At 36.6% G+C, this 115,343-nt stretch carries 128 protein-coding genes, 1 tRNA gene and 2 other annotated features (2 of these 131 cut by a window edge); of the genes, 14 read left to right on the top strand and 115 right to left on the bottom strand.

Annotated features, from left to right (window positions below; all coding sequences use genetic code 11):
- From IV86_RS02680 to IV86_RS02625, 12 genes are all read right to left on the bottom strand, one after another.
- Positions 1-2,672 carry the 5' portion of a PolC-type DNA polymerase III gene (locus IV86_RS02680; RefSeq protein WP_036673054.1) on the bottom strand. The gene continues 1,642 nt to the left of window position 1, outside the view, so 2,672 of the gene's 4,314 nt are visible here — the first part of the coding sequence; its start codon is at positions 2,670-2,672; the stop codon falls past the left edge of the window.
- Between the two features lie 93 nt (positions 2,673-2,765).
- Positions 2,766-4,481, bottom strand: a complete 1,716-nt coding sequence (locus IV86_RS02675; protein ID WP_002833612.1) for a proline--tRNA ligase — start codon at positions 4,479-4,481, stop codon at positions 2,766-2,768.
- Positions 4,482-4,508: 27 nt separating this feature from the next.
- A complete protein-coding gene (rseP, locus tag IV86_RS02670; protein ID WP_002833611.1) occupies positions 4,509-5,771 on the bottom strand; it encodes an RIP metalloprotease RseP in 1,263 nt (420 codons plus the stop codon).
- A 23-nt stretch (positions 5,772-5,794) separates the two neighbouring features.
- Entirely contained in the window at positions 5,795-6,580 is a 786-nt protein-coding gene (locus tag IV86_RS02665; protein ID WP_029257928.1) for a phosphatidate cytidylyltransferase, read from the bottom strand.
- A gap of 10 nt (positions 6,581-6,590) precedes the next feature.
- Positions 6,591-7,340, bottom strand: coding sequence for an isoprenyl transferase (locus IV86_RS02660; RefSeq protein ID WP_011673316.1), 750 nt, complete (start codon positions 7,338-7,340; stop codon positions 6,591-6,593).
- Positions 7,341-7,597: 257 nt separating this feature from the next.
- A complete protein-coding gene (gene frr, locus IV86_RS02655) occupies positions 7,598-8,158 on the bottom strand; it encodes a ribosome recycling factor (protein ID WP_002833608.1) in 561 nt (186 codons plus the stop codon).
- Positions 8,158-8,883 (bottom strand): UMP kinase, encoded by a 726-nt coding sequence (gene pyrH / locus IV86_RS02650; protein ID WP_002833607.1) that lies wholly within the window; start codon positions 8,881-8,883, stop codon positions 8,158-8,160. Before pyrH ends, frr begins: the two co-directional genes overlap by 1 nt.
- A gap of 153 nt (positions 8,884-9,036) precedes the next feature.
- Entirely contained in the window at positions 9,037-9,915 is an 879-nt protein-coding gene (gene tsf, locus IV86_RS02645) for a translation elongation factor Ts (RefSeq protein WP_002833606.1), read from the bottom strand.
- A 115-nt stretch (positions 9,916-10,030) separates the two neighbouring features.
- Complete coding sequence (gene rpsB / locus IV86_RS02640) at positions 10,031-10,813, bottom strand: 30S ribosomal protein S2 (RefSeq protein WP_002833605.1); 783 nt, start codon at positions 10,811-10,813, stop codon at positions 10,031-10,033.
- Positions 10,814-10,964: 151 nt separating this feature from the next.
- Positions 10,965-11,960 (bottom strand): D-2-hydroxyacid dehydrogenase, encoded by a 996-nt coding sequence (locus IV86_RS02635; RefSeq protein WP_029257927.1) that lies wholly within the window; start codon positions 11,958-11,960, stop codon positions 10,965-10,967.
- Between the two features lie 120 nt (positions 11,961-12,080).
- Complete coding sequence (locus IV86_RS02630) at positions 12,081-12,368, bottom strand: GIY-YIG nuclease family protein (protein ID WP_002833603.1); 288 nt, start codon at positions 12,366-12,368, stop codon at positions 12,081-12,083.
- A complete protein-coding gene (locus tag IV86_RS02625; protein ID WP_002833602.1) occupies positions 12,349-13,104 on the bottom strand; it encodes a tRNA1(Val) (adenine(37)-N6)-methyltransferase in 756 nt (251 codons plus the stop codon). The genes IV86_RS02630 and IV86_RS02625 overlap by 20 nt, the downstream gene beginning before the upstream one ends.
- A gap of 74 nt (positions 13,105-13,178) precedes the next feature.
- Between IV86_RS02625 and IV86_RS02620 the strand changes: the two genes are divergently transcribed.
- Positions 13,179-13,823, top strand: coding sequence for a lysophospholipid acyltransferase family protein (locus IV86_RS02620; RefSeq protein WP_029257926.1), 645 nt, complete (start codon positions 13,179-13,181; stop codon positions 13,821-13,823).
- A gap of 11 nt (positions 13,824-13,834) precedes the next feature.
- Here the strand turns inward: IV86_RS02620 and IV86_RS02615 are convergent, their stop codons facing one another.
- Together IV86_RS02615 and IV86_RS02610 are read right to left on the bottom strand one after the other, a co-directional pair.
- Positions 13,835-14,056 carry a YneF family protein gene (locus IV86_RS02615; RefSeq protein WP_002833599.1) on the bottom strand — a complete coding sequence of 74 codons (222 nt, stop codon included), beginning with the start codon at positions 14,054-14,056 and terminating at the stop codon, positions 13,835-13,837.
- 70 nt (positions 14,057-14,126) lie between these two features.
- The gene (locus IV86_RS02610) at positions 14,127-14,375 is read right to left on the bottom strand and encodes a DUF896 domain-containing protein (protein WP_002833598.1); all 249 of its coding nucleotides are present in this window, start codon (positions 14,373-14,375) and stop codon (positions 14,127-14,129) included.
- A gap of 133 nt (positions 14,376-14,508) precedes the next feature.
- Here IV86_RS02610 and lexA point away from each other — a divergent pair, with 133 nt between their 5' ends.
- Positions 14,509-15,138 (top strand): transcriptional repressor LexA, encoded by a 630-nt coding sequence (gene lexA, locus IV86_RS02605; protein ID WP_002833597.1) that lies wholly within the window; start codon positions 14,509-14,511, stop codon positions 15,136-15,138.
- Between the two features lie 78 nt (positions 15,139-15,216).
- The gene (locus tag IV86_RS02600) at positions 15,217-15,816 is read left to right on the top strand and encodes a hypothetical protein (protein ID WP_011673312.1); all 600 of its coding nucleotides are present in this window, start codon (positions 15,217-15,219) and stop codon (positions 15,814-15,816) included.
- Positions 15,817-15,855: 39 nt separating this feature from the next.
- Here IV86_RS02600 and IV86_RS02595 read toward each other — a convergent pair whose 3' ends face one another.
- The 14 genes from IV86_RS02595 to fabZ form a co-directional block, all read right to left on the bottom strand.
- Entirely contained in the window at positions 15,856-17,022 is a 1,167-nt protein-coding gene (locus IV86_RS02595; RefSeq protein WP_002833595.1) for a hydroxymethylglutaryl-CoA synthase, read from the bottom strand.
- Positions 17,023-17,182: 160 nt separating this feature from the next.
- Positions 17,183-18,559: an amino acid permease gene (locus IV86_RS02590; protein WP_002833594.1), complete on the bottom strand. Its 1,377-nt coding sequence runs from the start codon at positions 18,557-18,559 to the stop codon at positions 17,183-17,185.
- 351 nt (positions 18,560-18,910) lie between these two features.
- Positions 18,911-19,669 (bottom strand): enoyl-ACP reductase FabI, encoded by a 759-nt coding sequence (fabI, locus tag IV86_RS02585; protein WP_056979360.1) that lies wholly within the window; start codon positions 19,667-19,669, stop codon positions 18,911-18,913.
- A gap of 16 nt (positions 19,670-19,685) precedes the next feature.
- Positions 19,686-20,453 carry a carboxyltransferase subunit alpha gene (gene accA, locus IV86_RS02580; protein ID WP_002833592.1) on the bottom strand — a complete coding sequence of 256 codons (768 nt, stop codon included), beginning with the start codon at positions 20,451-20,453 and terminating at the stop codon, positions 19,686-19,688.
- 13 nt (positions 20,454-20,466) lie between these two features.
- Positions 20,467-21,297 (bottom strand): acetyl-CoA carboxylase carboxyltransferase subunit beta, encoded by an 831-nt coding sequence (locus IV86_RS02575; RefSeq protein ID WP_002833591.1) that lies wholly within the window; start codon positions 21,295-21,297, stop codon positions 20,467-20,469.
- Positions 21,287-22,654 carry an acetyl-CoA carboxylase biotin carboxylase subunit gene (locus IV86_RS02570; protein ID WP_029257879.1) on the bottom strand — a complete coding sequence of 456 codons (1,368 nt, stop codon included), beginning with the start codon at positions 22,652-22,654 and terminating at the stop codon, positions 21,287-21,289. Before IV86_RS02570 ends, IV86_RS02575 begins: the two co-directional genes overlap by 11 nt.
- 17 nt (positions 22,655-22,671) lie before the next feature.
- Entirely contained in the window at positions 22,672-23,085 is a 414-nt protein-coding gene (locus IV86_RS02565; protein ID WP_002833589.1) for a 3-hydroxyacyl-ACP dehydratase FabZ family protein, read from the bottom strand.
- Positions 23,085-23,522 carry an acetyl-CoA carboxylase biotin carboxyl carrier protein gene (locus tag IV86_RS02560; RefSeq protein ID WP_002833588.1) on the bottom strand — a complete coding sequence of 146 codons (438 nt, stop codon included), beginning with the start codon at positions 23,520-23,522 and terminating at the stop codon, positions 23,085-23,087. The genes IV86_RS02565 and IV86_RS02560 overlap by 1 nt, the downstream gene beginning before the upstream one ends.
- A gap of 5 nt (positions 23,523-23,527) precedes the next feature.
- On the bottom strand, positions 23,528-24,754 hold the full coding sequence (gene fabF / locus IV86_RS02555) for a beta-ketoacyl-ACP synthase II (RefSeq protein ID WP_002833587.1): 1,227 nt from the start codon (positions 24,752-24,754) through the stop codon (positions 23,528-23,530).
- A gap of 18 nt (positions 24,755-24,772) precedes the next feature.
- Positions 24,773-25,501 carry a 3-oxoacyl-ACP reductase FabG gene (gene fabG / locus IV86_RS02550; RefSeq protein WP_029257878.1) on the bottom strand — a complete coding sequence of 243 codons (729 nt, stop codon included), beginning with the start codon at positions 25,499-25,501 and terminating at the stop codon, positions 24,773-24,775.
- Positions 25,502-26,434 (bottom strand): ACP S-malonyltransferase, encoded by a 933-nt coding sequence (locus IV86_RS02545; protein WP_002833585.1) that lies wholly within the window; start codon positions 26,432-26,434, stop codon positions 25,502-25,504.
- A 17-nt stretch (positions 26,435-26,451) separates the two neighbouring features.
- Positions 26,452-26,691, bottom strand: a complete 240-nt coding sequence (gene acpP, locus IV86_RS02540) for an acyl carrier protein (RefSeq protein WP_002833584.1) — start codon at positions 26,689-26,691, stop codon at positions 26,452-26,454.
- A 38-nt stretch (positions 26,692-26,729) separates the two neighbouring features.
- Positions 26,730-27,689 (bottom strand): beta-ketoacyl-ACP synthase III, encoded by a 960-nt coding sequence (locus IV86_RS02535; protein WP_002833583.1) that lies wholly within the window; start codon positions 27,687-27,689, stop codon positions 26,730-26,732.
- Positions 27,690-27,702: 13 nt separating this feature from the next.
- A complete protein-coding gene (gene fabZ / locus IV86_RS02530; RefSeq protein WP_002833582.1) occupies positions 27,703-28,125 on the bottom strand; it encodes a 3-hydroxyacyl-ACP dehydratase FabZ in 423 nt (140 codons plus the stop codon).
- Between the two features lie 440 nt (positions 28,126-28,565).
- On the opposite strand from fabZ, the gene IV86_RS02525 reads away from it, so the two are divergent.
- Both IV86_RS02525 and IV86_RS02520 read left to right on the top strand, forming a co-directional pair.
- The gene (locus tag IV86_RS02525) at positions 28,566-28,898 is read left to right on the top strand and encodes a DsrE family protein (protein WP_002833581.1); all 333 of its coding nucleotides are present in this window, start codon (positions 28,566-28,568) and stop codon (positions 28,896-28,898) included.
- 40 nt (positions 28,899-28,938) lie between these two features.
- Complete coding sequence (locus IV86_RS02520) at positions 28,939-29,262, top strand: heavy metal-binding domain-containing protein (protein WP_002833580.1); 324 nt, start codon at positions 28,939-28,941, stop codon at positions 29,260-29,262.
- 420 nt (positions 29,263-29,682) lie between these two features.
- On the opposite strand, the gene rplS is transcribed toward IV86_RS02520, so the two are convergent.
- The 14 genes from rplS to IV86_RS02450 form a co-directional block, all read right to left on the bottom strand.
- Positions 29,683-30,042, bottom strand: a complete 360-nt coding sequence (gene rplS / locus IV86_RS02515; RefSeq protein WP_002833579.1) for a 50S ribosomal protein L19 — start codon at positions 30,040-30,042, stop codon at positions 29,683-29,685.
- Positions 30,043-30,187: 145 nt separating this feature from the next.
- Positions 30,188-30,925, bottom strand: a complete 738-nt coding sequence (gene trmD, locus IV86_RS02510; RefSeq protein ID WP_002833578.1) for a tRNA (guanosine(37)-N1)-methyltransferase TrmD — start codon at positions 30,923-30,925, stop codon at positions 30,188-30,190.
- Positions 30,925-31,440: a ribosome maturation factor RimM gene (gene rimM, locus IV86_RS02505; protein WP_002833577.1), complete on the bottom strand. Its 516-nt coding sequence runs from the start codon at positions 31,438-31,440 to the stop codon at positions 30,925-30,927. The genes trmD and rimM overlap by 1 nt, the downstream gene beginning before the upstream one ends.
- Before the next feature lie 74 nt (positions 31,441-31,514).
- Positions 31,515-31,787 (bottom strand): 30S ribosomal protein S16, encoded by a 273-nt coding sequence (gene rpsP, locus IV86_RS02500; protein WP_011673297.1) that lies wholly within the window; start codon positions 31,785-31,787, stop codon positions 31,515-31,517.
- Between the two features lie 365 nt (positions 31,788-32,152).
- Positions 32,153-33,583, bottom strand: a complete 1,431-nt coding sequence (gene ffh / locus IV86_RS02495) for a signal recognition particle protein (RefSeq protein ID WP_002833575.1) — start codon at positions 33,581-33,583, stop codon at positions 32,153-32,155.
- Positions 33,584-33,600: 17 nt separating this feature from the next.
- Complete coding sequence (locus IV86_RS02490) at positions 33,601-33,942, bottom strand: putative DNA-binding protein (RefSeq protein ID WP_002833574.1); 342 nt, start codon at positions 33,940-33,942, stop codon at positions 33,601-33,603.
- Positions 33,943-33,947: 5 nt separating this feature from the next.
- Complete coding sequence (gene ftsY / locus IV86_RS02485; protein ID WP_002833573.1) at positions 33,948-35,168, bottom strand: signal recognition particle-docking protein FtsY; 1,221 nt, start codon at positions 35,166-35,168, stop codon at positions 33,948-33,950.
- Between the two features lie 17 nt (positions 35,169-35,185).
- The gene (gene smc, locus IV86_RS02480) at positions 35,186-38,716 is read right to left on the bottom strand and encodes a chromosome segregation protein SMC (RefSeq protein ID WP_056979334.1); all 3,531 of its coding nucleotides are present in this window, start codon (positions 38,714-38,716) and stop codon (positions 35,186-35,188) included.
- Positions 38,717-38,725: 9 nt separating this feature from the next.
- Positions 38,726-39,424, bottom strand: a complete 699-nt coding sequence (rnc, locus tag IV86_RS02475) for a ribonuclease III (protein WP_002833571.1) — start codon at positions 39,422-39,424, stop codon at positions 38,726-38,728.
- A 96-nt stretch (positions 39,425-39,520) separates the two neighbouring features.
- Positions 39,521-39,763: an acyl carrier protein gene (acpP, locus tag IV86_RS02470; protein WP_002833570.1), complete on the bottom strand. Its 243-nt coding sequence runs from the start codon at positions 39,761-39,763 to the stop codon at positions 39,521-39,523.
- Positions 39,764-39,801: 38 nt separating this feature from the next.
- Positions 39,802-40,845 carry a phosphate acyltransferase PlsX gene (gene plsX / locus IV86_RS02465; RefSeq protein ID WP_002833569.1) on the bottom strand — a complete coding sequence of 348 codons (1,044 nt, stop codon included), beginning with the start codon at positions 40,843-40,845 and terminating at the stop codon, positions 39,802-39,804.
- A 16-nt stretch (positions 40,846-40,861) separates the two neighbouring features.
- Complete coding sequence (recG, locus tag IV86_RS02460) at positions 40,862-42,889, bottom strand: ATP-dependent DNA helicase RecG (protein WP_056979333.1); 2,028 nt, start codon at positions 42,887-42,889, stop codon at positions 40,862-40,864.
- A 50-nt stretch (positions 42,890-42,939) separates the two neighbouring features.
- Positions 42,940-44,634, bottom strand: coding sequence for a DAK2 domain-containing protein (locus IV86_RS02455; RefSeq protein ID WP_056979332.1), 1,695 nt, complete (start codon positions 44,632-44,634; stop codon positions 42,940-42,942).
- Positions 44,635-44,655: 21 nt separating this feature from the next.
- On the bottom strand, positions 44,656-45,018 hold the full coding sequence (locus IV86_RS02450) for an Asp23/Gls24 family envelope stress response protein (protein WP_002833566.1): 363 nt from the start codon (positions 45,016-45,018) through the stop codon (positions 44,656-44,658).
- A 299-nt stretch (positions 45,019-45,317) separates the two neighbouring features.
- On the opposite strand from IV86_RS02450, the gene rpmB reads away from it, so the two are divergent.
- Positions 45,318-45,503, top strand: coding sequence for a 50S ribosomal protein L28 (gene rpmB, locus IV86_RS02445; RefSeq protein WP_011673291.1), 186 nt, complete (start codon positions 45,318-45,320; stop codon positions 45,501-45,503).
- A gap of 43 nt (positions 45,504-45,546) precedes the next feature.
- Here the strand turns inward: rpmB and IV86_RS02440 are convergent, their stop codons facing one another.
- From IV86_RS02440 to gmk, 11 genes are all read right to left on the bottom strand, one after another.
- Positions 45,547-46,188 (bottom strand): thiamine diphosphokinase, encoded by a 642-nt coding sequence (locus IV86_RS02440; protein ID WP_002833564.1) that lies wholly within the window; start codon positions 46,186-46,188, stop codon positions 45,547-45,549.
- A complete protein-coding gene (gene rpe / locus IV86_RS02435; protein WP_002833563.1) occupies positions 46,188-46,835 on the bottom strand; it encodes a ribulose-phosphate 3-epimerase in 648 nt (215 codons plus the stop codon). Before rpe ends, IV86_RS02440 begins: the two co-directional genes overlap by 1 nt.
- Positions 46,832-47,761 (bottom strand): ribosome small subunit-dependent GTPase A, encoded by a 930-nt coding sequence (rsgA, locus tag IV86_RS02430; RefSeq protein ID WP_056979331.1) that lies wholly within the window; start codon positions 47,759-47,761, stop codon positions 46,832-46,834. Before rsgA ends, rpe begins: the two co-directional genes overlap by 4 nt.
- Positions 47,762-47,771: 10 nt before the next feature.
- Positions 47,772-49,295, bottom strand: coding sequence for a Stk1 family PASTA domain-containing Ser/Thr kinase (pknB, locus tag IV86_RS02425; protein ID WP_002833561.1), 1,524 nt, complete (start codon positions 49,293-49,295; stop codon positions 47,772-47,774).
- Positions 49,292-50,038, bottom strand: a complete 747-nt coding sequence (locus tag IV86_RS02420; RefSeq protein WP_002833560.1) for a Stp1/IreP family PP2C-type Ser/Thr phosphatase — start codon at positions 50,036-50,038, stop codon at positions 49,292-49,294. The genes pknB and IV86_RS02420 overlap by 4 nt, the downstream gene beginning before the upstream one ends.
- An 8-nt stretch (positions 50,039-50,046) precedes the next feature.
- A complete protein-coding gene (rsmB, locus tag IV86_RS02415; protein ID WP_029257870.1) occupies positions 50,047-51,381 on the bottom strand; it encodes a 16S rRNA (cytosine(967)-C(5))-methyltransferase RsmB in 1,335 nt (444 codons plus the stop codon).
- The gene (fmt, locus tag IV86_RS02410; RefSeq protein WP_029257869.1) at positions 51,365-52,327 is read right to left on the bottom strand and encodes a methionyl-tRNA formyltransferase; all 963 of its coding nucleotides are present in this window, start codon (positions 52,325-52,327) and stop codon (positions 51,365-51,367) included. Before fmt ends, rsmB begins: the two co-directional genes overlap by 17 nt.
- 22 nt (positions 52,328-52,349) lie before the next feature.
- Entirely contained in the window at positions 52,350-54,770 is a 2,421-nt protein-coding gene (gene priA / locus IV86_RS02405; protein WP_002833556.1) for a primosomal protein N', read from the bottom strand.
- A gap of 14 nt (positions 54,771-54,784) precedes the next feature.
- Positions 54,785-55,978, bottom strand: coding sequence for a bifunctional phosphopantothenoylcysteine decarboxylase/phosphopantothenate--cysteine ligase CoaBC (gene coaBC, locus IV86_RS02400; RefSeq protein ID WP_056979330.1), 1,194 nt, complete (start codon positions 55,976-55,978; stop codon positions 54,785-54,787).
- Positions 55,979-56,089: 111 nt separating this feature from the next.
- The gene (gene rpoZ / locus IV86_RS02395; RefSeq protein WP_002833554.1) at positions 56,090-56,299 is read right to left on the bottom strand and encodes a DNA-directed RNA polymerase subunit omega; all 210 of its coding nucleotides are present in this window, start codon (positions 56,297-56,299) and stop codon (positions 56,090-56,092) included.
- Between the two features lies 1 nt (position 56,300).
- On the bottom strand, positions 56,301-56,915 hold the full coding sequence (gene gmk / locus IV86_RS02390) for a guanylate kinase (protein WP_002833553.1): 615 nt from the start codon (positions 56,913-56,915) through the stop codon (positions 56,301-56,303).
- Positions 56,916-57,210: 295 nt separating this feature from the next.
- Between gmk and IV86_RS02385 the strand changes: the two genes are divergently transcribed.
- Entirely contained in the window at positions 57,211-57,546 is a 336-nt protein-coding gene (locus tag IV86_RS02385) for a hypothetical protein (protein WP_011673284.1), read from the top strand.
- 71 nt (positions 57,547-57,617) lie between these two features.
- Here the strand turns inward: IV86_RS02385 and recN are convergent, their stop codons facing one another.
- The 15 genes from recN to IV86_RS02310 form a co-directional block, all read right to left on the bottom strand.
- Positions 57,618-59,294: a DNA repair protein RecN gene (gene recN, locus IV86_RS02380; protein WP_029257868.1), complete on the bottom strand. Its 1,677-nt coding sequence runs from the start codon at positions 59,292-59,294 to the stop codon at positions 57,618-57,620.
- An 11-nt stretch (positions 59,295-59,305) separates the two neighbouring features.
- Positions 59,306-59,764, bottom strand: coding sequence for an arginine repressor (locus tag IV86_RS02375; protein WP_002833550.1), 459 nt, complete (start codon positions 59,762-59,764; stop codon positions 59,306-59,308).
- A gap of 8 nt (positions 59,765-59,772) precedes the next feature.
- Positions 59,773-60,591, bottom strand: a complete 819-nt coding sequence (locus tag IV86_RS02370) for a TlyA family RNA methyltransferase (RefSeq protein WP_002833549.1) — start codon at positions 60,589-60,591, stop codon at positions 59,773-59,775.
- A 13-nt stretch (positions 60,592-60,604) separates the two neighbouring features.
- Positions 60,605-61,495: a polyprenyl synthetase family protein gene (locus IV86_RS02365; protein WP_002833548.1), complete on the bottom strand. Its 891-nt coding sequence runs from the start codon at positions 61,493-61,495 to the stop codon at positions 60,605-60,607.
- A complete protein-coding gene (locus tag IV86_RS02360) occupies positions 61,488-61,724 on the bottom strand; it encodes an exodeoxyribonuclease VII small subunit (protein WP_002833547.1) in 237 nt (78 codons plus the stop codon). The genes IV86_RS02365 and IV86_RS02360 overlap by 8 nt, the downstream gene beginning before the upstream one ends.
- On the bottom strand, positions 61,724-63,067 hold the full coding sequence (gene xseA, locus IV86_RS02355) for an exodeoxyribonuclease VII large subunit (RefSeq protein ID WP_002833546.1): 1,344 nt from the start codon (positions 63,065-63,067) through the stop codon (positions 61,724-61,726). The genes IV86_RS02360 and xseA overlap by 1 nt, the downstream gene beginning before the upstream one ends.
- Positions 63,068-63,919 carry a bifunctional methylenetetrahydrofolate dehydrogenase/methenyltetrahydrofolate cyclohydrolase FolD gene (gene folD, locus IV86_RS02350; protein ID WP_002833545.1) on the bottom strand — a complete coding sequence of 284 codons (852 nt, stop codon included), beginning with the start codon at positions 63,917-63,919 and terminating at the stop codon, positions 63,068-63,070.
- A 125-nt stretch (positions 63,920-64,044) separates the two neighbouring features.
- The gene (gene nusB / locus IV86_RS02345; RefSeq protein ID WP_002833544.1) at positions 64,045-64,446 is read right to left on the bottom strand and encodes a transcription antitermination factor NusB; all 402 of its coding nucleotides are present in this window, start codon (positions 64,444-64,446) and stop codon (positions 64,045-64,047) included.
- Positions 64,446-64,874 carry an Asp23/Gls24 family envelope stress response protein gene (locus IV86_RS02340; protein WP_002833543.1) on the bottom strand — a complete coding sequence of 143 codons (429 nt, stop codon included), beginning with the start codon at positions 64,872-64,874 and terminating at the stop codon, positions 64,446-64,448. Before IV86_RS02340 ends, nusB begins: the two co-directional genes overlap by 1 nt.
- A gap of 17 nt (positions 64,875-64,891) precedes the next feature.
- Entirely contained in the window at positions 64,892-65,455 is a 564-nt protein-coding gene (gene efp, locus IV86_RS02335) for an elongation factor P (protein WP_002833542.1), read from the bottom strand.
- Between the two features lie 124 nt (positions 65,456-65,579).
- Positions 65,580-65,867: a 50S ribosomal protein L27 gene (gene rpmA, locus IV86_RS02330; RefSeq protein WP_002833541.1), complete on the bottom strand. Its 288-nt coding sequence runs from the start codon at positions 65,865-65,867 to the stop codon at positions 65,580-65,582.
- A 23-nt stretch (positions 65,868-65,890) separates the two neighbouring features.
- Positions 65,891-66,217, bottom strand: coding sequence for a ribosomal-processing cysteine protease Prp (locus tag IV86_RS02325; RefSeq protein ID WP_011673282.1), 327 nt, complete (start codon positions 66,215-66,217; stop codon positions 65,891-65,893).
- Positions 66,218-66,238: 21 nt separating this feature from the next.
- Positions 66,239-66,547: a 50S ribosomal protein L21 gene (gene rplU, locus IV86_RS02320; protein WP_002833539.1), complete on the bottom strand. Its 309-nt coding sequence runs from the start codon at positions 66,545-66,547 to the stop codon at positions 66,239-66,241.
- 12 nt (positions 66,548-66,559) lie between these two features.
- Positions 66,560-66,627 (bottom strand) — a sequence feature (ribosomal protein L21 leader region).
- Between the two features lie 49 nt (positions 66,628-66,676).
- Positions 66,677-67,306, bottom strand: a complete 630-nt coding sequence (locus IV86_RS02315) for a TetR/AcrR family transcriptional regulator (RefSeq protein ID WP_011673281.1) — start codon at positions 67,304-67,306, stop codon at positions 66,677-66,679.
- Positions 67,307-67,639: 333 nt separating this feature from the next.
- On the bottom strand, positions 67,640-68,152 hold the full coding sequence (locus IV86_RS02310) for a hypothetical protein (protein WP_002833537.1): 513 nt from the start codon (positions 68,150-68,152) through the stop codon (positions 67,640-67,642).
- 204 nt (positions 68,153-68,356) lie between these two features.
- Between IV86_RS02310 and IV86_RS02305 the strand changes: the two genes are divergently transcribed.
- Together IV86_RS02305 and IV86_RS02300 are read left to right on the top strand one after the other, a co-directional pair.
- A tRNA-Arg gene (locus tag IV86_RS02305) sits at positions 68,357-68,430 on the top strand.
- Positions 68,431-68,653: 223 nt separating this feature from the next.
- Entirely contained in the window at positions 68,654-68,857 is a 204-nt protein-coding gene (locus IV86_RS02300) for a hypothetical protein (RefSeq protein WP_002833536.1), read from the top strand.
- 139 nt (positions 68,858-68,996) lie between these two features.
- Here IV86_RS02300 and IV86_RS02295 read toward each other — a convergent pair whose 3' ends face one another.
- The 9 genes from IV86_RS02295 to IV86_RS02255 all read right to left on the bottom strand — a co-directional run bounded on the left by IV86_RS02295 (position 68,997) and on the right by IV86_RS02255 (position 76,741).
- Positions 68,997-69,224 (bottom strand): hypothetical protein, encoded by a 228-nt coding sequence (locus tag IV86_RS02295; RefSeq protein ID WP_002833535.1) that lies wholly within the window; start codon positions 69,222-69,224, stop codon positions 68,997-68,999.
- 304 nt (positions 69,225-69,528) lie between these two features.
- Complete coding sequence (locus IV86_RS02290) at positions 69,529-70,068, bottom strand: dUTP diphosphatase (RefSeq protein WP_002833534.1); 540 nt, start codon at positions 70,066-70,068, stop codon at positions 69,529-69,531.
- Between the two features lie 9 nt (positions 70,069-70,077).
- Positions 70,078-70,995 carry a hypothetical protein gene (locus IV86_RS02285; RefSeq protein ID WP_002833533.1) on the bottom strand — a complete coding sequence of 306 codons (918 nt, stop codon included), beginning with the start codon at positions 70,993-70,995 and terminating at the stop codon, positions 70,078-70,080.
- The gene (locus tag IV86_RS02280) at positions 70,988-71,863 is read right to left on the bottom strand and encodes a hypothetical protein (RefSeq protein WP_056979329.1); all 876 of its coding nucleotides are present in this window, start codon (positions 71,861-71,863) and stop codon (positions 70,988-70,990) included. Before IV86_RS02280 ends, IV86_RS02285 begins: the two co-directional genes overlap by 8 nt.
- Before the next feature lie 148 nt (positions 71,864-72,011).
- Positions 72,012-73,352, bottom strand: coding sequence for a type I glutamate--ammonia ligase (gene glnA, locus IV86_RS02275; protein ID WP_002833531.1), 1,341 nt, complete (start codon positions 73,350-73,352; stop codon positions 72,012-72,014).
- A 34-nt stretch (positions 73,353-73,386) separates the two neighbouring features.
- Complete coding sequence (locus tag IV86_RS02270; protein ID WP_002833530.1) at positions 73,387-73,752, bottom strand: MerR family transcriptional regulator; 366 nt, start codon at positions 73,750-73,752, stop codon at positions 73,387-73,389.
- Between the two features lie 80 nt (positions 73,753-73,832).
- Positions 73,833-75,089, bottom strand: a complete 1,257-nt coding sequence (locus IV86_RS02265) for a methionine gamma-lyase family protein (protein ID WP_056979328.1) — start codon at positions 75,087-75,089, stop codon at positions 73,833-73,835.
- Complete coding sequence (gene miaA / locus IV86_RS02260) at positions 75,073-76,005, bottom strand: tRNA (adenosine(37)-N6)-dimethylallyltransferase MiaA (RefSeq protein WP_002833528.1); 933 nt, start codon at positions 76,003-76,005, stop codon at positions 75,073-75,075. Before miaA ends, IV86_RS02265 begins: the two co-directional genes overlap by 17 nt.
- Position 76,006: 1 nt before the next feature.
- The gene (locus tag IV86_RS02255) at positions 76,007-76,741 is read right to left on the bottom strand and encodes a glycerophosphodiester phosphodiesterase (RefSeq protein ID WP_002833526.1); all 735 of its coding nucleotides are present in this window, start codon (positions 76,739-76,741) and stop codon (positions 76,007-76,009) included.
- 82 nt (positions 76,742-76,823) lie between these two features.
- Between IV86_RS02255 and IV86_RS08575 the strand changes: the two genes are divergently transcribed.
- Positions 76,824-77,000, top strand: coding sequence for a DUF3042 family protein (locus IV86_RS08575; RefSeq protein WP_002833525.1), 177 nt, complete (start codon positions 76,824-76,826; stop codon positions 76,998-77,000).
- A 53-nt stretch (positions 77,001-77,053) separates the two neighbouring features.
- On the opposite strand, the gene IV86_RS02250 is transcribed toward IV86_RS08575, so the two are convergent.
- From IV86_RS02250 to IV86_RS02225, 7 genes are all read right to left on the bottom strand, one after another.
- The gene (locus IV86_RS02250) at positions 77,054-77,473 is read right to left on the bottom strand and encodes a rhodanese-like domain-containing protein (protein ID WP_002833524.1); all 420 of its coding nucleotides are present in this window, start codon (positions 77,471-77,473) and stop codon (positions 77,054-77,056) included.
- Positions 77,474-77,504: 31 nt separating this feature from the next.
- Entirely contained in the window at positions 77,505-78,467 is a 963-nt protein-coding gene (locus IV86_RS02245) for an ROK family glucokinase (protein ID WP_002833523.1), read from the bottom strand.
- 17 nt (positions 78,468-78,484) lie between these two features.
- Positions 78,485-78,697 carry a YqgQ family protein gene (locus IV86_RS02240; protein ID WP_002833522.1) on the bottom strand — a complete coding sequence of 71 codons (213 nt, stop codon included), beginning with the start codon at positions 78,695-78,697 and terminating at the stop codon, positions 78,485-78,487.
- Positions 78,698-78,729: 32 nt separating this feature from the next.
- On the bottom strand, positions 78,730-79,419 hold the full coding sequence (locus tag IV86_RS02235) for a rhomboid family intramembrane serine protease (protein WP_002833521.1): 690 nt from the start codon (positions 79,417-79,419) through the stop codon (positions 78,730-78,732).
- A 29-nt stretch (positions 79,420-79,448) separates the two neighbouring features.
- The gene (locus IV86_RS02230) at positions 79,449-80,012 is read right to left on the bottom strand and encodes a 5-formyltetrahydrofolate cyclo-ligase (protein WP_056979327.1); all 564 of its coding nucleotides are present in this window, start codon (positions 80,010-80,012) and stop codon (positions 79,449-79,451) included.
- 81 nt (positions 80,013-80,093) lie between these two features.
- Positions 80,094-80,243: a 50S ribosomal protein L33 gene (rpmG, locus tag IV86_RS08570; protein WP_011673215.1), complete on the bottom strand. Its 150-nt coding sequence runs from the start codon at positions 80,241-80,243 to the stop codon at positions 80,094-80,096.
- Between the two features lie 98 nt (positions 80,244-80,341).
- Positions 80,342-82,432 (bottom strand): peptidoglycan D,D-transpeptidase FtsI family protein, encoded by a 2,091-nt coding sequence (locus IV86_RS02225; RefSeq protein WP_002833519.1) that lies wholly within the window; start codon positions 82,430-82,432, stop codon positions 80,342-80,344.
- Between the two features lie 132 nt (positions 82,433-82,564).
- Here IV86_RS02225 and IV86_RS02220 point away from each other — a divergent pair, with 132 nt between their 5' ends.
- On the top strand, positions 82,565-85,180 hold the full coding sequence (locus IV86_RS02220; RefSeq protein ID WP_011673214.1) for a YfhO family protein: 2,616 nt from the start codon (positions 82,565-82,567) through the stop codon (positions 85,178-85,180).
- A 26-nt stretch (positions 85,181-85,206) separates the two neighbouring features.
- Here the strand turns inward: IV86_RS02220 and greA are convergent, their stop codons facing one another.
- The 8 genes from greA to IV86_RS02180 form a co-directional block, all read right to left on the bottom strand.
- Positions 85,207-85,689, bottom strand: coding sequence for a transcription elongation factor GreA (greA, locus tag IV86_RS02215; RefSeq protein WP_011673213.1), 483 nt, complete (start codon positions 85,687-85,689; stop codon positions 85,207-85,209).
- Positions 85,690-85,704: 15 nt separating this feature from the next.
- Positions 85,705-86,361 carry a uridine kinase gene (udk, locus tag IV86_RS02210; RefSeq protein ID WP_002833824.1) on the bottom strand — a complete coding sequence of 219 codons (657 nt, stop codon included), beginning with the start codon at positions 86,359-86,361 and terminating at the stop codon, positions 85,705-85,707.
- A gap of 15 nt (positions 86,362-86,376) precedes the next feature.
- The gene (gene mltG / locus IV86_RS02205) at positions 86,377-87,546 is read right to left on the bottom strand and encodes an endolytic transglycosylase MltG (RefSeq protein ID WP_029257866.1); all 1,170 of its coding nucleotides are present in this window, start codon (positions 87,544-87,546) and stop codon (positions 86,377-86,379) included.
- An 83-nt stretch (positions 87,547-87,629) separates the two neighbouring features.
- Positions 87,630-90,059 carry a phenylalanine--tRNA ligase subunit beta gene (gene pheT / locus IV86_RS02200; RefSeq protein ID WP_002833822.1) on the bottom strand — a complete coding sequence of 810 codons (2,430 nt, stop codon included), beginning with the start codon at positions 90,057-90,059 and terminating at the stop codon, positions 87,630-87,632.
- Positions 90,060-90,065: 6 nt separating this feature from the next.
- The gene (pheS, locus tag IV86_RS02195; protein ID WP_002833820.1) at positions 90,066-91,112 is read right to left on the bottom strand and encodes a phenylalanine--tRNA ligase subunit alpha; all 1,047 of its coding nucleotides are present in this window, start codon (positions 91,110-91,112) and stop codon (positions 90,066-90,068) included.
- Positions 91,113-91,389: 277 nt separating this feature from the next.
- Complete coding sequence (locus IV86_RS02190) at positions 91,390-91,722, bottom strand: winged helix-turn-helix transcriptional regulator (protein WP_002833819.1); 333 nt, start codon at positions 91,720-91,722, stop codon at positions 91,390-91,392.
- 17 nt (positions 91,723-91,739) lie between these two features.
- Positions 91,740-92,249 carry an HD domain-containing protein gene (locus IV86_RS02185; protein WP_002833818.1) on the bottom strand — a complete coding sequence of 170 codons (510 nt, stop codon included), beginning with the start codon at positions 92,247-92,249 and terminating at the stop codon, positions 91,740-91,742.
- A 97-nt stretch (positions 92,250-92,346) separates the two neighbouring features.
- Complete coding sequence (locus tag IV86_RS02180; RefSeq protein ID WP_002833817.1) at positions 92,347-93,114, bottom strand: TrmH family RNA methyltransferase; 768 nt, start codon at positions 93,112-93,114, stop codon at positions 92,347-92,349.
- Positions 93,115-93,299: 185 nt separating this feature from the next.
- On the opposite strand from IV86_RS02180, the gene IV86_RS02175 reads away from it, so the two are divergent.
- Together IV86_RS02175 and yidC are read left to right on the top strand one after the other, a co-directional pair.
- On the top strand, positions 93,300-93,572 hold the full coding sequence (locus tag IV86_RS02175) for an acylphosphatase (protein WP_002833816.1): 273 nt from the start codon (positions 93,300-93,302) through the stop codon (positions 93,570-93,572).
- Between the two features lie 79 nt (positions 93,573-93,651).
- The gene (yidC, locus tag IV86_RS02170) at positions 93,652-94,602 is read left to right on the top strand and encodes a membrane protein insertase YidC (protein ID WP_002833815.1); all 951 of its coding nucleotides are present in this window, start codon (positions 93,652-93,654) and stop codon (positions 94,600-94,602) included.
- A 60-nt stretch (positions 94,603-94,662) separates the two neighbouring features.
- Here the strand turns inward: yidC and IV86_RS02165 are convergent, their stop codons facing one another.
- The 13 genes from IV86_RS02165 to IV86_RS02105 all read right to left on the bottom strand — a co-directional run bounded on the left by IV86_RS02165 (position 94,663) and on the right by IV86_RS02105 (position 105,194).
- Positions 94,663-96,144 (bottom strand): sensor histidine kinase, encoded by a 1,482-nt coding sequence (locus IV86_RS02165; protein ID WP_002833814.1) that lies wholly within the window; start codon positions 96,142-96,144, stop codon positions 94,663-94,665.
- Position 96,145: 1 nt separating this feature from the next.
- Entirely contained in the window at positions 96,146-96,832 is a 687-nt protein-coding gene (locus IV86_RS02160; protein WP_002833813.1) for a response regulator transcription factor, read from the bottom strand.
- 434 nt (positions 96,833-97,266) lie between these two features.
- Positions 97,267-98,685, bottom strand: a complete 1,419-nt coding sequence (gene gndA, locus IV86_RS02155; protein ID WP_002833812.1) for an NADP-dependent phosphogluconate dehydrogenase — start codon at positions 98,683-98,685, stop codon at positions 97,267-97,269.
- A 233-nt stretch (positions 98,686-98,918) separates the two neighbouring features.
- Positions 98,919-99,101 (bottom strand): 50S ribosomal protein L32, encoded by a 183-nt coding sequence (rpmF, locus tag IV86_RS02150; RefSeq protein ID WP_002831400.1) that lies wholly within the window; start codon positions 99,099-99,101, stop codon positions 98,919-98,921.
- 49 nt (positions 99,102-99,150) lie between these two features.
- Positions 99,151-99,690, bottom strand: a complete 540-nt coding sequence (locus IV86_RS02145) for a YceD family protein (RefSeq protein ID WP_002833811.1) — start codon at positions 99,688-99,690, stop codon at positions 99,151-99,153.
- Positions 99,691-99,747: 57 nt separating this feature from the next.
- Positions 99,748-100,848 (bottom strand): tRNA(Met) cytidine acetate ligase, encoded by a 1,101-nt coding sequence (locus IV86_RS02140; RefSeq protein WP_002833810.1) that lies wholly within the window; start codon positions 100,846-100,848, stop codon positions 99,748-99,750.
- Positions 100,849-100,853: 5 nt separating this feature from the next.
- Entirely contained in the window at positions 100,854-101,591 is a 738-nt protein-coding gene (locus tag IV86_RS02135) for a class I SAM-dependent DNA methyltransferase (protein ID WP_002833809.1), read from the bottom strand.
- Complete coding sequence (gene rsfS, locus IV86_RS02130) at positions 101,591-101,947, bottom strand: ribosome silencing factor (protein WP_002833808.1); 357 nt, start codon at positions 101,945-101,947, stop codon at positions 101,591-101,593. The genes IV86_RS02135 and rsfS overlap by 1 nt, the downstream gene beginning before the upstream one ends.
- A 16-nt stretch (positions 101,948-101,963) precedes the next feature.
- Positions 101,964-102,572, bottom strand: a complete 609-nt coding sequence (gene yqeK, locus IV86_RS02125; protein WP_002833806.1) for a bis(5'-nucleosyl)-tetraphosphatase (symmetrical) YqeK — start codon at positions 102,570-102,572, stop codon at positions 101,964-101,966.
- Positions 102,562-103,206, bottom strand: a complete 645-nt coding sequence (locus IV86_RS02120; protein ID WP_002833805.1) for a nicotinate-nucleotide adenylyltransferase — start codon at positions 103,204-103,206, stop codon at positions 102,562-102,564. The genes yqeK and IV86_RS02120 overlap by 11 nt, the downstream gene beginning before the upstream one ends.
- Before the next feature lie 16 nt (positions 103,207-103,222).
- Positions 103,223-103,534, bottom strand: coding sequence for a ribosome assembly RNA-binding protein YhbY (yhbY, locus tag IV86_RS02115; RefSeq protein WP_002833804.1), 312 nt, complete (start codon positions 103,532-103,534; stop codon positions 103,223-103,225).
- A 22-nt stretch (positions 103,535-103,556) separates the two neighbouring features.
- Entirely contained in the window at positions 103,557-104,669 is a 1,113-nt protein-coding gene (gene yqeH, locus IV86_RS02110) for a ribosome biogenesis GTPase YqeH (protein WP_002833803.1), read from the bottom strand.
- Positions 104,670-105,194: a YqeG family HAD IIIA-type phosphatase gene (locus IV86_RS02105; protein WP_002833802.1), complete on the bottom strand. Its 525-nt coding sequence runs from the start codon at positions 105,192-105,194 to the stop codon at positions 104,670-104,672.
- A gap of 141 nt (positions 105,195-105,335) precedes the next feature.
- Between IV86_RS02105 and IV86_RS02100 the strand changes: the two genes are divergently transcribed.
- Positions 105,336-106,262: an NADP-dependent oxidoreductase gene (locus IV86_RS02100; protein WP_002833801.1), complete on the top strand. Its 927-nt coding sequence runs from the start codon at positions 105,336-105,338 to the stop codon at positions 106,260-106,262.
- 93 nt (positions 106,263-106,355) lie between these two features.
- Here the strand turns inward: IV86_RS02100 and rplT are convergent, their stop codons facing one another.
- From rplT to IV86_RS02050, 10 genes are all read right to left on the bottom strand, one after another.
- Complete coding sequence (rplT, locus tag IV86_RS02095; RefSeq protein ID WP_002831385.1) at positions 106,356-106,709, bottom strand: 50S ribosomal protein L20; 354 nt, start codon at positions 106,707-106,709, stop codon at positions 106,356-106,358.
- Positions 106,710-106,765: 56 nt separating this feature from the next.
- On the bottom strand, positions 106,766-106,963 hold the full coding sequence (gene rpmI, locus IV86_RS02090) for a 50S ribosomal protein L35 (RefSeq protein WP_002833800.1): 198 nt from the start codon (positions 106,961-106,963) through the stop codon (positions 106,766-106,768).
- Positions 106,964-106,987: 24 nt separating this feature from the next.
- Positions 106,988-107,488 (bottom strand): translation initiation factor IF-3, encoded by a 501-nt coding sequence (gene infC / locus IV86_RS02085; RefSeq protein ID WP_002833799.1) that lies wholly within the window; start codon positions 107,486-107,488, stop codon positions 106,988-106,990.
- 41 nt (positions 107,489-107,529) lie between these two features.
- Positions 107,530-107,657, bottom strand: a sequence feature (ribosomal protein L20 leader region).
- A 69-nt stretch (positions 107,658-107,726) separates the two neighbouring features.
- Positions 107,727-108,455 carry an LrgB family protein gene (locus IV86_RS02080; protein ID WP_002833798.1) on the bottom strand — a complete coding sequence of 243 codons (729 nt, stop codon included), beginning with the start codon at positions 108,453-108,455 and terminating at the stop codon, positions 107,727-107,729.
- Between the two features lies 1 nt (position 108,456).
- Entirely contained in the window at positions 108,457-108,861 is a 405-nt protein-coding gene (locus tag IV86_RS02075; RefSeq protein ID WP_002833797.1) for a CidA/LrgA family protein, read from the bottom strand.
- Positions 108,862-109,089: 228 nt separating this feature from the next.
- A complete protein-coding gene (locus tag IV86_RS02070) occupies positions 109,090-109,821 on the bottom strand; it encodes a LytR/AlgR family response regulator transcription factor (RefSeq protein ID WP_056979326.1) in 732 nt (243 codons plus the stop codon).
- A 5-nt stretch (positions 109,822-109,826) separates the two neighbouring features.
- Complete coding sequence (locus IV86_RS02065; RefSeq protein WP_056979325.1) at positions 109,827-111,566, bottom strand: LytS/YhcK type 5TM receptor domain-containing protein; 1,740 nt, start codon at positions 111,564-111,566, stop codon at positions 109,827-109,829.
- 152 nt (positions 111,567-111,718) lie between these two features.
- Positions 111,719-113,665, bottom strand: coding sequence for a threonine--tRNA ligase (gene thrS / locus IV86_RS02060; RefSeq protein WP_002833794.1), 1,947 nt, complete (start codon positions 113,663-113,665; stop codon positions 111,719-111,721).
- 292 nt (positions 113,666-113,957) lie between these two features.
- On the bottom strand, positions 113,958-114,887 hold the full coding sequence (gene dnaI, locus IV86_RS02055; protein ID WP_002833793.1) for a primosomal protein DnaI: 930 nt from the start codon (positions 114,885-114,887) through the stop codon (positions 113,958-113,960).
- 2 nt (positions 114,888-114,889) lie between these two features.
- Positions 114,890-115,343, bottom strand: partial view of a replication initiation and membrane attachment family protein gene (locus tag IV86_RS02050; protein WP_056979324.1) — the end only. Its footprint extends 917 nt past the window's final position; the window shows 454 of its 1,371 coding nt (coding positions 918-1,371); its start codon lies off the right edge, out of view — the gene reads right to left on this strand; the stop codon is at positions 114,890-114,892.

Raw genomic sequence — 115,343 nt, 5'->3', positions numbered from 1 at the left:
GAACCAACTGATCCACGCGACCCAACTAAATAACCATCTTTATTACTCTTATGCACTAGGCGCTGAGCAATCAGATAAATTACGGAGAAACCATTTCCAATGATACTAGTCAATTCTTTATCTAATCGTTCTTGAACAATTTCCGGTAATACTTCACCGTACAAAGCATGTGCCCGATCCATCGAAAGCTGTTTGATTCGGTCTTCAGCACCTGGCATTTTAGGTGTATACAACTTATCTTTAACTGGGCTAATTCCGTCATCTACACTATCAGCGATTTTATTCGAATTTTCGACAACAATCTTGTGTGCTACTTCTGGACCCAAGAAAGCAAAGTCTTCCAGCATTTCATCGGTAGTTCTAAAATGAACATCAGGCAATTCTGAACGATTTAAAGGATTAGCCCCACCTTGCGAATTAATTAAAATTTTACGGTAGATATAATCTTGCGGATTGAGATAATGAACATCTCCCGTTGCGACTACTGGAATATCTAGATCCTCACCTAATTTAACAATATTGGCAATGATTTCCTCTAACTTCTTATTATCACTAACTAATTCTTGTTCGATTAATGGTTGATAAACCGGTTTAGGCATTACTTCCAAGTAATCATAGAATTTAGCCTTTCGCCGTGCATCAGCATATCCTTTTTGCATCATCGCCGTAAAAACATCCCCGCTAGAACAAGCAGAACCGACAATAATCCCCTCGCGTAATTTTTCTAACTCAGAGCGAGGAATTCGAGGTACACGATAGTAATATTTAACATTTGACATTGATACTAATTTAAAAAGATTTTTTAAACCTGCTTGGGTCTTAGCAATTAAAATGGCATGACTTGGCCGTGCATGTTTATATGCTTCATTTTCAGTCATGTGATCATTTAGTTGATCATGATATTCAATCCCATAACGTTCTTCGGCATCTTTTAAGAAGAGATAACACAAATGTCCTGTAGTTTCTGAATCATAGATAGCCCGATGATGATGTTCGAGTGCTACCCCAAATTTTTTAGCCAAAGTGTTTAAACGATAACCTTTCAGAGTAGGATACAAGAACCGCGCTAACGTTAAAGTATCAATTATGGGATTTTTTATTTCTTCCATTCCATGTCGGAGGTAACCTGTATTCATAAAACCAATATCAAAAGTTACATTATGTCCCACAATAATAGCATCTTCATAAAATTCTCTAAATTTGGTGAAAACTTCTTTTTCAGACATTGAACCACGTACTATTTCGTCCGTGATACTAGTCAGATTAATTGTAGTTTCCGAAAGAGGAAAACCCGGATCAATAAATTCTTCGAACTGATCAATTACATTTCCATTTTCCATTTTGACCGCCGATAGTTCAATCACCTTGTCATAAATTGCAGACAAACCCGTAGTTTCCACATCAAAGATTACATATTTGCCGCCCTTCAATGGGCGATGTTCACTGTTATAGCCAATTGGAACTCCATCATCAACTAGATTAGCTTCAACACCGAAAAGTGTTTTAATACCATTTTTTTTACCAGCTGCATGGGCTTCAGGGAAAGCTTGTAATCCAGCGTGATCTGTGACTGCAACCGCCGGATGCCCCCACTTAGCAGCTTGTCCTACCAAATCGCTAATTCCGTTAGTAGCATCCATCGTACTCATATTAGTGTGTAAGTGTAATTCAACTCTTTTATCAGTTGCTGTATCTTGTCGATCAGCGTGGTCGACTTCCATGATATCGTAAGCATTCATCGTTAGATCTTTCATAAAACTATCTTCTTGAATACTTCCGCGAACTCTAACCCACAAACCTTTTTTAATGGCCGAGAATAATTGTTCATCGGCCTCATTACGAGAAAACTTCTTGATGGTAATAGACGATGTATAGTCCGTTACCTTAAAGATTAAAAGTTGACGCTCTGAACGAAGAGTCTTAACTTCTGCGTCAAAAATATACCCTTCAATGGCCACCGAACGTTCTTCTTGGGTAATATCTCTCAACTGAACAATATTGTCCTTACCATTAATTGGTTTACCCATTTGTACTTTACCATTAAATTCAGGCATCGCTTTATCAGAAGCTTTCTTTTTACTTTCAGCTTTTTTAATTGCCTCAGTCGCTTTTTGAACAATGGCTTGATCACGTTTAATTTTTTCTTCATGATAAGCTTGCAAACGTTCTTGAGCAGTATTGTCATCGATTGTAGGTTTAATTTTAATCGGACCAAAACCAACTTTTTGATACGTATTACTAAGAGTCTGCAAAACATCGTCATTGAGAAAGTTCTTAGTAATTTGATTATCTACTTTGACAACTAATTGTCCATCTTTAAACTCTGGAATCGACTTATCACATAACACTTGTAGAAGTGATGATTGAATACCACTATTCTTGATAATCCAATCCCAATAATCGGTTGCATGGGTTGCAACATTATTTTTATTTATAGTATCAATTGAAAAATCAATTTGAGCTATTGCCCCAAACGTATTAACCAATTGATGATGAAATTCAACAAAGACTTGTAAAGGTAAAATATCATTAAACTCAAAACTAAACGTCCAACGCTTGGAATTGGAGTGCACAGTTAAATCTTTGATTGAACCATCTTTTAATTCAGCATTATCCAACAAATCAATTTGCTCTAATAAAACTCTGAATTGTTCATTTTCTGACAAACTCACTCTTTGGTCCCCCTGATGTTACTAATCCATTAAAAATATTTGCTACAAATAATTAAAGCTGGGATTCCCCAGCTTTAATTGGTTTATTTACTTTTATTGAGCTTGGTTTAATAAAATTTCTACCGTGTTATTTAGTTCCGCAACCTTAACTTCGACTGCTTCCCCTGTCTTACGTAACTTGACTTCAACAATGCCTTCAGAAGCTTTCTTACCAATGGTAACACGAAGTGGGATTCCAATTAAGTCTGAATCCGCAAACTTAACTCCGGCACGTTCCTTACGATCATCTACTAATACATCGTAACCTGCTTTAGTTAGTTCTCCGTTAATTTGGTCAGCAATTTCCATTTGTTCCGCATTCTTGGCATTAACTGGAATTACATGGACATCATAAGGAGCAATATTCTTAGGCCATACAAGCCCATTTTCATCCGATTGTTGTTCAGAAACAGCTGATAGTAAACGACTCACCCCAATTCCATAACAACCCATAATTACTGGGATTGCTCGTCCGTTTTCATCTAGTACCTTAGCATCCAAAGCTTCAGAGTACTTTGTTCCAATCTTGAAGATATGACCAATTTCGATTCCCTTAGTGAATTTCAAAGCACCCTTACCATCCGGAGCAAGTTCGCCTTCACGGACAGTACGAATATCAGCATATTCATCAACGGTAAAATCGCGTTCAACATTAACATTTTTCAAATGGAAACCATCTTCATTAGCACCAACAACGCTGTTAACCATTTGTTCAATATATTTATCTGCTACAATCTTTAAATTTTCTGGTTTGTTTTCAAGTACTGGACCAAGCGAACCCACGTGCGCACCTAGAAGTTCAAAGGCTTCTTCCTCCGTTGCTTCTCGAACCTCATCAGCGTGCAAAAGATTTGTAAGCTTAACTTCATTTAGTTGATCATTACCACGTAGTAAAGCCAAAACAGGTGCTTCATCGACAATTAAAACCATAGTTTTAATTAAACGGTTGCTATCCACATCTAGCTTAGCAGCAACTTCATCAATTGAATGCGCATCATCAGTAGCCACTTTAGTAAGTTCTTCTTGATTTTCATGCATTTGAAGATCTGTGTAGACACTACTTGCCATTTCTAAGTTAGCAGCATAATCGCTTTCTTCTGAGTAAGCGATTGTATCTTCACCAATAGAAGCAATAGCTGAAAATTCTTTGGAATCTCGACCACCCATTGCTCCGGCGTCACCCACGATTTCACGGAAGTTAAGACCACAACGTCTAAAAATGTTTTGGTAAGCTTTTTCGAAATCACGGAAACTTTGGTCTAACGTTTCTTCATCGGCGTGGAAAGAATAAGCATCTTTCATTAAAAATTCACGGCCGCGTAGTAATCCATAACGAGGACGATCTTCATCGCGATATTTCATTTGGATTTGGTATAAAGAAAGTGGAAGTTTCTTGTATGATTTAACTTCGTCTCGAATCAATGTAGTCATGGTTTCTTCGTGTGTTGGTCCAAGAATAAAATCACGATCATGACGATTCTTAAATTTATAGAGTTCTTGACCATATGTTTCATAACGGCCTGATTGCTTCCATAATTCAGCTGGTAAAACCGCTGGAGTTAACATTTCAACGGCGTCGATTGCTTCCATTTCTTCACGCACGATTTTTTCAATCTTACTAATCACTTTATAAGCTAATGGTAAGTATGCATACATTCCGGCCGAAATTTGACGGATGTATCCTGCCCGAAGCATCATTTTATGACTTAAAACTTCGGCATCATTTGGAACTTCCTTTACAGTAGGAATAAGAATTTTTGATTGTTTCATAATTGAATTTGAACTCCTTAAGTTAATTTAAAAAAAGTATCTTTGAATATCATTCCAAGTAACTAACAGCATTAATATCATTAAAAATCCAAAGCCAATTAGCGTAATCACATTTTCGGTTTCAACTTTTAAAGGTTTTCTTCGAATCATTTCAACGAGATTTAGGAGAATTTTTCCTCCATCCAAAGCTGGAATTGGTAATAAGTTAACAATCCCCAAGTTTAGGGATAGAAAACCAAGCACATACAGCACTGACATGAAGCCTTGATGGGTAGCTTGAGAGGTCGTGGCATAAATTGCAACAGGACCGCCTAAATCATTCAAACTAAAGCCATGTAGCATCTGTCCTAAAGCGGTAAACAAACTCTTAGCCATTTGCCAAGTTCCAGTGAAACCATATAAAACTCGCTTACCTAAATTAGTTGTCATGGATGATTGAACACCAATCATACCCACTTTTTTACTACCATTACTTGCTAACTTAGGTGTTAATGTGATTTTCTTTGTTTGCTTTTGACGTAATACTTCTAAAGTCGTTTTTTGATTTGGACGAGCTGAAACTGCCTTAGATAGTTGACTCCAATTATCTGTTTTTTGTCCTTCAACTCTAACAATACGATCATTATTTTTAATTCCTGCTTTTTGAGCAACACCATTTTCAACGACTTGTACTTGGTTAGTATTAGCCGGAACTGCTCCCTGCATAACTCCCATTATCGCAAAAACAACGATGGCCAAAACAAAATTATTAAATGGTCCAGCAAAATTAGTAATTAGTCGCTGCCAAATCTTAGCAGATTGAAATTGAACATCACGCGGTGCAATTCGAACTTCTGTCCCGTCGGATTCGACTATCGATGCATCATGATCAATTTCAAAATGTTTAACTTCGTCTTCGTTACCATTTTCATAACCTTCAATGAATAATTTATCTTGTAAGTCAAAACTGGTTACATCAACTGGAATGCCCATCAAATTTTGAACTTTACTAGAAGTATTAATAATCGTCACTTGTCCAGTATTATCCGTGGTTAATGTAACATGTTGTCCCGCTTTCAATTCATCTTCTTGTTCATCGAGTCCCGCCATTCGAACATAACCACCAATGGGAAGAATCCGTAAAGTATACGTAGTTCCATTACGCTTCAAATCAACAATTTTAGGACCCATCCCAATTGAAAATTCACGAACTAAAATACCGGACTTTTTAGCAGCAACAAAATGCCCATACTCATGGACAACAACTAAAATTAAAAATACAACAATAAAGGTAATAATCGTAGTTATCATAAATAACTCCTAACTGGCAAATTTTATAGTAAACCTAATAAATATGCCATTGGCAATACTAGCAATAGACTATCAAAACGGTCAAGGATTCCTCCATGACCTGGTAAGATACGACCAGAATCTTTAACACCGTAATAACGTTTAAGAGAAGATTCTATTAAGTCTCCTAACTGACCTGCAATTGAAAGGAATAGCGTCATTAAAATTGTAGCTAGAATTCCATAATGGATTAGTCCCGTTACTGAGAAAATAATTCCAACAATAACTGCAACTATGGTTCCGCCAATGGAACCTTCCCAAGTCTTATTGGGGCTAATTTGAGGAGCAAGTTTAGTCTTACCAATCTTTCTTCCGACTAAGTAGGCTCCACTGTCTGTACTCCAGACGGTTAGTAGCAGATACATTAACATTCCTAAGCCCACCGTTCGAGCTTGAACAAACATGTTAAATCCGAATCCAATGTATAGCATTGTCAATGTTAATACACCAGCATCATCGAAATTGAAACGATTTTTACTGAAAACAACTCTCACCATCAACGCAATGGCAAAAATCAAAGAAACAAATGGTGTATTAATTTGGCTCGGTAAGTCGTGCATCCATGACTTAGGGGCAACCAAGAATAACGTTCCTAAGATACTAATAATTGCTTCAGGAGTTACCAACAAAATTCGTTTCATAATTAAAACTTCACTCATTGCCACCACGGCTAGGGCCAAGGCTGCAATCTCGATTAATGTTCCTCCAAGAAAGACAATTGGAATAAAAATTATTAACGCTACTACGGCAGTAATTACTCTTTGCTTCAAAATTAATTCCTCACTTTTTAATTGCACCAAAACGTCGATCACGTTTTTGATACTCTTTTATCATTTCAATAAAGATTTTTTCGTCGAAATCTGGCCAAAGTGTGTCAGTAAAGACTAACTCACTATATGCAATTTGCCAAAGTAAGAAGTTCGAAATTCGCTCTTCTCCACTGGTCCTAATCAATACATCTGGATTAGAAAGTTCGCCTAAAAAATTAGTTTGTAGATGGTTTTCAATAACCTGCTCATCAATTTTATCCACGTCCAATTGTTTGGTATTAACAGCTTGAGCAATTGACTGGACCATCTTGGTAATTTCGTCCCGACTTCCATAGTTAAGAGCAAAATTTAAAATCATCTTTGTACCTTGTGCGGTGTCCTCGATCGCTTTTCGTACAGCATCTTGAGTCGCTTGGGGAAGGCCGTCGATATCTCCAGTTACTCGAACCTGGACCCCCTCTTCAATCAATTCTGGAACAAATTTATTGAAAAAAGTAATCGGTAATTTCATTAAGAATGAAACTTCATCTTGGGGACGTTTCCAGTTTTCCGTCGAAAAAGCGTATAAGGTTAACACCTTTACGCCCAACTTACTAGCACTTTTAGTAATAGTCTTAACGACTTCCATTCCTCGCTTATGACCAGCAACACGTGGCATAAATCGTTTCTGAGCCCAGCGTCCGTTACCATCCATAATAATGGCAACATGCTTTGGAATATTTTCATTTAATTCTGTTTCAAGTTTTTGATTCATTTTCATCAAAAAACCTCCAAGCTAATGGTTATTATTTTACCAAAAAAAAGCTACAAAATCATTGTTCTGTACAAATAAACGGACAACGACTATTAAAGATACGTCAAACATCTTCAAAACTACCTAAAAACACATGATTTTTATTGTACCATACCAAATTTTGATACTTTTTGGTTGAAGTTGGAATTTTTCAATAACCAGTAAAGCACCCCAAAAGTTGAGTTTTCACTACAATTCTTGGGGTGCTTTATCAAAAGTTAATACTAGCCTTCAAGGACTTCTTTTTCCTTATTAGCTACGATTTCGTCTACAACTTTAATTGCTTTATCCGTACTATCTTGAGTTTGTTTTTCTAAATCATGGAATTCATCATCATTGTAGTCGCCATTTTTATTAGCCTTTTTCAAAGTGTCCATTGCATCACGACGAATATTACGAACTGCTACTTTAGCTTTTTCGCCTTCTGCTTTAACATTCTTGGCTAAATCTTTACGGGTTTCTTCAGTTAATTGAGGAACTACTAAACGAATTGCCGAGCCATCATTAGCAGGATTAATCCCTAGATCTGACATTAAAATAGCTTGTTCAATGTCGTTCAATACGCTCTTATCATAAGGAGTAACTAACAATACTCGTGGTTCCGGAATGGTAATTGAAGCCATTTGATTAAGTGGAGTTGGAGCTCCATAATAATCCACTGAGACTTTATCAAGTAATGAAGCATTAGCACGGCCAGCACGGATTGAACCTAAATCACGTTCTAAAACATTCTGTGCCTTTTGCATTTTTTCTTCAGCTTTTTGGATTATCTCATTTTTTGCCATTATTCTTCTCCTCTAACCGTTGTTCCAATATTTTCACCTGCAACAACCTTTTTAATGTTACCTGCTTGGTTTAAGTTGAAAACAACTAATGGAATATTATTCTCCATCGAAAGTGAACTTGCAGTAGTGTCCATAACATTAAGTCCTTTATCAATAATATCCATATGTGTTAATTCGTCAAATTTAACTGCATCAGGGTCTACGTTTGGATCGGCAGAATAAATACCATCTACGCCGTTTTTAGCCATTAAAATTGCTTCCGCCCCAATTTCAGCCGCTCTTAAAGCTGAAGTTGTATCAGTTGAGAAGTATGGGCTACCTGTACCAGCAGCAAAGATTACTATGCGATTCTTTTCAAGATGACGAACGGCCTTACGACGAATGTAAGGTTCAGCGATTTGACGCATTTCAATGGAAGTTTGAACGCGAGTTGGAACTCCTAGTGATTCTAGGCTATCTTGAAGTGCTAAAGCATTCATAACCGTACCTAGCATACCAATATAGTCAGCTTGAACACGTTCCATTCCAAGCTGTTCACCAGTTTCTCCACGCCACATGTTCCCACCACCAACAACGATGGCAATTTGTACTCCTAGGTCATGCACGTCACGAAGTTCTTCAGCAACCTTTTGAATTACTGGTGGATTAATACCTGTTCCTTTATCTCCAGCAAGTGCTTCACCACTCAGCTTCATTATTACTCGCTTGTATTTAACTTCCGACATATTACGGCCTCCTATGTTTAATTTCCTTCATTAATTCTATCATAAAAATGCGGCAAACCACACTGTTATTACGTGTAAAATCCTACAAAAAAGCGAATTAATTGAGCTAAACTCATATTAATTCGCTTTTTAAATATCCAAAAACTCTGGGTTTTATTGGCCCATTTCCTTACGAACTTCTTCAGCAAAGTCAACAGTTTGTTTTTCGATACCTTCACCAACTTCAAAGCGGATAAATGACTTAACTTTACCACCCTTTGAAGCAACATATTTAGCAACTGTTTGGTCAGGATCTTTAACATATTCTTGATCATCTAAACTAATTTCAGCCAAGAACTTGTTCAAACGACCAGTAACCATCTTTTCGATGATGTTAGCTGGTTTGCCTTCACCTTCAGCTTCTTTGCTAAGTACTTCACGTTCGTGGTCCAATACCTCAGCAGGTACTTGGTCACGGTTAACATACTTAGGGTTGATAGCTGCAACGTGCATAGCAACGTCTTTAGCAGTTTCTTCATCAGCACCTTCAAGCAATACAAGCGCTGCAATTTTACCACCCATGTGAAGATATGAACCGAAATGTTCGTTTTCACCCTTTTCTAAAGTAGCAAAGCGACGAAGAGAAATCTTTTCACCAATTACTTGAGTTGCTTCGATGATATCATCATTCAAAGTACCCTTTGGTGACTTCAATTTAAGAGCAGCATCAACATCTGCAGGTTTTTCAAGTGCAACTTGTGAAGCAATTTCCTTAACTAAGTCGATGAAACGATCGTTTGATGCAACAAAGTCAGTTTCTGAATTAACTTCTACAATTGCAGCTGTGTTGTCATGCATTTCAACATCTGCAAGACCTTCAGCAGCAACACGGTCACTCTTCTTAGCAGCCTTTGCAATACCTTTTTCACGGAGAAAATCAACTGCTTTGTCCATGTCACCTTCTGTAGCAACAAGTGCTTTTTTAGCGTCCATCATACCAACACCGATTTTATCGCGTAATTCTTTTACTAATTTAGCTGAAATACTTGCCATTTTTATGGCCCCCTTAGCTTTTTATATTACTAATACCAATTTGTGATTCCGTAAAAAAAGGCCGCGCGTAATCTCAGGCCTAAAAGGTCTCAAATCACGACAGCCTAAGTGATAATTATTCTTCGTTGCTTCCTTCTTCAACAGACTTCTTCAAGTCTTCAAGAGAGTCCTTGCTTACGCCTTCAGCGACTTCTTGTGAAGCTTCTTCTTCGTCTTCACCTTGGCGACCTTCGATAACAGCGTCAGCCATCTTAGCAGTGATTAAACGAACGGCACGAATAGCATCATCATTTGATGGGATAATAACATCAACTTGATCTGGATCAGAGTTTGTGTCGACCATAGCTACAACAGGAATATTCAATTTTTGAGCTTCCTTGATAGCAATTTGTTCCTTACGAGGATCAACAACAAACAATACGTCTGGAGTATGAGGCATATCTTCGATACCACCCAAGAATTTTTCAAGCTTGTCTTTTTGCTTGTTCAAAAGAGCAACTTCTTTCTTAGGTAGACGATCAAATGTACCGTCTTCTTCCATTGCTTTCAAATCTTTCAAACGCTTGATACGTTTTTGGATTGTGTTCCAGTTTGTAAGAGTTCCACCTAACCAACGATGGTTAACAAAGTATTGACCAGCACGTTTTGCTTCTTCTTCGATAGCAGTTTGTGCTTGCTTCTTTGTACCAACAAAAAGAACTACACCATCATTTGCAGCAACATCTTTAACGAAGTTATATGCATTGTCAATTAATTTAACAGTTTTTTGTAAATCAATGATGTAAATACCATTACGTTCAGTAAAGATAAATGGCTTCATCTTAGGGTTCCAGCGACGTGTTTGGTGTCCAAAATGTACACCAGCTTCAAGCAATTGTTTCATAGAAATAACAGACATGTTATTTTCCTCCTAGTTTTTCCTCCTTGATTATCTACGGTTTCGGGACTCAAACTAGTTGAGCACTCCGTCAACTTCCAATCAAGTGTGTTTTTGACCTACAGGCCGAATATAATTTTAACCTAACTAAAGTCGCATTTCAAGCTAAATATTAGTCAAACTTAACTTCATTTTTTGCAGCACCTTTTTCAATTAGTGCTTTATTATTTTCAAGAGCAATTTGTACCATATTTTTAACTGCTGGCTTAGTATAAAAAGCCGCATGTGGTGTGATTTTTACATTACGTCTACTGTATAAATCATTAAATACGGGATCATTGATTGGGTCATTTTGGTGATCCACATCAAAAACACCTACTTCGTCTTCATAGGTATCTAGTGCCGCACCAGCCACCTTACCACTATCTAAAGCCTTAAGTAATGCCTTCGTGTCAATCAAGCTACCGCGAGCAAAATTTAGAACAAATACCCCATCATGCATCTGTGCGAACGCTTCATCATTTAACATATGGTAGTTATCTTTTAAAGCGGGAACATGTAAGGTAATAACATCTACTTGACGATAAAGTTCTTCAAGCGAGTCAACATAGATTCCTTCTTTTTCAAGTTCTGAATTTCGGAAAACATCATAAGCAATCACTTTAGCTCCAAAGCCTTTAAAGATATTAATGGCCGCACGCCCAATTCTTCCGGTACCAATAACTCCCACTGTCATTTGGTTAAGTTCTAGAGCAATATCTGGTTCCCATCTGAAATCACCACGAGCCATCTTAGCATCAAATTCTGGAATTCGACGAATTAAAGCTAGGAGTTGGGTTACTGAAAGTTCTGCAATCGCCATTGGAGAGTACGCTGGAACATTGGTAATCTTAATATTATTTCGCTTTAAAGCCTCAACTGGAACATTATCAACACCAACGTTACGAAGCGAAAAGGCATGAATCCCGAATTCATTCATTTTATCGAACAAATCATCTGTATAAGGTTTCTGTTGATATGCAACAACTCCGTCATAACCCTTAGCTTGTTCAATCGTGTTGGAGTCCAACAATTCGCTAACAGCCTTTACTTCAATTTTATTATCTTTAACCCATTCTTCTAGGTAAGGTTTTTCGTCATCTCGAATGCCATAAGCAATAATTTTCATCAAAAATTCTCCTCTCAGACTTGGCTAAATAATTTGTTTTACATACTGTATCATGATTCAAAAAATATTACAGTATTCAAACTATTAAATTAGTCGTTAATCGCCTTAACTGTACCACTATTATTTTAAATTTGTTAATGAAATACCGTTCTTTTTAAGAAATTTAATTTTACTACTTCGCGTTCGTTGCTTGAACTGATATTCTGCAGACATTGCGTCATGCTGATTATCAAACGATTCAAAATAAATTAATTGAACTGGTCTTCGAGCCTTAGTATATTTGGCACCTTGTCCCTTATTATGGCGTTCAACGCGGTTAATAAGATTTATGGTATAGCCACCATATAAAGTGTTATCCGCACAGCGTAAAACATAAAAATAAAATCCGTTAGTCAGTGGAATTTCCATATAATAACTCCTTAATTGCTTTAGAGTATTCCAACCCCTCATAAATAACTATTGGTGGTAAGATTCTAGTTCCATTAGGCTTACCGTCTTTAATCGCTTCGATTAAAACCATATTAGCTTCATCTCCTGCGTGAGAATGTGCAAATTGAATTCGTTTAGGTGCCAATCGATTTTTAACTAATTTGGTTAAAATTTCAGGTAGTCGATCCGGTCTATGTACCAAAAATAATTTTCCGTTCATTTTTAACATCTTTTGACTCACCTGAAGAACTTCCTCTAATGAAGTCGTTAATTCATGCCGAGCAAGTGCCAAATGTTCATTGGGATTTTTCTTGCTACTAGGTAAATCTTCAAAGTAAGGTGGATTACAAACAATGTTATCTATGGAATCAGCATTAATTTTTGTTAACGCATCTTTCAACGGCATGTTGTAAACATCATAACGGTCAGTTAAATCGTTCAACTGAATACTCCGCATTGCCATCTCTGCTAATCGTGACTGAATCTCAACCATTGTCACATGGCCGGCAGTCTTTTTTGAAAGAAATAAACCCACTGCTCCATTTCCAGAGCAAAGATCGACAATTTTAGTCTTACTAGCCTTTTTAACCTCAGCAAAATTGGCTAATAATACCGCATCAAGTGAGAATGAAAATACTGATGGACTTTGAATAATCTGAATATCATCGCGATATAATTGATCAATTCGCTCGTCACTTTTTAACTCAACTTGCATTTAAAACTCCTTTTCTTTACCAATACTTCATAATATAATCAAATTAATAAATATATGAAAGTACAGGTTATCTTATGTTTTATTCATTTATTAAACACTTTGTTTCTTCATTGATATTTCTTATTAATGGGAAACCTGATGTACACAACTCAGAACGTTTACCAGAAGGTAGTTATGTGTTAGTAGCTCCCCACCGCACGTGGTTTGATCCAGTGCTATATGCCCTAGCTGCTTATCCGCAAAGATTTTCTTTTATGGCTAAAAAGGAACTCTTTCAAAATCGGTTTTTAAGCTGGTTAATTACTAAATTAAATGCTTTTCCTGTTGATCGTCAAAATCCGGGTCCTTCAGCCATTAAAACCCCGGTTAAGATTTTAAAAAAGGGAGAATTATCAACCATTATTTTTCCTTCAGGAACTCGACATTCCCAAGAGCTTAAAAATGGTGCTTTCGTAATTGCCAAATTAGCTAACGTCCCCATTGTACCAGCTATTTATCAAGGACCATTAACCTTTAAAGGACTATTTACTCGTCAAAAGATTCATATCAACTTTGGTGAACCGATTACTATTGATCGTAAAACGAAAATGAATGACGAAAACTTAGCAATGCTAGAAGAAGAATTAAACAATGCTTTTGTTAAACTTGATAATGAAGTTGATCCTACGTTTAAATACATTGACATTTCGAATAAAGAAACAAAAAAAGCGTCCAAATAATGGACGTTTTTTTATTTCTTAGATTGATTTTGCATCGCAGTCATCATTTGATGGAGCTTCTTTTGTGATGGCTTTTGACCCATCTGAAGCATCATTGTTCTAAGCATATCCTCGTTAATTGGGGGGTTATTCTTCAAATAATTCTCCATGTAACGACGAGCAAAGAAGAAACCACCAACTGCACCAACAAGCAATGCGATGATTACAATCATAATCCAAATTCCAGTTGACATTTACAATCCTCCTTACCAACGACTTACCTATTCATTTTACACAAAAACGGCTAAAAACAAAAGCCCCGTTCTAATCGTCACGTAAGCCCTTTTTTCGTTGAACTTCTTTTACCTTTTCAGGTGTGACTTCTTTGCCTTCTTTATCAAAAATTTGCATCATTTCAACTTGACTTCTGAAACTCTCTCGGAACTTCTTCAAATATTTTTGACGCAGATCTTTTCGCTCGATAATCTCTAAGTCACTAAGCCCTTCTTCTTTTGCTTTTTTAGCAAGTTCATTGATTCTCTTAATTAATTTTTGCATTTCTTGATCGGCCATAATAAATCCCTCCGTTATTAGTAGTTTAATCATACTATGGAAAGCTCTTAATTTCAATTTTTAAGGCGAACGTTTGTTTGAGTATTAGGCTTTTTTATGATAAAATAACAACAAATATTTATGAGGTGAAAAAATGGCAAAAAATATCAGCACTAAGCAACTCAGCGTTCTGGAATATATTTATAAAACAGTTAACGCTCAAGGATATCCACCTACAGTGCGTGAAATTGGTAGTGCCATTGGACTATCATCTACTTCCACTGTTCATGGACACATTGATCGTTTACAAAAAAACGGCTTTTTAGAAAAGGATCCTACTAAGCCCCGAGCTCTAGAGGTAACAAAATTAGGTTTAGACGCTTTAGGAGTACAAGATAAAAATCCTACTATTCCCTTACTGGGAGTAGTTACTGCCGGTGAACCAATTTTGGCTGTTGAAGAAGCTACAGATTTCTTCCCTGTTCCTCCAGAGTACGAAAATGATAGTAGTAATTTGTTCATGCTTACCATCCGAGGAGAAAGTATGATTAATGCCGGTATTTTATCTGGTGATCAAGTTATTGTTAGAAAACAATCTACAGCCGACAATGGCACCATTGTAATTGCTATGACTGATGAAAATGAAGCAACTTGCAAACGATTCTATCGAGAATCCGATCACATTCGACTTCAACCAGAAAATGATACGATGGCCCCAATTATTTTGGACAACGTGACTATCCTCGGTAAAGTTGTTGGTTTATTTAGAGATAACATCTACTAGATGTGACTTTCCTATTGATTTATTATGTTTTTCAAAGCATACTATTGTTAATGCGATAAATCATTTTGGAGGGTTACTATGCTTTACGTTTTAGTTTTAGCATCAATTACATTATTACTTGGATTTTTTCAATTTTATTCATCAATTAGGAACCGAGGCTCCATTTTTTTAAGCTCACTTTTAGTGATTATCCCCCTTGCTGTTGTTATTTTCTCAGCAAGAAATGTGATGGAAACTTCACATAAAAGTTCTGGCTCTAAGACCAACTCAACTTTAATTGCTAGTAAAAAATCAAGCTTGAAGGACGATAAGTTGGAAATGATTAAAAGCGAAAGTGTTGCCTCTTCATCTAAGGCCCAACAGGTGCAACAAGTCCAGGCTAGTCTTACTAAATCTTTTAAATCGTTTGGTACTGTTACATATGATCCATCTGCCAAAACATTTAGTGTTTCAGCAACCGATAAAGACACTAAAAAAGTTTTCAATCAGTTGATCGAAAATCCTGACCAAATGAGTAATAGTAATTTTAAAGATATCCAAGATAAATTTGTTGAGGTTTCAAAATCCCTCAAAAAAGAACTTGGTAAGGGATATGCCGTTCAATTAAATCAACCTGACAAAAATAAAGCGATGATTATCGCGAAAGACGGTAAAATTGTTTACAGCATCTTCTCATAAAAAATGGCAACTTAGGTTTAAACCCAAGTTGCTATTTTTTTAATTTACTTTTTCATAAATCCGTTGTTGTTGTTGTTGTCCCTTCAAAACAAATGGTGCAGGATCGTTTTCAAATTCAGTTCTGTAGTCCGCTGTTTGAGGTTTCATAAAACTACGATAGATTTGTTCATATTCAGCCACTGAGACTGAAGTTCTTTGATCCAAAAATGCAATTTCTTCATCTGTAACATACTTTTCATATCCTTCAACGACTTTAGCAGAATAAAACTCACCTTCTGCACCAGAACCATAACTAAACAAGCCAATTTGGTCGCCTGCTTTTAAATTGCGGGCATGTAATAATGACAACAGACTCAGATACAATGAACCTGTATATAAATTTCCTACCTCACGATTCAAATAACGACTCTCCTCAAAATGTTCTAATAAACGTTCTTTTAAATCATCATTATCTAGGTCTTCAATTACGCTTCTTAAAGCTTTAAGCCCCATCTTAGTGTAAGGTAAATGAAAAACAAGAGCGGTAAATTTATCAATCTCTTCGCCCGTTTTTTCGAGGTAATTTTCGAAGGTTTCTTTGAAGAAATTAATAAATTCGGCTGATGAATACTTACCATCAACTAACGCTTCACTACGATTTAATGGACGCCAAAAATCCATAATATCCTTAGTTAAATGGGCACTTTGCGTTCCAATTTCAAGGAGATGAGGATTAGCGCTCATAATTATCGCGATTGCTCCTCCACCTTGAGTTTTTTCTCCTAATGTACCAATTCCATAGCGAGCAATATCCGATCCTACTAGTAAAACTCGACTTTCCGGGTGTAAAGCAATATGCCCCATTGCCATTTGAATTCCGGCAGTTAAACCAAAACAAGCTTGCTTTAGCTCAACACCACTCGCTGATGAGTTAATTCCTAATAATGACTGTAAGTAGATTGCTCCTGATTTAGAATTATCTACACCAGATTCAGTACCGAACAAAATCAAATCAATTTTTTCTTTTTCGTTATCATCTACTATTTTTAATGCTGCATTAGCTGCTAGTGTTACTGAATCTTGTGAATTTCGGATTACAGCTTGTTTTGATTGTCCAATACCAATCAAGTATTTATTCGGATCTTCGTTACGAGCCTTTGCAAGATCCTCCATCGGTAAATATAAATCACTCGTAAAAAAGCTCATCTTATCAATTCCAATTTTCAAAACCAATCCTCCAAAGCTTAATCCTAAATTTTTTATCTATTAAATTTTAGCAGACCCCTATCTGTTTATCAAAGTTCAGCTTATTTCTTAGGTAAACCTTAGCAATATCTTTTCCTTTAAAATATTAAAAGCTTTAGAACTTTAGCTTTCTGAATTTTTTCTAGCCCCGTTTACGGCGGAATTTAATTATAAAATTAATCGTTAAAACCATTAGAAAAACAAATCCTACTGTAACTGATGCCCTCGTGTCTGGATTGATGAACATAAAAACTACAATCAAAAGTAACGAGATAATCGCTAAGTAATTACTCATGGGATAAAGCGGCATTACAAAAGGATGATTTTGAATTATTTCTGGGTTAGCACGGCGAAAGCGTAATTCAGAAAGTAAGATAACAAACCATGGAACCATCCCCGGCAACACACTCGAACTATATATCAGCACAAATAGGTTAACAGCTCCTCCTTTGAATGAAGATAAGAAGATATTTAAGATAATCCCTAACAAAATTCCAAAAGATATGGTCAAGATTGCTACAGATGGAACTCGATGACTGGATAATTTACCAAAAATCTTAGGTACCTTTCCTTCTTGAGATAGTTTATACAACATTCGACTAGCACTATAAATTCCAGAATTGGTTCCTGACATTGCCGCAGTTAAAACAACAAAATTGATAATTCCAGCCGCTCCGGTAATTCCTACTTTTGAAAAAGTTTCCACAAACGGAGAACCTACCGTAGCCAATTGATTCCAAGGAAAAATAGCTACGATAACAAAGATTGCTCCTAAATAAAAAATTAAAATTCGCCAAACAATTGATTTTACCGAAGCAACAATGGCCTTTTTAGGGTTAGCTGCTTCACCAGCAGTGATACCAAGTAACTCAATTCCTTGGTAAGAGCCTACAACGATTGATAACGCAAACAAGAATCCTTTAACTCCACCTGTGAAAAAGCCCCCGTGAGCCCAAAGATTGCTCAATCCTACAGGGCGCCAATGATTACCTAAGCCCATGAAAATCACTAAAACACCAATAATAATCATTAAAATAATCGTTAGCACTTTAATTAAAGCAAAATAGAATTCAATCGCTCCGTATGCTTTAGTAGAAACCAAGTTAGCAAGCGTTAAAGTAGCAATTACCACCACACTAGAAACCCACCCTGGTAAATTTGGCCACCAGTAATTCAAATATTGACTAACTGCAACCACTTCGCTAATCCCAACTACAATAAATTGGAAGATATTGCTCCACATGGTTAAATATCCTGCTAAGGGGTGAATATAGTTGGTTGCATAATCAGCAAAGGAACCGGTGCTTGGGTTTACATATAAAATCTCCCCTAAAGCACGCATAACTAGGTACAATATTAACCCCGCAAAGCCATATGCTAGCAACACTGATGGTCCCGTCCACTTAATTGTCGATGAGGATCCCATGAATAATCCCACACCAATGGTTCCTCCTAATGCAATCATTTGCATTTGGTTTGATGTAAGTGATCGTTTTAACTGCGGTAAATCTTCCTTCATTGTTCTTCCTCCTCAAAATATAAAAAACCACCGAATCAGTATCAATGCTAGTAGGCACTGAATTCTGATTGGGTGGTTTTGTTTGTTAACCAAATTTTAATTGGAAAGCACCTCAAAACACTCAACCAGACAGGATGGTGGTTGAGGTAGTGGTTGTTACATTAACATTAGCAAAATATTTAACTTGATGACTCATATAACAACCTCCCTTTCACTTATTATTAGAATAATATCATTTAATTTTAATAAACGCAATTACATCTAGTCAATTTCTCAAAAAATCTATCTATATCTGACAATTTGAGGATACAAAAAAAGATTAAGGTAACCACCTTAATCTTTTTATTTAGCTTAAATTAAATGTACGCCTTTATCAACGTAAATAACATCACCGGTTACACCAGTTGCCATATCACTAACAAGGAATGCGGCGATATTTCCAACTTCACTAGTACTTACATTTTCACCATCGACTGTACGGCTTTGAGATTCTTTAAGCAAGTCACGATGATGCTTGATACCTGTAACAGCAAGTGTCTTAATTGCACCAGCTGAAATAGCATTAACTCGAATATGACGGTCACCTAAATCACTTGCCAAGTAGCGTACGCTGGATTCAAGTGAAGCTTTAGCAATTCCCATCATGTTGTAGTTAGGAATTGCACGAGTTGAGCCGAAGTATGTAAGCGTCACAATACTACCTTTTTCGTTCATGATTTCCGCACCATAGCGTGAAACAGCAATCAATGAGTAAGCACTAACATCTTGAGCTAGATTGTAACCTTCTTTTTTGGTATTTAAAACGCCACCTTCAAGAGTTTCCTTGTCAGCAAAGGCAATCGCATGAATAATACCATCAACCTTACCAAATTTATCTTCAATTTGTTTAAAGGCCTTTTCAATATTGGCATCTTCTGAAACATCACATTCAACCAATGCGATTGAATCATCCACAATTTTATTTAAACTTTTTTTTATCCGGTCATTTTGGTAAGTTAATACAACTTTTGCGCCTTGATCCATGATTGCTTTTGTACAACCCCAAGCAATACTGTTCTTATTCGCTACACCCATAATGACAATGGTTTTTCCACTAAGAATTCCTTCCAACTGCATAACCCCTCTTCTAGAATTTACTAAATCGTTCATGTCGTCGCTGCACGAGTTCATCAGCTGAAAATTGACTTAAACGATTTACTTCTGTAACTAACATTTGTTTTAAATTTTGTGTACTAGTTTGATCAACAACTTCTGGAACAATTTTATCGATAATTCCATCTTCAAGTAAATGTTCTGGAGTTAATTTTAAAGCCTCAGAAGCTTCAATAACACGTTTAGAATCCTTCCAAACGATTGAAGCATAACCTTCAGGTGATAAAACTGAATAGATACTATTTTCCATCATCCAAACTGTATCACCGGTAGCCAGAGCCAATGCACCTCCGCTACCACCTTCACCAACAATAATACTGATGTAAGGGACACGAAGTTCCATCCCCACTATTAAACTGTTAGCAATTGCTGAACCTTGACCATGATACTCAGCATCCATTCCTGGATAAGCCCCTGGTGTGTTAACAAATGTAATTACTGGTCGTTTAAATTTTTCAGCTTGTTGCATTAGACGTACTGCTTTTCGATACCCTTCAGGTTCAACAGTTCCAAAATGACGTTCAATATTTTCAGCGGTATTTTTACCTTTTTGGGTACCAATTACGGTTACTGGTGTACCGTTCAATAGAGCAATTCCGCCAATCACAGCAGGATCGTCACTTAATTGACGGTCTCCATGGAATTCCGTAAAATTCGAGAAAATATTATTTATCAAATCAGCAGTTGCAACTTTATCCTTACTGCGAGCAGCAGTCACTGTTTCATATGCTGTTTTTGCCATTTTTTATCCCTACTTACTTGTCTGAATGTAAATTTAAAAGATTATTCAAATATTCTTTTAAATTTGGTCGTTCAACAATATCATCTAAGAATCCATTTTTAAGTAACGTTTCGGCTTGTTGAAAATCCTTAGGTGGCTTCTGATTAATCGTTTGTTCAATCACTCGGCGACCGGCAAAACCAATTAATGTTTTTGGTTCTGAAATAATAATATCAGCTTGCATGGCATAACTAGCTGTAACTCCACCTGTAGTAGGATCGGTTATAACTGCAATGTATAATAAGCCTTCCGCACTATGACGAGCAACTTCATCAGAAACTCTGGCCATTTGCATTAATGAATGAATTCCATCTTGCATTCGCGCCCCACCTGAAGCAGTAAACATAATAACTGGTAGATGTTGCCGAGTCGCTTCCTGGAACATTCGTGCAATTTTACTTCCCGTCACTTGACCTAAACTACCCATGATAAAGCGTGAATCCATCACTCCAATAGCAAATTCATTGTTACCAATTTTAGCTTTTCCTGTGAGGACACTTTCATTAACGTGAGTCGTTTTAATCCCTGTAGCCAGTTTCTTTTTGTACTTTTCATCGTCTATATTAGTAGGATCAGTAGCCATTGCTTTGTCCCATTCTTCAAACTCATCACAAAGTAATTTGATTCGTTTACGAGAACCTAGCCGTGCACCATACCCACAATTAGGACACACTTCATAAACCCCTGCGCGACGGTAATAAAACTTTTCGTGACAATTAGAACATTCGCGCCACAAACCTTCTGGAATTTTCTTCAATCGCTTAACAATTTCATCTTGAGTAGGAAGTGAGAATTTATTTTGCATTACTTAACCACTCTTTCAAAAAGACATTTTCAATATATTTAGTCGTAAACAATCCTTGTTCAAATCCCTTATCAACTAGTAAAGCCTCTAAGAATGCCTTATTTGAAGTTACACCTTCGATTTCAAATTCATCTAAAACACGACGCATTTTTCTAGTCGCTTGAACCCGATTTGGCATTTTAACAATTATTTTTGAAATCATTGAATCGTAAAATGGTGGGATCATGCTACCATATGTAATTCCCGAATCAATGCGTACACCCATTGTTCCATCTGGGAAAAATAGATGCTTAATGGTCCCCGCCGATGGCATAAAACCATTGCTTGGGTCTTCGGCATTAATTCGACATTCAATTGCATGGCCTAAAATTTCAACGTCTGCTTGGCTGAAATCAAGTTTCAATCCTTCAGCAATCTTAATTTGTTCTTTGATTAATTCAATTCCCGTTACCTCTTCAGTAACTGTATGCTCAACTTGAAGTCGAGTATTCATTTCCATGAAATAAAAATTATGATTTTCATCCATCAAAAACTCAATTGTACCAGTATTATAATAATTGATGGCCTTTGCAGCCCGAACTACAATATCACCTAAACTTTCGCGTTCAGAATGTGAAATAGTGGCGCATGGCGTTTCTTCAATTACTTTCTGGTTATTTCGTTGCAGCGAACAATCACGTTCAGGTAAAAATACATAATGACCAAACTGATCTGCAATAACTTGCATTTCAATATGTTTAGCATTTTCAATGATTTTTTCAATATATAAATCAGAATTACCAAAAGAAGTTTCAGCTTCCCGCTTCGCTTCTTGATAAGCTTTCTTAAGGTCTTCTGACGAATTAATTCGACGAATCCCTTTTCCGCCACCACCATCAGCAGCTTTAAGCATAATTGGATAACCAATTTGCTTAGCCACCACCATGGCATTCTCTAAATCGCGAACCATGCCGTTGCTTCCCGGAATAACCGGAACATTCGCACTAATCATCGTCTCACGCGCTCGAGACTTATTTCCCATCAAGTCAATGGTTTTATAGTGCGGTCCAATAAATACCAGATTGCTTTCTTTACATAAACGAGCGAATTCCGCATTTTCGGATAAAAATCCGTAACCTGGATGAATCGCGTCACAGCCAGTTAAGACGGCAGCACTGATAATATTAAACATGTTTAAATATGAATCAGCAGGTTGAGGCCCTCCAATGCAGACGGCTTCATCCGCTAATTTAACGAATAAACTATTCTCATCAGCTGTAGAATAGACACTAACTGCAGCAATATCCATTTCGTGTAAGGCACGGATAATTTGGACCGCGATTTCACCACGATTAGCAACTAAAACCTTTTGAAACATAGATAGCCTCCCTGTTCCTAGCCCACAATGAAAGTTAAATCAGCTTCACAGATCAGTTCGTTATTTTCATTAACAATAACCCCATGACCAGTACCAATTTGTCTTTTCATTTTGGTTAATTCAACCGTTAAAGTAAGTCGATTGCCAGGAACAACTCTATTTGAAAATTCAGCTTGTTTAATTCCGCCAAAGAAAGCATTTTTTCCAACAAATTCTTCGTTTGATAAAAGTGCACAAGCTCCCGTTTGTGCTAAAGCCTCGACTAAGAGTGGCTCAGGCATGCAGAGCTCGTTGCCATTATTAAAAAACCATTCATTGATGGTAACTTTCTTTTCAGCGACCGCCTTTTTTCCTGCTTCAAGATCAACTAATTGATCAATCATTTGAAAAGGAGGACGTTGAGGAATAATATCTTGAACATTAATTTCCATTAATTATCTCCAACTTTACGAACACGAGCAATTGGTTGATCATATTCAACCATCGATCCATTTTCAACTAAGAGTTCTACGACTTCACCATCAACTGGTGAATGAACTTCATTAAACATCTTCATGGCTTCGATTAAGCCCACAGTATCGCCTTTTGAAATGTGACTGCCAACCTTAATATAAGGATCTTCTCCTTCTGAAGGTGCAAAATAGACCACCCCTACGAACGGAGCCTTAATCTCTTCTAGGTTAGCATCCGCTATTTCAGAAGTTGCTTCAACGTCAGTAGCAACGGCATTAACCGTTGCTACTGGTTGAACTACTTGAGTAGTTTCTTTTTTTACTTTAATGCTAAAATCACCTTCAGTCATTTCGAATGACGTGAATGATGATTTATCTAATTTGGTTAATAACTTTTCTAAATCTATTTCAGTCAACATTTTCACCTCTTGAATGCTAATACAGCGTTATGTCCACCAAAACCAAATGAATTACTCAAGGCATAGTTAACAGAAGCCTTACGGTTATCTTCTGTAACTAATGGAATGTTAACTTCAGGGTCTTTAGTTTCTAAACCTACGTTAACTGGCATAATACCATTTTGAAGTGCTGCAATAGTTGCAACAGCTTCAATTGCTCCAGCCGCACCAAGCAAATGACCAGTCATTGACTTAGTACTACTTACCTTATAATGGTCGTTTTCAGTAAAGATGCTTTCGATAGCTTTTGATTCTGCACTATCGTTAGCATGCGTACTGGTACCATGAGCATTGATATAATCAATATCATTGGCTTTAATGCCACCTTCGTCCATTGCCATTTGCATTGCACGAATGGCACCGCGACCTTCAGGATCTGGTTGGGTCATATGGAAAGCATCACTTGTCATACCGTAACCAACGATTTCAGCTAAAATATTAGCACCACGTGCTTTAGCATGGTCGTAGTCTTCAAGGATTAAAGTAGCTGCTCCTTCACCCATTACAAAACCATTGCGATCCTTATCAAATGGAATTGAGGCACGTAAACGATCTTCTGATGCAGTTAATGCAGTTAATGAAGCGAAACCAGCGATTCCAATTTCATTAATTGATGATTCTGAACCACCTGTAATCATAACATCTGCGTAACCATTTTTGATATGGTGGAATGCATTTCCAATTGCATTATTTGCGCTAGCACAAGCAGTAACGATTGCTTGACTGGTATTTTTTGCATTGAAATACATTGAAATGTTCCCAGCTGCCATGTTAGTAATTGAGTTAGTTACAAATAATGGTGAAACCCGTCTTGGCCCTTTATGATCCATTTTAATGACTTGTTCTTGGATGGTAGTTAATCCACCAATTCCTGAACCATAAATTACACCGACTTGGTAAGGATCTAACTCACCTTCTTTAAAATCAGCTTGTTCCATTGCTTCAACGGCAGAATATAGAGCATATTGAGAAAATGCATCCATCCGTTTCGCAATTTTTCTTTCAATTCTAACAGTTGGATCAAAGTCCTTAACCTCACCGGCAACCGTGATACCTGTTGGTTCGGCATCAAAATGTGTAATTTTATCGATTCCAACTTTTGAACTATTTAGTCCTTGAATGAAGGATTCTCGATCATTTCCAAGAGGAGTCAAAGCTCCCATGCCTGTTACTACTACTCGTCTACCCATTTTTTCCTCCTCAAAAACCTAAAGGGTCATTCCACCGTCAACGGTAAGTACTTGACCAGTTATATAATCATTTTCAAGTAAAAAAGCTACTGTTGAAGAAATTTCTTCTGGTTGACCGAAACGGTGCATCGGAATCATTTCTTCTGTTTTTTCACGAACCTTTTCACTTAATTTTCCAGTCATGGCTGTTTCAATCATCCCTGGAGCCACAGCATTACATCTAATATTTCTCAAAAGACCTTCACGAGCTGTAGTTTTTGTTAGACCAACAATTCCAGCTTTACTTGCTGAATAGTTAGCTTGTCCAACATTTCCATGAGTTCCCGAAATACTTGAGATATTGACAATGTTGCCTGAACGTTGTTTTTGCATAATTTTCATGGCATATTTTGTCATTGAAAATGTACCAACTAAGTTAGTTGCAATTACGTCATTAAAATCTTCAACTGACATTCGACTTAGTAACTTATCTTTTGTAATTCCAGCATTATTTACAATAATATCTAAGTGACCAAATTCTTCTTTAATGTCGTTTAACAATTCGCCAATCTTTGCATCATCACGAATGTCAAGTTCTTTAAAGTTGATATCAAGTCCTTGAATTTGTTCTTTTACTGCATCATCCGAAATATCATGGCGAGCAGTAACAAAAACCTTTGAACCTTTCTTAGCTAAATCCATTGCGATTGCTAATCCGATTCCTTGAGTTCCACCAGTAACAACTGCCACTGTATCTTTAATAATCACTTAATTAGCCTCCTGCTTTGAAAGATAGTTCCGTAATTTTTGTAGTGTTTCAACATCATAAACATTGAAAATTGGTAAGTCTTTGTTCTTGAGAGTTTTTTTAGCAAATCCACTGAGCGCTTTGCCAGGACCAATTTCTACCAAACAATCGATTGGATCTGCCTCAATTACAGCTAAACAATCCGTGAAATAAGTTGGGTTTACCAACTGGTCTGGAAGGGTTTGTTTAATATTAGCTTTAGTAAATTCAGTCTTGATCGTATTGCTAATTACTGGCACATTCGGTTGAGCTACTGTGACATTTTCCAAACGGGTCTTCAAGTTATCACTAGCCATTTGCATAAATGGTGTGTGTGATGCCACACTCATCTTAATTGGAACAACCCGCTTAACTCCAGCAGCTTTTAATAGTGCACTAAACTTGTTGATTCCAGCGGCATCGCCACCGAAAACCGTTTGCTTAGGTGTGTTGTAATTTGCTGGATAAACCTTACCAAACTCTCGGGCAGCATGCATTGCCTCGTTCATCACATCATCACTGGCATTTAAAACTGCTACCATTTGGCCTGGATTTAGTTTCCCTGCTTCAGCCATGTATTTTGAACGATCTTCAAGAACTTTTAAACCTTCATCAATTGAAAAACCATTTGCGGCAATCAAAGCGGAATATTCACCTAAGCTAAGCCCCAAGAACTTCTGCGGTGCAATCTTTTCACTGCTAAGAATTCGTGCAATTCCTAAACTCAAAATAACAATTGATAATTGTAAATTTTCTTCATTATCAATAACATCTTGTTTAGCAAAATTTTGACCTAAAATTTGACTAGCTTCATCAACTAATGCTCGATAGGCCGGCTCTGTTTGATACAGATCCATTCCCATCCCTTCAAATTGTTGTCCTTGTCCGCTAAATAAATAAGCCGCTTTAACCATCATTTACCCCTTTTTAATTACTTATCGATGTTTTCGCTAACGTAATCAACTAACTTGCCAACAGTATCCATATTTTCGTCTGTATCAATATCGATATCAAATTCATCTTCTAACTTGTCAACAACTTCAAAAATGTCTAAGCTATCAGCGTCCAAGTCTTCTGAAAAACTTGTTTCCATAGTGATCTTGTCTGCGTCTTTTTCCAATTGTTCTGCGATTACTGCTTGTACCTTTGTGAATACTTCTTCTTTAGTCATAATATTATTCCTCCGAGAATATAATTTAATTTATTTTTTTAATATTTGATAACATTTGTTCCGACGGTTAAGCCCCCGCCAAAGCCGCTGAAGACGATAATGTCACCGCGATTAATTTTTCCATCTGCTAACATTTCTGCTAACAAGACGGGTTCACTGGCTGCTGCGGTGTTACCGAAGCGACCAATATTGACTGGAAATTTATCCATTGATAGATCTAACTTTTTCGCAACGCTTTTAACAATACGTTCATTTGCTTGATGAAGTAAGAAATACTTTACCTCACTAGGATCAATGTTCGCTTCATGAAGAACTGTCAAAATTGATTCAGGAACTCGTTTAGTGGCAAATTCGTAAACTTTACGTCCGTTCATTTGGAAGAAATACGATTGTGCTGGGTCATCTAAGGCTGCTACGTTTCCAGCCGTTAGATACTGGCCCATATTCCCATATGTATTCAATTTTTCGTTGATTAAATATGAAGAGTTCGAAGAATCATTTTCAGCCAAAATACCAGCCGCTGCGTCACCGAACAAAACGGCTGTACTACGGTCCGTCCAATCTAGCAACCGGGTTAGTTTTTCCGCACCAATTAAGATTGCTTTCTTAAACTTTCCTCCATGAAGCATATTATTAACAATGCTCATGCCGTACACAAAACCGCTACATGCGGCGCTAATGTCAAAAGCCATTGCATTGGTTGCATCAATGCTCCCTTGTACTATAGCTGCAACAGATGGCGACATATAGTCCGGTGACATCGTTGCCACGACAATCAAATCAATTTCACTTGGATCCGTTTTAGATTTCTCTAAGAGCTGTTTAGCGACTTCTATCGCCATTGAAGAAGTAGTTTCTTCAACGGCTTGATAGCGTTGCTTGATTCCCGTTCTTTTTGAAATCCATTCATCTGACGTATCCAGTATTTTAGTTAAATCATCGTTAGTAACGACTTTTTTAGGAATAGATAGTGCTGAATCAATTATTCTCAATCCCATTGCAATTCACCGACTATTTATCTTTCTTATCAGTTGCTCCAACAATGAATGTTAGTTCTGCTTGGCAAACTTTTTTATCACCGACCATTGCAAATGTTTCAACAACACCCATGTTTCTCTTTTTCTTGATCATTTCAACATGAAGTTTTAAAACATCACCAGGACGGACGATCTGTCTAAATTTAGCACCATTAATGGCACCTAGATATGCTGTCTTACCTGCAAATTCTTCTGATTTTAGAATCAGGATTGATGCAGCTTGTGCTAGAGATTCAATGATTAAAACTCCAGGCATAACCGGGTTACCAGGAAAATGTCCTTGGAAAAATTCTTCGTTGATTGTGACGTTTTTAGTCGCCACGATTGATTTTCCAGGTTCTAATTCATCAACATAGTCCATGAATAGAATGGGGTAACGATTAGGAATTAGTTCCATAATCTCTGTTGTATTTAAAATACTCAAATTATTATTTCCTCCTAGTAATTAATGATCTGTACTCCAACGTTATTGGAATAATAAAAAGAATAATCGGTATTTAGTCTTTTCGCAATCAAAAAAAATAATAATAGTAAAAAATTTATTTTTATCACTAAGGCTAAAAAGACCTACATATCAACACTTTACAGCTTTTTCACGATGTTAAAAACGTTTTCATAAATCACAGCCATATTAGTTAACCCCGTGTACTAGAAATCCCTATTTCATGCGGTTTGTGCAGCCTATTAATCATTTTCCCCCTCTACTAAAGCAATTGAATACAAAAACAACGTTTGTGTAACGCGCGTTATCAGTAGCTTAACCAAGATTATTAGCGGTATACTATGATTATCTATTATTCTAATTTTTAATCTTAATCTACTAAGGAGAATAGTTTTATGAAAATCATCGTCCATATTGATGAAATGGCGAAGTGGCCAATGGTTTTAAATAATCTAAACCATTTAGAACAAGCTTACCCTGCTCCCAGTAATCAGATTGAGCTCTTAGTCAATGGTGATGCTGTGATGGGCGTTAAAGCCAATAGCAAAGAAGCAGAAAAGATTCATCATGCTCTCACGTCTCAGATAATGCTTGCAGTTTGTCAAAATTCGTTAACCCAGCGGAAAATTACCACGGAGGATTTGCTTAACAATTCCACCATTGTGGCTTCCGGGGTCGTAGAATTAGTTGAGAAGCAAGCCTTGGGGTTTCATTACCTAAGGCCCTAGTAATTACCTAAATGAACTTTTATCCTAAGGAGAAATCATAATGAAAAACGAAATTTTAGTTACAACTACTGAAAAAATTCCTGGACAGGAATATATTGTTTTAGGAGAAGTCTTTGGGTTAACTACCCAATCTAAAGACATTTTCCGTAATATTGGCGCTGGTTTAAAAAATATTATTGGTGGCGAGATTAAAGACTACACTAAAATGTTGGATGAATCCCGCAATATTGCAGTCGATCGCCTTCGAGAAAATGCGATGAAAATGGGCGCAGATGCAGTCGTGATGATGCGCTTTGATTCTGGATCAATTGGTACAGATATGCAGTCCGTGGCTGCCTATGGTACGGCAGTTAAGTTTAAATAAATTAAAAAAAGGAAGTTTCTCCGTAAATTACGCAGAAACTTCCTTTTTTATTCCAGTGATACTTTTTGATTTTCAAACAAGCTATCATGATCCGTTAGTTTATCAGGATAATCTATACCTAAATATCTAATTAAACTTGCCCGCGAATGTCTTTAGAAGTTAATTCTACCTCTAAAGTTTCACTTACCATATTTTTAGACTCATTTTGTTTACCACAATACTCAACTCAAAGATAACACTAAGAATGCCACCACCAGAGGAACATTTTTCATAACGTACTTTTCTGCGAAAAACAAAATAATCATTACCCTTTTTACGAGTTATTTAAAATAGTTATATTAATTTTTCTTAGTGTGGCAAAAAAAAAGATGAATCAAAACCCTCTTGGATTTCAACTCATCTTCTTTAATTATTTGCTCTTTATTTGAAAGCCTTACGACGGTCTTCCTTAATACGAGCTGCCTTACCATGTAATGCACGTAGGTAGTAAAGTTTAGCACGACGTACACGACCATGACGGATAACTTCGATTTTAGCAACACGTGGTGAATGTAGTGGGAATGTACGTTCCACACCAACACCGTTACTGATCTTACGAACAGTGTATGTAGCACTAATACCGCTACCATGGCGTTTGATAACTACACCTTCGAACAATTGGATACGTTCGTGGTCACCTTCAACAACCTTAGCATGTACTCTAACAGTATCTCCTGCACGGAATTCAGGAATATCACTACGTAGTTGGTCCTTTGTAATCTTATCAATTAATAGATTCATTTAAAAATCTTCCCTTCGCCAATCTTCATTAACTCACCCGGAGCCAGCGGAACATTGTTATTGTTGGTTTTTAAACCAATTAATATCCTAACATATTCTATTATTAAGTGCAAAATTATTTTGGACTTAATAGTCTATAACGATTTTATAAATCGGGTGTTTGAAGTTCTCGTAAGATTTGTTTATCTTCCGGTGTTAACTGAGCTGTTTCTAACAGATCGGGGCGCCTTGCAAGTGTCTTTTTTAAAGACTCTGTCCGTCGCCATTCATCGATTTTTCCATGATTTCCGCTCAACAAAATTGATGGAACCTTCAGCCCTCGAAAATCTTCAGGTCGCGTATATTGTGGAAATTCAAGTAGACCCGTTGAAAATGAATCATCGACTGCAGAATCTTTATTTCCCAATATGTCAGGTAATAAACGTACTGTAGCATCAATCATGGTTAACGCAGCTAACTCACCACCAGTAATTACAAAGTCTCCCAAGGATACTTCATCATCGATAAGTGTTTTAATCCGCTCATCATAGCCTTCGTAATGTCCACAAATAAATGTCAGATGTTCTTCTTTAGCAAAATCTTCAGCCATCGTTTGGTTAAATTGCTTGCCACCAGGATCAACTAAAATAACTCGTCCAGTGGATTGGTTATTTTGGCTCTTAACATGCTCCATCGCATCAAAAATAGGTTGCGGTGTTAGCAGCATCCCTGCTCCGCCTCCATATGGATAATCGTCGACATTTCCATGTTTATTAGTGGAATATTGTCGAAAATCAGTAACGTCAACATTTAACTTACCGGATTCAATTGCTTTACCAACAATGGATTCATGCAATGGAACTTCTACCATTTTAGGAAATAAGGTTAAAACATCAATTTTCATTAATCTAACCCCTCTGGAACACTAACTTGAACTGCTCCTTGCTCCAAATCAACATTTAAAATTACATCTTTTAAATATGGAAGCAACAAATCGTTTTGATTGGGCCGTTTAACTACCCAAACATCATTAGGACCATACGATAGAACTTCTTTGATGGTTCCAATTTTTTGGTCATTCTCAATAACATCTAATCCGATAATTTGATGAAGATAAAATTCTCCTTCTTCAAGATCTTGGAGTTGGTTTTCTTCAACTTTCAAAATCATCCCTTTAAACTTTTCAACATCGTTAATGGAATTCATTCCTTCAAGAGTAACGATAAATGAGCCCTTATATTCTTTAGCGTTTTTAACCGTTACAGTTTGAACAGGAACTTCGTCTTTTTCAGTCTTAAAAATTTGTAGTTCAGCACCAGATTTAAAGCGCTCTTCTGGGAAATCGGTATATGAGATAACTTTTAGTTCACCGCGTAAACCGCGGGTATTGACAATTTTTGCTACATTAAAGTAATTCATCTTTTATCCTCCGATACAAAAAGAAGGCCGTAATAAAACTAATGTTTTATCGACGCCCTTCGTTCAGGTATGACCTATTTTGTATACTTAGCTTCGTGATACTTCTTCATAATTCCTGCTTTAGAGAAAATATTTTTAACTGTATCAGAAGGTTGTGCACCATTGTTTAACCAGTTTAAGATTTCTTCTTCTTCAAGTTTAACTGAAGCTGGTTCTGTTAATGGATTGTATGTTCCTACTTGGGCAATAAAACGACCATCACGTGGTGAACGTGAGTCAGCGACTACGACACGGTAGAAAGGACGCTTCTTTGAACCCATACGTTTCAAACGGATCTTTACAGACATAATGACACCTCCAACTATTTAATCACGAGTAATAATATACCAGTAAATCGAATAGATGTAAAGTGTTTTTCCTTAACAGATCGAAAAAACTCCCATTTAATTAAATTTAACGTTTTTTATTAGACTTAAATGACCGCTCGTTATCTTCTTGTATCGCTAAAGCATCCTCGCCGGCACATAAAGACCGTTACCGTTCTGGATGCTCATGTAAATAACGCCCTATACCAATCATTTCTGTTTTTGATTCATTTATTTTGGGCATTAATTTTTCTAGGGTACTATTTCCATACTTTTAGTAGAAATCCTAGTATCTTTTATTAGAAAACAAAAAAGAGGTTTAGTTGTATAACCAAACCTCTTAATTTTTAGCGTCGTTTATTTTTCTTCATCCGCTTCTTTTTGTTTTTCTTATTTTTCTTAATCATGGAATTCATTGCCATCTTCGACAACTTACCCTTTATTCCATTTCCTAACATACCTTCCATGCCGTTAAAGTTTCCTTTTGACATTTGGTTCATCATTTTCTTCATTTGATTAAATTGTTTAATCATCCGATTGACTTCAACCACAGGACGTCCGGATCCAGCCGCAATCCGACGACGGCGACTAGGATTTAGAAGATCTGGATTTTCACGCTCAGCTTTGGTCATGGAATATACAATCGCCTTGGTGTGCTCAAGATCCTTAGGGTCCACATTCACATTTTGCATAGCTGGGTTATTAGCCATACCTGGAATCATTTTCATGATATCCTCAATTGGTCCCATATTTTGAACTTGATTCAATTGATCCACGAAATCGTTAAAGTCGAATGTGTTTTCGCGAATCTTTTGAGTCATTTCAGCTGCTTGCTTTTGGTCGAAATCTTTTTGGGTTTTTTCGATCAAAGTTAACATGTCACCCATACCTAAAATACGGGAAGCCATTCGATCAGGATGGAAAACATCTAAATCTTCCATCTTTTCACCTTGACCAACAAACTTAATTGGCTTACCAGTGACTGAGCGAATCGACAATGCAGCACCACCACGGGTATCACCATCTAACTTAGTTAGGATTACCCCAGTAATATCTAATTTTTCATTAAATCCTTCCGCAGTGTTAACGGCGTTTTGACCGGTCATTGCATCAACAACCAAGAGGATTTCATCTGGATGAGCCAACGCTTTAATATCAGCCAATTCCTGCATTAATTTTTCGTCAATTTGTAGACGACCAGCTGTATCAATAAAAACATAATCGTTTTTATTTTCAGCAGCCTGTTCCAAACCATGGCGCACAATATCAACGGGGTTAACATCTGTACCTTCTTGATAAACCGGAACATCTATTTGTTGCCCAACTTGAACCAACTGATCAATCGCTGCTGGACGATAAACATCGGCCGCAATCAAAAGTGGACGAGCTTTTTGTTCATTTTTAAGTTTTAATGCTAATTTACCAGTGGTAGTTGTTTTACCAGCCCCTTGTAAACCAGACATCATAATAATTGTTGGAATTTTGGGAGACTTATTTAATGGTGCATCTTCTGTTCCCATCATCTTGATTAATTCATCATTAACCAACTTCACAATTTGCTGAGCAGGATTTAGTCCATCTAAAATATCTGAGCCAATTGCTTGGTCTCGGACGGTTTTAACAAATTGTTTAACTACTTTAAAGTTAACATCGGCCTCTAGCAACGCTAAGCGAATTTCACGCATAGTATCGCGTAAATCAGCCTCAGTAACTTTACCCTTTTTTCTTAAATTAGTGAAAGTTTTTTGTAATCGTTCAGTTAGACCCTCAAAAGCCATTTAAAGCCCCTCCGTCTTTATTCTTCTTCACTTTTTTCGAGATCATCTAAAAAGTGTTTTAATTCAGTATCTTCCGGATATTTTTGATTAATATAAGCACGAATTTGATCAAATTTTGCATTACGCACTTCAAAATTACTTAACAAATGAAGTTGCTGCTCGTACTTCTCTAAAATATTTACCGTCCTTTTAATATTATCATACACGGCTTGCCGACTGACCTGAAATTCTTCGGAGATTTCCCCCAATGAATAATCGTCCGCATAATACAGTGTTATATACTCCTTTTGTTTTGGAGTCAATAACTGTTCATAAAATTCCAACAAGCTATTAATGCGATTATTTTTTTCGATTTCCATTGGCGTTAATCTTCCATTAGACCCTTAAAGAGTCCACTTACGTATTGTTCTGGATTAAATGGACTAAGATCGTCCACCGTCTCTCCTAAACCAACGTATTTAACTGCTAAATGTAATTGATTTCTAATTGCTAACACAATTCCACCTTTAGCCGTTCCATCTAACTTAGTTAAAATAATCCCTGTAACATTCGTAGTTTCTAAAAATGCCTTAGCCTGTGTTAGGGCATTTTGTCCTGTAGTTGAATCCAAAACTAACAACGTTTCTTGCGGAGCATCTGGAATTTCACGACTAATTACACGCTTAATTTTATCCAATTCGTTCATCAAATTAACCTTGTTTTGAAGACGACCAGCTGTATCAACTAGTAATAAATCGTAATTTTCTTCTTTAGCTTTTTTAACAGCTTCGAAAGCTACTGAAGCAGGATCTGATTGCTCTTTACCAGCCACCACATCGACTCCATCGCGTTTGCCCCATTCTTGCAACTGTTGGATTGCTCCTGCCCGGAATGTATCACAGGCTGCAAGCAAGACTTTACGTCCACGTCCTTTAAAGCGGGCGGCCATTTTTCCAATACTAGTTGTCTTCCCAACGCCATTGACACCTACAAAGAGGAATACGGTTGGACCCTCCTTACTAAAGACCAAATGATTATCTTCTGCACTACCATTTCTAGTATACAGAGCCACTAAGCGACGAACTATTAATTGAGAAATTTGGTCAGGATCTGAAACATGTTCAAATTCGATTTCATCCCGAACTTCCTCACTGATTTCAAGTGCTGTATCAAATCCGACATCAGCTTCGATTAATGTTTCTTCCAAATCATCATAAAAATCTTCATCTACTCCAGAAAAATTCGTAAATAAGGCTGATAATTTTTGTCCAAATGATTTTCTTGAACGTTCTAAACCGCGGTCATAGCGTTCTGCTTCATCCAACCCATTATCTGGAGCTGAACTAGTCTGTGTTTCAGTTTTAAGTTCAGACGTCGAAGCTCCTTCTGTTGAAGAAGTGGGCTCCTCAATTGGATTTGTTTCTACTGCTTGGACTGGCTTTTCAACAGCAGCCTGTGACGCAATTGTACTTTGACTCTCTGAATGAGTCTCACTTAAAGAATCCTTCTTCACTGTTGTACTAATTGATTCAGATTGAACCTGTGAAGTTGGGTCTTGTTCAACCTTTTGTTCTTTTTTCTTTTTTCTACCAAAAAACCATGCCATTATTACACCTGCTTTCTTTATTCCGCCTCATTCATTGAAACAGATACCATTTTTGAAACTCCTGATTCCTGCATTGTAACACCATACAAAACGTCGGCTTCCATCATCGTACCTTTACGATGTGTAATTACAATAAATTGGGTTGTATCTTGAAAATTCTTAAGATACTTAGCAAAACGTTCTACATTCGCATCATCAAACGCTGCTTCAACTTCATCTAAAATACAAAACGGAACAGGTTTAACTTGTAAAATTGCAAACAACAACGTAATTGCTGTCAACGATTTCTCCCCACCTGAAAGTAAACTAAGTCGTTGTAATTTCTTCCCCGGTGGCTGAGCCTTAATTTCAATACCAGTTGTCAAGAGGTTATCCGGATCAGTCAACTCTAATTCGGCTTTACCTCCTCCAAACATTTTAACAAAAACTGAGCTAAATTCTTCTGCAACTTGATCAAAAGTTTGTTTAAATCTTTGTCCAGCCTCTTGATCAATTTCAGCAATAGACTGTTCAAGTTGAGCTTTAGAATCTGCCAGGTCATTCTTTTGATCTCTCAAGAAATTATAACGGGTTGAAACCCGATCATATTCTTCAATTGCCCCGAGATTGACCGTACCCAATTCGTTTAAACCTTTACGAAGTAGCTTCAACTCTCGTTCTAAAGATTCATCCTCAATATTTCGAATAATCACATTTTGAACACTTTCAAAAGTTTGTTCATATTCTTGAGTTAACTTATCAACGGCCATTTCAATTCTACTTTGAACTAATGTGAGTGAACCTTCGATTTCCTTTAATTGCGATTCAGCTTGATGTAATTGTCGCTGAGTAATCTCATAATCGGCAATAACGCGATCTTGCTGAACTTGATTTTGTTCAAAATCATTTTGCAGTTGCGCCGATAATTGGTTCTGTTCAGCTAATTGATTCCTAATATCATCAATATCTAAGTGTCTTAGATCACTTTCTGGAATTAGTTCCTCGTCCAATTGCTGAATTTTAATTTTAATTTCATCATTTCGTTCTAACACATCGTTAATTGTAGTCTGTAATGTATTCACTTCGTGTTGATGTTGGGAAGTTTGTTCCTTAAGTCTAGCCAATTCAATTCGAAGTTCTGAAATCCGATTTTGACGTTCATCAACATCGTTATCTAAAAGGGTAAGTTCATCTTGTTTAGCCGTTGTAGTTTCTTTAATTTGTTGTACTTGTTGTTGTATGTTCGCAATTTGAGCAGGCAAATCATTTTGTTGATTTTCATTATCGTCAATCTGTGATAGCTCAAAACGTGTTGCCTTAAGTCGCCGTTGTAATTCCGTTAGTCGATCATTTTCTAAGCTAACTTGATTACTTAATTCTGAGCTCTTTTGTTCAGCTTGATGTTGTTCTTCAAGTGCTTGCTTTAACTCAGCTTGAATTGCTTGTCCTTGTTCTAGAATTTTTTGAACTTCTGTTTCTTTAGAAGCTAGCTTGGTTTTCATCGCAGTTACTTGTACTTGTAACTTTTTAAGTTCTTGGTCTTGCTGGAGCACCCCCGTTCGGTTGCCTTTAGTAGCTCCACCAGTCATCGTTCCTCCAATTCCAATTACATCACCAGCCAGCGTAATAATTCGATTATGGCGGCTAATCTGCTTAGAAATTATTAAAGCGTTTTGCAACGTATCCACAATTAGAGTTGTTCCTAATAAATATTGGCTAATAACTTGATTATCATCTTTCACTTTGACTAAATCAGCTGCAACACCAACAAAACCTGGCATTTCTTTCACCTTTTGTAAAGTGTCTTCTCTAATGGAACGCTGACTAAGAGCATTCTTAGGTAAGAAGGTTACTCGGCCTAAACGATTTTTTTTCAAATATTCAATAATCGATTTAGCTGTTTGATCCGTGTCTACTACCACATTTTGAACTTGGTTACCAAGCGCCGTTTCGATAGCTACCGTATATTCAGCTGGAACGTTCATTACTTCTGAAACAGGGCCTACGATTCCTCTAAATTGTGCTTTTTGCTGAAGAACTGCTCGAACGCCTTGATAAAATCCAGTATATTCGTTTTTCAAATTTAAAAGAGCTTCTAATTTACTTTCCGCCCGATGGGCAACGTTGGAACCATCTAACCACTGCTGCCGTTCCTTTTCATATTGGGCTTGAAGTCGATCCCGTTGTTTAGTCAGTTTAGTAATTCGCTCTTGTTGAACATTATTTGCATCTTTTAAAGTAAGTAATTGATGCTCCAAATTTTCACATTTGGTTTTTCGTTGCTTAATTTGTTCATTCAACGTATCCATCGTAAGTTGGATTTTTTGTCTTTGTTGTTGATCACGTTCACGATCTTGTTGATTAAAATTATATTGGTTTTTTAATGAAGTCAATGCCTGCAATTGATCAACATATTCTGCCCGCAAATCTTCAATTTCACGTTTTAAAGCTTCTTTTTGTTGTTCAAGGTGGTCACTTTCTAACACTTTCAAAGATTGCTTAGTGTTAGTTAACTTCTGTTGCACAGCTGCTAGTTGGCCTTGGGCGGCTTCTAAAGCGGCTTGCTTTTCGACAAGTTGTTTTTTTAATACTTGTTGCTCGCTTACTAAACGTTCTTTTTCTTGATCTACATATTTTTGCCGTTCCACCCGTAAATCATGTTCGCCTTCTAATTGTTGCTCTAGTCGATTTAATTTGACCAATTTAATTTGCAACTGATCTTTTTGATGATTTTGTTCACTTATTACTTTTTTAATTTTTTCTCGTTGGTCAGCTAAAGCTTCCGATTTTATCCGTAATTGGGCGAGCTGTTCTTTTTGTTCTTGACGCTGGACAGCTAATTGCTTTTGAGCTTCAGAATTACTGTTAATGGTTCGAACCAATTTTGTCTGATCTAAAATGTCAAAGCGACGCTTTTGTTGTACATAATCTTTAGCGACGGCTGCCTGTTCCTCTAAAGGTTGAACTTGTTTTTCCAGCTCGACAATTAAATCATTAACCCGTTCTAGATAACCACTAGTTTTTTCTAGTTCATTTTCAGCACGTTTTTTATCCTGTTTATACTCTAAAACTCCCGCCGCCTCTTCAATAATTGCTCGACGATCTTCGGGCTTACTATTGAAGATTGATTCAACACGCCCTTGAGAAATAACGGAGAAAGATTCACGACCTAACCCTGTATCAATAAATAAATTCAAAATATCTTTTAACCGGCATTCTTGGCGATTCAATTCATATTGACTTTCTCCATTTCGAAAAAGTCGACGGCTAATCATTACTTCATCAAATTTAGAATCTAGAAAGTGATCCGAATTGTCAAATATAATTGTTACGGATGCTCTTGAAAGGGGTTTGCGTTTTTCGGTACCTGAAAAAATGACGTCAGGCATCTTGCCACCACGTAAACTTTTAGCAGAGGTTTCCCCCATCACCCATCGAATAGCTTCGATAATATTACTTTTCCCCGAACCGTTTGGACCAACAATTCCAGTAATACCATCTTTAAATTCAATCTTGGTATTATCAGCAAATGATTTAAACCCACTGATTTCAATCGTGCGTAGTTTCATTTAAAATACCTATTTAGGCCTACGTAAAAGTTGTAGCGCCTGATTAGCCGCATTTTGTTCAGCAACCTTTTTGGAATGTCCGGTTCCAGTTGCTAGTTTTTTATGATCAGCCGTAACACTAACCGTAAAGATTAAATCATTTTCAGGTCCTTCTTCAGAAACTAATTCATAATCAATTTCAACGTCTCCATTTTTTTGAAGTAATTCTTGAAGTTCTGATTTATGGTCGATAATGTGATCAAATTTGCCTTCGTCTAATTTAGGGAAAATGACGATTCGTACAAAACGCTCGACAGCTGCCCTACCTTGATCGAGGTAAAGAGCACCAATAAACGATTCAAAAATATCACAAAGAAGTGATGAGCGCTGGCGAGCGCCGGATTTTTCTTCTCCTTTACCTAAACGAATATATTGGTCAAAATGACATTCTTTGGCAAAATCACTAAAACTAGCTTCACAAACCATTGCAGCTCGTAAACGGGTTAGTTTTCCTTGTGGCATTTCAGGATAACGCTTAAACAAATATTCAGAGACAATTAGTTGTAAAACAGCGTCTCCTAAAAATTCGATTCTTTCGTAAAATTTTAATTCTTGATGTGGATGTTCATTAACATAAGAAGCTTGCGTAAAAGCTTCATCTAACAACGCATGGTTATTAAAATGAATATCAAACGTCTGACTTAAGTCATCTTCTAAGGCTTTTATCATGAATATCTTCCTTTCCAAATCTATTAATTTATTTAGCACATAAGAATAACTCGGTGACCAATTAGATTAATCACCGAGTTCTCTTAGTATATGAAATTAAGCCTGATGTTCACTAATATAATCAACTGCATCCCCAACAGTAACTAGGTTCTCAGCAGCTTCATCAGTAATTTCAGCTCCAAAAGTATCTTCTAACTCTAACACGAACTCAACAATATCAATTGAGTCAGCATTTAAATCTTCTTTAAAGTTTAGTGTATTGGTAATTTGTTCGGTTTTTAATTCAAACCGATCTGCTAAAATTTCAGCAATTTTATTAAAAATTTCTTCTTTTGACAATTTTCAGACTCCTCTACTTATTGAATCTCTTTAGTATTTTAATTGTTTTCGTTTTCTTTGTCTACATCATCTTGTTTGATGCTTTCAAGATGCATCTCAAAATAATCCGCTAAATTCTTAACGAGCTTTGAATCTACAATTTCATGTACTTGTACCAAAGCATTTTTAACTTGGTTAGCATTACTTGAACCGTGAGCCTTAACTACGGGAGCTTTGACACCTAATAATACGGCTCCACCTTGTTTAGAATAATCCATCTGGTCTTTAATTTGGCTAAAAGCAGATTTAAGGAGTAGACCACCCATCTTACCTTTAACACCGTTGTTCATAATTGTTTCTTTGACTAGTTTCAACATCGATAAGGCTGTCCCTTCAATGTTTTTCAAAACAGCATTTCCCGTAAAACCATCAGTAACAACTACATCTGCAGTTCCATTTAATAATTCGCGAGATTCAATATTACCAACAAAATTGAGTGAACTATCATTCTTAAGTAGTTGGTAGGCCTCTTTATGAATCTTATCTCCCTTATCGTACTCAGTTCCATTATTTAAAAGTGCAATTCGTGGATTAGTAACATGCATGACGTTAGTACCATAAAAGTTACCTAAAATGGCAAAATCATGCAAGTTTTTAGCTTTACTTTCAGCGTTAGCTCCAACATCTAGCATAGTGAAATTATCATTTTCACCTTTAAGACTTGGCAAAGTAGTGGTCATTCCTGGGCGATCAAGACCTTTAATACGTCCGATAATAAACAAACCAGCGGCTAAAAGGGCACCTGTGTTACCAGCCGAAAAAATTGCATCTGCATCGCCATTTTTTACAGCTTGGGCAGCTAAAACCATTGATGAATTTTTCTTACGACGCACAGCTTTAACGGGTTCATCTTCCATTGTAATTACTTCATCTGTATGGACCACTTTAACATTTCTAAAGTCGTCCATGTATTTAGCAATTTCATCCTTTTTTCCATATAAGATAAACTCAACGTCTGGTAGAGCTTTTCTGGCTTCGCTTACCCCTTTAACAATTTCCTCTGGAGCATTATCTCCACCCATCGCATCCACTGCAATCTTCATAACTCTTCTCCTTTAATTAATCTAAACTTTTATTTATTTGTATTTTATTTTCTAAGTAAAGTCGTAAATTTTGGTAACGGGGATCTTGGTCCCACGCTGGCTGGCTTACAATTTTAGCCGCATCAATTTGGGCAGTTTGCAAAGCACCTAAATCAACAACCGGATCACCCACTTTAAATTCAGGGACCCCCGATTGCTGTTTTCCAAACAAATCACCTTGACCACGCATTTTCAAATCCGCTTCTGAAATTTCAAAACCATCATTGGTGTCTACCGTAATTTGCATACGTTGCTTTCCAACTTCATTTTTGGGATCCGCAACTAAAATACAATAAGCCTGATATTGACCACGACCGACGCGCCCTCGTAGCTGATGTAATTGAGCTAACCCAAATCGATCCGCATCTTGAATTACCATCAAAGTAGCATTAGGAACATCTACCCCGACTTCAATCACGGTGGTAGAAACTAATCCCATATATTTGCCTTCTTTGAAATCTGCCATAATCTGATCTTTTTGGGCACCATCCATTTTACCATGCAAAATTGCAATCGGATATTTTTCTCCAAAAAATTCACATAATTCTTGATAAAGTTCCATCGCATTTTGTAAATCCATGGCTTCAGATTCTTCAATTAGTGGGGTCACAATAAAGGCTTGGCGACCATTAGCAAATTCCTTAGTCATAAAGGCTAAAACTTTTTCCCATTCCCCTCGCTTAACCCATTTAGTAATAATGGGCTTCCTACCCGCGGGAGCTTGGTCAATAATTGACACGTCCATATCTCCATACGTAGTAATAGCTAAAGTTCGTGGGATTGGAGTAGCTGTCATGGCTAATATATCAGGAGCTGCCCCCTTCTCACGTAGTAGTTGTCTCTGGTGTACCCCAAAACGATGTTGCTCATCTATAATACCAAGCCCTAAATTTTTAAATTGGACATCTTCTTGGATGATGGCATGGGTACCAACTACAATATCAATTTCACCATTTTTGATTTCTGCTAGCATTTCATCTCTGATTTTTTTACGAATACCACCGACTAATAATGCAATCTTAACATCTAATTTTTCAAAGAATCGACTTAAATTATTAGCATGCTGTTCAGCTAAAATTTCAGTGGGAGCCATCAATGTGGCTTGCATCCCGGCCGTCAAGGTTGCATACATTGCTATGGCAGCCACTACGGTTTTACCACTACCCACATCTCCTTGTAAAAGGCGGTTCATGTGGGCGGGGGACTTAAGATTGGCCAAAATTTCGTTCGTCACTCTTTTTTGTGCATCGGTTAATTCGAAAGGTAACTTTTGAATAAATGCACGCACTAATTGAATTTGATATTTAATCGCCGTTCCATTTTCAATTCGTTCACGTGATTTAACCAACTGTAATCCCATTTGAAACGTTAAAAACTCTTCAAACATCGCAGTTCGACGGGCATCCCGTGTTTTTTGATCATCCGCTGGGAAATGAAGCGCTTGGACCATTGCTAATCGATGCAGTAACCGATATTTAGTAATCAATTCTTCTGGAATAACATCCTGAATTTGTTCCTCGTATTGGTTAATTGCATCTGTAACTAATTGTTGAATAGTGGCTTGTCGAATATGCTTGTTAGCAGGATAAACGGGTTGAAGATTTGCTTCTTCATCAATAATTTTAATTCCAGTTAAACTCCGTCGATTAGCATCCCATTTCCCATATACCGCAATTTCTTCATCAGCATTAATTTGATTTTTAATCCACGGCTGGTTAAAAAAAGTTACCATAACGGACTCATTACCGATTAGAAGACGAAAATTAACTCGGACTTTTTGACGCCCAAAACGAGCTACTGTAGGCTGGGTTGCAACCACCCCTTGAAATGTCACTTTTTGTTGATCAACGACATTTTGAGGTTCCTTAGCGGCTAAATCTTCATATCGAAATGGATAATAAGTAATCAAGTCTTCTATGGTCGAAATACCAAGTTCGGCTAACGCTTGTACTCTTTTAGGTCCAACTCCAGGAAGCACTTGAACTGAGTCTGTTAAGCTTTTCATTTTCCCTCCGTAAATCAAAAATAGGTCGGCTAATAACCGACCTATAAGTATTATTCAACTGAAACTAAAAATGGGTAAACTGGCTGGTCACCTTCATGAATTTCAACTTCAAGGTCATCATCAATATCTAAAATTGCGTTTTGCAATTGTTCTGCCATCTCTGAAGTAGCATCTTGACCGTAAATAATCGTAACGATTTCGCTATCTTCTTCTAACATTAATTTAACCATTTCGACCGTTGCATCCATCAATTTAGGATTGGTATTAACGATTTTACCATCAATCAATCCCATATAATCATCTTGATGAATTTCGCGTCCGTCCAATTTAGTATCACGAACCGCAATTGTTACTTGTCCACTTTTGACAGTGTCCAAGTTAGATTCCATCGCTTCTGCATTTTCTTCCAAATCAACATCTGGATTAAATTCAAGCATTGCTGCCATTCCTTGAGAGATTGTCCGACTATGGATAATCTTAGTTGGAATATCAGCTACCTCAACGGCCTGCTCAGCAGCTAGAAAAATATTTTTGTTATTAGGTAACACAATCGCTTTTTTAGCGCCTGAATCATTAATCATAGCTACGATATCAGCGGTACTTGGATTCATCGTTTGTCTGCCACTAATGATATGCGTTACCCCTAAACTAGTAAATAATTTAGAAATACCTGCACCTGATGAAATCGCAATTACAGCTGTTTCAGGAGCCGCTTCTTTTGAGGTTGATGATGCTGTTGGTGTTTCATCTTGTTCTATGATTTCTTCTTGTTGCCAACGCATGTTATCAACTTTAATTTTGGTGATATCACCAAATTGTTGGCCCCAAGCTAAAACTTCGCCAGGGTGTTCGGTATGAACATGCACCTTAACCACTTCATCATCATTGATAACTAGTAATGAGTCACCCATCTTAGCTAGATAATCGTAGAAAGTATCGTAATCGAACTCCTTAGTAACTTGCAGTCCTTTTCCGATTCGAACCATCATTTGAGTACAATATCCAAATTCAATATCTTCTGGATTAATTTTTCCCTGTACACTTTGATGATGTTTAGCATCTACCATTTCATTTACTTCAGTAGCATCCGGTTCATGCTTGTATTCAGTAATATCATTACCATTCAAAACGTCATTAAACGCATCAAAAACAAATACTAAACCTTGACCACCGGAATCTACTACGCCTACTTCTTTTAAAACTGGAAGAAGATCGGTCGTCTTTTTAAGGGCTGTTTGTGCAGCACTATCAATAGCTTCCATAACTTCGGCTAAACTATCAGTCGTTTTAATTGCCTCATTACCTGCCTTAGCAGCTTCACGAACCACTGTTAGAATAGTTCCTTCTGTAGGCTTCATTACCGCCTTATAAGCCGTTTTTGCGCCTTCTGCGACAGCTTCGGCTAAATCTTCAGCATTGAGGGTTGCTTTACCTTCAACGCTCTTAGCAAATCCGCGGAAAATTTGAGATAAAATTACCCCAGAGTTACCACGTGCTCCCATTAAGAGCCCTTTAGCTAAAGAAGCCGCTAAATGCCCTACTTCCAAACTAGCATCGTCATTTTCATACTTTGCGCCACTTTCAAGTGAAAGGCTCATATTTGTTCCAGTATCTCCATCTGGTACCGGAAAAACGTTCAAAGAATTAATAAAATCCGCATTCATTTTTAAACGATCAGAACTGGCTTGCACCATCTGATCAAAAACTTCATTAGTAATCAATGTTCCTATTGCTTCCAAATTCATTATCCTCCTAGTTCAACGAACCTAATCGTTGAGCAACTTCACACCTTGAACAAAAACATTGACCGAATTAGCAGAAATGCCAAGCATTGATTCTAGGCTGTACTTAACTTTTGATTGTACATTTTTTGATATTTCAGAAATTTTAGTACCATATCCAACGATAATGTAAACATCGATGGCGATCCCATTTGCTTCTTGTTTAATTACTACTCCACGAGCGTAATTTTCTCTTTTTAGAATTTCATTTATGTTGTCACGAATCTGGTTTTTACTAGCCATTCCGACAACCCCATAATTATCAGTTGCGGCTCCGCCAACAACAGTAGCAATTACATCGTTTGAAACGTCAATTGTTCCATTTTTTGTTTTTATCTTGACAGCCATACCCCTGCCTCCTTAGTATTCATATATACCAACGATATTTTACCATATCCCATACATGCATTAAATACAAGAGCAAACATCTGAATTGGATACTGATTATTATTATACCGAGGATATTCATTTATTCTAATAAATTTTTTTAAGTGACAACCTTTTTAAAAACGTAACGGATTATTTGAGTGTCAAGGATAATTACTTGAAAGTTTCCTATTGCAATATAGCGGGCAATATGATAAATTGTTATGGTGATTGAAAAAGATTTCTATAAAAATATAGAAGTGACAAAGGAGGGTTTCGACATGGCAAAAGATTTTGTCACAGGTAAGCACACTCGCTTCGGAAATACTCGTTCACACGCTTTGAACCACAGTCGCCGAAGCTGGAAGCCAAATTTACAAAAAGTTCGTATCTTAGTTGACGGCAAGCCCAAACGTGTTTGGGTATCTGCTCGAGCTTTAAAATCAGGTAAAGTTACACGCGTATAAAAAAAAGATTGGTTAGTTGATAACCAATCTTTTTTATTTTGTCTTAATCTTTACTTTGAATTACTGCTACCAATCCGTTACTCAAGTAAACAGTCGCCTTAGAATCGATAAATTCATTGCTAACATAAGCACGAGCATTTGAAACCATTGCATTATGTAATTCATATTTTTCATCATCTAACGTTAAAACATCGATTTGCGTTAATGGGATAAAAGATAAATATTTAAAACCTTCCAACTTGTCGACCGTATGTTTGCCAGAATTAAAAAATCTAATATTATTTTGTCGATCAATTAATTCAATTTGCTCTGCAAACATTCTAAAACGGTCTTGGAGGACCATTAATACATTGGCAAGTAAATGGTCTAATCTTCCTCCACTAATCCCTAAAACGCGAATATGAGCGCGAGGATCATGATCTAAAGCATATTTTAATCCTGATTCAGTATCTGTATCATCTTTAACTGGATCTAGTTTAATTACTTGCTTTGCATTAGCTTCAATTTCTTTAAACTCTTGGCCATTAACCGAATCAAAATCTCCTACTGCTACTTCTGGTATTAAACCCATTTCAATCAGTTTTAAAGCTCCACGATCTACTCCAATCCAATCTCCTTCAAAATCATTTAAATTATCAGGTAAATTTTCTGGAGCTCCACCAACTAATAAGTTAAAAATTTTCATTATTTTGTAAGTTCCTTTAATAGTTGCACTTGTTTGGTGTAATCTTCAGCGCCGAAAACGTATGAACCAGCAACGGCTACATCTACGCCAGCATCATAGACCGCTTTGATATTTTTGTCTGAAATTCCACCATCAATTTCAATATCAAATTCTAATCCACGTGCTTGGCGTAATGCAGATAGTCGCTTAACCTTGCTGATTGAGCTTTCAAGAAACTTTTGTCCACCAAAACCTGGGTTAACCGACATAATCAAAACTTGGTCAATTTCGGGTAATAGTTCTTCTAATTCTGTTAATGGAGTTCCAGGGTTAACTACTACTTCAGCGCGAGCTCCAGCATTTTTGATAATTTGGATTGCTCGTGCAATATGCTGAGTACTTTCAACATGAACACCAACAATACTTGCACCGGCTTTAACAAATTGTTCAACATAGTTTTCTGGATTTTGAATCATCAAATGTACGTCTAATTTGATATCTGTATCTTTTGACAATCCTTGAACTGTATTTAGTCCAAAACTTAAGTTAGGTACGAAGCTACCATCCATCACATCAACGTGAAGATAGTCCGCTCCTTCTACTTTATTAATATCACCCATTAAGTTAGCTGGGTCTGCACTTAAAATTGATGGGGCTACTTTAATCATTTCTTCTTCCTCCGGTCCTTTTTTTGATAACCTTTACACTTATATTCAGGTTTTTGATTCCGAATCAGTTCGATAAACTGTTCATAATTAGCATAACGGCTGCTTAGCACACTACCGTCTTCAACTGCCACTTTGACTGCACATCCCGGTTCGTTTAGATGTAAGCATTCTCGAAAACGACAATTTTGGCTGAGCTTCTTAAAATCAATAAAATATTCTTTTAATTGTGTATCAGCCATTTCAAAAACTGCATAAGTTGAAAAACCTGGTGTATCAGCCACTAAACCATCTTCAATGGGAATCAAAGAAACCTTACGCGTCGTGTGTTTACCACGATTTAATGCCTGTGAAACTTCTCCAGTGGCAATATTCAACTTTGAATCAATTCGATTTAAGAGCGTTGATTTTCCCGCACCAGTCTGTCCCATAAAAATAGTTAGTTGATTTTTAAATGACTCTTTCAATTCGATTAAATCAGCATCAGGTTGACTACTAATTGGAAAAATCACTTGATAGCCAATTTTTTGGTAGTAGCCGGCAATTTTTTGTAAATCTTGAAACTCCGTTGGGCTTAAAAGATCCGTTTTTGAAAAATACAAAATAGCCTCAATATGTTTTTCAGCCAATGCCACTAATTGACGATCGAGCAAATTTGCCGAAAAGCTGGGCTGAGTTGCTGCAGTGACAATTACAGCTTGATCGATATTAGCTAATGGCGGACGCACCAACTCATTTTCACGCATATGAATTTTGGTAATGTATCCAGTATCATTTTCACTTTCCTTAAAATCGACCATGTCACCCACTAACGGGCTAGTTTTTTGATTGCGAAAATTACCTCGTGCCCGAGTCCTAACGATTTTATGGTCTTCTGTTAACACATCATAAAATCCTGCTAATAATTGTATAATTTGTCCAGTATGCATGCGTCCTCCGTTAATTAGCAACCGTAAACGTAATTGTTGTCACTCGTGGCACAACCACTTGACCAGATACAACATCTTGGGAGATGATGCGATTATTATCGAAACGATTGGTAACTATTTTTCTTTTTTTAATGGTAAATCCTTTAGCTTCCAATTGCTTTTTGGTGCTACTATAATCACTTCCAACATAATTATCGACATCAAAACTGTTCGGTCCCTTACTGATAACAATGTTAACTTTGATTCCTTCTTGAACATATTTTCCACTTTGTGGAAGCGTTTCAACTACTTTATTATAACTCGTTTTATCATCAGCTTCTTTAGTTATTTTTCCGACTCCTAAATTCACTTTTGATAGTTTAGTCATAGCTTGTTTTTGAGTTAAATCTTCTAAATTGGGAACCTGTACCATTTGCGGACTACTCAACTTGAAAGCAATCAAAATTCCTAAAATAAAAGCTACCGCGGCCATTGCCATAAATAAAGCTCTTCTCCGTAATGGATGACGACGTTTAAAGCGATGCATATGACTTTCTTCAGCATCTGGTGCTTTTTCTTTCTTAGCAAAATTGATTTTATTGTTCATTTTTAACTTAATTGGTCGAGTTTTTTCAACCTCATCTTTTGCTAATCCCTGCTTTAATTCGTCTTGATTTAAAACAATCGTATGTTCTACCAAAGAATCTTCCACAAACTTGCTTTCATTAGCCCGTTCAGGCTGTAAAACCGTCTTCAAATCAGCAGCCATCTCGGCAACATTTTTATATCGATCAATTGGATTTTTTGCTGTTGCTTTCAAAACCACATTTTCTAATGACTGGGGAATTTTTGTATTAAAATCCTTCACCAAAGGTAACTGGTCTTGATAATGTTTTACCGCAATTGATACGGCACTTTCACCTTCAAAAGGAACTTTTCCAGTCAACATTTCAAATAAAATAATTCCTAATGAATAAATATCCGATTGTTGCGTAGCAATGTGTCCTCGTACTTGCTCTGGCGATAGGTATTGTACCGACCCAATCACCGTATTAGTTCGCGTAAAACTACTTTGTTGATTAGCAATCGCAATTCCAAAATCAGTAATTTTAGCTTTTCCATGTTTATCAATTAAGATATTTTGAGGTTTTAAATCGCGATGAATAATCCCATGATAGTGCGCCGTCTGAACACCATTTAAAATTTGACTCATTAAGCTAACTACTTGACCAAGTGGTATAGGAAACTGATCTCTGATATATTGCTTAAGATTTTGCCCTTCAACATATTCCATAATCAAATAGTTCATTCCATGTTCTTCGCCAATATCATAAACACCGACAATATTAGGATGAACCAGTTCTGTAGTCGATAAAGCTTCGCGTTGGAATCGTTTGATTGCTGAAACATCATCTTGCATGTCAAAACGGACCAGTTTTACCGCAACATCTCGATCTAAAATTAAATCATGTGCCAGATAAACATTAGCCATTCCGCCTTCTCCAAGTGGTCGAATAATTTTATATCGACCATTCAAAGTTTGGTTAGGGGTCATAATATATCCCCCTCTTCTACTTGAACAATTAAAGTTGTAATATTATCTGTTCCACCTGCAGTGTTAGCCATATCTACTAACTGATTAGCTTTTTTTTCAAGGCTAAGCGTACTCATCAACACATTTTTGATCATATCATCAGAAACAAATTTAGTTAATCCGTCCGTGCAAAGTAGCAATTCATCTTCTTTGGTAATATCAAATACTTTAATCTCAGCTTCGGCTTGTTCTGAAATTCCTAAAGTTTTAGTAATTACATTTTTTTCTGGATGGTTACGAGCTTCTTCAGGAGTAATTTTTCCTAAACGAAGTAGTTCATTCACTAAGGAGTGATCGGTCGATAGTTGTTTCAAACCATTTTTCGAACTATATAAATAGCAACGACTGTCGCCAAGATTAGCTACAATCACTTGCTTACCTAAAAAGAGTGCCAAAACGATGGTTGTTCCCATGCCATTTAATTTTTTATAGTGCTTAGATGCTTGCAAAATTTTACGATTTTCAAGAGCAAGTTGGCGAATTAACCAATTTTTAGCATCAGTAACATTATTAACGTCAGAAGTTTCAAATAGATACCCAATGTGTGAAACGGCCATCTCGGAAGCTACATCGCCGCCCCGATTGCCACCCACACCGTCAGCTACAATGGTTAAAATAGCTTCAGAATCATTTTTGAAAATTCCTACATAGTCTTGGTTAGTCTCTCGAACTTGTCCTTTATCAGATAGGTACGCATATTTCATAACACCAATCACTTCACCTTTTTTAAATTAGCGATGAAAAAGCCGTCTGATTCAAAATCATCAGGATAAATATTAAGGCTCAATTCATCTCGATTTTGCTTGATTTTTTTAGCTGTTTCAACTTTGAGTTGTTCAAATTCAGGATGGATAGCTAGGAATTTCTCTATGGTTTCTTGATTTTCTTTACGCAAAATTGTACATGTACTATAAGTTAGTACGCCACCTACTTTGAGCATTTTAGCAATATTATCCAAGATTTTTAATTGGAGTTGATGAAGGTCGCTACTATCTTTCTTGCTCTTAAGATAACGGATTTCTGGTTTTCTTCTCATCAAACCAATTCCCGAACATGGTGCATCTACTAAAATTCGATCAAAACTTTCATCTAAATCTTCACGAGATGCAATGGCATCCTGAACCTCAGTTTTAACGTTGTCTAGATGCATTCTCTGTGCATTATCTTGAATTAATTGCACCCGTTTTTGATAGATATCCCATCCAGTTACTTCTCCTGTTTCGCCAATCATCGCGGCTATTTGGGTCGTCTTCCCCCCGGGAGCGGCACAAGCATCTAGTACTTTTTGCCCCTTCTCTAAGTGCATCGTTTCTGCAACTAACATTGCTGATTCATCTTGAACGGTCAAATCACCATCAATATAACTTCTTGTATCGGAAATACTAGCTCCTCTGCTAAGGCGTAAACCATCTTTAGCAATTGCACTTGTCGTTACCGTATACTCATATTCTAAATCTTTAATAATATCCGCATGTGTTTTATTCCAACGATTAATACGAACCGCAAGATGGGAAGGTTGGTTAATACTCTTCAAAATTGAAATGCATTTTTCCTCACCCAATTCATATAACATTTGATCAACAATCCAAGGCGCAACGCTATATTGAGTCGATAATCTTTCCACTGGATTTTTGATCGAATCAAAACTTGGTTTACCATTTCTCTGATACGAGCGTAGCACACCCGTCACCATTTTTCTGATACCGTCATTGCCCCGAAGCTTAGCAATTTCAATTGATTCATTAAAAATAGCAAAGTCCGGTACACGGTCTAGAAACTCCATTTGGAAAACAGCTGTTCTTAGTAGATTAATGACCCAGCGCGGAGTCATTTCTGGTTTTCTAATATAATCAGCTAAATAAAAATCAAGAGTGAGTCGATGTTGTAAAACTCCGTATACAATTTCTGTTAACAAATTTTTATCAATATCAATCAATGATGAACTTTTTATATCTTGATTAAGTTGAATATTGGAAAAAGAACCTTCATCAATCTTTTCTAAAATATCAACCGCTAAATTTCGTGCACTATTATTTTGATTTGTCATTATCTATTATTTGCTTTCCTGGGTGTAAGTTTTCGCCTACCCCATTGAGATAGTCTGTAATTGTCATCTTTTGTTTGCCAGCTGGCTGTAATTCTTCAATACTAATTACACCGTGTTCTCCAGTTGCTATCAAGAGCTCATGCTTCGTTTTTGAAACAACTTGACCCGGTTTTAAATCTGTAGTTTGATCTATTACTTTTGTTTTCCATATCTTAGTTCGTTTGCCTTCCATCATAAAGTAGGCTACTGGGAAAGGTCGTAATCCGCGGACCTTTGCATCTACTAGACGGGCCGGTAAATTAATATCAATTTCTTCTTCTTCGGGGCTAATATTAGGCGAAAAGCTAACTTGTTCTTCATCTTGTTTAACTGGTTGAACATTTCCTTCAATTAATTGAGGTAGCGTGTCTAACAATAAGTCACGCCCTAAAAGACTTAACTTTTCAAACATGGTTCCCACATCATCTTGGTCGGTAATAGGAATTTTTGCAGTAGCAAGCATTTCACCAGCATCCATTTTTTTAACCATATAGATAATAGTAACACCAGTTTCTTTATCACCATTCATTATGGCATAGTGCACGGGTGCTCCCCCACGATATTTTGGTAATAATGAAGCATGCACATTGACTGCCCCAATCTTAACGGAGTTAATCAAACTCATTGGAAGAAATTGACCAAAAGCAGCCGTGACAATTAAATCCGCATTTAACGCGATTAGTTCTGTCAATTCAGTACTTCCACTTAACTTCTCTGGTTGATAAACCTTAATATCGTTTCTAACAGCAACTTTTTTTACTGGACTGGGTGTTAAAACATGTTTTCGCCCGACTTTGCGATCCGGTTGGGTAACTACCCCAATCACATCATAGTTTGGTTCGTCAATTAGGCTTTGCAAAATTGGCGCCGAAAATTCTGGTGTTCCCATAAAAATAATTGATTTCATAATTAGACCTACTTCCTAAATATTACAAAAAGTTTTGTGGTTCGGAATCAATACTAATCCGTGTCCCCTGTCTAAATTTCTCCTGCGATTTGTTCAATACTTCTAACAGCGCACGATGTAATTTAGGCTCTTTTTGATATTTAATTAAAATTTGGTAGTAATATTTTTGTTTAATTTTTGAGATAGATTTAGCCGTCGGCCCTAACACAATTGCATTAGCTGATAACTGCGGTTGAATAATATTCAACATTTCGTAAGCATTTTTTAACGCTTGTCTTTCATCCCGATCTGAAACACTAACTAATACCGTGTAGTAATAAGGCGGATATTTGCCTAAATGCCTCAAATACATTTCTTTATAGAAAAAGTCTTCATAATCTTGTTTTTGAGCTAAACGAATTGCATAGTGATCGGGGTTAAAGGTTTGAATTAGTACTTCACCGGTCTTATCAGCACGTCCAGCACGTCCAGCAACCTGAGTTAAAAGCTGGAAAGTTCGCTCACTTGCCCGTAAATCCGGTAATTCTAGTGCTGTATCCGCATTTAAAACTCCTACCAAGGTTACATCAGGAAAATCCAACCCCTTAGCAATCATTTGCGTACCCAAAAGAATATCTGCCTCGTGGTTGCCAAAACGTTCTAATAGACGCTCATGGGCTCCCTTGCGACGGGTGGTATCAACATCCATCCGAAGTACGCGAGCTTCAGGAATGATCTCTGCCAATTGCTGTTGAACTTTTTCAGTTCCAGTACCGAAAAACCGAATTTTATCACTACCACAATTTTTACATAAACGTGGGATTGCTTCTTCATGACCACAATAATGACACCGCATGGTTCGAGAATCCATATGCATCGTTAAAGATACATCACAGTTAGGACAAGTTAGGACAAAACCACACGTTCGACACATCACGAAGGATGAAAAACCTCGCCGATTCAACATTAAAACTACTTGTTCTTTCCTTAAAATCCGATGTCGAATTTCTTCAACCATGGGTGCCGAAAAGTTTTCATTATATCCATCACCTAAATGCTGACGCATATCGATCACTTGAATATTCGGTAAAGCCTTTTGATTGGCTCGTTTTTGAATTTTTACAAAATCGTATCGCCCACGTTCCACGCGAGAACGACTCTCAAGAGAAGGAGTAGCGCTTCCCAAGACTACGGGACATTCAAATTTCTTTGCACGATGAATCGCTACATCTCGAGCATGATAACGCGGTGCATCAGATTGCTTATACGTTTCTGAATGTTCCTCATCAATAATTATAATACCAATATTACGTAGTGGTGCAAAGACCGCCGACCGTGCTCCAACTACTACTTTAACTTCATTTCGTACAATTCTTCGCCATTCATCAAACTTTTCACCGTCAGAAAGTCCACTATGGAGAACAGCCACTTGTGTACCAAAACGCGCCCGAACTCTTTTCACCATTAAGGGTGTTAAGGAAATTTCTGGAACCAGTAAAAGAGCAGTTTTCCCTTTTTTTATTACCTGTTGGATACTCTGCAAATAAACTTCTGTTTTTCCCGATCCAGTAACGCCTTCAACTAAAATTGGTTTAGCATTTTTGTCTTCAATTGCTTGTGTAATTAAGTTGTAAGCGGATTGCTGTTCTTCATTTAAAGCCAAATTTTGATCAAGCTGCATCTGACGTCCTTCAAAAGGATCGCGATATTGCTCAACCGCCTTACGAACTAGCCATCCATTTTTAACCGCTGTATTTAATGTTGAGCGTCCTACATCATAATCATTTAAAATTGAAGCTTGCGAAATTCCCTTTTTGACATCTAACGTTTTAATTATATTTAGTAACTCAACTTGTTTCGTAGCATTTTTTCTTAACTTTTTTTGTTCTTGTTCATACTCACTTAAATCCATCGTAGGCCAAAGCCAATTAATCATTTTCTTTTTAGCAGAATCTTCCGTGACATATTCTAATGTAACGAATTCATCTTTAATCCACTGATTAAGTTGTTTTTGTTGGCTAAAACTGAGTTCATTTACTTTAAGATCTGTAACCTGTTCTTCCCCTAATAAGGCAATCACGGTTTCCATTGTAATTTTTGTTTCATTGATTTTAATAAAACGCTTGGTATTAACTTTCACCAAACTTGGAAGCATTGCATTTAAACAACTTACTCGAAAAGCATACGTTTGGTCGGCTAACCACTCTGAAAGCTCAATCAATTCTTTATTCAGCAATGGTTCCGGTTCTAAAACTGAAATGATGTCCTTCAATCCTTCAAATTCATTAGTAGTTTCTTCTCCGACCACAAAACCTTGGATAGGCCGCTCAGACTTACCAAAAGGAACAATTACTCTGGAACCAATTTTAATGTCATTTTTAATGGCATCATTTGCGATATATGTAAATGGTGTATTAGTTTGTAAAGCTGGGACATTTACGATGACATTAAATTTTTTTGCCATGAGTTACGTTCCTTTCAATTAATTTCTTGGTCGATTAGCTTTAAAATCTGTTCAGCAATTATCGATTTATCATTCTTTTTCAATTCTATATTAGCTTGGTGCGGACGTAGAATGGTGACAGCATTCTGATTAGATTCAAAACCGATTTGGGGATTACCTACATCATTAGCCACAATCATATTTAGGTTTTTCTTAAGAATTTTACGTTGAGCATTTTCAATTAAATCATTCGTCTCCGCAGCAAACCCCACAACGTATCGAAGTGAGTCTGGACGTTTTAGTGTCGCTAAAATATCAGAATTTTCAATCAATTTAATTTCCAGTTCACCATTAAAATCATCTTTTTTCATTTTATGATCTGCTATTTTCGCCACGCGGTAATCTGAAACTGCTGCGGCCATTATCAATATATCTGCATCTTGTACTGCTGTATCAAGGGCGGCCTGTAAGTCTGCTACACTCTTAATATTTATCCGTTGAATACTTGATTCCGCTGGTAAAACTAAGTTTGTAGGTCCAGAAATTAAAGTAACCTGCGCTCCTAACCGTTCTGCTACTTGAGCAAGCGCAAACCCCATCTTACCAGATGATTCATTACCAATATAACGTACGGGATCAATCGCTTCACGCGTCCCCCCAGCAGTAACCACAATGTGTGTTCCTTTAAAGAGATTTTCCCGCTTTTCAAGGGGCGTGCTGATAAAGGCATTTACGATTTCAGCATCCGGAAAACGTCCTTTTCCAGAATAACCTTCAGCCAGCTCTCCAACAGCTGGTTCTAAAACGACTACTCCATCTACTTTTAATTGTTCGATATTCCGTTGAACCGCTGGATTATTCCACATATTAACATTCATTGCTGGTAGCAACAGCTTAGTTGCTGTTGAAGCAATCACTACAGTTGAAGCAAAATCATCCGCAATTCCATTCGCCATTTTTCCAATAAAATTAGCCGTGGCTGGGGCGATTACAATTTTATCTGCCCAGTCTGCCAGAGCTACATGAGCAACTGGGTTTTCCGTATTAATTTCAAAATCATCATAGACAAGGTCATTGGTAAGTGTTGCAAACGTTAATGGTGTGACGAATTTTTTGGCCATTTGCGTCATCACTACCTTGACTTGATTACCACTTTTGATTTGAAACCGTACCGCTTCAACCACTTTATATTCGGCAATTCCGCCAGTAATAACAAATAAAATTTTCATATCGAACAACCTCCTTCTGCTATTTTACCAGTCCTTGAATACCAATCCCACTAATTGATTAATCCAACAAAAAAGATGCTAGAGGACAACCTCCACCATCTTTCATAATTTCTATAAATCTTTTTCGTTTGGATCAATGATAACATCGCCAGCAACAACTTCTTCCAAAGCTTTGCCAACATTTTTTTGTGAAGTGTATTTATCTAGTAATTCTGGTTGACCCTCATCCAATTGGTGTGCACGCTTGCTAGCAAGCATAATCAATGAATATCTGGAATCAACACGTTCTAGTAAATCATCTACTGAAGGATATAAAATCATCTTATAATTCTCCTAACATTTCTTGATATTCAGGATAAACTCTGGTTACTCGAAGATGTTCACCCTTGATAATATTTTTAATTTCTTCAACCGCATTTTCAATCTTGTCGTTAACGACTGCATAATCATAATCACGCATCGTCTTGATTTCGTCAACTGCTTTTTCCATTCGTTTATTAATCGTATCCATGTCTTCAGTCCCGCGATTGATAATACGTTGTTTTAATTCCATCAAATCTGGTGGAGTCAAGAATAAAAATACCCCGTCTGGCATTTTTTCACGAACTTGACGAGCACCGTTCACTTCGATTTCTAGGAAAACATCTCGTCCTGAATCTAGAGTTTGATTAACATACTTTAATGGTGTGCCATAGTAATTATCTACATACTGGGCATACTCCAGCATTTGGCCTTCTTTGATATTTTTCTCAAATTCTTCTTTAGAGACAAAGTAGTAATCTTCACCATCAACTTCACCTTTTCTAGGCTTTCTAGTTGTCATTGAAATTGAATACTGAAAATCATTACCGCCTTGATCAAAGATTGCCTTTCTAACCGTTCCCTTACCAACACCGGAAGGGCCAGATAGAACAATCAACATTCCTCTTCTAGCCATGAACAAACTCCTCAAAATATATATGTAACTTCTATTTTGCACTTTTTTATTATATTTTTCAACCACAATTGACTTGAAAATTAAAGTACCATGTTAATAAACTTTTAACTTTTTTAAATTGTTCGCTTTTTTATCACATCAGCGCTAATTTTTCGAGTTTTATTTTTCTTGAATTTCCCCACTACAGAATCGTTAGCGCTACACCAACATTTATACCCAATTCATAAAAACAGTTGCTTTTAAGAACGCATGTTCGTATAATGTAAATACAAACAAATGTTCGTTGGAGGCTAACATGGAAAACAAAAAATTTAATAACTCTTTCAATCGAATTAATCACTCACTCAATAACATCCGTAAAATGTATAATAACTTATTCCTGGTCCCTGAAGACCAAGGTTTACCAATTATGGATCGTACAATGCCCATTGATCAAATTAATGATACCCTGGCATATTCAATTCAAAATCACCTAGTAGTCCGCATGCAACTGGATTTAAAAAAATCAATCGTTGAAATCGATGGCTATATCCAGATTACCAGATCTGGACGACTATGCCTGACTGATCCTAAAACTGGGCTAACACAACTCTTAGAAGATCAACAAATTCGAAGCATCGCCTTAATTTAAAAACTCTCACTATTAAACCGAAAATATCCCTAAGAATCAAGGATATCTTTCAATTTGCTAGTGAGAGTTTTTTAGTGGGCTTGTTCCGTTTTTAATAATTCACGAGCATGTTCTAAGCTTAATTCCGTGATATTAACCCCGGCTAACATTTTGGCGATTTCATTAACCCGTCCTTCGTCATTCAGCACTGTTAAATTCGTCATTGTACGTCCATCGACCACTTTCTTGGCCACATGCAACTGATGATCTGCTCTAGCTGCAACTTGTGGTAAGTGGGAAATACACAATACTTGTGAATGGGCCGAAATTTCATGAATCTTATCTGCAATTGCTTGTGCTACACGGCCGCTTACCCCGGTATCAACTTCATCAAAAATAATACTAGTAACCCCTTCGTTACGCGCAAAAATAGTTTTCAACGCTAACATTATTCGTGAGAGCTCTCCGCCAGACGCTATTTTTGCTAAAGGTTTCAAATCTTCACCAGGATTAGGTTGAATTAAAAATTCTACCCCATCAAATCCGGTTCGATCTGGTTCAGCTTTAGGAGTAAATTGCACTTTAAATTGTGTTTTTTCCATGTAAAGACCTGACAATTGTTCACGTATAGCTGCTTCTAATGCTAAGGCCATTCTTTGACGCATTTCCGTGAGTTGAGTTCCTAATTTTTTAACTTTTTGATACCTCGCTTCAACTTCCTGTGCAAGATCATCCAAATTGTTTCCTGAACCAGTCATTTCATTGAGTTCATTCTCAATTTTATTCAAATAGTTAAGAATTTCTTCAATTGAATTACCATATTTTTTCTTTAGCTGACGAACTACTTCTAACCTTTGTTCAACTTCGTCTAATTCATTTGAATTCCATTCCATCGCATCAAGCGCAGAACGGACTCGATTAGTTACATCTTCTAAAGCATAATAGGCACTTTGTACCTCATCAGAAACTTGTTGGTACTCATCATCATAATCAGAAATACTTTGTAATTCTTGCATTACGCTACCAATTTGATCAATCGCAGAGGCCCCATCTTCACCTTCCAAAAGTTGAAAACTTGTTGAAAGAGCGTCGGAAATACTTTGAAAGTTGTTTAATTGATCTCGTCTTTTTTCAAGTTCCTCATCTTCACCAGCCATTAAATTGGCAGACTTAATTTCTTCCACTTGAAATTGCAACATGTCAACGCGTTGATTCCATTCATGTTCGTTCTTACGACTTTTATTTAATTGTTGGTTTAATTTAGAATAATCAGCGTAAGCTTCTTCATATTTAGCACGGACTTTACCAACCATTTTTTCGTCAAAATGATCTAACAATGCTAGATGTTTTTCACTATTCATTAGTTCTTGATGTTCATTTTGTCCGTGAATATCAATTAAAGTTTCTCCGACTGATTTTAGACTATTTAGATTAACGATCGTGCCATTGATTCGACAAACACTTCGACCACCCTTATGGAGTTCCCGAGTAATCACTAAATCATTGGTTGCGTCGATTCCTAACTTAATTAACGCATTTTTAGTATTATCAATCTCAGCGATATCAAAAACACCTTGTAGAACCGCCTTGTCTGCGCCGGTTCTTACAAAATCTGCTGAGCCTCTTCCACCAGCTAAAAGTCCTACGGCATCAATAATAATTGACTTACCTGCACCAGTTTCTCCCGTCAGAACAGTCATTCCTTGGTTGAAACTAACATCAAGCTTCTCGATAATTGCGAAATCCTTTATAGATAATTCCAATAACATATCTAATTCTCCTAGATGTAAGCAATTGATTGTGTAATCCGATCCTTTAATCGGACTGCATGTTCATCATCAGTACAAATAACTAGCACTCCATTGTCATCACTAACTGCTGCAAAAACAAACCCATAGTGGACCTGTTTTAGCGTTGCTGAAATACTAGCTCCGTTTCCTGGCTTTAAATCAATAAACACAAACTTTTCCTGAACTTTAATTGAAATCAAAGCCGAACTTAATAACGTAAAAAGTCGTTGTTCAATTTGGGAAGTATCCCCTTTAGGGAGAGAATATCGTACTCCACCTTTTTTAGTGGGTGATTTAATTAATTTTAATTCACGAATATCCCTTGAAACGGTCGCCTGCGTCACTTCAACGCCCTGCTCCTGCAAGTGAAGTACGATATCTTCTTGACGATCAATTTCATTTTCGTTGATAATTTGTTTAATTAGTTCATGTCGGTCGTTTTTTCGCATTGTTTCACCTATGAATTTAAGTTGGAATATGCACTATCAATCACTTTTTGGGTATCAACATTCTCTTCAATCACTCCTTGATCCGTATCGGATCGTTCAAGCCAGGCTAAAAATTCGATATTGCCTTCTCCACCCTTAATTGGTGAAAAATCAAGTCCCTTTACGTTGAAACCTTCCGCATTGGCCATTGCTAGTACATTTTTAAGGACCTCTTCATGAACTTTACGGTCACGAACGATGCCATGCTTTCCAACATTTTCTCTACCGGCTTCAAACTGGGGTTTAATCAAGCTGACAACTGATCCATGCGTTTTAATAATATTTTTAAGCGCTGGTAAAATTAGTTTTAATGAGATAAATGAAACATCAATTGATGCAAACTCTGGTTGTCCCTCAGTAAAGTCTTCTAATTTACTGTATCTAAAATTAGTATTTTCCATTACCACCACTCGTGGGTCCTCACGTAATTTCCATACTAATTGATTAGTTCCTACATCTAAAGCATAACTAAGCTTCGCACCATTTTGGAGCATAACGTCAGTAAATCCACCTGTCGAAGAACCTATATCTAATACTGTAAGCCCCTTAACATCAAGGCCAAAGACTTTCAATGCTTTTTCTAATTTTAAGCCTCCACGGCTAACATAGGGCATTGGTTTACCCTTTAAATGTAACTTAACTGAAGGGTCAATCTTGACACCAGGTTTATCCAAACGCTCCTCGTTGTCTCCTAAAATTTCTCCGGCCATTACGGCTCTTTTTGCTTTTTCACGGGTATCAAAAAGTCCCTGTTCTACCAGCAATACATCTACGCGTTCTTTTGCCATCGTTAATTCTCCATTATTTTAAATACGTTAAAAAACCTTCTAAAATCATCAAATCCATTTCTGGCTGTAATTCACCTAAGGAGGTTAAGTCTTGTTCACATTTTTGAAGAACCTGATTTAATTCTTCTTTTGCTCCACTTAACCCGAGTAAGTTAACGTACGTATTTTTATTTAAATCTACATCTTTTCCAGCCGTTTTACCAAGGATCGCTGTACTTTCTGTTACATCAATTATATCGTCATGGATTTGAAAGGCTAAACCAAAGTTTGCCATAAAATCTTTAACCAATTCGGCAACTTGAAGTTTGCTTGGCTTCATTATCAACGCCGCTTCCGCTGGGAATAATAGCATTTTGCCGGTTTTAAGATGATGTAAATGTTTGAGTTCAGCTAAGGAATAATGTCGCTGATTTCCTTGAATATCCAATAATTGGCCAGCAATCATCCCTGAAGCCCCAGCATCACTTGCCAAGGATAACACCAATTCACTTTTAATCCGATCCTTTAAATTGGTTGAGCTAATCCATTGAAAGGCCACCGTTAAAAGTGCATCACCAGCCAAGATAGCCTCTGCCTCACCAAACTTCTTATGGCTGGTTGGTCGTCCACGCCGTAAATCATCGTTATCCATTGCGGGTAAATCATCATGAATCAACGAGTATGTATGTACAGCTTCGAGAGCTGCTGCGACTGTTAGGATATCGTAATTAGGGGTCTTTCCGAATGCTTTCAAAATTGCCAATAAAACTAACGGACGAACTCGCTTGCCACCAGCGTCAATTGAATACTTCATCATCATTTTTAAATCGGTATTCAATGTTGAATCACTATCAAACAATTCATCGATGTGCTGATCAAGTAATTCTACGTTTTGTTTGACAAAGTCATCAAAATTACTATTCATTTTCTCCGTCTGTCCCCAAATCTAAGTTAGTCTCTTCACCATTGTCTTGCATAACTTTTGTAAGAGTTTTTTCAGCATTTTTTAGGGTTTCTTGTAATTCCGAACTTAACTGAATTCCTTTTTGAAATTCTGTCAAAGCTTTTTCCAATGGAATATCACCTTGTTCTAAATTGGAAACAACTTGTTGTAATTCTTGTAAATTTTCTTCAAATGTTTTTTCTTCAGCCATTATTTATCCTCGCTGTTAATTGTTTTAATTACTGCATTTGCACTACCATCACTAAAATTCAGTTGAATTTTATCGTCAATTGATAAATCCTCAATCGATTTAACGACCTTCGTATCTCTAGTTACATAAGTATAACCTCTACTCATTATCTTGAGGGGGCTCAGAGTATCTAAAGATCCAATCAGCGAATTCAAATCATTCGCATACTTTGAAAAACGATTAGTTATATTATTATTGGTCATCTGTCGTAGATGCTCAACATTTTGTTTTGCCATTTTAATTCTACTAGCTGGAGTATTGGCTAACAATCTTGAATTTAGAGTTTTAAATGATCCCTCAGCTGTAGTAATTTGTTGTTTCTCCAACGAAATCAACTTTTCCGTTAAAATATCAACATTTTGCACATAACCTTCATATAAACGTTGAGGTTCTTGAAAAATATACGATTGTTGTAAATGTTGAACCTGCTGGCTACGCATTTTTAAAATATTTCTAAACGCCACAATAGTTTGTAGCTGGAGTTTTTGAAGCTCTTCTAAGATATCGGTCAGTACAGGCGTAGCTAGTTCAGCGGCGGCCGTTGGAGTTGCTGCCCGCATATCTGCAACTAAATCGGCGATTGTCGTATCTGTTTCATGTCCGACAGAGGAAATAACCGGTAACTTACTTGCAAAGATTGCTCGAGCAACTACTTCTTCATTGAATGGCCATAAATCTTCAATTGAGCCCCCACCTCGGCCAATAATGATGGTATCAAAATCATCCAACGTATTAATCATCTTTATTTGTGCAGCTATACTATTGGCTGCCTCATTACCTTGAACTAAAGCTGGAAATAAAACCAGTTGAACAATCGGATAACGACGGCTCACCGTCGTGATAATATCTCTAATCACGGCCCCAGAAGGGCTAGTCACAATCGCAATCTTACGGGGATACTTAGGAATTGGTAGCTTAGGGGCTTCAAATAAACCTTCTTGGGATAATTTTATCTTTAACTGTTCATATGCTTGATATAAAGCTCCTACACCATCCGGTTGCATACTATCGACATAAATTTGGTAACTACCATTTCCTGGGTATAAACTAATTCGCCCACTCACAATCACTCGCATGCCTTCTTCAGGTTGAAACTTAACCTTCGCAAATGCAGATTTAAACATGATCGCACTAATCTTCGCGTTTTCGTCCTTCAAACTAAAATATTGGTGACTGTTAGTTCTTAAGCGAAAGTTTGAAATTTCCCCCACTAAATAAACGCGATGTAAATACGGATCAGCATCAAATTTTCGTTTAATATAATTGGTTAGTGCACTGACCGTTAAATACTTATCTTCTTGCATTTAAATACTCCATTTAGTTAAATTCACCGTTTGTTTCATTAACATTGATATTGTCATCGGACCAACGCCCTTAGGAACGGGGGTGATGTATGAAACATGTTTTTCGACATTCTCGAAATCAACGTCTCCCGTTAGTTTACCATTTTCATCGCGGTCCATACCAACGTCGATAACAACTGCACCTTCTTTAACCTGATCTTCTTTAATAAAATGGGCAATACCTGTTGCGACCACCAAGATATCTGCTTCTTTAGTCAGAGCGGCTAAATTTTTAGTATAACTATGAGCCAATGTAACTGTTGCGTTGGCATTCAATAGTAATGCTGCCATTGGTTTTCCAACAATCGAACTACGTCCCACCACTACTGCACGCTTACCTTGAATATCTATATGATATTTTTGGAACATCTCCATAATTCCTTGCGGTGTACATGCAATGGGCGTGTGTTGCGTCTTTCCTTCGAAAAGTTTCCCCACGTTAACTGGATGAAAGCCATCAACATCCTTACGCGGATCAATGGCCATCGTTACTTTAAAAGCATCGATATGCTTAGGGAGTGGCATTTGGACCAGAATGGCATTCACATCTTCGGTTTGATTTAATTCTTGGATTTTTAGGAGCAATTCATTTTCGCTAATATCGGCATTCATCGTAACTAGCGTTGATTTAATGCCTAACTTATTAGCGCGCTTTTCTTTATTTCTTACGTAAATTTGACTTGCTGGATTTTCACCAACTAGAACCACAACAAGATGTGGTTCGACACCTTGATTTTTCAATTTTTGTACTTCAGTCATTGTTTGTTTATCAATCTCAGCAGCTAAAGTTTTTCCATCAATAATTTGGCCCATTATTACTCCTCCGTTTCAAATATTTATCCATCTTAAATCATATCATAAGATGCATTTTCTTTTTAAATCTTAAACAAATTAAAAATGGTTGTAAATATCAAGTGATATTCACAACCATTTTTTAATTATTTTGCGATATTAGATAAAACTCCATTGATAAATTTACGAGCATCTTCATCAGTATACTTCTTAGCTAACTCCAAAGCTTCATTAATCGCAACTTTATCTGGTGTTTCAGTGTACTTAATTTCATAAGTACCCATCTGTAATATAACGCGGTCAGGACTTTCTAAACGTTTTACTGTCCATCCCTTTTTCAACTCTCCACTAATCGTTTCATTAATAGCTTCAAGATTTAAGCTAACTCCCATAACCAAATCTTTTAAGAATTGATCGGGAGCTTCTGTCTCATGAAATTCTTCTAAAACTTGATCTTGCAATTCGCTTAGATCAGCGTCTGGATTAGCACTTTTAGCAAAGATAATCTTAAAGGCGCTCTCTCGAATTTGATGTCGATTTAAACTCACTATTTATCACCATTATTTTCTGAAAAAATATCATCGGGATCAATATCAGATGTCGTCGTATCTGGCATCATTCCGTTGACTTGCACGTTAACTTCATTAATCACAATTTCGGTCATAAACAACATCTGTTGCTTAACTCGATCTTGAATCTTAGTAGCAACTTGTGGAACAGATACTCCAAAATCAAGCATTACACTAACATTAATGACTAAGCCACGATCATCTTCAATTAATTTTGTACCTAATCCCAAGGAATCACGTCCTAAAATTGTATTGAAGCCCTTCGAAATATTATTACCAATTAAGTGAACACCATCGATTTGATCAACCGTAATTCCTGCAATTGATTCAATAACATCAGGTGCTATCGCAATCCCGCCACTCTTTGAACTAGAATTACTTAACTCCAAGTATTTCGTATCTGCCATTATATTGCCTCCAAAAATTAAGCGCGTGAAATATAAGTACCATCTTGAGTATTGATGTTAAGAGCATCTCCCTCATTAACGAAGAAAGGAACTTGAACCACCAGACCAGTTTCCATTGTAGCTGGTTTTGAGCCACCACTAGCAGTATTACCTTTAATACCAGGTTCTGTAGCAGTAACTTTTAAAGTAATATTCTTAGGCACTTCAACACCAAGTGTTTCAGTACCAAAGAATGCGATACTTACTTCCATGTTCTCAACTAAATAATTTTTCTCTTCTTCAAGACGTTCATTAGGAATTTCAACTTGTTCATACGTATTGTTATCCATGAAAACGTAGTTAGCACCATCATTATATAGATATTGCATACGTTTTGTCTCAATATTAGCTTGTTCCATTTTTTCGCCGGCACGGAAAGTTTTTTCTTGAACAGCGCCATTTCTTAAGTTCTTCAACTTAGTACGCACAAAGGCACTACCTTTACCCGGCTTAACATGTTGAAATTCAACAATGCGCCAAATATTATCATCAAATTCAATGGTCAAACCATTTTTAAAATCAGATGTTGAAATTGTACTCATAAAAAGATTCCTCCAATTAATTCTAGAACTAATGATATCAATCGATTCTCTTTTTAACAAGAAAATCATTAAAAAAGGCCGGAACAAAGTTATTGTCCCGACCTGAAATTTGCTTTTTTAAAGCTTATTCAGCATCTGCTACTGGATATACAGAAACTTGACGCTTGTCGCGACCTTTACGTTCAAAACGAACGACACCATCTGCAAGTGCAAACAAAGTATCATCGTTTCCACGACCAACATTTACACCAGGGTAAATATGTGTTCCACGTTGACGGTAGATAATCATACCTGCCTTAGCAGCTTGTCCGTCAGCACGCTTTGTTCCAAGACGACGACCAGCTGAGTCACGGCCGTTAGAAGTGGAACCGCCCCCCTTATGATGAGAGAAGAATTGTAGATTCATTTCCATGGTTAATTACACCTCCGAATAAATTAATTCATTACTAGATATTCTTTGTATGACTTACTAATATCCCTTAATCCAATCTCAAGTGCCTCAAGTAAAACTTGAGCCATTCGATTCGAATCAACATCACTGCTTTCAGGAACATTAACAGATAAAAATCCACCATTTTCATCGTCTGAATCAACTAGTGGCATTATCTTAGTGATTTGCTCGATACTGTTAACTGTATTTATCGATAAGACTGACACAGCCGCACATACGATATCACGTCCATACTCACCAGAGTCAGCATGACCAGTTATCTTAAAACCACTGATTCGATCTTTATCTCTATAAAAACAAGTCTGTATCATGCCACATCACCTTCAATCAAATTAAGCGTTGATTGAATCAATCATAACTTTTGTATATGGTTGACGATGACCAGTCTTTGTATGTTGGTTCTTCTTAGCCTTGTACTTGAAAGTAGTAATCTTCTTTTGCTTACCTTGTTTTTCAACAGTTCCAGCAACTGAAGCACCTTCAACAACAGGAGAACCAACCTTTGTAGATTCGCCACCTACAAAAAGAACTTGATCAAAAGTAACTTTTTCGCCTTCAGCGACGTTTAACTTTTCAACGAATACTGATTGACCTTCTTCAACTTTAAGTTGTTTACCACCAGTTTTAATAATTGCGTACACAACGTGCACCTCCTTAATTCTAAGACTCGCCAAAGTAAGTGCTATGCTTTAAAACTCACTTTGTGCGGTTGTAGCGTGGAGACCACACCAACGTTAATACTATACTGTAGATTTAAATAATAGTCAATGTTAATCTACGAAAAAATCGGAAAGGTCAATATTTTGACTATCAATTTGAATTTTTGTTCCTAAAATTTTCTTGGCCGCATTTGCCATATAATGTGAAGTGTATACCATTCCTTCATCAAGCCACATTCTAATCATTCCAATTAGACCATTTACATAGTATGAGCTTAAAACTTCAATGGGAAAACCATCATGCTTTACCTTTTTGCCGTAATATTCAGCAAAAGTTTTAATTTCTGAATTCAAACGTTCTTTAAGCACCTCGGTAAACTGAGGCAATTTTTCCGTATCTAATACAATCGTATACGTTTGATAATCTGCTGCAACTTTATCAAAAAAGTTGGAGACTGATAGTACATTAGTTCCATGAGCATTTTTGTGATTAACCTCATCGACAAATCCAACTGAATCCTTTAATGATGAATTAAATAAAGAGCCCACTAGTTCGTTAATCGTAAAATTAACAAATTCTTTTTTGTCAGAAAAATGTGAATAAAAAGCTCCACGGGTTACCCCAGCTTCATCACTAATTTGCCTAACATTAATATCTCCAGCGTCATATGTCTTCAATAACATCACAAAAGCCTTTTGCAATTTACTTAATGTCTTAATAATTCTAGGATCTTCCTTCATATTCAGCACCTCACATTTATAAACGCTTGATTCACGTTTTAGAGTTTAATCCAATGGAAACTTTTTTACAATAAACTAACTTTTTAAATAACATGCGGATTATACCCTTAATGTCCATGATACCGTATAAACCTCTACAAATGAACGATTTTCGCGCATTTTATTTCTTAAAATATATTAAAATTTATGCTTTTATTGAAATATGTGCAAAAATACCCATGTATCCGCATTTAGTAATATTCTAATAATTAAGAACTGTATATTAACATAAATATAAGCAACAAAAAACAACGAAGCATCATATAAATAATGTTACTTCGTTGTCCCCATTTTTTATTCATTTCCGCCAATTTTATATAGGTTTTTATCTGCTTTAGTATCTTCTAAAACTTGTTTATATATTTTTTTTCGATCATTTTCGTTTTTAGTAATTCCATGCGTCATTAATTTAATTGATTTCAACATATTTGATCTAATCCTACCACTCAAGTCATCATCAAAACCCCGTTGATGAGTGTAAGCTTTCTTAACGATCCCTTTAACTCCATTTTTATGATCGCCTAAAAGTGCCTCAAATTTTACTCGATCACTATCGTTCATTTTCCTTTGGCCCTTTTTAATCAAAGCATCTAGAGATCTCATCACTGATTTTTCTGTTTCTGGGTTTTCAGAATTAAACTTTTCTAGACCACTGATAGTCTTCTCAATCAACTTCTTATCTGCTGAAATTTGCTTGTATTTTTCAGGAGACACCACTACCGTGCCATAAACTTTATTATGGGTGCATGCACTCATAAATAATGTTACTACCATCAGCGAAAGTAAAACCGAGATAATTTTTTTCATTTAAGCCACCCTCTATTCGTTAACTTCTAATTTAATAATACCTAATAATTCAAATTAATTAAAGCGTTTAACCCCGTTTAATTTCTTTAATTTATAATGTTGAAATTGCTTTGTTAATTGCGATTTATATCCACTTTTTTCATCCCTCTATTTGTAATAATTCCATTGACAGAACGATCGTTTTTAAATATACTGTTTAAGTACGGTTCGGTAGCTCAGCTGGATAGAGCATCCGCCTTCTAAGCGGACGGTCGAGAGTTCGAATCTCTCCCGAATCATATTAATATAGCTTAGAAGCCCTATGGTATAGGCTTTTAAAACAAGAGCGCTCACCAAACGCTCACTAAGCAACATAAAAATCACTCAATCTTTAATTAGATTGGGTGATTTTTATTTTTAAATCTTTATACTAAGCAATTAATGTGACTTCGACTAAAAAATCGAATAAAATCTAACATATAATTACTAGATTAAGTCAAAAGTTTAGGAGCATTGCTAGAAATGGATATCATTATTTTAATTGGTGTTTTTATTTTCATGCTAGGATTCTTGATTACTGTATTTAACACCAAAATTCGATATGGGTTCATCTTTACTCACTATGAATATCGTAACCGTTCAATGCATTGGTTAAGTGTTATTTTAATTATATTAGGCCTTATCATCATAACCATCAAAGCTTATCTTAATGGCCAATTTAATTAGTTTCGAAATATAAAATATGTATATACGTTCAAACAAAAAATCATCTTATGGGATTATCTTTAGAGCGCTAGAATTTCTCCATTAAACTAAAAGAAGCTAAACCGATTTTTAACGATTTAGCTTCTTTTATCTATATTAATTATTTTCCATCCGAGTCGAACACATCCCAGTAATTATCTGGCGGTGTATCTTGCTTGGCTAGTTTCCAATGCGACGGCCCTTTATGGGTAGCCTCAGGATGCTCTTTTAAGCATTCAAAACGGCGATGTTTTTCATCTTCGATAATAAAAACGCGATGAAATTCGTCTTGTTTACTAATAACTGTTGCATTTTCGTGTTTAAATCCATAAATATCAGTATACGTCATTCATTATCACTTCCTTAGCTAACTTAAATTTTAGAAGTGAACAGTAAGCTTCTGTATCAATTATTTCACACCTCGCAGCCATAGTAAAACATTATGATCTTAACTTAAACTTTGCTTTGCAATTTACTAGCCCATAAGACCATTTTCTTTAATTGTCTATACCTTTTTCATTCATTGAAAGAATCCCATTTTAGAAATAGAGGCATTAACTACAAATCTTCAATTATTGACCGTATTTTACGGTTTTATTAATTAATAGAAAACCCAAAACCAGAGCAGGTTTTGGGTTTTCTGTTATTTCCTATTAGTAATTATTTTCTTGACGCTCGTAATTAACCTTATTTTTAGCAAAAAAGCTTTCCTCAATTTCTTCAGGAGTAAATCCTAAGCCTTTAATACCAAACTTCATAAACAGATGCCAAGCATGTACATAATCTGTGCTTCGATTATACGCATACGCCGAAAACAACATTTTCTTAATATTTAAATACATTAGAGATAAGTCGGGCGTACGAGAATCCGCCTTATACTTATCAATTTCTTCATCTTCAATTACTATCAAATGATTCCATTGGTTTAAATTAGCCATCAATAGAAAAAAATCAGTAGCATCCACAAACTCATTCAAAACCGTCTGATGGACCGATAACTCTCCGTCGCGTTTGCCACGATGAGTTTTCCATACCTTGAACCATTCTGCAGCATTAGCTATTTCTGCAAGTTCAACATCCAAAGATATATAAGCTTCTTGAATCCGGTCTTGCATACTATTGGCCAAGTTATGTTTAAATCTAATATCACGGTCTAACGCAACCGATGTTTGCAACATTTTTGCCCAATCCATCTTAATCACCTAAAATAACATTTTTAATTTTAAATCTGCAATATTTCTAACATACCAATCGTTCAAGAAATCGTACTGCTTCAAGATATCAAACAATGATTTTTCTTCACTTTTATCATTAACTTGAATAGCCCATTGGTCGGTTGCTGGTATCTCTTGAAAAATCGAGAAAACTACATGATTATCTAATTTTAGGTATGCTCCCAATAGTTTCTCAGCATTTAGCAAAGTAAAACCATTTTTAGCAGCATCCACAAAAAGTTCATCAATAATATCTGTATTTAAGCTAGTTTGATCAAACTCATAAACTTTATTATTACGAGCATCAAACATATTAAAGTCAACTTCAAAATTGTATACTTCTTCTAAAATTTGGCCAAATTTAGTAAATAACTTAATCTCGTCAACCAAGCTATCTTCGTCATCTTGCTGATTTAGAAAATAAAAATTATTAATTGTATCAGTATTAAAGCTCATTTTCCGTTCATCTAAACTCAAATGAAAAATAGTTTGTTGCGTTGCCTGATCAACATATTCAGCCTGATTATTTGCCATTTTAAAACGGAACTTTTGGCTAGTCCCCGTCCAAGTATGGAAAAGTTTTTGGTAATTATTTTCTTGTTCAACTTCCAGACCCAGTTTAGTTTTTAAACCGCTTAATTCAATTAAGCGAGTCATAAAAATTAAATAATAGTCACTAGCTTCAAATTTCTGAGGAAAAATAACTGCATCGCTATCAACTACGAACGCATAAAGTTTTTTTGCAGCATCCAATAACTCGACATTATCATCTGTAGTTGTTAAAGTACGAAATAATTCTGCGAAACTACGACCTTTGCTTAATCCAGCATCCAAATCAGATTGTACTTTCAGCAACTTGTCGGATAATGTTGCTCTTTTTTTATCTTCATTGATTGTGTTATCCATTAGACTTTACCTGCCCTTCGTCTAATAGGCTACTGAGATAATTTTTATACAGTTGGTCGGCAGTTTCACGGAACTCACTATAACTCGTGAAACTCTTCTTTAAAGCCTCAATTTCAAAACTGAGCGTGGTATCTTCCTTGGAAAGAACTAAAATTTGCTTTTGATTATTACGAATTTGTTCAGGAGCCTTAGCCGCTTGTTCTTCTTCTTCAGCGATCTTAGCAAGTTCTTCCTTAATTTGTTGGCGTTCTTCTTTAATCTTATTTGATTCAAATAAACCGCCCTTATCTGACAAGTTGTTTTGACGTTCCATCAATTCTTTTTGCTTATCTTCAAGTTCAGTTTGAGCGGTAACCACTTTTTGTAACTCAACATTTTTAACTGATAATTGGTTGATTTGGTCTGAGTTTAAAGTTTTACCCGCTTCATCAATATTCAATGCTTTTTCAAGCTTTTCAAGTTTTTCTTCGTCTAGTGTATATTCAACATTCAATGCATCAAGTGTCCCGATTTCACGGCGATCCCACCAATTACCAAAGAAGACTTTAAATTGTCCCTTTTCAACTTCGCGGTAATAGAAAAATGGAAATTTTTCGATTAAATAATCAATCAAATTATCACTCAAGAAATGTGCTAATTCTTGTCTTTGATCCTTTACCAACTCAAATGGATATTCTCCAAATTCCAAGTCGAAAGCATCGTTAATTTCATCCCGATAGCGCAAAGGTCCTAGCAATTGATAAATGCGCAAATCGTTGTGCTGATCAATTGCTTCCGCCAATTCGTTTATGTATTGATCCTTGTTTTTCAGTTGCGAGATTAAAATATCCCGACTGGATTCTTCGTGATTCATACGTTCATCTGCCATGATATCGCTCCATTCTATCGTTCTGTCTCTAATGTTACAAAAAAATTTCAAATAAATAAAGGAATTCGACAATAAATTTAAACATTCTTCACAAAAAAAGAGTTGCAACACGATTAACCGTGTTATAACTCTTATTATAGATATTTGTCTAGAACATTTCGAGATATTGATCACGTTCCCATTGTGTCACTTCTTGACGGTAAGAAGCCCATTCTAACTTCTTAGCTTCGAGGAAGCTTTGGAAAATGTGATCCCCTAATGCCTTACGCATTACATCATCATTTTGGAATTCCTTCAAAGCATTGTGTAATGTTGAAGGTAGATCTGTAATATGCTCTTCATTACGTTCTTGAATGTTCATTCGATAGATATTACGATCAACGGAATCTTCTGGTTCAATCTTGTTTCTAATGCCATCTAAGCCTGCTTCCAATACTGATGCAATTGCTAAGTATGGGTTAGCAGCTGGATCGACGCTTCGAACTTCAAAACGAGTTGAGAGTCCCTTACTTGAAGGAACGCGAATAAGTGGTGAACGGTTTGAACCTGACCAAGCAACGTATACTGGAGCTTCATATCCAGGAACTAAACGTTTGTACGAGTTAACAATTGGGTTACATACGGCCGTATAACTACGAGCATGCTTCAATAGTCCACCAAGGAACCAGTAAGCATTTTGAGAAAGTTGTAAGTCACCCTTTTCGTCATAGAAAGCATTGCCTTCCTTATTGAAAAGTGACATGTTTAAATGCATCCCTGAACCATTGATTCCATCCATAGGTTTAGGCATAAATGTAGCATGCAGGTTATATTTACGGGCAACTGTCTTAACAACCAACTTAAAGGTTTGAATGTTATCGGCAGCGGTCAAAGCATCGGCGTATTTAAAGTCAATTTCGTGTTGTCCTGGAGCAACTTCATGATGAGAAGCTTCAACATCAAAGCCCATATTTTCAAGTTCCAAAACAATATCACGACGGCAGTTTTCACCTAAATCAACAGGAGCTAAATCAAAGTAACTACCTTTATCATTTAAATTAGTGGTTGGTTTACCATTTTCATCTAATTTCAACAAGAAAAACTCAGGTTCAGGTCCGATATTAAAATCAGTAAATCCTGCATCCTTCATCTCTTGGAGTACTCGAATTAAATTGTTACGTGGATCACCCACGAATGGTTTACGATCATTTGAGTATACTTCACAAATAATGCGAGCCACCTTGCCATGTTCGCTTCCCCATGGGAAAACCATCCAAGTAGAAAGATCTGGGTATAAATACATGTCACTTTCTTCAATCCGAACAAACCCGTCAATTGAGGAACCATCAAACATCAATTTATTATCTAATAGTTTGTCCAATTGACTAATTGGTACTTCAACGTTCTTAATTATTCCAAAAAGATCTGTAAACATTAATCGGAGAAAACGTACATTTTCATCCTTTGCCATCTGACGAATATCTGCTTGCGAATAATTTTTCTTTGCCATAACTGTATGTAACGCCCCACTTTATTTTTTTATACTAAACTCGTTTAATTGGAAAGGCTGGGCCAGAATCATCCGATAGCCTTCCAGTTTGAAGTAATTCTTCTCTTAAGATTTTCCGCATTTGAGTATCCGAAATGGAGCGTTTCAGTTCTTCTTTTCGTTGCTCAAAGCGTTGCTTGATATCAGCAATATTCAAACCTTCTGCAATAAAATCTTTAATCTCAAGCAATCGATCAATATCGTTCAACGAAAACAAACGTCGATTTCCTTCACTTCGATCTGGAAAAACTAACTCGTTTTCTTCATAGTATCGAATCTGTCGAGCAGTAAGAGATGTTAACTTCATAACTGTACCAATCGGTAAAACAGCCATCGAGCGACGAAGCTCTTTTTCACTCATACCAATAACTCCTTTAATATTGAACTAAGTTTAACAGTCAATGATAGCTACGTCAATAGCTGATGTTACATTTTCTAACATCAGTTAAAGAACGTTTCTTCAACGGCTTTAGTGATTGCAATTTTTACGTGTGAATAAGTTAGACCACCTTGTAAATACAGTGTATATGGTGGGCGAATTGGTCCGTCAGCAGAAAATTCAACGCTGGCTCCTTGAACAAAGGTACCCGCTGCCATAATAACTTTATCTTCATATCCAGCCATTTGAGATGGCTCTGGATCAACATATGAATCAATTGGTGAATTTTTTTGTACTTGCTTAGCAAAGCGAATCATTGAATCTGGTTCACCAAAGTTAATTGTTTGAATCAAATCCGTCCGTGGATCATTCCATTTAGGATCAACTTGTAAATTACACTTTTCTAAAATTACGCTCTCAAAAATAGCGCCTTTAATTGCTGCTCCCGTAACCTCAGGGGCCATAAAAAATCCCTGATACATTCTGCGAAGATTTTCTAGGGTAGCTCCCTCTTCCTTACCTGCACCAACATTAGTTAAACGATTAGCAATCATCTCGATTAATTTTTGCTTTCCAACAACGTATCCACCAGTATGGGCGATTCCACCCCCAGCATTTTTAATTAATGAACCTACCATGACATCAACGCCTACTTCAGTTGGTTCCACTATTTCTGAAAATTCACCATAGCAATTATCAACAAAAATAATAGCATTGGGTAAAATCTCCCGAACATGATCTACCATCACTTTAATTTCATCAACAGTAAAACTAGAACGACTAGAGTAACCTCTTGAACGTTGAATTGCTACTACTTTAACTTGATCCGTCAACTTAGTCTTGGCAGCTTTAAAATCAACTTTTCCATTTTCTAACAAAGGAACGTAATCGAAATCAATTTTAAAGTCTTTCAATGAACCCATTCCTGCTTTACCAGTGACGCCAATCACTTCTTGAATCGTATCATAAGGCATCCCCGTTAAGTATAATAACTTATCTCCAGGACGCAACATTCCAAAATAGGCCGAACTAATTGTGTGAGTCCCAGAAACAAATTGTGGCCGGACCAACGCATCTTCTGTCTTAAAAACATCAGCATAAACCCGGTCTAGAGCGTCTCTTCCCATATCGTTATAACCGTATCCAGTCGCTCCATTTAAATTTTCTTCGGAAATTCTTTCCTTTTGAAAGGCTTCTAATACTTTCCGTTGATTAAAAGTTACTTGATCATCAATCTCACTTAGTCGTGGTTGAATTTGTTTTTCAACCTCTTCAATGATTCTTTTTACTTCCGGTTTAAAATCATCTTTCCAATTCATTTTTAACACCTAACCAGTTTTCAATTTTTTGATATATCTTTGCTTGCTCTTGTGGATTTTGGATAATGTCATACCAATTTACATCCATCTTATTTCTAAACCATGTAAGTTGACGTTTAGCATAGTGTCTAGAATCCTTTTGTATTAGCTCAATGGTTTCTGATAAAGTTTTCTCATTTTTAAAGTAATCCTGCCACTCTCGATATCCAATCCCCTTGTTGGCTTGTGGTACCTTAGTTTCGTCAAACAACCAGCGTGCTTCATTTTCAAGTCCAGCGTCTAACATCATGTTTACCCGATGGTTGATACGTTGGTATAAGATAGAGCGTTCCGTATTTAAGCCAATTAGTAGGTCATCATAAACCGCCGTCGGTTGCATTTGCTGTTCTGACATCTTTTGGCCTGACACTTTAAAAACTTCAATTGCTCGAATAATTCGTCGCCGGTTCTTTCGATCAATATTTTCGTAAGTTGCTAAATCGATTGTTTTTAGTATCGATAATAGTTCATCATTTTCTTTTTGATTTAACTCTGTACGGATCGCTTCAATTTGATTTCGATCTTCATTGCTACCTCCTAACTCCAAATCTCTTAATAGAGCCTGTAGGTAAAAACCGGTTCCACCAACCACAATTGGTAGCTTACCTCGCTGACTAATTTCACTAATCAATTTTTGAGCCGTTTCTTTAAAATCAGCAGCTGAAAAGCGATCATGGATAGTCTTGGTATCAATCAAATGGTGTGGGATTCCTTGCATTTCCTCTATGGTAACTTTTGCCGTGCCAATATCTAATTTTTGATAGACTTGCATCGAATCCCCAGAAATGATCTCTCCGTTAAATTTTTTTGCAATATCAATCGACAGGTTGGTTTTTCCGACTGCAGTTGGACCAACAATCGCTAAAACTTTTTCCATATTATTCTCCCTGCATCTTTTTTCTAATTTTTAAAGCTCTTGTTGGATAGTCCGTGATAATCCCCTTAAAATTCTTTTTAAAGCAGTACTTGATATCATCTTCAGAATTGACTGTCCATGGCCGTAATTGGACGTGAGGTAAGAAAAATCGATGACTACGCACCCATGCGATACTTGGGTGCCACTCTTGAATAATTCTTCTTCTACTGAATCGGCGAGCTGCTTTCGTATTAATTTTAAATAAGCTAGCAGCTTCAACTTCTGGTTGTAATTGATGTAACACGCTAATCGATTTCGGATTAAAACTGGAATATACCAAATGGAATGGGAAATCTTCACCCTTAAGAACTTCATAAACCTTTTGTTCAATTCCTGGATATTTAATTTTATCTGTTTTCAATTCTAGGTTAAAAATACCATGATATTTTCTTTGAATTAATAAATCAACTACTTCCTGGAGCGTTGGAATGCGTTCATTAACATACTTTTCACTGAAATATGCTCCCGCATCTAATTTCTTAATTTCAGCTAAGGTTTTATCAAAAATGCGGCCTTCTCCATCTGTGGTCCGATTAACAGTCTCATCATGAATAATGACTAACTTCCCATCTTTAGACAAGTGAACATCAGTCTCAATTCCATCAGCGCCTTCGTCAATAGCTTTATTAAAAGCCACTATTGTGTTTTCTGGTCGCACGCCTTTACTTCCACGGTGGGCAATAATTTGAGTAATCATATCGTTCTCCTATATCTATTTCTGGCATTTTAAATCAATTCAGCGCATAATTAAGGTAATCATAAGTAAGGAGCTGAATAAGATGGGTAAATTTGTAAAAGGTTTTCTATTTGGAACAATCTCAACACTTGGTGCAATTGCTGGGGCACTCTTCGCTTTTCATAAAGTCGTAGTTGAACCTGTTGAAGAACAAGTCGAACGTACCGAAGAAAATCGTCGTCGTGCGCACCGTAAACAGCACTCTGCACATAATGGCTAATCTACACAAATAAAAAAGAGGTTGGGTTAATTCTATTTTAACCCAATCTCTTTTTAATATTTAGTCTTTTTAGTTTTTCCAGTCCAACGTTGATATCCATTTTTTAAAATGTAGAGTTGGGTGAAACCTTTTTTGGATAGAAGCATTGCTGCACGTCCACTAAAAGTACGTCCTTGATCGTATAAATAAACCGGTAAATCAGAACGCAATTCTTGGGTTCTGTTTTTCATTTGCGAATACGGAATATTTCTAGCACCAAGAATATGACCTGCATCAAATTCCTTCTTTTCTCTAACATCAATCACTTGTGCTTTACGCATTCCAGCTCGAAATTCATCATCATCTAATTGAGTCGAAATCTTACCACGTTTCCAGTATAAGTAAAGTTGATAAACTAGATATGCAATGATAAGGATGATCACGATTGTATTTATCCAAAATCCGGTTGTATATTTTGCAGCAGCAACAGCCATGTTTCTCTCATCTCCAAAATTTTTGTTTTATTTATGCAAATACACGAGCTAATGAAGCGGCACCGATTACACCAGCGTCATTTCCTAAGCGAGCTAATTTTAATTGGGTTGAAGAACGAACAGTTGAGAATGCATATTGTTCGTAATAATTACGGACACGTTCTAATAAGAAATCACCAGCTGCTGAAACTCCGCCACCGATAACAATGCTTTCAGGGTTTAAAGTATTAGCCAAGTTACCTAAAGCAAGTCCTAAGAGACTGCAGACCCGATCAACAACACGAAGAGCTAAAACGTCACCCTTCTTTGCAAGGTCGAAAACTAATTTAGAAGTAATATCTTGTCCGTCATCAGTTTCACGTTTAAGTTCTGAATCGCCAGAAAATTCTTCTGCCATGTCGCGGGCTACATGAACAACACCTGTAGCACTGGCATATTGTTCAAGACATCCACGCTTACCACATGTACATAGGTAACCTTCAGGATCAACCGTAACATGTCCGATTTCACCAGCAGCTCCAGCTAAACCATGAAGCAATTGTCCACCAGCAATCAAACCGCCACCGATACCGGTACCAAGAGTAACGAAAGAAACATCTTCGCCGTTTTCTCCAGCACCCTTCCAACGTTCACCTAGACCAGCAACATTAGCATCGTTATCAATGGCAAACTTGATTCCTGTACCATCTTCAATTGCATCCTTAACGTATTGAGTTTCTTTCCAGTTCAGGTTGAAAGCACCAATTACTGTACCATTTTCGCGGTTTACAGTTCCCGGTGTTCCCATCCCGATTCCAATAAATTGATCCTTAGTCATCTTATATAAATCAAGATGATGATTGATTGAGTCAATAATGTCTGGAACAATGTGTGAACCTTCATCTAAAACATTTGTTTCCACACTCCATTTTTGTTGAACATCGCCATTTTCAGTTAAAATAGCAAACTTAATTGTTGTTCCACCAAGATCGACACCGATTAATTTACGTTCCATTACTTCGAAACCCTCCATTATTTTTGTTGGTTATCTCTAACCTCTTCAATATGATGCTCATGTCGTAAAACCAACTGAGCTTTAACATAGGTCGGTTTATCGACGACTCCTGCTTTGTACAAATTTTTCAATTCAATACTCATCAATTCAATATCCCATTTACGTTTTCCAACGTAAACAAATATTCCGAATTGCTTTAAAAGTTGTTGCACATCATAAAGTGTTTTCATAATACCATCTCAACTAATTTACCAGATTATTGTTATGATGTAAACGCTAATTTACAAAACGCTATCATCATAAGAACGATTAAAATTGCACTACCAATACGTTTCCAAGTTGGAACCTTACCAAATTTAGGGAATCCGATTACATACGCTATTAAAAATCCAGAAACTAAACCACCTAAATGCGCAATAATATTCATGTTAGTACCCAACAGTCCACTTATCAAGCCCAAAACGCTAAATAATAGCATTTGTTTACCCATATCGATTAATGCGGGGTACTCTCGATACTGTTCTGCCATCATCAGCCATACACCGATAATCCCAAAAATAGCCCCACTTGCACCGGCAGAAATACTATTAGGGTTTGAGAGAGCCAAACTTGCTAAATTAGCAAAAAGACCTGAAAAAATATATATTAATACAAATTTCCAATGACCAATCATTCGTTCCAAAAGCCTACCAATAAAGTATAACGCAATCATATTAAACAAGATATGTTCAAATCCAATATGAATAAACATCGATGTAAATATTGTCCACAGTCCCTGACCGTTTTGTACCAGCACCGGTACCAAAGCACCGTGGGTAACTAGGACTGAAATATTCGTGCTTCCGCCGATTAGCGTCAACCAAAGAAAAACTAAAATATTAATTCCCACGATTGTTTGTGTAACGAATGGGCCTTCGTATAGACGCTTTAAAAGTTGTTTTTGATCACTCATTAAGAACCTTCCTTTTCAAACCGAATCATCTAACGTTCAAATTGAACCCCTTCTTCTGTAATAATTTTTTCTAATGGTACATCAAAAGGTTCTACATCCCACTGAGGATCTGAATAAATTTGTTCTGAAAAAGCTAAAACTATTTTCGAGGCTGGCGTTTTTTTCAAGTAACGATCGTAATATCCTCCCCCAAATCCCAACCGATAACCATTCGAAACTTCATAAGCTAGACCAGGGACAATTATTAGATCCAATGCTTCGGGACGAACCACGTTCCCCCCTACTGGTTCTAAAATTTCTTGGAACTTTGGTTGCATGGGTGTATTTAAATTATATTCGACGAACTCCATCTGTCGTTCTGGCAAGGTCCGTGGGACATAGACACATTTACCATTTTCAATTAGCCGTTGAATGATGGGTGCTGTGTCTAGCTCAAAGCCGTGACTCATGGTTATCGCTAATTTTCGAGCATTTTTTACTTCATGTTGATCGAAAAAACTTTCTAAAATTAACGCCTCTTTAGCTCTTTTAGACGTTATATCAATTTGATTTAAGCGTTTAATTTGAGTTTGCCTAAAGATATTTTTATTCATTTTATCCCCCATAGTTACATTTAAATATATAAAAAAAGCTAGAAGCGACAGCAAATTGCAGTCTTCCAGCCTTAATTACGATTATTTTGTTTCCTTGTGTAATGTAACTTTGCGTTCACGAGGGCAATACTTGTTTAGTTCCAAACGATCCGGATTGTTACGTTTGTTCTTGTTTGATAAGTATTGACGGTTATGGCATTCAGTACATTCTAAAGTAATGTGTACACGCATTGGAATGACCTCCATTAATATATATATTTGAATTCGAAAATCCACTAGCATTGTACATGTTACCACTATTCTGAAAATTTTTCCAGAACCAATTGCGATTAATTGGAATTCAAGTTCTGAGCAGCGGTTTCAGAGGTCGCTTTAGTTGGATTAGTAAGGGTTGATTTGGATTGGACATATTTCCAGTATGCCGCATAGATCTTCTTAGCAGCCGTCATATTATCCGATTCAGCATTTGTACTTAATCCTGGCAGAGCTAGTGCTACAACTACTTGAGGATCATTAGATGGAGCATAAGAAGCTAATGACAACGTTACGGTTGTTTTCCCATTGGTTGTCGTCTGAGCTGTACCAGTTTTAGCAGAAATTCCGGGAGAAATACCAGCTAGTGGCCCACCGGTCTTATATTTATTACTTCCATGAACCACGTCATATAACCCATCTGTAACTAATTTTCTCTGTGCAGAAGTCATATCAACTTGATTTAAAACAGTTGGTGAAACGGTCTTTTGGACTGCTCCCATTTTTCCATTTTGTTTACTACTTCTAATTTGTTCAACCACATGTGGAGCAACACGATAACCACCATTTGCAATGGTCGACATGTATTGCGCAACTTGAATGGTTGTATAAGCATCATAATTACCAAAAGATAAATCGAGCGCTTTACCAATATTAGCAGAGCCAGTAGGTCCTTTAAACCCGGAAGATTCACCAGGAAGGTCAATGCCTGTTTTAGTACCTAGACCGAATTGCTCAAAATATCCACGCAATTTGTTAAAGACATTAGGATTCATCCCTGACAAGGATGCCCCTGAGGAGTACTTAAACCCTCCTTCTTTCATGGCTAATTGCATCATATATGAGTTAGAAGAAACTTCTAACGCTCTCGAAGCGTCAACTGACATATTTGCACTACCAGTACTATTAAACCAAGAACTCTTTGATCCTGTTCCAGCCACCTTAATTGGTTCATCAATCAAGGTATTATTGCTAGGAGTAATAACCCCGTCCATCAAAGCTCCAGAAATTGTTGCCCCCTTAACCACGGAACCCATTACAATTGGTTCATTAATTGTTCCTAAGACATTATCTGTCATCTTACCTGTTGAAGGATTTCGGTCAGCACCAGCAAGCGCAATCACTGCTCCTGTTTTAGGATTCATTACCACTGCATAGCCACCAGTTGATTGTCCACCAGCGTTTTTTGAGGCCTCTTTCATAATTTTTTGGACTTCTTCTTGGAACTTGGAGTTAATCGTTAAAACAAGATTATCACCTTTTTTACCAGCATATTGTTGAACTTTCTTAACAATCTGTCCTCCCGAACTAACTTGAATGGCAGTCTGCGATTTGGTTCCCTTTAAAACTGATTCATACTGTTTTTCGAGATAACTTTGTCCCACGCTATCATTACGAGCATAACCTTCAGCTAATAAAGTGTTAACTTCATCACTAGGTAGACCAGTTTTGGAACTACTTACCGTTCCTGCTAGGGACTTAATGTCATTCCCCTCTGGATAGCTACGAGTCCAACTTGTTGAAATTTTGACCCCAGGCATCTCAGAAAGGTGCTCACCAATCTCAGATAGCTCCTTACTAGAAACATCCGTTTCCTTAATATAAACCGTAGAAAGTTGGTAAGCTCCATTCATAATTTTAAAAATTCGAGCAGCATTTTCTTCCTTTGAACTTAACTTAATATCCGAATTTTTGATATAGTCAATTTCTTTTTCCTGAACTGCCTTACTACTCAAATTTTCACGATTAGTAATTTTCTTTTCGTAGTATTTACTATTTTTAGAATCTGCCAGCAAGTAATTCGCAATATCTGTTCGACTCAACTCTGTATCATTGGCTTCAAGATATTTTCCAAGTGTATTAGCAATATTGAACATGTCTTGAGCCATTACGTTGGCACCCTTGGTATACGAAATAGCCTGATGCGCAGTATTTCCTACTAAAACCTTTCCAGTAGAATCGTAAATCACCCCCCGCTGAACATTATTGGTTTCAACGGTGTTATCAGTTCGATTTACGACTGCTTGCAACTTCGAGCCATACAAAATTTGTAAATACCCTAATTGTCCAACTAACAGTAGTAATAACGCAAAGACAACAAAAAAGATCAAATTCAATCGAAATGGTAATTCACTTTTTGGTCGCCTAATTTTTTTAGGATTTTTCATTATTTATGTTGCTCCTTTTAGATCACTTCGTTCATTCTACCAGAAAATATATCGGTGTACTAATAGTATTAACAAAGTCTTAAGCATGTTTTGTGCTATCCTATTATTATCAATTTAAAGGTTGGGATTTTAATGGATTTTATTAAGAAACATCAGAATTTAATTTTAAGTGGATGTATCCCTGCTTGCATTATGCTAGCATACTTCGTTTATCGCGGATTTGCTCCATTTGGAACATCTAGTCTATTAACTGTCGATATGGGACAGCAATATGTCGCGTTCTATGAATATTTCCGCAGTACACTTATCAGTCATCCTGGTCAGTTTTTCTATTCTTTTTCCAATGGTTTAGGTGGAGATATGTTTGGTACTTGGGCTTATTATCTTTTCAGTCCAACCAATTTGCTGCTTTTGTTTTTTAAAAAAGAGAGTATCACTTCCGGAATCCTAGTAATAACTGTACTAAAATACGCTTTAGCTGGACTAACATCTGCTATTTACTTGCAGCATCTTGCTCAAAAAAATAAAATCACCACTCCGCGAGCTAGTGTTGTTGGTTTTGCTACTGCCTATAGTTTGATGGCTTTTTCCATCGCCAATCAACTTAACCTTTTTTGGCTAGATGCTCCCATCTTATTACCCTTAATTATTCTTGGTTTGGATGCTCTAATTGATCAAAATCAAATTAAAATTTTTGTAACGACGATGAGCTTAATGGTCATTATAAATTATTACTTTGCTTATATGATTGGTATTTTCACCTTAATTTACTTTTTATGGCGAGCTTCGCCGTTATCATGGAAAAAGATTTTTCACTATGTTCAATCTTGGATTTACGTTCTAGTTTTTTCCGCCATTGCTTGGATGCCGACATTATGGGCTCTCCTCCATGGTAAAGCACAGTATACAGAAAACTCAATTAAATGGTCTTTTGCTTACACACCACTTAAAATGTTAACTAAATTAATGCCAGGGACATTCAGCTTTAAGCAAATGTCTGATGGTCTACCAAATATTTACGTGGGAATGTTTGTGTTAATGGCTTTTGTCGCCTACTTTTTCAATAAAAATATTGGTTTAAAAAGACGACTTGGAGCTCTATTAATAACTGCTTTTTTCTTACTTTCTTTCTGTTTCACCCCATTAAACTTATTCTGGCATGCCATGCAATTTCCATGGTGGTATGCATATCGTTTTAGTTTCATTTTTAGTTTCTGGGTTCTTATTTTAGCTTTTGAAGGACTATTACATCCCATCCAAGAAGCACTTTTAAAACCCATCATCGCTGGTTTAGCACTCATTAGTCTTGTTGCTTATATATCAACTAAAAATTTACCAAAAATTAGCGACTTTATGACCGAGAATCAAATTCAATTTGGAGTTATTATCTTTATTGCAGCGCTTGTCTTTTGGGTTGGCTTCCAAGCTAAAGACTTTAATCCGGGGCTCACGCCAATTTTAGTTTGTTTTATGGCCCTAGATTTATCTGTCAATGCTATCTGGTCGTTGAATCGTATAAGTTATGTTAGCCAAACCGAATTTGCTCAATATAGCTCAGCAGCTCGCAATGCAATCGACCAGATTAAAGACCAAGGTCATCATTTTTCGAGGATTGGTACAAATTACTCTAGGACTAAAAATGATCCAATTCAATTAGGTTTCAATAGTGGATCAAGTTTTAACTCTAACCTAGAAACTAATATGCTTGATATGATGAGTGCTCTGGGCCAACCTACAACTTCCGGAAATGTGACCTATATGAACGGAACCTTGATCTCTGATGCCCTTCTGAACTTCAAGTATTGGTCATTTGTAAATAACGAAACTGACCATAATCCTTTTTCAACTAAAAGTGTTCGGCACGATGTTTTAAAAAGGTATCATCAGATTGGTAACACTAAATATGCTGATAACTACTTAAATCAATATGCCCTTCCATTAGGTCTTACTACTACTCATCCGGTAAGTAATACCAAAAAAATTGGAAATCCTTTGCAATATCAATCTAATTTACTCAAAAAAATCAGTAATCATTCTCAAAATTTATTTACAGACATTACTAACCAGGCCCAAATTTACTTTTCAAATGTTACTTCCACGCCTAATATTAAAAATGGTCTGTTAACTAAACAGAAACTTAATAAGGCTGCCACGGTAACTTTTGAATATGAGCCAAAAAATAATAATCCAATTTATATTACCGCCGGATCACAACTTTCACATGATAATGCGGATATCTTCGTTAACAACCAACGAATTACTGAAGACCTTGATTATGACCAACCAATTGTTTTATCGATTGCAGATCAGATGAAAGGCAAAAAAGTTCGTATTCAAATTGTTTTAAAGAAGCAAAGTTTACTTTTATCTGATTTTAGTGTCGCTGAGCTTCATTACGGCACATTTAAGCAAGATTACCAAGCTGCTAAGACAAATAGTCTAACGCAGGTGAAAAACGCTGGGAACGTAGTCACAGGCAATTTAAACGTTAATTCTGATAAACCCTACTTATTCACTTCCATCCCTTACAGTTCGGGATGGCACATTAAAATTGATGGTAAAACGATTCCTACTTCTAAAGTCGGTAATTACTTCTTAGGAAGCAACGTAAAATTAACTTCTGGCAAACATCAAATCAAGTTTACTTATATACCACCATTCTTTATGCTAGGTATGTCTATTACCATAATTGGTTTTCTAATGCTCGTCTTGCTCCAACAAAAAAAGCTTTTCACTCATAAGAAGTGAAAAGCTTTTTTTAATATGATTAGTTTTTAAGCATTTTTAACGGTTAGGATTTTAACTTTCATATCTCCACCGGGAGTAGCGATTGAAACTTCATCGCCAACTTTTTTACCTAAAAGAGCTTTAGCAATTGGTGAATCGTTTGAAATTTTACCAGTCATAGGGTCGGCTTCTGCAGCCCCAACGATCGTATATTCTTCTGGTTCTTCATCAGGAAGCTCTTTAAATTCAACCACTCGGCCTAAAGAAACTTCATCACCAGCAATATCATCATTATCAATGATTTGTGCGTAGTGGAGCATATGTTCAACCGTATTGATTCGGCTTTCTACCATGCTTTGCTCATCTTTAGCTGATTCATATTCTGAATTTTCAGATAGATCGCCAAAGCTTCTAGCGATTTTAATACGTTCGATAACTTGTGGACGAGTCTTTGTTTTTAAAGTTTCTAGTTCTTCTTCTAACTTAGCTTTTCCATCCAAAGTCATTGGATAAGTTTTTTCATCTGCCATTTTTACACCTCAAAATTATTTATTAAAACTCTCATCGCGCCCATCTTCTGATAGAATATCGCGAACTTTTGTAACCAATAAATCAATCGCCACACTGTTTTTTCCACCTTCAGGAACAATCACATCAGCATAGCGCTTGGTTGGCTCAATAAATTGGTGGTACATGGGTTTAACACCCGTTAAATATTGATTAATGATTGAATCTAATGTTCGTGCACGTTGTTCCATATCGCGACGAATACGACGAATAATTCTAATATCATCATCAGTATCAACGTAAACCTTAATGTCTAACATATCACGAATTCGCTCATCTGCTAGGATTAAAATCCCCTCAAGGATAATCACGTCGGTTGGGTCTTGTTCAATAACTTCTGAACTTCGCGTCGAAATTTTATAATCATAAATAGGAACTTCGATTTTTTGGTTGTTTTTCAACATTTTTAAATGTTCATATAAAAGGTCGGCATCAAAGGCCAGTGGATGGTCGTAATTAACCGCCCGGCGTTCTTCCATCGTTTTTTCAGCTTGATCTTTGTAATACGAATCTTGTTGAATGATAGAAATCGAATGACCATGTAATTCTTCAAGAATTTTTTGACTAACAGTTGTTTTTCCACTACCGGATCCCCCGGTTACCCCAATAATTATTGGGCTGTTCTTTGTACTCATAAGCTTAATTCCTCACTATTTACCTTCTGGATTGTACTTCGCAACTGCTTCGTTAAATGAAGTAATGTCTTTGTAGAACAAGACGTCTCCAACTTTATGTTTTGAACCAGATACATTTTTTGTAACTGCAAAGAAGAATAGATATCCGTCTTTAGTATCAGCATTAACCACGGATAGAATAGAATCTTCACCAGGATTATCAACTGGTCCTGGCATAAATCCAGTATTCACCCGAGTGTTATATGGGTTAGTACTTGCTAAATCGGATTGAGTTAAGTCTTCTGTTGCGGATTTTTTAACTGCATAACGTGTTGAAACATCAGATCCTAATGTTTCACCTTGCTTGATACGATTTAAGAAGACCCCTGCAATCTTAGAGCGATCGCTAGATTTACTACCTTCCATTTCAACTAGTGACGCTACACTCAAAGTTTCCTGAACGGTTAAACCATCTGATTTAATCTTAGAATAATAAGGTTGTAAAACAGCATCCTCTTTAGCAACCATTTGCGTAATGACATCTTTTAGTTTGGTATTTTTATCAATTGCATAACTAGCTGGGAATAAGTACCCTTCTAATCGATAGCGCACGTTTTGAGCCTTCATCGCCGATCCCAGTAATTTAGGATATTGCTTAGCTAGACTCTTTATAAAGTCCTCATCTTTCATTAATTTCAAGAAATCGGACTTCTTAAAGTACTTCGAAGATTTCATCGAATTAGCAATCTGATCAATATTTTCGCCTTCCTTGATTAATACGCGTGGACCGTTCAAGGCAATTGGCTCTGCTGCTCCACCCTTTTCAAGTTTTTTAGCGATTTGTTTTAAAGTCATCGATGGTTTTAAAACATAATAACCTGCTTGGAAGTTATTGATTTTCTTAGACTTAGTGTAGTAATTGAATACTGCACCACTCTTAACGACATGTTTATCCTCTAGGATCGAGCCCACTCCTCGTGAAGTTGTTCCAACCGGAATATTAATTTCAATTTGTTTATTGCTCTTCGCGTCTAAAGGTTGTAGGGAAGTGCTGTAATAGCGGTATCCCATAAACGTAGTGATTAAAACAACAGCAACTAAGATACCAATCACCCATTTAATAATGTTGTGACCGTTTTTTTGTCGTTTATAGTTACTCTGTACACGACTATGTCTTTGATTCGAATCATTGTTATTATCCAAGATCATTTCTCCTATCATTTACAATAATGGTAATTATACAATAACTATCTTTAACTTCGCATTAAAGTAACATAGATTTAATACGGTTATCTAACGGTTACATTTAATTTCTCTTCCAGGTTTTTAATTACCTTAGAAAATTCATCATTGATAGCATCTTCTTGCAAAGTATCATTTGTATCTTGATAAGTAAATTGATATGCCAAGGACTTCATCCCTTTTTCAAGGTTCTTACCTTCATAAACATCAAACAATTCAACTTTTATCAAGTTCTTTTGCTTAGTTTCATTAATAACGTTTAGAACTTCTGTATTAGAAACTTCCTTATTAACTAAAATAGCAATGTCTCGTGTAATTGCAGGATATTTAGAAATTACGTCATAATGTTGTAACTTCTTTTCGGCATGAATAATTTTTGTTAAATTCAATTCAAAAACATAAGTTTCCTTAATCTTAAACTCTTCTGCAGTGGTTGGATGAATTTGACCAATAAAACCAATTACATCTCCATCAAGCAAAACATCAGCAGTGCGTCCCGGATGCATCCCCTGACGATCATGGTCTGCAACATAACTTACTTCTCCAGCAACGGCAACATTCTTAAGGTATTGTTCTACAATTCCCTTAACATCAAAGAAAGTTACTGGCTTTTCTTTTTCATTCCAAGACTTAGCCTGCATTGAACCTGTAATTGCTCCTGCAATATGTTCAATTTCTTCTGGTTGTGCTTGTCCATTTCCATAGAAAACTCGCCCTTGTTCATAAAGAGCAACATTTTCCACTGAACGTGCCTTATTGTAAGCAATATCATCAAGTAATCCACTAATTAGATTCATTCTTAAGGCTTCTCGGTCCTTTGTCATTGGCCAATCGACCTTCACTAGTTCGTGATCACCCTTCACAAATTGTTGACTCTTGGCAATGGTTGTAAGTCCATAACTCATGGCTTGAGTAAGCCCTAAGCCTTCCATAACTGTTCTTGAGGCCCGCATCAATTTCTGTTCAGTAGTAAGTTGTCCAATAGTTGGATCACCAGTTGGTAATGTCACTGGTAAGTTGTCGTAACCAAAGATTCGAGCAACTTCCTCTAGCAAGTCAGCTTCAATATGAATGTCCCAACGACGAACGGGAACAGTTACCTTGAAGGTCTGCTTTGTAGCATCTAATTCTGTACTAAATCCAAGTCGATCAAAAATAGCTACGACTTCTTCACTAGTAAGTGACGTACCTAAAATTTTGTTAATACGAGCTAAAGCGATTGTAATTGATTCAGGATTAAGTTTAGTATCATTGCCAACAACTACCCCGCTCATCACTTTCCCTTGACTAAAATCAGCTACTAAGCTGGCTGCTTCGTTTAATGCATCATCAAGTGAACTATAGTCAATACCACGTTCAAAACGCATTGCAGCTTCGCTATGTAGATTATGGTAACGAGCAGTTTTACGGATTTTAATTGGGTCAAAAATTGCTGCTTCAATAACAATATTTTGAGTTTGATCACTAACTTCTGTAGCCATTCCACCCATTACACCAGCCATTGCAATCGGGGTCCCATCAGCTGTGATTACAAGGTCTTCTGGACGCAAATCACGTTTTTCATCATCTAGAGTAGTAAATTTAACATTTTCACCCGCTGGAGCAACTGAAATTGTTTGACCTTTAAGTTGGTCCAAATCATAGGCATGAAGAGGTTGTCCATATTTCAACATAATGTAATTAGTAACATCCACTACATTATTAATAGGACGAATTCCCGCCTTCATCAATGTCGTTTGTAGCCAGAATGGACTAGGCGCAATTTTCACGTTTTCAATGGCCATCAACTTGTAAACTGGGGCAACATCTTGCTCATCGATTTCAACTTTTATTTGATCGGCTAAAGTATCAGCTGATTTTTGTTCGTCTTGGACCTTCAAAACTTCAAAATTAGCCTTTTGATCTAGAATAGCGGCAATTTCGTGTGCATTACCGTTCATACTGAACATATCACCACGATTAGGTGTTACGGATGTATCAATCACATCGTCATCCATTCCTAAAGCTTCCATTACAGAATCACCTGGTTTAACATGGCTGTCAGCTGGGAATACGTAAATTCCATCTGCATAGTCTTTAGGTACCACATTGTCTGGGTAACCAATTTCTTGCAGAGCACAAATCATCCCATTAGATGGAACTCCACGCATTTTGCTACGCTTAATTTTGACGTTGTCTTTGATTCTTGAACCGTGGAGAGCAACAATAACATCTTGGTCTGCAGCAATATTAGGTGCACCACAAACAATTTGAATTGGTTCTTCTTCACCAACATCGACTTGGCAAATGTGCAAATGATCTGAATCAGGATGTTCAGTCACTTCTAGGGTATGACCCACAACAATTTTCTTTAATTTATAATCTAATCTTGTAACTGAATCAACTTCAACAGCTGTACGTTCAATCTTTTCAGCCAAGTCTTTAGGTTCTAAGTCTAGTTCTAAATATTTAGATAACCACTTGTATGAAAGTTTCATTTTTTATTAACCTCGCTTATTGAATTGGGATAGGAATCTAACATCATTTAGGTAGAAATTACGAATATCATCAACACCATAACGTAACATTGCAAAACGATCAGGTCCTAATCCAAAGGCAAAACCACCGTAAACGTCCGTGTCCACACCAGCCATTTTCAAAACATTAGGATGAACCATTCCAGCCCCTAATACTTCTATCCAACCGGTTGACTTACATACTGAACAGCCTTTTCCCATACAATTAAAGCAAGTAACGTCTGCTTCAACAGAAGGTTCTGTAAATGGAAAATAACTTGGACGCAAGCGTACTTCGAAACGATCACCAAAAAGTTCCTTAGCCAAAGTTACTAAAGTACCTTTCAAATCACCCATCGTAATGTTCTTATCAATCACTAATCCTTCAATTTGATGGAATTGGTGTGAATGAGTAGCATCATCAGTATCGCGACGGTAAACTACCCCTGGTGAGATCATTTTTAATGGTCCCTTTGAAAAGTCATGTTTTTCCATTGTTCGAGCTTGAACTGGAGAAGTTTGAGAGCGCATCAAAACTTCGTCCGTGATGTAAAATGTATCTTGCATATCACGAGCCGGATGATCTTTAGGCAGATTTAGCATCTCAAAGTTATAGCGGTCGAGTTCAACTTCTGGTCCTTCAACAACTTGGTAACCCATCCCAAGGAATAAATCTTCCAAGTTATCAATAATTTGCTGAATAACATGCGGTTGGCCTTGCTTCATCGGTGTCCCTGGCAAAGTAACATCTACAGCCTCTTCAGCTAATTTTTTATTCAAGGCTGCCTGTGCTAATTCTTCTTTACGTTCTTCCAATTTAGATGTTAGGTTATCACGTACTTTATTAGCAAATTCACCGACCTTAGGACGTTCCTCTTTACTTAAATCACGCATCCCTCGGAGGACCTCAGTAATCGGACCTTTTTTACCTAAAAAATTGACCCGTACTTCATTTAATTTTGATAATTCATTAGCAACGCTAATTTCTTGAAGACCTTTTTCTTCAAGTTCTTTTAACTTCTCTTGTAAACTCATGATCTTTCCACCTTTCTCCAAATAAAAAAACGCCCCTCCTAGAAAGGGACGTTTTTTAACGCGGTACCACCCTTGTTTGCAACTCAATGCACACTTGGTCAGCCAGATACGGGTGGCCTGCCCATTTTTAAATCGAAGCGAATTCACTGAAACCATCATCGGAATCTCTCAACCTAACGATTCCTTCTCTGTCTGATAATTTAAATCAGCTACTACTCTTCGAGCTTTTATTCTCTTAGCTACTTTAACCAAAAAAACGCATTAGGTCAATACCTAATTAAAACCAGCAATCAGCAAATTTATGAGCGGCGTCAAGCACCGGACGTAGATTTTCACCTTGTTCTGTTAATCGATACTCAATTAAGGAAGAATCCTCATAAGTACATCGTTCCACTAGCCCAGCTTCCTCTAAGCTTTTCAAACGCTCTACAAGTACACGGTCACTACATTTCGTGACACTATGCGCAATGTCTTTAAAACGCTGTGGACCAGCATTCATAAGCACTTCTAAAATAAGTCCATTCCATTTTTTTCCTAGTATATCAAACATCTTTTCAAACTTTGGACAAAGTTCAAAATCAGTTTGTTCTTTTAGTTGTGTACTCTGCATTATAAAAACCTCTTTTACTAGATAAACTTAATAACCTTCTCTTTATATTTCATGAGTTTCATCTTAAATTCCTTGCGAACATGATCAAAATATTCAGTAATAGCTTGTTCGTCATCTACAAATGACACAATACTGCTTTCAAAATATTTAGGTCGCGCGATAGTGGCTCCCCACATATGTTTTAATATAATATCTTTTTCTTTATCATTCAAGACCGTGAGCTTTTCCGCATTACGTAAAGCAACCCGAGGATGGATAAAGGCGTGAGAACCCAAAGTAAACTTAGTTGTTCTCCAATCGTAATAGAATAAATCATGGAGTAACCCAGCTCGTGCTGTCGAAACAGCATCTAGATTGTGTTTTTTGGCTAACAAATAGCTTTCATAGGAAACGCTAATACAGTGATCCAAACGAGTTCCATTGTGATGTTGAGTGTAGTTATCTAACTTTTGAACCTCTTTTTTCTCTAATAAATCTCCAACAATTGCCATATATTCAGAATCATTTTTCCAATCTAGTGACTTCATTAAAAAGCTCCTTTTTAGCTTAAGTTACTACCATCTTAGCGTCATACTTTTTTAAATCAAGTAAATCTAACTGCCAAATTTAAAACGTAACAAAACCTTAACCGGCTAAACCAAACATTAATACTCCAGCAGCAACCGCCACATTCAAAGATTCTGCGGAACCCTTGATTGGAATATATAAATTCATATCCGTCATTTCAATAAGTCTTTCACTCATGCCGTTGCCTTCATTCCCCATAATCAAAGAGAACTGGTCTGGAACATCAATTTTACGATAGTCACGGGCATTTTCATCTAAAATTGAGCCAAAAATTACACTACCTTGATCCTTACAATTACGAATCCATTTCTCAAGATTCAATCGTTTCAACTGCAAGTGATACTGACTACCCTGCATAGCCCTTAGAATCTTAGGGTTATAGAAATCAGCTGTCCCATCGCCAAATACAACTCCTGTAAACCCAGCCGCATCAGCCGTTCTTACCATTGTACCAATATTTCCAGGATCTTGTACATTATCCAAAACTAACCATTTTCCAGACAAATCATCTGGAAATTGCCAATCTTCCTCGTTAATGTAACCAATTAAAAAGATGCCTTGATCGTGAACAGTATCTGAAATATGATTAGCAACTTCTTTGGTCACTAAAATTAATTTGTCATTATCGACTTGTTCAGCAAGCTCACCTAAATCAAAGTCTTCTTGGACAATTAAAAACTCATATTCAGTTGCCTGTTCCAAAGCCGTCTCCACTGGATGACGTCCTTCTAAAAGAAATTTCTTAAATTTTTTTCTACCATTATTGGTTTTTAGTTTCACCCATTCTTTCACTTTTGAATTCTTTGTTGAAGAAATCTTTTCCATAATTATACCTTATCTCCTTACCATTTGTAAGTATTCTGTTTCTATCCTATTTAATCGTATCATTATCACAATCTAAATGATATACAGACTTGCCGAACTTTTAATCTTAACACCTTTCATACTAACAAATTAAGGTAACGATGTTAAAATCATTAATATAAATCTTTTTGAAAGGAATGATTATAATGAAAGCTGTTCACATGAACGCTTCTGGACAGGTACAAGCCGTGGGATTCCGTTATACAACCAAATTACTAGCTGATCGACTTAAAGTAACTGGATGGGTCAAAAACAACCCCGATGGTACCGTAGAAATTGAGGCGCAGGCTCCAGACGCTGTTTTAGACCAGTTTATTGATGGAGTAAAAGCCTCACCTTCGCCATCTGGACGAGTCAATAAATTAACTGTTAAATCAATTCCCTTATTTGAAGGGCAAGACTTTATTGTTAAATACTAAATTTCATTGAAAAAAGACGGAAAATCAAGTATAGTTACCCTTGTATTTCTAGCATTCAGAAGGGAATTGTACGTATATTATGAAAAAGCTTAAAAGTATCTCGACGATTACTTTAATCTCGGGACTCGCATTAGTTCTTAGTGGATGTGTCCAACGTGATAAACACGGTAATCCGTATGGACCGATCTATGATTATCTAGCCATCCCCACTCAGCACTTTATGAATTACCTTTCACACTTACTTTGTGGAAGTTATGGGCTAGCGATTATTCTTGTTACTTTTGTTGTTCGTTTAATTTTGCTTCCATTGATGTTAAATCAATCTCGCAAAGCCACAATTCAACAAGAAAAAATGGCATTTATTCAGCCCCAGCTTAAGGTACTTCAAGCACGTAATCAAGCAGCCAAAACGCCCGAAGAACGTGCCGCTATTAGTCAGGAAATGATGGCCTTGTATAAGGATAACAACGTTAGTATGACTGGTGGAATTGGTTGCCTCCCAATTATCATCCAATTCCCTGTTTTTGCCGCGTTATACGCAGCTATTCAGTATTCACCTGAATTACATCAAGGATTATTCCTAGGTATTAATTTGGCTAAGCCAAGTATCTTATTGGCAGCAATTTCCTTCCTTGTTTACTTATTACAAGGTTGGTTAGGTACTTTAGGCGTTGCACCAGAACAAAGAAAAATGATGCGTTCCATGATGATTGTCAGTCCTTTGATGATTCTATTTTTCACTTTTTCTTCCCCTGGTGGATTAGGACTTTACTTTGCTGTTGGTGGAGTTTTTGCATGTATCCAAACACTCGCAATTAATCTCTATCGTCCAAAAATTAAAGCACGGATCCAAGAGGAAATGAAAAAGAATCCTCCTAAGATTGTTGAACCAACTGGTCCAGTAGACCTTAAAAATGTTACAGAAGCAGCTACAGAATTTACTAGTGAACCTGAAACTAAACCAGTTTCTAAACCACAAAATAACAAACCTCGTCGTAATGCAGGTAAACAAAATCATCATCGTGACTAAAATTAAATACCAAAAAAATCCTTGGAAAATTTTGAGTAAAACTCATTTTCCAAGGATTTTTTATTTTTCACTAATTTCTATCTGTTGATCTTCAATAATCGGTAATTTAATTCTAAATATTGAACCTGAACCAACTGAACTTTCTAGCGAAATATTTCCATGATATTCTTCAGTTAATTTCTTAGCAATGGATAAACCTAAACCGTTCCCACCTTGATCTCGACTGCGAGCTTTGTCGATTCGATAGAAACGATTAAATACCTGTTTCAGATTTTCTTCAGCAATCCCCTCACCAAAATCTTGTACAGCAATTTCAACGGTCTTTTTGGTATTAGCAGTTGAAATATGAATTTCTTTGCGATCTTTTGAGTACTTGATGGCATTATCAAGCAGGATTACGAGAATTTGTTCTAAATGATTCCGATATATAGGAACAATGGGTTCACCAGTAATATCGTCATCCATTACGAAATTAAATTCTGGATGAATCATCTTAAAATCATTGAATACTTGATTTACTAATTGAACGACGTTCGTTTTTTCATCGGCATAATTAATCTCAATTTGATCAGCTCGTGTTAGATCTAGCATTTCACTAACTAAACTTTTCATTCGTTGCGTTTCTTCTAAGGACGCTTTAATTGATTCATCCAAAACTTGTGGATCATCCTTTCCCCAACGGTCAAGCATCTTTAGGTGACCTTCCACAACTGCCACTGGCGTTCGCAATTCATGTGATACATCTTCAACGAACTGTCTCTGTTGATCAATATAGCGTTGCATTCGATCAATCATATCATTAAATTCATGAGCCAAGTCCGATAACTCGTCATTTGTATCAATTTCAGGAACTCTTAAATCGGTTTGAGGATCTTCCTCTAAATTACGCATCGACTGATTAATTAAATTCATTGGTTTTAATAAGTATGCCGTTAATCCATAACCGAAAATGGAGATTACCATAAAAATTAAAAGCGACGTTAAGGTAAATAGCCAGATCAAGCGCTGATATCTGTTATTATATTTCACCAGTAAATCAACAACTCGTACATACCCGATTACTTGATTATCTTTATTAATAATCGGTGCTTGTCCCACAATAATATCTTTATGATGAAATTTACTCCGTTTAATTGACTTTCGCTCGGAGAGAGTAGTCTTCATACTAATTCTTTGATTCGAAAAAACTGATTCTTTTTCTAAGTTATAAACTGAAACTACTAAATCTCGCCTGGTTAAACTCGCTAACAATGAATCATTAAAACCACCTTGGTTATTATTAACCGCCGATTTTTGGTTTAAATCAGGTCTGAATATATCCGTAGTTTTATAATTAATCTCATTCGCATTTTGAAGACGACTTCTTACTTGGGTTACTGTTGATTCCACATCTCGATGTTCTTCAGCATATAATGAATCTGTTACAATTTTAAAAACAAAAAAAGAGAAAAGTGCAAAAATTAATAGGACTCCAACACCAGTACCGATAGCCCATTTCCATTTTAGCGACATTCTCTTTTTTTTAATTACTTTATTTTCCATACTAGGTCCTCATTACATATCCAGTACCACGTACGGTTTGAATGTAGCTAGGACGTCCCTTAACATCAATTTTATTTCGGAGGTATCTAATGTACACATCGACAACGTTAGTTTCTACACCATCGTCTACACCCCATACCTTATTCAATAAAGTTTCTCGAGACTGAACCACGTTAATATTTTCCATTAATAACAATAGCAACTCATATTCACGTTTAGTTAAATTGATTACTTCGTTATTACGACGTACAACTCGATTTTCCTTTTCAATAACAATATCTTGAAATTCAACCGTTGTTTGGTGGAAAGTGGAATCTTGTGTTTCTAAATCCACTCGGCGAAGAACTGCGCGTAAACGAGCAAGTAACTCCTCAATAGCAAAAGGTTTTACAATATAATCATCTGCTCCGTGATCAAGACCTGAAACACGATCAATGATTGAATCGCGAGCTGTCATCATAATAATAGGAGTTATTTTTTCTCTTCTAATACGCCGACATACTTCAATTCCATTAATTTCTGGCAACATTAAATCAAGTAAGATAGCATCAAAATCTTCTGATAATGCTGCTTCTAAACCTGTGCGTCCGTTAGATTGAACTTCAACTTCATATCCTTCATGCTGTAATTCAAGTTGAACAAAACGTGCAAGACTTTTTTCATCTTCGATTATCAAAATACGACTCATTTTTTTACCCCAAAATTAAATTATTTTAACCCTACTGTAGTAAATTCTAACATTATCCGGTTGCTTTGCCTAGCGCTTCCAATATTATGTTGCAAACAAAAGGGAGTCAAATAGCTTCCCTAGGCTTCCATTCCTTTCTAATCCAATATAAATAAGATTGTTAGATTATTTGATTTGACTTTGAAACGTAATAATTTAATTATAGTATCTTAACTTATTTCACATCAATTTTGTTATTTTAAAAGTTTTTCGATTCTAAGCAACTATTTTTCCATCTAGTGCTTGCGTTTTGGGTTGCACTATATTGGTGAAAAGCCTAGCCTCTACTTAAGTGGCTCACTTAATTTGACCTAGTCTCAAAGTGATATCCTTAATAATCCATATAAAAAAAGCGGTAGCCGTAACGGTTATCGCTTTTCTATTTAAACTAATTTTTATTGTTCTTCATACCATGGAAAATGGTAAATACCTTCGCGATCAACACGTTCGTAGGTGTGAGCACCAAAGTAATCACGTTGTGCTTGAAGAAGATTTGCTGGTAAAACAGCTGAACGATATGAATCATAGTATGCTACCGCTGCTGATAGTGCGGGAACTGGAATTCCAGCTTTAACAGCAAGTGCAACTACGTCACGAACGGCTTCTTGATACTTAGCAGCAATTTCTTGGAAGTATGAATCCATCAAAAGGTTATTTAGTTCAGGATTCTTATCGAAAGCATCTGTAATATTTTGAAGGAATTGAGCACGGATGATACATCCAGCACGCCAGATCTTGGCAATTTCACCAAAATTCAAGTTCCAGTCATAATTTTCAGAAGCTACACGCATTTGTTCAAATCCTTGAGCGTAACTCATAATCTTACTGAAGTATAGTGCGCGACGAATTTTTTCGATGACTTCATCCTTGTCAACGTCAATTTTCTTTTCTGGACCTGCAAGCACTTTACTTGCTGCGACACGTTCGTCCTTAAGCACGGAAATATAACGAGCATATACAGATTCAGTGATGAGCGATTGTGGAACCCCTAATTCAAGTGCATTTTGTGAACTCCACTTACCTGTTCCTTTATTGCCACCTTTATCCATAATAAGATCAACGATTGGTTTATCTGAACCAAGATCGTCCGTTCTTGTTAGAATATCAGCAGTAATATCGATTAGATAACTGTCAAGTTCACCTTGATTCCAGTCAGCAAAAATATCAGCAATTTCTTTAACTGGGAGACCCAATAACTTACGCATTAGGTCGTAACTTTCATCGATTAATTGTTCATCACCATATTCAATTCCGTTATGAACCATTTTAACGTAATGACCAGCTCCGTTAGGTCCAATATAGGTCACACATGGATCGCCGTCTTTAGCCTTAGCAGAGATTTGTTCGAAGATTGGTGCAACTAAGTCATAAGCTTCTTTTTGTCCACCTGGCATCATTGAAGGACCTTGTAACGCACCTAATTCACCACCTGAAACACCTGTACCAATGAAGTTAATTCCAGATTCATCCAATTCTTTATTACGACGCATAGTGTCTTCAAAGTTAGTGTTACCACCGTCGATTAAGACATCTCCTTTGTCAAGTAAAGGAAGTAATTCAGCAATAACAGCATCAGTTGGTTTACCAGCCTTAACCATCATCATAATTCGACGAGGCTTTTCTAGTGAATTTACGAATTCTTCAATAGAATATGCAGGAACTAATTTCTTTTCAGAATGATCTTGCATTACTTTTTCAGTTTTTGAGGCAGTACGGTTGTAGATCGCAACTGTATATCCCCTGCTTTCGATGTTTAAAGCGAGATTTTTACCCATTACGGCCATTCCCACTACACCAATTTGTGGTTGATCCATCGTGATTCCTCCTCTATATCTAACAATTGTTCCAAGACATTGATTTTAAAATACTCGAAACTTTGTGTAGCAATATATTATATTTTAACAGATAAGTAAAAAAAATGTATAAAAAGCTGAGAACCTCTAAGGAGATTTAATTAATATATAACACTAAGCAATTTATATTCAATCGTTTTAAACACAAAAAAAGAAGTAAAAGGACCTAGGCTCCTTTTACTTCTTTTAACAAATTAGTTAGCTTTCACGTCAATAACTTGTTTTCCGTTATAGTAACCACAACTTGGGCAAACACGATGTGAAACTCGTAATTCACCACAGTTTGGACATGGTGCCAAACCTGGAGTAGTTAACTTAATGTGTCCACGACGATTACGCTTACGTGTCTTTGATGTTCTTCTTGCTGGAACAGCCATCTATGAGCACCTCCTTTAAGAGAATTCGGTTTCCCGCTTTTTTAAAGCCTTACGATTCAGGATTATCTTTCAATAAACCCTTTAACTTAGCAAGGCGTGGATCAACTTGTTTTTCATGCTCCGATTCCACGTCCATCTCAGAAATCACTTGCCATTCTGCACCAGAAGGCATGACTCCCTCTTTTTCCTCTTCAGGCGTTAAAACCTGCATTGGAACTTGAAGGACGATATTATCTTCAATTAGTTTATCAACACTAATCACATCATCTTCAACTAGCATTACCACTTCTTCTTTCGCAAAAGAATCAATAATACTAGGATTATCTACATAAATTTCACTTATGAAAAAGTCTAAATTCATGTGGACAGGCTTCAATGATCGTGATGAAGGAACTGTCAAATCACAACTGATCTCAGCATCAATGATAACTGAATCACGTTCGATTGTCACCGTTCCTTTAAAATTAATTGGTGAGCATTTAATAACTACATCTGGAAAGCGTTCGACTAAAGATTGTTCCAAATCCATCGTTTCATCGAACTGAAACGGCTCTTTGTGCTTACGCAGTTCTGTAAAATACCATTCCATAATGAACCTCCAATGCAACAGAAACAATTATACCATGTGGAACCACATTGTCAACGTTTATTCCTTGACATTCTTTTTTATAATAGGGCCCTTTCCCCATTGATATGGAGAAACTAATTGGTATAAATCGTCTGCTCGTTTTGTAATTGCATAATTATTTTCAAAATCTTCTTTGGTGACTTTGGTCATTACTACTGATCCAAGGGCTGCTTCTCGGATAAAAATCCGGCCGAGCTGATTTGTCGCCAATAATCTCGTCTTAGTTAGATTAAACGGAGTAGCTTGGATATTAAGTAAAATATTCGTTAAACTTCGTTGAATTCTAGTATAAGTGTATCTTTTAGTCTTCAACTTCTGCATCAACTCTGTAAACGAGTTACTTTTATCAACCAAATTTAAAATACGATTTTCGAAACCCTCTGTAACACCCTTTATATGACGTAATTCTTGGGGCGTTGAAGTTAATAACCGATAATTTAACATTATCCAGAAATCTTCCCAGCTTGTTAATTTAGCATTTCTAATAGCCTTTAAAGACGCCTTAGGTACCGCGTTAAAGTACTCTGATTGTTCTAAAGCTGCCCTCCGAATTGCCGATGCACTAGCAATCGAGCCCTTTATCTCCGTATCTCGGTGATCTGCTTGTTCCCTTTGCAATGGTATTAACTGCAAGCCTCTTTTTGATTTAGAATTCCAGTACGCATAATTGATTCCTAGAATATCGTTCGAGTTCATAATGGCTGTATCATCAAATAATTGAGCTGCAAAATTTTGATTATATTTTTTGGCTCTCTGGTCAAATTGTCGGTCCAGAATCTTACTCTCATTTTCAAAATCCAAATCTGGATTTTCACTCCCAAAAGCTAAAAAGCTAGCTCCTAATTTTTGAGCAATCTCTACTCCCGCATGGGCAAATTCTTTAGCAGAATCAATGGCATATTCAGTAGGTATTTCTACAACTAAATCAGCACCACAATTAATGGCAACCCGTGCTCTCTCCCATTTATTAATCAAGGCGGGTTCCCCCCGCTGTACAAAATTGCCACTCATAATTACGATCACTAAGTCCGCCTTAGTAACCTTGCGTGCCTGCTCTAACAAATATTGATGTCCATTATGAAATGGATTAAACTCTGCAATCACTGCGCATGCTTGCAATACAGCTACCTCCTACAACTAAAGAACCACCGAGTTGTTTTTTCATCTACTTCAGCTTTTCCATAATCAGCATAGTATTTGATTTTAGAAAAACCAGCTTTTTCTAAAAGTTTAACGTACGTTTCCAGTTCATACGTTCGTTCAAAATGAGTTTCTTCGGTCCGTCTAAATAGCTCATCATCATTTGCTTTGGTAAAAAAAGTTAAGTCATGTTCGACATGATATTTATCTTCGCCTTCGAAGCTTGACCAAATGAATGCTTGGCGGTCATCTTGATAGTTAAACATATAACCTGGGTAAACCACCCCTGTTTGATATGGAGTGATCACGTCAAAGATAAACTGGCCGCCAGATTTTAAGTGCTCATACACTTCGCTAAACGACTGTAACACTTGTTCTTCATCCGGAAGGTAGCAAAAAGAATCAGCGTAGCATGATACAACATCAAACTGCTCTAATTCACTTAAATCCAACATATTTCCTTGAATCAGTTCTGCTGCCACCTCAGCATCTCTAGTGTGCTGTTCTGCTAGAGCTAACATTTCTTCTGACAAATCAAATCCTGTGACGATTTGTCCATGCTGTGCGAGTTGAACAACCAATCTTCCCGCACCACAAGCTAATTCAAGCCAATTATTTTTATGACTTAAATCAACTTCTTTTTGCGTATATTCAAACCAATTTTGGTATTCATCTTCATCAAAAAGTTGGTCATATAACTCCGCAAAGCTTTGATATATCATTATTCTGCAATCCAATCAGTTGTTTCAACTGCTTCAGCTTGGGACCAAAGCTTTTCCAGATTATAGTACTTTCTTTGATCCGTTTGGAAAACATTAATAACAATATTTCCTAAGTCAATCAAAATCCATTCTGCAGCACGATTTCCTTCAATACGACGGATTTCGATCTGGTTTTCCTTAGCCTTTTCAATAATAGCATCTGCAATGGCAGCTACTTGGCGGTTAGAATCAGCACTTGTAATCATAAAGTAGTCTGCTAAGGTGCTAACCTCACGTACATTTAAAACGATTGTATTTTCAGCTCGTTTGCTATCTGCTGCTTTTACTAGTAATTCTAATTCTTCTAAATTGTTCAATCTATTTCTCCTAGTTTTAATTAAATTTTGAGATCCATGCGTTATAACTTTCAATCGTAGCTGGAAAAACTGGCTTATTTCCAGCGATTAAGTATGCAAGGGTACTCTTCATTTGGAAAGTAACGCCCTTTTGTAAACTTTGTTCTGTAATTAAACGGGCTTGTTCTACGCCTTCAAAATCACGACCATCTTCAATATAATCGGCCATGAACACTATTTGATCAATCAATGTCATGTATGGTGCCCCGACGGTATGACGTCGAATTGCATTTAAAATTTCTTCATCATAAATCTTCAATTCATTTTTAACGATTTCTGCGCCAACAACACCATGCCAAATAGCATTACCATAATCTAATAATTGGGGATCAAGCTCTAGTTCATTAATATATTTAATAAATTCACTATCACTACGTTGCTTGGCATAATCGTGTAGTAAACCGGTAATACTGGCTTTCTCCACGTCAGCATCATATTTTTGTGCTAATTCAATCGCCTTCTTTTCAACTCGTAGAACATGTTCGAATCGACTTCCGGTAATACTTTTAGAAACAGCGTCGATTAATTCTGCTCGCGTAAAAGGCACGTAGTTTTTTTGATAAATTAATTCTTCATTATTGCTCATATAAACGGTGCTCCTTTATATACTTTTCGACACTTTCGGGCACTTGATACCTAATTGAACACCCATTCTTAACGTTTTTTCTAATTTTGGTGGAACTAATGTCCATCTTAGGAACATCTACCCAAATAATCGGATATTGTTCTTGGCGTTGATATTTCGGCCGATCAACACCCACAAATTGAACCATTTTAACTAATTCGTCAATTCGATGCCAAGTCGGTAAATAGTCCGCCATGTCACCACCAATAATAAAATAATAGTCATTTTCCGGATGTAGTTGTTTTAATTCTTTAACCGTATCGTACGAATAACTTGAGCCACCACGATTAATTTCGATTAAATCTAAATCAAACAGTGGGTTATCCTGAATAGCTAAGCGGACCATTTCAACTCGGTGCTCAGCAGGAATGGTTTTTTTCTCATCAACATGTGGTGGAATAAAATCTGGAATAAATAGCACCTTATCCAGTCCCAACTGGCTTCCTACTTGTTCAGCAATTAATAAATGAGCAATGTGAGGCGGATTAAACGTCCCTCCCAGAATGCCAATTTTCTTGCCTTTCTTTTGTATTAATGGCTCTTCAACCACTTCTACTTGTACTCCAGAAACTGTTTTAGATTTTGTTGCTATCAAGATTAATCACCTTTATCTATATCTTCTTAACTGTATCTGAAATTTCACGTTTATCCGCTTCCGAAGAAACTTTAAACAACACTAGTACCCGTCCAATGGTTTGAACTACTTGAATATCTGTATTAGATTCAATAAATTCTTTAGCTTCAGCCGTTGTTGCATCTGAATTTTGTTGGATATTAATTTTTAATAATTCATGGTTGTCTAAAGCTCCTGCCAATTGATTGAGCCATGCTTCAGTTAGACCATTTTTACCCACGGAAAAAACTGGGCGGTATGAATGTGCTCGAGCTCTAAGATATCTTTTTTGTTTTCCTCTTAATTCCATTGTTTCTCCTTTTATTTGCAACTTAAATTAATGATCGTCTTATTACTACTGAAATACCCTCTGGTGCCCATGCAGTAATCGTGCTTCCTTCAGGAACGGATATCCAACCTAATCCTTCAAAAACAATATCACTATCTTGATCTGCACTAAACTGATGTGCAACTAATTTAGGCATTTTAGCCAAATTATCTGCAGTTGGAGGTGTCAATAATTCACCTGCATGTTTTTCGTAAAAATTATCTGCGTTTTCCAACTTAGTCCGATGAACCATAAGATTATTATCAAAATAAGCTGTTACAGAGCCCTCAGAGTGTTCGTAATCAAATCGAGCTAAAGCTCCCAAAAAAAGAGTTTGTTGACTGTTTAGTTGGAATACACGAGGTTTAATCGTCTTTTGTGGCGAGACATATTTCAAATCTTCCGCAGCCAATACATGTGCCATTTGATCGGCATGAATAATTCCGGGTGTATCAATCAAATTACTATGATCATCGAACGGAATTTCAATGCGATCTAAAGTAGTACCCGGAAAACGGGAAGTAGTAATTACATCTTTAATTCCATTGCGAATAGCAATCAAACTATTAATTAAAGTTGACTTCCCAACATTTGTAACTCCGACTACATAAACGTCCCGACCTTTACGTAATTTTTCTACCGCATTAAATAAGGCTTCCACTGAACTAGCATTTTTAGCACTGGTAATAACCACATCTTCAGGCAAAATACCATTTGCCTTTGCTTGTTGTCTAAGCCATTCTTTCATACGATGACGTTTGATTGATTTTGGAAAGACATCTTCTTTATTTCCTACCAACAATACTGGATTGTCTCCAATAAATCGGTGAAGTCCTGGAATCAAACTTCCATTAAAATCAAACATGTCAACTACATACACAACTAGTGAGTTGGAATCACTAATCTGACTTAATAACTTTCGGAAGTCATCATCACTAATGTCTACTGGAGCAATTTCATTGTAGTGACGTAATCTAAAACATCTTTGACAATATAATTGGCCAGATTCTAATCCCTTTTTTAAGGCTGATTCTGGTGTATATCCAGGCGCTTTTTTATCAGTCACTTGTAGAATTGCTCCACAACCAATACAACGTAATTCATTTTGTTCGTCCATTTATTGTAACTCCTTATGCCAAACTAATTCCGGATACTTCTTTTTTAAAGAACGCTTTACAAAGAATTCCAAAAAACGGTTGAATTTAGTATTCCAAGCGTCCGTTTCAATTAACGGTTTCACTAAAACTCCCCGCACTCCAGCTAAATTTGCAGCGGCCATATCCGTAATTAATTGGTCTCCAACCATAATGGTGGAGTTCTTATCCAATTTATTTTTGCGTACCACTCGATTAATACCAACAGTCAATGGTTTTAAAGCTCTTGAATCAAATTCAAGTCCAAAGCCTTCAACTGCTTTCTTAACGCGAGCATGGTTATTGTTAGAAACTACGATTACTCTAATATTTTCTTGTTTTAGATCTTCGATCCATTGTCTTAATTCGGGAGTTCCATCCGGATTATTCCAGGCAATTAACGTATTATCTAAATCGGTTAAGACAGTCGTAATTCCTTTTTGGTTTAAATCTTTTGCAGATAAATTATATATTTTTTCAATCATCCACGTTGGTTTAAAAATATTCATTAATCTTCTCCCATAAATGCTATCTGTCTAATTATAAACGATAGTAGACTCTTTTGGAAAGAGAGCAACCTATACTTGCAAGCTTAAATCTTTTATTTCACTTAACTTTATATTATGTTTAGTACAAGAGGTGATTATATTATGAAAGCAATCGGTGTTAATCAATTTGGTAATATTTCAGATTTAATTGAACTAGACGTTCCAAAGCCAGAGCCTTCCAGTGGACGCCTTATTGTTCAAACCAAAGCTTTTGCACTAAACCCATATGATTTAGGAATTATTGATGGTACTCAAGCCAAGTTTCGCCCAATTTCACTGCCAGCCATTCCAGGTAGTGATGTTGCAGGTATCATCGTGGACAAAGACCCCTCCATTACCGAATTCAACCTTGGTGATTCAATTGTGGGATTGGCTAACCTCAAAGGTTATAGCGAATATGTTTCAGTTCCTTATCGTCGAGCAACTAAACTTCCTGCCGAAATCAGTTATCGGACGGCTGCAGGTCTTCCCAACGCAGGTATCACTGCGTATGATATCGTTTTTGGAGCATTAAAAGACGTTTCGTTTTCAAAAGTGCTCATTATTGGTGCCTCTGGAGCGGTAGGAACTAACTTGTATCAAATTTTAAATAGTTTAAATAAGCAAGTTTCCGTTGTAATTAACTCCAAGTATACTGAACAATTCGATACTGCAGATTTTAATCAAGTTGTTTTTTACGATGCTCCAAAAACAATTGAGCAACTAGGTCTTTATGACGTAATTATTAACGTTGCGCCACAAAATGAGCTGGCCGACCTTTACTTAGCCCACCTTGCTCCATCTGGTTTATTGATTTCTACAACTGGGATTGACACCTTCAAAACTGACCCATCAAGATTAGTTGATTTTTACAACACAGATTACAAAATGAACCAAGCCGCTTTAGAATATCTTGTTAAAAAAGTTGTAAGTCAAGAAATAACCGTCCCGATTGCCGAAATCTTAAATTTTGATGTAGCTGAAATTCAAAAAGCTTTTCATGCTCTTCAAACGCATCATCCGAGAGGGAAATATATCGTTGAAGTTTAATTAACGTTCAGAAAATAAATAAAAAGGATTGGTTCCAAAACTCATTGTTTTGTTCCAATCCTTTTTATTTATTAATTCATTTAATCTAATAGATTAAAGAGCTTTCTTTGCTTCTTCGGCTAAAGCCTTGAATGCATCAGCATCGTTAACTGCAAGATCAGCAAGCATCTTACGGTTCATATCGATTCCAGCTTCTTTTAGACCATGCATTAATTTGCTGTAGCTTAAACCATTCATTCTAGCAGCAGCATTGATACGTGCAATCCAAAGACGACGGAATTCGCCCTTACGATTACGACGGTCACGGAATGCATATAGACCAGACTTCATAACTTGGTCTTTAGCAACCTTAAATTGAATATGTTTTGCACCGCGATAACCCTTAGCAAGTTTTAAAACGCGTTTACGACGGCGACGTGTAACTGTTCCACCTTTTACTCGTGGCATAATAAATTCCTCCTTAAATCACCCGAAGGTCATTTGTTCTAAATTTAAATTCTTAACTAGATGTTTGAAAGTAACTTCTTGTAACGCTTTACGTTAGTACTGTCCATCATGTCTGTACCACGTAATTGACGACGTTGCTTCTTAGTCTTTCCATGGAAACGGTGACTTGTATAAGCATTTGCACTCTTAAGACCGCCATTAGCAGTTTTCTTAAAACGCTTAGCAGCAGCGCGGTTTGTCTTCATTTTAGGCATAATCTGTTCCTCCAGAATTTTAAATTATTTATCAGCAATTGGTGATAGCACAAGAAACATACTTCTGCCGTCCATCTTTGGATGAACCTCAACACGTGCGACATCTGAAGTTTCTTTAGCCATTCGTTCAAGTACCTTACGACCAATCTCTTTATGAGTGATGGCACGTCCCTTAAAACGAATTGAAACACGAACTTTATCACCTTTACTCAAGAACTTAGTAGCGTTTTTAAGCTTAGTATTAAAATCATTTGTATCAATTGTAGGACTCAAACGAATTTCTTTAATGCTGACAGTCTTTTGCTTTTTACGAGCTTCACGTTGTTTCTTTTGTTGCTCGAATCGATATTTTCCATAATCCATAATCTTGGCAACGGGTGGCTTAGCCTTTGGGGATACGACTACGACGTCTAAGTTAGCTTCCTCAGCCATACTAATTGCTTCAGCCTTAGTTTTAACTCCCAATTGATCACCGTTGACACCAATTAAGCGGACTTCTCTAGCCCGAATGGTTTCATTTACCATTATATCGTTTGCTATGGTTCTTCACCTCCAGGAAAATTAGCGAGAATGCAGAAAAGCGGATGGCATACGCCACCCGCTTTGTTTGGATAATTAATTAGTATCCATTCAACGTTCTTTAGCCCAGCAACTTAAGTTACAAGGCGAGAAGCGGTGGCCTCTGCTTTTTCTCAACGTTTATTAGAATACCAAATTCTATGTCTCATGTCAACTAAAGAAACTATTTGTTTTATCTTTTATTTCAAAGGAATAAACGAGCGTAAATCGGTACTAAAATATCCATCGCTAATGCAACGATTACTACTGAAACAGATGCCATGGCTCCTTGAATTGAACCCAACTGCACTGCCTTAGCAGAACCAACTGTATGCCCAGATGTACCTAAACCTAAACCTAACCCCACTTTTGAAATTTCTTTAAGCTTGAAAAATTTAATAAGAAATTCTGCAAGAGCGTAAATAATCACAGCATTTATGATACAAACCATGGCTGTTACGGCAGGGTCACCTCCAATGCTCTTAGCTATTGGCATTGCCACCGCCGTTGTAGCGGCTTGAGGTAACATTGCTGCAATGGAGACTTTTGATAGTCCAAATAGTTTTGAAACCATATGAATACCGAAAAGTGAAATAAATCCACCCACAAATAAAGTTAATACTACATCTATCCAATATTTTTTAAATATATCATTTCGACGATAAAGTGGAATAGCAAAAGCAATGGTCGCTGGATTTAAAAACCAAAATACTATATTACCACCCGGTAAAAAGAATTTTTTATAGACTTCCACAGTTGTAGAGCCAATCCCTTTCGCCCATAATGCCAAAATAAAGATTCCTAAAACAACTCCCACCAGTAACGGTGTAAATAGGAAAAAGCCTTTACTAATCTTAAAAAGCCACATCCCCAGTAAATATACCAAAAGCGATATGAAGATACCTGTAAAAGGTGTTGCCAAGGCTGCTGTCATATTAATCATCCCCTTTTCTATTATTTATTTTTTGATGTAATTTTATGAAAAACGATCCTACATACGTGATTACAACTAATAAAATAATGGTTGAAATGATTGTCACAATGACATCCTGTAAGCCTTCACGCTTAATTAAATCTAAGCTTCCTGCTAACTGAATTCCAGATGGTACGAACAAAAAAGCAATCAAACCAATCAATGAATCCCCCAGTTTTTCTACCTGTTCAAGCTTAATAATGTGCGTCGCTAATAGTATATATAAAATAATCATTCCAATTAAGGGTGTCGGAACTGCAAAACTAGGCGGAAATAACTGCGATAGTAATTGTGCTACAAATAAAATTGCCATAAATATTCCCATTTGAATAAGGATTGGTGTTTCTTTCTTCCCATCTTTTTTCATTTTAGCTTCCTCCCTACCTTTATGGATCTAATACTGTTTATCACAACCTTATTTTAAGCTATTAGCTCATTTATGTTAGCGCTTTCACATAAAGTGACCATTTTTTGCTTCAAAATGCCATACAGTTCGTGTTAGTTACCTTGGTTTTTAATTAAAAAATCCTCAACGATTGAGTTGAGAATTTCTAAGAATAGGTATGAACTTATTCTACAATTTATAAATATTAGATCATCCAATTCCTAACACTTTTTTAGTTTTAGCAACATATGATCTACTAACCGTAATCTTGGTTCCATTTATTAATGTTAATTCATAAGTATGATTAAAGCTGGGTTGAAACTCCAAAATCATATCTAAATTTACTAGAAAACTTCTATGTACTCGTAGAAATTGTTCTGTATCTAACTGCTTTTCAAGGTTAATCAACGTTTGTTTGCTTGAGATTAATGGTAAATTTTTAGTATAAATTAATACATTCCCATTTTGGGCTTCTAAATAAAGAATATCGCTCTTTTTAATAATTATCGTTCTTTCATCAACTGTAACTGAAAGTCGCGGATTTTTACACATGTCACTATTAACTAATGCCTCTGGCTTTTTTAAAATTCTATCAACTCGTTTAAGCGTTTCATCAATACGATCTTTTTCAAAGGGTTTTAATATGTAATCTGTAGCATTAACGTCAAATGCATCTAAAGCATATTGATCGTAAGCCGTGGCAAAAACAATATATGGACGTAGTTTTTCTTCCTTTTTCAAGAATTTTGCAAATGACATCCCATTTCCATCATCAAGTCTAATATCTAAAAACATTAGATCCGGTTGATCCGTCATTAATTTTTGTTTAGCTTCAGTGACTCCTTCTGCTTCACTAACGCTATCTACTAACGGATTATTCCTCAATAAAAAATCAAGTTCACTTCGAGCTAGGGGCTCATCATCAACAATTAATATCTTCACTATCTTTACACCTGTTCCTTATATGGAATTTGGATTACCACCTGGGTTCCATTTTGATCACTGCTTATTTTTAGTTCGGCATCTTTACCATAAAGACCCATCAAGCACACATTAAGATTTTGTAATGCCGTTCCACTCCCACTTACAGAACTTACCGTCTGTTTTCCTAATTTATCAATAATACTTTTATCAATCCCTTGCCCATTGTCAGTAATTTCAATTTTAAGTCTTTGTTTAATCTGTTCAACATTAATTGAAACTATATTGCCCTTTTTTCGACTATTAAAGGCATGCTTAAGGGCATTTTCAACAATAATTTGGATGCTAAATGGAGGTATCATTACATTTTCCGAAACCTTCTGGTGAAACAAAATTTCAAATCGATTTGGAAAACGTGTTTGTTCAAGCATTAAATAGGCTTTAACATGTTTGAATTCTTGATACAACGGAATGGTTGTTTCTCTAATCCCCGTTAAATTTGCCCTAAAATAAGTACTGAGTTGGATCAGTAATTCACGTGCTTGGTCACTGTCGTACCGCATAACTGCCACAATTGTATTTATCGCATTAAAGAAAAAGTGCGGATTGACTTGCGATTGGAGAGATTTTATTTCGGCATCCCGCACTAATTCTGATTGATGCTCGATTTCTCCTAACATTATCTGCATTGCTAATATTTCTCCCAGCCCTGTTCCTAATTGAATTTCCACTGGACTTAATCGCCATTCTTCTACATAGTAGAGTTTCAAACTACCTACTGCTTTACCTTTAATGATTAAAGGTACTACGACGGCCGAGTGTAATGGACAACTTTTTACAGGGCAATTAATCTCATGAGCATTATTTCCAATTTGAACTTCACCCAATTTAACCGCCTCTTCAGATAATTCCGTCAAGATAGAAGCACCTGTGATATGGTGATCACTTCCCATCCCCGCAAAAGCCAGAATCTTAGATTCATCTGTAATACCAACCGCATCAAAATTTGTATATTCCAATATTAAACTAGCAGCCTTTTTAGCGGCTTCTTGATTTAACCCTTGACGAAAAACTGGCAAAGTTTTTAAAGCTAACTGAAAAATTGATTTAGTTTGGGTAGCTTGAGTATCAACTTCCTGCCGAAAGTAAAGCGTGATAATTGATAAGAAAACCGAAGTCCCTAAAGCACCTACTAGCATCGTTGGTATTGCAATATATTTTACCAAAGTCCAACCTGTCGGACTAAATAGTAAAATAAACAGCATTTGGATTGCTTCCATTAAAAGTCCTACTAAAAAACCATCAAACACTTTCATTGTTGCAAAGCGATGTTGTTTTTTCTTAGCAAAAAAACCGGCTAAAATTCCAATTATCATCGAACTGGGAATATAAAAAAGGGCGTCGGTTGTTAGCGACTCTTGCAACATTCGGTGAAGTCCAGCGACTAAGCCTACTCCACCCCCAACCAGCGGCCCGCCAATAATTCCTGAAACTGTAACCGTTAAAATTCGAATATTAGCTACAGAATCTCCAGGGGTAACATTCTGCAGAAGGGATTTGAATTGAATGCTATTATCAGGTCGAAGTTCAACACCAATTAAATTTGCTACAATCGTAAAAATAGAAAAAATCGCAAATAATTGGAAAGTTGTTGACCAATCTTTTCGAAAAAGTAATTTCCTAAATTGAGGAATATTTACTAGAAAAAAAGCCAAAATAATAATTAATCCAGCTCTTTCAAACAAAAGTACGGTTAAATTTAACATGCCTACTCCTTACATTAATCATTCTAAAACTACCATTCTTAATCACAATATAATTATAAGCCTTTCAACGGTCATCCCTTATTAAAGCCTACAAAAAAATAGGATTTTAATGATATTCACACCATTAAAAATCCTATTTTAATTAAACTATTTTAGTCATTTTCGCGACTGTAACTTTCAATTTCACGAACGATATTGTTGATAAAGTCAGCACTAGCTTCATTCTTAGAATCATCTTCACCGTAGTGACGTACACTAACGGAGTTATTTTCTAATTCATTATCACCAACAACTAAGATATATGGAATCTTTTGAGTTTGAGCTTCACGAATCTTATAACCCATCTTTTCATTACGGTGGTCAACTTCAACTCGAATGTCTTTATCGACCATTTCTTCACGAAGTTTATCGGCATAAGCACCATGTAAATCATCTTTAACAGGAATGATTGTAACTTGCTTAGGAGCTAACCAAGTTGGGAAAGCACCCTTATACATTTCAATCAAGTAAGCCGTGAAACGTTCCATAGTTGAAACTAATCCACGGTGAATCATTACTGGACGATGTTCTTCCCCGTCAGCCCCAACATAATGTAGGTCAAATTGCTTTGGAAGCATAAAGTCTAATTGAATTGTTGAAAGTGTTTCTTCATTTCCAAGGGCTGTCTTAGTTTGAACGTCAAGCTTTGGACCGTAGAATGCGGCTTCGCCTTCAGCTTCAACATAATCTAAGCCAAGATCATCCATAGCAGCTTTCAACATAGATTGTGACTTGTTCCACATTTCATCATCGTCAAAATACTTTTCAGTATTAGCAGGATCACGATAACTTAGGCGGAATGTGTAGTCAGTGATATTGAAATCACGATAAACTTCAACCATTAATTGAAGAACTTTTTTAAATTCAGCTTGAATTTGGTCTGGAGCCACAAATGTATGACCATCATTCAACGTCATTTCACGAACTCGCTGTAATCCAGAAAGAGCACCGGATTTTTCGTAACGATGCATCATCCCTAATTCAGCAATCCGGATTGGTAATTCACGATATGAACGAATATGGTGCTTATAAACTTGGATATGTGAAGGACAGTTCATTGGACGGAGTTCAAGCATTTCGCCATCACCCATGTCCATTGGTGGGAACATGTCTTCACGATAGTGTTGCCAGTGACCAGAAGTCTTATATGCATCAAGGTTCATCAATACTGGAGTGTAAACATGTTGGTAACCATGCTTAACTTCCTTATCAATAATGTAACGTTCAATGGAACGACGAATTGTAGCACCATTTGGCATCCAGTAAGGAAGTCCTGCACCAACCTTAGGGTCAACGAAGAACAAGTCTAAATTGTTTCCAATGACACGGTGGTCACGTTCGTGAGCTTCCTTTTGGCGTTCAAGTTCTGCTTCAAGATCTTTTTGTTTGTAGAAAGATGTTCCGTAAATCCGTTGGAGCATCGGATTACTTGACTTACCTTCCCAATAAGCACCTGCAACTGACAACAACTTAACGGCTTTCATATCTGAAGTGCTAAGTAAAGCAACGTTATCACTAACAATTATTTTTCCATCAACGTCATAAACACTAACTTTGCCATTTTTTTCGTTACGCTTAACGATTTTAGCTTGGTATGGGTCACCATCAACGCTTGCTAGGGCTTCTTCTACACTAATTTCACTATGCTTTAAGCTAATCTTAGATTTAATAATGTCCTTCATCTTATCTTCGATTGCTGGTAATTGGTCAACTGAAATTTGTTGATCAACCTTATCTGTATCAACGTAAAAACCATGTTCTCCGTTGCCAATCTCACCAAAATGAACTCCAGGATAGATGCTTTCGATAGCACTAGTCAAAACTAAGGCTGCCGAATTCCAGTTAACGATGTTACCATCTTCTGAATCTTTTGTGACAATTTCGATTTTTACGTTTTCGTTAATAGCTTGGTCCAAACGAACCAAGGCACCGTTAATTTTCCCAGCAACAGCTTTTTTAGCAAGGCTAGTACTGATTGACTTAGCAATATCTAAAATTGAAACGCCTTGTTCAAAAGGTTTTACACTGCCATCTGGAAATTCAATATTAATTTCTGTCATAACACTCTCTCCTTAAATTTATGTACAAAAAAAGTCCCTGGTATAAAAATACCAGGGACGTGATTGTCATTTATTATTCACGCGGTTCCACCCTAATTGTAGACAGTTAAAAAACTATCTACCACTCGATTAAAAGCCATAACGGTGGCAACCGAACTGGGATTGCGCCCAGCCTCTAGTCAAGTGGGAAGTTTTAAGTGCATCGCTTGCAGTCGCGGCTCCGCTCCCTGAATTAAAAACTACATGTTTGACTGTGATTTATACATTTATTCTACCTATTTTTGATTGTTTGTCAATCCTGTCGATGATTTTTTCCCGTCATCGAGACTTCCTCACTCAAAAATTTAATTCGTTCCATCAATCTTTTCGCTTTTAAAGGTTCTGCTTCGCCTCTCTGATTGACTGTTAGATGTTCTCGCTCTAATTGGTCCATTGAAAAATTAGATGTAAAAAATGTTGGTAATTCTTCTTGCATTCGGTATTCAAGAATTACTCCCAATACGTCATCCCTAATCCAAGAAGAAATACTATCCGCTCCAATATCGTCAATTACCAAAATCGGAGCTTTTTTAATCGCATCGATTTTAGTTTGAATCGTATTAGAACTTCCAATCGCATTTTTTAATTCAACAGCTAAACTAGGAAAATGAACAATAGTTGTCGAATATCCTTCATCAGCCAAAGCGTTCCCCATTGCGCCCATTAGATACGTTTTTCCCACACCAAAACTTCCCGTCAAATACAAACCCTTATGCCAATCTTGAGGGCGTTCTAAATATTCGTTTACAAACGCTAAAGTTTTAGCCAAAGCGTCTGTTCGTTCTGGTTCCTGATAGTATCCCTCCAATGAAGCATGACGGATTAATTTAGGCATACTAATCGATTTAACTAACGCTTTTCGATGACGTTCTTGTTCTAATAAATGAGTCTGTTTCGTGGGCACATACTCAATATCAATCAAATGATTGCTTAAGACTAATTCTGGCTGATATCCCGGTAAAAAGGTTGCTTGGTTATTTTTAATCTTATTTCGTTCTGAAACAAATTCATACAGCTTAGCCGCTCCACGTTCGATAGCTTCCTTGGATAGTTCGTCTTGATGCTCCTCGCAAAAACTAATCACTTCTGGATCAGAATACACTGATTTCATCACGTTATTAAAACGCTGGTCGAGCTTTCTTTTGCTCATTAATTCTTGCAAAATTTCTCGGACATTTTCCATGACTATCCCTCCTTGCCTCTAGAACGAAGTTTTTTAAGTTGTTCATTAATTTTTTTAGTTGTTTCTGGATTAACTTGCTTGGGTTCTTTAGTCTTAGCGGTCTCCGTAGCCCATTCAGGTAAGGTTTCTCTTTGAATCGTACGCCGATTTTTCGAATAATTATTGTTCGTATTTTTCTTTTGTTCTTGGCGTTTACGAATAAATTCTAAAGCTTCCACTGGAGTTTTAATTTTATTTTTAATCCAGTCATTGGCAATTGCTTCCACTAAATTTTTATTTAACGTAGGTCGACCCTGATCAACAATAAAATAGTAAACTAAAAAGTTTATCACACTAATTGGCATTAACCCTTTACCAACTAAATCTGTGATAATTCTTTTTTCTGCAGCAGTTGTAAAGCCCCCTGCTTGTGCTTTCAAACTTTCAATAAATACGTTGGGTGACATAGCATAGGTT

It is taken from the genome of Pediococcus pentosaceus (assembly GCF_001437285.1).
Taxonomy (GTDB): Bacteria; Bacillota; Bacilli; order Lactobacillales; family Lactobacillaceae; genus Pediococcus; species Pediococcus pentosaceus.
The sequence above is the reverse complement of the archived record's forward strand: the minus strand, read 5'-3'. Positions and strand labels throughout refer to the sequence as shown.

What these genes read in the sequence shown, in the direction of transcription:
- IV86_RS02635 (WP_029257927.1), bottom strand. Translation starts at nt 11,960, where the DNA reads ATGAAAATTATTGCTTATGGCATTCGAGATGACGAAAAACCTTACCTA.
- rsgA (WP_056979331.1), bottom strand. Translation starts at nt 47,761, where the DNA reads ATGCATACTGGACAAATTATACAATTATTAGCAGGATTTTATGATGTG.
- IV86_RS02190 (WP_002833819.1), bottom strand. Translation starts at nt 91,722, where the DNA reads ATGCAGAGTACACAACTAAAAGAACAAACTGATTTTGAACTTTGTCCA.
- yqeK (WP_002833806.1), bottom strand. Translation starts at nt 102,572, where the DNA reads ATGAGCAATAATGAAGAATTAATTTATCAAAAAAACTACGTGCCTTTT.
- IV86_RS02440 (WP_002833564.1), bottom strand. Translation starts at nt 46,188, where the DNA reads ATGAAAATTTTTAACTTATTAGTTGGTGGAGCTCCAGAAAATTTACCT.
- plsX (WP_002833569.1), bottom strand. Translation starts at nt 40,845, where the DNA reads ATGAAGATTGCAGTGGATGCGATGGGTGGAGATAATGCTCCAGAGGAA.
- IV86_RS02180 (WP_002833817.1), bottom strand. Translation starts at nt 93,114, where the DNA reads ATGGAAAAGATTTCTTCAACAAAGAATTCAAAAGTGAAAGAATGGGTG.
- IV86_RS08575 (WP_002833525.1), top strand. Translation starts at nt 76,824, where the DNA reads ATGGGTAAATTTGTAAAAGGTTTTCTATTTGGAACAATCTCAACACTT.
- rplS (WP_002833579.1), bottom strand. Translation starts at nt 30,042, where the DNA reads ATGAATCTATTAATTGATAAGATTACAAAGGACCAACTACGTAGTGAT.
- IV86_RS02285 (WP_002833533.1), bottom strand. Translation starts at nt 70,995, where the DNA reads ATGGATAACACAATCAATGAAGATAAAAAAAGAGCAACATTATCCGAC.
- efp (WP_002833542.1), bottom strand. Translation starts at nt 65,455, where the DNA reads ATGAGTACAATTTCAACATCTGATTTTAAAAATGGTTTGACCATTGAA.
- IV86_RS02570 (WP_029257879.1), bottom strand. Translation starts at nt 22,654, where the DNA reads ATGTTTCAAAAGGTTTTAGTTGCTAATCGTGGTGAAATCGCGGTCCAA.
- IV86_RS02520 (WP_002833580.1), top strand. Translation starts at nt 28,939, where the DNA reads ATGAAAAACGAAATTTTAGTTACAACTACTGAAAAAATTCCTGGACAG.
- IV86_RS02255 (WP_002833526.1), bottom strand. Translation starts at nt 76,741, where the DNA reads ATGATTACTCAAATTATTGCCCACCGTGGAAGTAAAGGCGTGCGACCA.
- IV86_RS02375 (WP_002833550.1), bottom strand. Translation starts at nt 59,764, where the DNA reads ATGCGAAAAAACGACCGACATGAACTAATTAAACAAATTATCAACGAA.
- IV86_RS02295 (WP_002833535.1), bottom strand. Translation starts at nt 69,224, where the DNA reads ATGACGTATACTGATATTTATGGATTTAAACACGAAAATGCAACAGTT.
- IV86_RS02235 (WP_002833521.1), bottom strand. Translation starts at nt 79,419, where the DNA reads ATGAGTGATCAAAAACAACTTTTAAAGCGTCTATACGAAGGCCCATTC.
- dnaI (WP_002833793.1), bottom strand. Translation starts at nt 114,887, where the DNA reads ATGGAAAATGTCCGAGAAATTTTGCAAGAATTAATGAGCAAAAGAAAG.
- yhbY (WP_002833804.1), bottom strand. Translation starts at nt 103,534, where the DNA reads ATGGAATTAAGAGGAAAACAAAAAAGATATCTTAGAGCTCGAGCACAT.
- rseP (WP_002833611.1), bottom strand. Translation starts at nt 5,771, where the DNA reads ATGATAACTACGATTATTACCTTTATTGTTGTATTTTTAATTTTAGTT.
- IV86_RS02615 (WP_002833599.1), bottom strand. Translation starts at nt 14,056, where the DNA reads ATGTCAACTGGAATTTGGATTATGATTGTAATCATCGCATTGCTTGTT.
- IV86_RS02600 (WP_011673312.1), top strand. Translation starts at nt 15,217, where the DNA reads ATGCTTTACGTTTTAGTTTTAGCATCAATTACATTATTACTTGGATTT.
- IV86_RS02490 (WP_002833574.1), bottom strand. Translation starts at nt 33,942, where the DNA reads ATGGAAATCGAAAAAAATAATCGCATTAATAGCTTGTTGGAATTTTAT.
- yqeH (WP_002833803.1), bottom strand. Translation starts at nt 104,669, where the DNA reads ATGGACGAACAAAATGAATTACGTTGTATTGGTTGTGGAGCAATTCTA.
- IV86_RS02175 (WP_002833816.1), top strand. Translation starts at nt 93,300, where the DNA reads ATGAAAGCTGTTCACATGAACGCTTCTGGACAGGTACAAGCCGTGGGA.
- IV86_RS02360 (WP_002833547.1), bottom strand. Translation starts at nt 61,724, where the DNA reads ATGGCTGAAGAAAAAACATTTGAAGAAAATTTACAAGAATTACAACAA.
- fabZ (WP_002833582.1), bottom strand. Translation starts at nt 28,125, where the DNA reads ATGGAACTAATTCCTAATCGTTACCCCATTCTATTCATGGACTATGTT.
- IV86_RS02315 (WP_011673281.1), bottom strand. Translation starts at nt 67,306, where the DNA reads ATGAAGGAAGATCCTAGAATTATTAAGACATTAAGTAAATTGCAAAAG.
- IV86_RS02450 (WP_002833566.1), bottom strand. Translation starts at nt 45,018, where the DNA reads ATGGCTGTCAAGATAAAAACAAAAAATGGAACAATTGACGTTTCAAAC.
- udk (WP_002833824.1), bottom strand. Translation starts at nt 86,361, where the DNA reads ATGAGTACAAAGAACAGCCCAATAATTATTGGGGTAACCGGGGGATCC.
- IV86_RS02185 (WP_002833818.1), bottom strand. Translation starts at nt 92,249, where the DNA reads ATGAAGTCACTAGATTGGAAAAATGATTCTGAATATATGGCAATTGTT.
- IV86_RS02250 (WP_002833524.1), bottom strand. Translation starts at nt 77,473, where the DNA reads ATGGCTGTTGCTGCTGCAAAATATACAACCGGATTTTGGATAAATACA.
- IV86_RS02145 (WP_002833811.1), bottom strand. Translation starts at nt 99,690, where the DNA reads ATGGAATGGTATTTTACAGAACTGCGTAAGCACAAAGAGCCGTTTCAG.
- IV86_RS02100 (WP_002833801.1), top strand. Translation starts at nt 105,336, where the DNA reads ATGAAAGCAATCGGTGTTAATCAATTTGGTAATATTTCAGATTTAATT.
- smc (WP_056979334.1), bottom strand. Translation starts at nt 38,716, where the DNA reads ATGAAACTACGCACGATTGAAATCAGTGGGTTTAAATCATTTGCTGAT.
- rimM (WP_002833577.1), bottom strand. Translation starts at nt 31,440, where the DNA reads ATGAATTACTTTAATGTAGCAAAAATTGTCAATACCCGCGGTTTACGC.
- fabF (WP_002833587.1), bottom strand. Translation starts at nt 24,754, where the DNA reads ATGGGTAGACGAGTAGTAGTAACAGGCATGGGAGCTTTGACTCCTCTT.
- glnA (WP_002833531.1), bottom strand. Translation starts at nt 73,352, where the DNA reads ATGGCAAAGAAAAATTATTCGCAAGCAGATATTCGTCAGATGGCAAAG.
- rpmB (WP_011673291.1), top strand. Translation starts at nt 45,318, where the DNA reads ATGGCAAAAGATTTTGTCACAGGTAAGCACACTCGCTTCGGAAATACT.
- IV86_RS02270 (WP_002833530.1), bottom strand. Translation starts at nt 73,752, where the DNA reads ATGAGTGAAAAAGAGCTTCGTCGCTCGATGGCTGTTTTACCGATTGGT.
- IV86_RS02135 (WP_002833809.1), bottom strand. Translation starts at nt 101,591, where the DNA reads ATGATATATCAAAGCTTTGCGGAGTTATATGACCAACTTTTTGATGAA.
- IV86_RS02265 (WP_056979328.1), bottom strand. Translation starts at nt 75,089, where the DNA reads ATGAATTGGAAAGATGATTTTAAACCGGAAGTAAAAAGAATCATTGAA.
- IV86_RS02545 (WP_002833585.1), bottom strand. Translation starts at nt 26,434, where the DNA reads ATGGTTAAAGCGGCTTATTTATTTAGCGGACAAGGACAACAATTTGAA.
- IV86_RS02300 (WP_002833536.1), top strand. Translation starts at nt 68,654, where the DNA reads ATGGATATCATTATTTTAATTGGTGTTTTTATTTTCATGCTAGGATTC.
- gmk (WP_002833553.1), bottom strand. Translation starts at nt 56,915, where the DNA reads ATGGCTAGAAGAGGAATGTTGATTGTTCTATCTGGCCCTTCCGGTGTT.
- IV86_RS02290 (WP_002833534.1), bottom strand. Translation starts at nt 70,068, where the DNA reads ATGGATTGGGCAAAAATGTTGCAAACATCGGTTGCGTTAGACCGTGAT.
- rsmB (WP_029257870.1), bottom strand. Translation starts at nt 51,381, where the DNA reads ATGACAAATCAAAATAATAGTGCACGAAATTTAGCGGTTGATATTTTA.
- IV86_RS02225 (WP_002833519.1), bottom strand. Translation starts at nt 82,432, where the DNA reads ATGAAAAATCCTAAAAAAATTAGGCGACCAAAAAGTGAATTACCATTT.
- rpoZ (WP_002833554.1), bottom strand. Translation starts at nt 56,299, where the DNA reads ATGATTTTATATCCTTCAGTAGATGATTTACTAGAACGTGTTGATTCC.
- IV86_RS02240 (WP_002833522.1), bottom strand. Translation starts at nt 78,697, where the DNA reads ATGAAAACACTTTATGATGTGCAACAACTTTTAAAGCAATTCGGAATA.
- IV86_RS02325 (WP_011673282.1), bottom strand. Translation starts at nt 66,217, where the DNA reads ATGATACAGACTTGTTTTTATAGAGATAAAGATCGAATCAGTGGTTTT.
- IV86_RS02165 (WP_002833814.1), bottom strand. Translation starts at nt 96,144, where the DNA reads ATGGAAAATAAAGTAATTAAAAAAAAGAGAATGTCGCTAAAATGGAAA.
- IV86_RS02575 (WP_002833591.1), bottom strand. Translation starts at nt 21,297, where the DNA reads ATGCAAAATAAATTCTCACTTCCTACTCAAGATGAAATTGTTAAGCGA.
- acpP (WP_002833584.1), bottom strand. Translation starts at nt 26,691, where the DNA reads ATGACTAAAGAAGAAGTATTCACAAAGGTACAAGCAGTAATCGCAGAA.
- IV86_RS02075 (WP_002833797.1), bottom strand. Translation starts at nt 108,861, where the DNA reads ATGAAAAAAGATGGGAAGAAAGAAACACCAATCCTTATTCAAATGGGA.
- ftsY (WP_002833573.1), bottom strand. Translation starts at nt 35,168, where the DNA reads ATGGCATGGTTTTTTGGTAGAAAAAAGAAAAAAGAACAAAAGGTTGAA.
- rnc (WP_002833571.1), bottom strand. Translation starts at nt 39,424, where the DNA reads ATGATAAAAGCCTTAGAAGATGACTTAAGTCAGACGTTTGATATTCAT.
- rpmG (WP_011673215.1), bottom strand. Translation starts at nt 80,243, where the DNA reads ATGCGTGTACACATTACTTTAGAATGTACTGAATGCCATAACCGTCAA.
- accA (WP_002833592.1), bottom strand. Translation starts at nt 20,453, where the DNA reads ATGGCAAAAACAGCATATGAAACAGTGACTGCTGCTCGCAGTAAGGAT.
- pyrH (WP_002833607.1), bottom strand. Translation starts at nt 8,883, where the DNA reads ATGTCGGAAGTTAAATACAAGCGAGTAATAATGAAGCTGAGTGGTGAA.
- IV86_RS02620 (WP_029257926.1), top strand. Translation starts at nt 13,179, where the DNA reads ATGTTTTATTCATTTATTAAACACTTTGTTTCTTCATTGATATTTCTT.
- rpmA (WP_002833541.1), bottom strand. Translation starts at nt 65,867, where the DNA reads ATGGAAATGAATCTACAATTCTTCTCTCATCATAAGGGGGGCGGTTCC.
- IV86_RS02365 (WP_002833548.1), bottom strand. Translation starts at nt 61,495, where the DNA reads ATGAATAGTAATTTTGATGACTTTGTCAAACAAAACGTAGAATTACTT.
- IV86_RS02675 (WP_002833612.1), bottom strand. Translation starts at nt 4,481, where the DNA reads ATGAAACAATCAAAAATTCTTATTCCTACTGTAAAGGAAGTTCCAAAT.
- greA (WP_011673213.1), bottom strand. Translation starts at nt 85,689, where the DNA reads ATGGCAGATGAAAAAACTTATCCAATGACTTTGGATGGAAAAGCTAAG.
- IV86_RS02230 (WP_056979327.1), bottom strand. Translation starts at nt 80,012, where the DNA reads ATGAATAAAAATATCTTTAGGCAAACTCAAATTAAACGCTTAAATCAA.
- rpmI (WP_002833800.1), bottom strand. Translation starts at nt 106,963, where the DNA reads ATGCCTAAAATGAAGACAAACCGCGCTGCTGCTAAGCGTTTTAAGAAA.
- recG (WP_056979333.1), bottom strand. Translation starts at nt 42,889, where the DNA reads ATGAAAAGCTTAACAGACTCAGTTCAAGTGCTTCCTGGAGTTGGACCT.
- IV86_RS02245 (WP_002833523.1), bottom strand. Translation starts at nt 78,467, where the DNA reads ATGGAACGTAAATTAATCGGTGTCGATCTTGGTGGAACAACAATTAAG.
- IV86_RS02370 (WP_002833549.1), bottom strand. Translation starts at nt 60,591, where the DNA reads ATGGCAAAAGAACGCGTAGATGTATTGCTGGTAGAACAGGGACTTTTT.
- pheT (WP_002833822.1), bottom strand. Translation starts at nt 90,059, where the DNA reads ATGAAACTTTCATACAAGTGGTTATCTAAATATTTAGAACTAGACTTA.
- gndA (WP_002833812.1), bottom strand. Translation starts at nt 98,685, where the DNA reads ATGGATCAACCACAAATTGGTGTAGTGGGAATGGCCGTAATGGGTAAA.
- IV86_RS02385 (WP_011673284.1), top strand. Translation starts at nt 57,211, where the DNA reads ATGGAAAACAAAAAATTTAATAACTCTTTCAATCGAATTAATCACTCA.
- rpmF (WP_002831400.1), bottom strand. Translation starts at nt 99,101, where the DNA reads ATGGCTGTTCCAGCAAGAAGAACATCAAAGACACGTAAGCGTAATCGT.
- yidC (WP_002833815.1), top strand. Translation starts at nt 93,652, where the DNA reads ATGAAAAAGCTTAAAAGTATCTCGACGATTACTTTAATCTCGGGACTC.
- rpsP (WP_011673297.1), bottom strand. Translation starts at nt 31,787, where the DNA reads ATGTCTGTAAAGATCCGTTTGAAACGTATGGGTTCAAAGAAGCGTCCT.
- folD (WP_002833545.1), bottom strand. Translation starts at nt 63,919, where the DNA reads ATGGGCCAAATTATTGATGGAAAAACTTTAGCTGCTGAGATTGATAAA.
- IV86_RS02340 (WP_002833543.1), bottom strand. Translation starts at nt 64,874, where the DNA reads ATGGCAGATACGAAATACTTGGAGTTAAGTAATTCTAGTTCAAAGAGT.
- IV86_RS02280 (WP_056979329.1), bottom strand. Translation starts at nt 71,863, where the DNA reads ATGGCAGATGAACGTATGAATCACGAAGAATCCAGTCGGGATATTTTA.
- IV86_RS02310 (WP_002833537.1), bottom strand. Translation starts at nt 68,152, where the DNA reads ATGAAAAAAATTATCTCGGTTTTACTTTCGCTGATGGTAGTAACATTA.
- IV86_RS02535 (WP_002833583.1), bottom strand. Translation starts at nt 27,689, where the DNA reads ATGGGATTGAGAATAATTGATTCAGCACTATCTATTCCTAAAAAAGTC.
- rplT (WP_002831385.1), bottom strand. Translation starts at nt 106,709, where the DNA reads ATGCCACGAGTAAAAGGTGGAACAGTTACACGTCGCCGTCGTAAACGC.
- miaA (WP_002833528.1), bottom strand. Translation starts at nt 76,005, where the DNA reads ATGGAAAAAGTTTTAGCGATTGTTGGTCCAACTGCAGTCGGAAAAACC.
- thrS (WP_002833794.1), bottom strand. Translation starts at nt 113,665, where the DNA reads ATGACAGAAATTAATATTGAATTTCCAGATGGCAGTGTAAAACCTTTT.
- fmt (WP_029257869.1), bottom strand. Translation starts at nt 52,327, where the DNA reads ATGAAATCAATTATTTTTATGGGAACACCAGAATTTTCGGCGCCAATT.
- IV86_RS02590 (WP_002833594.1), bottom strand. Translation starts at nt 18,559, where the DNA reads ATGAAGGAAGATTTACCGCAGTTAAAACGATCACTTACATCAAACCAA.
- xseA (WP_002833546.1), bottom strand. Translation starts at nt 63,067, where the DNA reads ATGCAAGAAGATAAGTATTTAACGGTCAGTGCACTAACCAATTATATT.
- tsf (WP_002833606.1), bottom strand. Translation starts at nt 9,915, where the DNA reads ATGGCAAGTATTTCAGCTAAATTAGTAAAAGAATTACGCGATAAAATC.
- IV86_RS02160 (WP_002833813.1), bottom strand. Translation starts at nt 96,832, where the DNA reads ATGAGTCGTATTTTGATAATCGAAGATGAAAAAAGTCTTGCACGTTTT.
- infC (WP_002833799.1), bottom strand. Translation starts at nt 107,488, where the DNA reads ATGGTAAATGAAACCATTCGGGCTAGAGAAGTCCGCTTAATTGGTGTC.
- trmD (WP_002833578.1), bottom strand. Translation starts at nt 30,925, where the DNA reads ATGAAAATTGATGTTTTAACCTTATTTCCTAAAATGGTAGAAGTTCCA.
- IV86_RS02065 (WP_056979325.1), bottom strand. Translation starts at nt 111,566, where the DNA reads ATGTTAAATTTAACCGTACTTTTGTTTGAAAGAGCTGGATTAATTATT.
- IV86_RS02080 (WP_002833798.1), bottom strand. Translation starts at nt 108,455, where the DNA reads ATGACAGCAGCCTTGGCAACACCTTTTACAGGTATCTTCATATCGCTT.
- IV86_RS02525 (WP_002833581.1), top strand. Translation starts at nt 28,566, where the DNA reads ATGAAAATCATCGTCCATATTGATGAAATGGCGAAGTGGCCAATGGTT.
- IV86_RS02610 (WP_002833598.1), bottom strand. Translation starts at nt 14,375, where the DNA reads ATGGCCGATCAAGAAATGCAAAAATTAATTAAGAGAATCAATGAACTT.
- pknB (WP_002833561.1), bottom strand. Translation starts at nt 49,295, where the DNA reads ATGACCCCTAACCAAACTTTGAATGGTCGATATAAAATTATTCGACCA.
- IV86_RS02420 (WP_002833560.1), bottom strand. Translation starts at nt 50,038, where the DNA reads ATGAAATATGCGTACCTATCTGATAAAGGACAAGTTCGAGAGACTAAC.
- priA (WP_002833556.1), bottom strand. Translation starts at nt 54,770, where the DNA reads ATGGCAAAAAAATTTAATGTCATCGTAAATGTCCCAGCTTTACAAACT.
- lexA (WP_002833597.1), top strand. Translation starts at nt 14,509, where the DNA reads ATGGCAAAAAATATCAGCACTAAGCAACTCAGCGTTCTGGAATATATT.
- coaBC (WP_056979330.1), bottom strand. Translation starts at nt 55,978, where the DNA reads ATGAAAATTTTATTTGTTATTACTGGCGGAATTGCCGAATATAAAGTG.
- IV86_RS02455 (WP_056979332.1), bottom strand. Translation starts at nt 44,634, where the DNA reads ATGAATTTGGAAGCAATAGGAACATTGATTACTAATGAAGTTTTTGAT.
- IV86_RS02220 (WP_011673214.1), top strand. Translation starts at nt 82,565, where the DNA reads ATGGATTTTATTAAGAAACATCAGAATTTAATTTTAAGTGGATGTATC.
- IV86_RS02630 (WP_002833603.1), bottom strand. Translation starts at nt 12,368, where the DNA reads ATGGAAATTCCACTGACTAACGGATTTTATTTTTATGTTTTACGCTGT.
- IV86_RS02625 (WP_002833602.1), bottom strand. Translation starts at nt 13,104, where the DNA reads ATGCAAGTTGAGTTAAAAAGTGACGAGCGAATTGATCAATTATATCGC.
- frr (WP_002833608.1), bottom strand. Translation starts at nt 8,158, where the DNA reads ATGGCAAAAAATGAGATAATCCAAAAAGCTGAAGAAAAAATGCAAAAG.
- rpe (WP_002833563.1), bottom strand. Translation starts at nt 46,835, where the DNA reads ATGATTAAAGTAGCCCCATCAATTTTAAGTGCAGACCCAGCTAACTTA.
- IV86_RS02660 (WP_011673316.1), bottom strand. Translation starts at nt 7,340, where the DNA reads ATGAAAATGAATCAAAAACTTGAAACAGAATTAAATGAAAATATTCCA.
- recN (WP_029257868.1), bottom strand. Translation starts at nt 59,294, where the DNA reads ATGTTATTGGAATTATCTATAAAGGATTTCGCAATTATCGAGAAGCTT.
- IV86_RS02105 (WP_002833802.1), bottom strand. Translation starts at nt 105,194, where the DNA reads ATGAATATTTTTAAACCAACGTGGATGATTGAAAAAATATATAATTTA.
- IV86_RS02565 (WP_002833589.1), bottom strand. Translation starts at nt 23,085, where the DNA reads ATGGAAATTAATGTTCAAGATATTATTCCTCAACGTCCTCCTTTTCAA.
- rpsB (WP_002833605.1), bottom strand. Translation starts at nt 10,813, where the DNA reads ATGTCTGTTATTTCTATGAAACAATTGCTTGAAGCTGGTGTACATTTT.
- ffh (WP_002833575.1), bottom strand. Translation starts at nt 33,583, where the DNA reads ATGGCTTTTGAGGGTCTAACTGAACGATTACAAAAAACTTTCACTAAT.
- pheS (WP_002833820.1), bottom strand. Translation starts at nt 91,112, where the DNA reads ATGAGTTTACAAGAGAAGTTAAAAGAACTTGAAGAAAAAGGTCTTCAA.